The 107,635-nt window shown below is 41.1% G+C and carries 99 protein-coding genes, 3 pseudogenes and 1 riboswitch (1 of these 103 running past the window's edge); of the genes and pseudogenes, 34 read left to right on the forward strand and 68 right to left on the reverse strand.

Annotated features, from left to right (window positions below):
* On the reverse strand, window positions 1-956 hold the 5' portion of the coding sequence (locus tag MCT08_RS17985; RefSeq protein ID WP_053311152.1) for a diguanylate cyclase. The gene continues 397 nt to the left of window position 1, outside the view; 956 of the gene's 1,353 nt are visible here — the first part of the coding sequence; the start codon lies at window positions 954-956; its stop codon lies beyond the left edge, outside the window.
* 328 nt (window positions 957-1,284) lie between these two features.
* Between MCT08_RS17985 and MCT08_RS17990 the strand changes: the two genes are divergently transcribed.
* Window positions 1,285-2,388, forward strand: coding sequence for a DUF3541 domain-containing protein (locus tag MCT08_RS17990; protein WP_274679034.1), 1,104 nt, complete (start codon window positions 1,285-1,287; stop codon window positions 2,386-2,388).
* A 242-nt stretch (window positions 2,389-2,630) separates the two neighbouring features.
* The gene (locus MCT08_RS17995; RefSeq protein ID WP_274673436.1) at window positions 2,631-2,921 is read left to right on the forward strand and encodes a hypothetical protein; all 291 of its coding nucleotides are present in this window, start codon (window positions 2,631-2,633) and stop codon (window positions 2,919-2,921) included.
* Here the strand turns inward: MCT08_RS17995 and MCT08_RS18000 are convergent.
* Window positions 2,902-4,068 (reverse strand): GGDEF domain-containing protein, encoded by a 1,167-nt coding sequence (locus tag MCT08_RS18000; protein WP_274673435.1) that lies wholly within the window; start codon window positions 4,066-4,068, stop codon window positions 2,902-2,904. The genes MCT08_RS17995 and MCT08_RS18000 overlap by 20 nt on opposite strands.
* A gap of 379 nt (window positions 4,069-4,447) precedes the next feature.
* Between MCT08_RS18000 and MCT08_RS18005 the strand changes: the two genes are divergently transcribed.
* The gene (locus MCT08_RS18005; RefSeq protein WP_172532940.1) at window positions 4,448-5,296 is read left to right on the forward strand and encodes a pirin family protein; all 849 of its coding nucleotides are present in this window, start codon (window positions 4,448-4,450) and stop codon (window positions 5,294-5,296) included.
* Between the two features lie 215 nt (window positions 5,297-5,511).
* Here MCT08_RS18005 and ppnP read toward each other — a convergent pair whose 3' ends face one another.
* On the reverse strand, window positions 5,512-5,793 hold the full coding sequence (ppnP, locus tag MCT08_RS18010; protein ID WP_171981057.1) for a pyrimidine/purine nucleoside phosphorylase: 282 nt from the start codon (window positions 5,791-5,793) through the stop codon (window positions 5,512-5,514).
* Window positions 5,794-6,189: 396 nt separating this feature from the next.
* Here ppnP and MCT08_RS18015 point away from each other — a divergent pair, with 396 nt between their 5' ends.
* Together MCT08_RS18015 and MCT08_RS18020 are read left to right on the forward strand one after the other, a co-directional pair.
* Window positions 6,190-6,633, forward strand: coding sequence for a DUF2850 domain-containing protein (locus tag MCT08_RS18015; RefSeq protein WP_053311158.1), 444 nt, complete (start codon window positions 6,190-6,192; stop codon window positions 6,631-6,633).
* Between the two features lie 148 nt (window positions 6,634-6,781).
* On the forward strand, window positions 6,782-7,867 hold the full coding sequence (locus MCT08_RS18020; RefSeq protein ID WP_176246197.1) for a mechanosensitive ion channel family protein: 1,086 nt from the start codon (window positions 6,782-6,784) through the stop codon (window positions 7,865-7,867).
* A 38-nt stretch (window positions 7,868-7,905) separates the two neighbouring features.
* Here the strand turns inward: MCT08_RS18020 and MCT08_RS18025 are convergent, their stop codons facing one another.
* The 3 genes from MCT08_RS18025 to MCT08_RS18035 all read right to left on the reverse strand — a co-directional run bounded on the left by MCT08_RS18025 (window position 7,906) and on the right by MCT08_RS18035 (window position 13,644).
* Window positions 7,906-9,150 carry an MDR family MFS transporter gene (locus MCT08_RS18025; protein WP_274676821.1) on the reverse strand — a complete coding sequence of 415 codons (1,245 nt, stop codon included), beginning with the start codon at window positions 9,148-9,150 and terminating at the stop codon, window positions 7,906-7,908.
* 252 nt (window positions 9,151-9,402) lie between these two features.
* The gene (locus MCT08_RS18030; protein WP_053311186.1) at window positions 9,403-11,031 is read right to left on the reverse strand and encodes a methyl-accepting chemotaxis protein; all 1,629 of its coding nucleotides are present in this window, start codon (window positions 11,029-11,031) and stop codon (window positions 9,403-9,405) included.
* Window positions 11,032-11,283: 252 nt separating this feature from the next.
* Window positions 11,284-13,644 carry an ATP-binding protein gene (locus MCT08_RS18035; protein ID WP_274679035.1) on the reverse strand — a complete coding sequence of 787 codons (2,361 nt, stop codon included), beginning with the start codon at window positions 13,642-13,644 and terminating at the stop codon, window positions 11,284-11,286.
* A 564-nt stretch (window positions 13,645-14,208) separates the two neighbouring features.
* Between MCT08_RS18035 and zwf the strand changes: the two genes are divergently transcribed.
* The 4 genes from zwf (at window position 14,209) to MCT08_RS18055 (ending at window position 18,179) form a co-directional block, all read left to right on the forward strand.
* The gene (zwf, locus tag MCT08_RS18040; RefSeq protein WP_274679088.1) at window positions 14,209-15,711 is read left to right on the forward strand and encodes a glucose-6-phosphate dehydrogenase; all 1,503 of its coding nucleotides are present in this window, start codon (window positions 14,209-14,211) and stop codon (window positions 15,709-15,711) included.
* Window positions 15,708-16,424 carry a 6-phosphogluconolactonase gene (pgl, locus tag MCT08_RS18045; RefSeq protein ID WP_274679036.1) on the forward strand — a complete coding sequence of 239 codons (717 nt, stop codon included), beginning with the start codon at window positions 15,708-15,710 and terminating at the stop codon, window positions 16,422-16,424. The genes zwf and pgl overlap by 4 nt, the downstream gene beginning before the upstream one ends.
* Window positions 16,425-16,457: 33 nt before the next feature.
* Window positions 16,458-17,906 carry a decarboxylating NADP(+)-dependent phosphogluconate dehydrogenase gene (gnd, locus tag MCT08_RS18050; RefSeq protein ID WP_171981052.1) on the forward strand — a complete coding sequence of 483 codons (1,449 nt, stop codon included), beginning with the start codon at window positions 16,458-16,460 and terminating at the stop codon, window positions 17,904-17,906.
* 135 nt (window positions 17,907-18,041) lie between these two features.
* On the forward strand, window positions 18,042-18,179 hold the full coding sequence (locus MCT08_RS18055; protein WP_168524312.1) for a hypothetical protein: 138 nt from the start codon (window positions 18,042-18,044) through the stop codon (window positions 18,177-18,179).
* A gap of 343 nt (window positions 18,180-18,522) precedes the next feature.
* On the opposite strand, the gene MCT08_RS18060 is transcribed toward MCT08_RS18055, so the two are convergent.
* From MCT08_RS18060 to rbsD, 6 genes are all read right to left on the reverse strand, one after another.
* On the reverse strand, window positions 18,523-19,527 hold the full coding sequence (locus MCT08_RS18060; RefSeq protein WP_053311166.1) for a substrate-binding domain-containing protein: 1,005 nt from the start codon (window positions 19,525-19,527) through the stop codon (window positions 18,523-18,525).
* Window positions 19,528-19,538: 11 nt separating this feature from the next.
* Window positions 19,539-20,459, reverse strand: a complete 921-nt coding sequence (gene rbsK, locus MCT08_RS18065; RefSeq protein ID WP_053311167.1) for a ribokinase — start codon at window positions 20,457-20,459, stop codon at window positions 19,539-19,541.
* A gap of 157 nt (window positions 20,460-20,616) precedes the next feature.
* Window positions 20,617-21,495 (reverse strand): ribose ABC transporter substrate-binding protein RbsB, encoded by an 879-nt coding sequence (gene rbsB / locus MCT08_RS18070; RefSeq protein WP_053311168.1) that lies wholly within the window; start codon window positions 21,493-21,495, stop codon window positions 20,617-20,619.
* Window positions 21,496-21,619: 124 nt separating this feature from the next.
* Window positions 21,620-22,603, reverse strand: coding sequence for a ribose ABC transporter permease (rbsC, locus tag MCT08_RS18075; protein WP_053311169.1), 984 nt, complete (start codon window positions 22,601-22,603; stop codon window positions 21,620-21,622).
* On the reverse strand, window positions 22,600-24,105 hold the full coding sequence (rbsA, locus tag MCT08_RS18080) for a ribose ABC transporter ATP-binding protein RbsA (protein ID WP_053311170.1): 1,506 nt from the start codon (window positions 24,103-24,105) through the stop codon (window positions 22,600-22,602). The genes rbsC and rbsA overlap by 4 nt, the downstream gene beginning before the upstream one ends.
* A gap of 20 nt (window positions 24,106-24,125) precedes the next feature.
* Entirely contained in the window at window positions 24,126-24,545 is a 420-nt protein-coding gene (gene rbsD / locus MCT08_RS18085) for a D-ribose pyranase (RefSeq protein WP_053311171.1), read from the reverse strand.
* Between the two features lie 305 nt (window positions 24,546-24,850).
* On the opposite strand from rbsD, the gene MCT08_RS18090 reads away from it, so the two are divergent.
* Window positions 24,851-25,111, forward strand: a complete 261-nt coding sequence (locus tag MCT08_RS18090) for a DUF3012 domain-containing protein (protein WP_261916073.1) — start codon at window positions 24,851-24,853, stop codon at window positions 25,109-25,111.
* A 639-nt stretch (window positions 25,112-25,750) separates the two neighbouring features.
* Here MCT08_RS18090 and MCT08_RS18095 read toward each other — a convergent pair.
* The 29 genes and pseudogenes from MCT08_RS18095 to MCT08_RS18235 form a co-directional block, all read right to left on the reverse strand.
* Window positions 25,751-26,131: a hypothetical protein gene (locus MCT08_RS18095; protein ID WP_274679037.1), complete on the reverse strand. Its 381-nt coding sequence runs from the start codon at window positions 26,129-26,131 to the stop codon at window positions 25,751-25,753.
* Window positions 26,132-26,162: 31 nt separating this feature from the next.
* The gene (locus MCT08_RS18100; RefSeq protein WP_053309032.1) at window positions 26,163-26,396 is read right to left on the reverse strand and encodes a flagellar biosynthetic protein FliQ; all 234 of its coding nucleotides are present in this window, start codon (window positions 26,394-26,396) and stop codon (window positions 26,163-26,165) included.
* Window positions 26,383-27,057: a hypothetical protein gene (locus MCT08_RS18105; RefSeq protein WP_261914929.1), complete on the reverse strand. Its 675-nt coding sequence runs from the start codon at window positions 27,055-27,057 to the stop codon at window positions 26,383-26,385. The genes MCT08_RS18100 and MCT08_RS18105 overlap by 14 nt, the downstream gene beginning before the upstream one ends.
* Entirely contained in the window at window positions 27,058-27,459 is a 402-nt protein-coding gene (locus tag MCT08_RS18110; RefSeq protein ID WP_261914928.1) for a hypothetical protein, read from the reverse strand.
* A pseudogene (locus MCT08_RS18115) lies at window positions 27,413-27,742 on the reverse strand (type III secretion system ATPase VscN2); the annotation flags it as partial. The pseudogene MCT08_RS18115 and the gene MCT08_RS18110, both read right to left, overlap by 47 nt.
* Window positions 27,741-28,091, reverse strand: a pseudogene (locus MCT08_RS18120) (EscR/YscR/HrcR family type III secretion system export apparatus protein); the annotation flags it as partial. The pseudogenes MCT08_RS18120 and MCT08_RS18115, both read right to left, overlap by 2 nt.
* A gap of 51 nt (window positions 28,092-28,142) precedes the next feature.
* The gene (locus tag MCT08_RS18125) at window positions 28,143-28,415 is read right to left on the reverse strand and encodes a hypothetical protein (RefSeq protein WP_274679039.1); all 273 of its coding nucleotides are present in this window, start codon (window positions 28,413-28,415) and stop codon (window positions 28,143-28,145) included.
* 125 nt (window positions 28,416-28,540) lie between these two features.
* Window positions 28,541-32,089, reverse strand: coding sequence for a hypothetical protein (locus MCT08_RS18130; RefSeq protein ID WP_274679040.1), 3,549 nt, complete (start codon window positions 32,087-32,089; stop codon window positions 28,541-28,543).
* 208 nt (window positions 32,090-32,297) lie between these two features.
* Complete coding sequence (locus MCT08_RS18135; protein WP_274679041.1) at window positions 32,298-32,516, reverse strand: FliM/FliN family flagellar motor C-terminal domain-containing protein; 219 nt, start codon at window positions 32,514-32,516, stop codon at window positions 32,298-32,300.
* Between the two features lie 5 nt (window positions 32,517-32,521).
* Entirely contained in the window at window positions 32,522-33,157 is a 636-nt protein-coding gene (locus MCT08_RS18140) for a hypothetical protein (RefSeq protein WP_274679042.1), read from the reverse strand.
* Between the two features lie 12 nt (window positions 33,158-33,169).
* Window positions 33,170-34,174, reverse strand: coding sequence for a hypothetical protein (locus tag MCT08_RS18145; protein ID WP_261914919.1), 1,005 nt, complete (start codon window positions 34,172-34,174; stop codon window positions 33,170-33,172).
* Entirely contained in the window at window positions 34,174-34,488 is a 315-nt protein-coding gene (locus tag MCT08_RS18150) for a hypothetical protein (protein WP_274679043.1), read from the reverse strand. The genes MCT08_RS18145 and MCT08_RS18150 overlap by 1 nt, the downstream gene beginning before the upstream one ends.
* 55 nt (window positions 34,489-34,543) lie before the next feature.
* Window positions 34,544-35,308 (reverse strand): OmpA family protein, encoded by a 765-nt coding sequence (locus MCT08_RS18155; RefSeq protein WP_274673671.1) that lies wholly within the window; start codon window positions 35,306-35,308, stop codon window positions 34,544-34,546.
* Window positions 35,292-36,332, reverse strand: coding sequence for an EscU/YscU/HrcU family type III secretion system export apparatus switch protein (locus MCT08_RS18160; protein WP_261916672.1), 1,041 nt, complete (start codon window positions 36,330-36,332; stop codon window positions 35,292-35,294). Before MCT08_RS18160 ends, MCT08_RS18155 begins: the two co-directional genes overlap by 17 nt.
* A complete protein-coding gene (locus MCT08_RS18165; RefSeq protein WP_274679044.1) occupies window positions 36,319-38,232 on the reverse strand; it encodes an FHIPEP family type III secretion protein in 1,914 nt (637 codons plus the stop codon). Before MCT08_RS18165 ends, MCT08_RS18160 begins: the two co-directional genes overlap by 14 nt.
* Window positions 38,229-38,825, reverse strand: a complete 597-nt coding sequence (locus MCT08_RS18170; RefSeq protein ID WP_274679045.1) for a hypothetical protein — start codon at window positions 38,823-38,825, stop codon at window positions 38,229-38,231. The genes MCT08_RS18165 and MCT08_RS18170 overlap by 4 nt, the downstream gene beginning before the upstream one ends.
* Before the next feature lie 114 nt (window positions 38,826-38,939).
* The gene (locus MCT08_RS18175; RefSeq protein WP_274679046.1) at window positions 38,940-40,784 is read right to left on the reverse strand and encodes a hypothetical protein; all 1,845 of its coding nucleotides are present in this window, start codon (window positions 40,782-40,784) and stop codon (window positions 38,940-38,942) included.
* A gap of 1 nt (window position 40,785) precedes the next feature.
* Entirely contained in the window at window positions 40,786-41,082 is a 297-nt protein-coding gene (locus tag MCT08_RS18180) for a hypothetical protein (protein WP_274675573.1), read from the reverse strand.
* Between the two features lie 86 nt (window positions 41,083-41,168).
* Window positions 41,169-41,729 (reverse strand): hypothetical protein, encoded by a 561-nt coding sequence (locus MCT08_RS18185; RefSeq protein ID WP_168524284.1) that lies wholly within the window; start codon window positions 41,727-41,729, stop codon window positions 41,169-41,171.
* Between the two features lie 19 nt (window positions 41,730-41,748).
* On the reverse strand, window positions 41,749-42,162 hold the full coding sequence (locus MCT08_RS18190) for a hypothetical protein (RefSeq protein WP_168524285.1): 414 nt from the start codon (window positions 42,160-42,162) through the stop codon (window positions 41,749-41,751).
* Window positions 42,159-42,680 carry a hypothetical protein gene (locus MCT08_RS18195; protein ID WP_274679089.1) on the reverse strand — a complete coding sequence of 174 codons (522 nt, stop codon included), beginning with the start codon at window positions 42,678-42,680 and terminating at the stop codon, window positions 42,159-42,161. Before MCT08_RS18195 ends, MCT08_RS18190 begins: the two co-directional genes overlap by 4 nt.
* A 42-nt stretch (window positions 42,681-42,722) precedes the next feature.
* Window positions 42,723-43,454 (reverse strand): hypothetical protein, encoded by a 732-nt coding sequence (locus MCT08_RS18200; RefSeq protein WP_274675575.1) that lies wholly within the window; start codon window positions 43,452-43,454, stop codon window positions 42,723-42,725.
* A 17-nt stretch (window positions 43,455-43,471) separates the two neighbouring features.
* On the reverse strand, window positions 43,472-44,509 hold the full coding sequence (locus MCT08_RS18205; protein ID WP_168524287.1) for a type III secretion system translocon subunit SctE: 1,038 nt from the start codon (window positions 44,507-44,509) through the stop codon (window positions 43,472-43,474).
* Window positions 44,510-44,616: 107 nt separating this feature from the next.
* Window positions 44,617-45,762, reverse strand: a complete 1,146-nt coding sequence (locus tag MCT08_RS18210) for a hypothetical protein (RefSeq protein WP_171375525.1) — start codon at window positions 45,760-45,762, stop codon at window positions 44,617-44,619.
* Between the two features lie 16 nt (window positions 45,763-45,778).
* Entirely contained in the window at window positions 45,779-46,267 is a 489-nt protein-coding gene (locus MCT08_RS18215; RefSeq protein WP_168524289.1) for a tetratricopeptide repeat protein, read from the reverse strand.
* Window positions 46,268-46,280: 13 nt separating this feature from the next.
* Window positions 46,281-46,754 carry a hypothetical protein gene (locus MCT08_RS18220; RefSeq protein ID WP_168524290.1) on the reverse strand — a complete coding sequence of 158 codons (474 nt, stop codon included), beginning with the start codon at window positions 46,752-46,754 and terminating at the stop codon, window positions 46,281-46,283.
* Window positions 46,741-47,286: a type III secretion protein gene (locus MCT08_RS18225; protein WP_168524291.1), complete on the reverse strand. Its 546-nt coding sequence runs from the start codon at window positions 47,284-47,286 to the stop codon at window positions 46,741-46,743. Before MCT08_RS18225 ends, MCT08_RS18220 begins: the two co-directional genes overlap by 14 nt.
* Window positions 47,286-47,543, reverse strand: coding sequence for an EscI/YscI/HrpB family type III secretion system inner rod protein (locus MCT08_RS18230; RefSeq protein ID WP_168524869.1), 258 nt, complete (start codon window positions 47,541-47,543; stop codon window positions 47,286-47,288). The genes MCT08_RS18225 and MCT08_RS18230 overlap by 1 nt, the downstream gene beginning before the upstream one ends.
* A gap of 316 nt (window positions 47,544-47,859) precedes the next feature.
* Complete coding sequence (locus tag MCT08_RS18235; RefSeq protein ID WP_274679047.1) at window positions 47,860-48,300, reverse strand: winged helix-turn-helix domain-containing protein; 441 nt, start codon at window positions 48,298-48,300, stop codon at window positions 47,860-47,862.
* Between the two features lie 531 nt (window positions 48,301-48,831).
* On the opposite strand from MCT08_RS18235, the gene MCT08_RS18240 reads away from it, so the two are divergent.
* The 6 genes from MCT08_RS18240 to MCT08_RS18265 all read left to right on the forward strand — a co-directional run bounded on the left by MCT08_RS18240 (window position 48,832) and on the right by MCT08_RS18265 (window position 55,606).
* Window positions 48,832-50,529, forward strand: a complete 1,698-nt coding sequence (locus MCT08_RS18240; RefSeq protein WP_274675436.1) for an RluA family pseudouridine synthase — start codon at window positions 48,832-48,834, stop codon at window positions 50,527-50,529.
* Window positions 50,530-50,656: 127 nt separating this feature from the next.
* A complete protein-coding gene (locus MCT08_RS18245) occupies window positions 50,657-51,244 on the forward strand; it encodes a TetR/AcrR family transcriptional regulator (RefSeq protein ID WP_168524293.1) in 588 nt (195 codons plus the stop codon).
* A gap of 97 nt (window positions 51,245-51,341) precedes the next feature.
* On the forward strand, window positions 51,342-52,373 hold the full coding sequence (locus MCT08_RS18250) for an NADP-dependent oxidoreductase (RefSeq protein ID WP_261916060.1): 1,032 nt from the start codon (window positions 51,342-51,344) through the stop codon (window positions 52,371-52,373).
* A 13-nt stretch (window positions 52,374-52,386) separates the two neighbouring features.
* Complete coding sequence (locus MCT08_RS18255) at window positions 52,387-53,001, forward strand: glutathione S-transferase family protein (protein ID WP_053309002.1); 615 nt, start codon at window positions 52,387-52,389, stop codon at window positions 52,999-53,001.
* Between the two features lie 158 nt (window positions 53,002-53,159).
* On the forward strand, window positions 53,160-54,710 hold the full coding sequence (locus tag MCT08_RS18260; protein WP_274679049.1) for a YjjI family glycine radical enzyme: 1,551 nt from the start codon (window positions 53,160-53,162) through the stop codon (window positions 54,708-54,710).
* Complete coding sequence (locus MCT08_RS18265; protein ID WP_274679050.1) at window positions 54,707-55,606, forward strand: YjjW family glycine radical enzyme activase; 900 nt, start codon at window positions 54,707-54,709, stop codon at window positions 55,604-55,606. The genes MCT08_RS18260 and MCT08_RS18265 overlap by 4 nt, the downstream gene beginning before the upstream one ends.
* A gap of 355 nt (window positions 55,607-55,961) precedes the next feature.
* On the opposite strand, the gene MCT08_RS18270 is transcribed toward MCT08_RS18265, so the two are convergent.
* Window positions 55,962-57,698, reverse strand: a complete 1,737-nt coding sequence (locus tag MCT08_RS18270; protein WP_274675446.1) for a SulP family inorganic anion transporter — start codon at window positions 57,696-57,698, stop codon at window positions 55,962-55,964.
* 303 nt (window positions 57,699-58,001) lie between these two features.
* On the opposite strand from MCT08_RS18270, the gene MCT08_RS18275 reads away from it, so the two are divergent.
* The 3 genes from MCT08_RS18275 to MCT08_RS18285 all read left to right on the forward strand — a co-directional run bounded on the left by MCT08_RS18275 (window position 58,002) and on the right by MCT08_RS18285 (window position 61,627).
* On the forward strand, window positions 58,002-58,772 hold the full coding sequence (locus MCT08_RS18275; protein WP_274675440.1) for an outer membrane beta-barrel protein: 771 nt from the start codon (window positions 58,002-58,004) through the stop codon (window positions 58,770-58,772).
* On the forward strand, window positions 58,772-60,748 hold the full coding sequence (locus MCT08_RS18280; protein ID WP_274679051.1) for an Ig-like domain-containing protein: 1,977 nt from the start codon (window positions 58,772-58,774) through the stop codon (window positions 60,746-60,748). The genes MCT08_RS18275 and MCT08_RS18280 overlap by 1 nt, the downstream gene beginning before the upstream one ends.
* A 222-nt stretch (window positions 60,749-60,970) precedes the next feature.
* On the forward strand, window positions 60,971-61,627 hold the full coding sequence (locus MCT08_RS18285; RefSeq protein WP_274675447.1) for an HAD family hydrolase: 657 nt from the start codon (window positions 60,971-60,973) through the stop codon (window positions 61,625-61,627).
* A 79-nt stretch (window positions 61,628-61,706) separates the two neighbouring features.
* Here the strand turns inward: MCT08_RS18285 and MCT08_RS18290 are convergent, their stop codons facing one another.
* Window positions 61,707-62,942 carry a DEAD/DEAH box helicase gene (locus MCT08_RS18290; RefSeq protein ID WP_274679052.1) on the reverse strand — a complete coding sequence of 412 codons (1,236 nt, stop codon included), beginning with the start codon at window positions 62,940-62,942 and terminating at the stop codon, window positions 61,707-61,709.
* A gap of 208 nt (window positions 62,943-63,150) precedes the next feature.
* On the opposite strand from MCT08_RS18290, the gene MCT08_RS18295 reads away from it, so the two are divergent.
* The 4 genes from MCT08_RS18295 to MCT08_RS18310 all read left to right on the forward strand — a co-directional run bounded on the left by MCT08_RS18295 (window position 63,151) and on the right by MCT08_RS18310 (window position 67,899).
* A complete protein-coding gene (locus MCT08_RS18295) occupies window positions 63,151-64,677 on the forward strand; it encodes a phospholipase D family protein (RefSeq protein WP_425609363.1) in 1,527 nt (508 codons plus the stop codon).
* 240 nt (window positions 64,678-64,917) lie between these two features.
* Window positions 64,918-65,877, forward strand: a complete 960-nt coding sequence (locus MCT08_RS18300; protein WP_274679053.1) for an HlyD family secretion protein — start codon at window positions 64,918-64,920, stop codon at window positions 65,875-65,877.
* A 1-nt stretch (window position 65,878) separates the two neighbouring features.
* Entirely contained in the window at window positions 65,879-66,805 is a 927-nt protein-coding gene (locus MCT08_RS18305) for an ABC transporter ATP-binding protein (RefSeq protein ID WP_274679054.1), read from the forward strand.
* On the forward strand, window positions 66,802-67,899 hold the full coding sequence (locus tag MCT08_RS18310; RefSeq protein WP_274679055.1) for an ABC transporter permease: 1,098 nt from the start codon (window positions 66,802-66,804) through the stop codon (window positions 67,897-67,899). Before MCT08_RS18305 ends, MCT08_RS18310 begins: the two co-directional genes overlap by 4 nt.
* On the opposite strand, the pseudogene MCT08_RS18315 reads toward MCT08_RS18310, so the two are convergent.
* Window positions 67,899-68,125 (reverse strand): annotated as a pseudogene (locus tag MCT08_RS18315) (transcriptional regulator); the annotation flags it as partial. The gene MCT08_RS18310 and the pseudogene MCT08_RS18315 overlap by 1 nt on opposite strands.
* A 316-nt stretch (window positions 68,126-68,441) precedes the next feature.
* On the opposite strand from MCT08_RS18315, the gene MCT08_RS18320 reads away from it, so the two are divergent.
* Together MCT08_RS18320 and nhaD are read left to right on the forward strand one after the other, a co-directional pair.
* Window positions 68,442-69,746, forward strand: coding sequence for a dicarboxylate/amino acid:cation symporter (locus tag MCT08_RS18320; RefSeq protein ID WP_053308991.1), 1,305 nt, complete (start codon window positions 68,442-68,444; stop codon window positions 69,744-69,746).
* Between the two features lie 179 nt (window positions 69,747-69,925).
* Window positions 69,926-71,365, forward strand: a complete 1,440-nt coding sequence (gene nhaD, locus MCT08_RS18325; protein ID WP_274675444.1) for a sodium:proton antiporter NhaD — start codon at window positions 69,926-69,928, stop codon at window positions 71,363-71,365.
* Window positions 71,366-71,467: 102 nt separating this feature from the next.
* Here the strand turns inward: nhaD and MCT08_RS18330 are convergent, their stop codons facing one another.
* The 7 genes from MCT08_RS18330 to MCT08_RS18360 form a co-directional block, all read right to left on the reverse strand.
* Complete coding sequence (locus MCT08_RS18330) at window positions 71,468-72,529, reverse strand: hypothetical protein (RefSeq protein ID WP_274679056.1); 1,062 nt, start codon at window positions 72,527-72,529, stop codon at window positions 71,468-71,470.
* 27 nt (window positions 72,530-72,556) lie between these two features.
* On the reverse strand, window positions 72,557-73,873 hold the full coding sequence (locus MCT08_RS18335) for an RHS repeat-associated core domain-containing protein (RefSeq protein ID WP_274675718.1): 1,317 nt from the start codon (window positions 73,871-73,873) through the stop codon (window positions 72,557-72,559).
* A gap of 5 nt (window positions 73,874-73,878) precedes the next feature.
* A complete protein-coding gene (locus tag MCT08_RS18340) occupies window positions 73,879-77,685 on the reverse strand; it encodes an RHS repeat domain-containing protein (RefSeq protein ID WP_274679057.1) in 3,807 nt (1,268 codons plus the stop codon).
* Window positions 77,686-78,088: 403 nt separating this feature from the next.
* The gene (locus tag MCT08_RS18345; RefSeq protein WP_274679058.1) at window positions 78,089-79,012 is read right to left on the reverse strand and encodes a Gfo/Idh/MocA family protein; all 924 of its coding nucleotides are present in this window, start codon (window positions 79,010-79,012) and stop codon (window positions 78,089-78,091) included.
* An 84-nt stretch (window positions 79,013-79,096) separates the two neighbouring features.
* Window positions 79,097-79,627, reverse strand: coding sequence for an MltR family transcriptional regulator (locus MCT08_RS18350; RefSeq protein ID WP_053309058.1), 531 nt, complete (start codon window positions 79,625-79,627; stop codon window positions 79,097-79,099).
* Between the two features lie 64 nt (window positions 79,628-79,691).
* Window positions 79,692-80,840, reverse strand: a complete 1,149-nt coding sequence (locus MCT08_RS18355; protein ID WP_274679059.1) for a mannitol-1-phosphate 5-dehydrogenase — start codon at window positions 80,838-80,840, stop codon at window positions 79,692-79,694.
* Between the two features lie 112 nt (window positions 80,841-80,952).
* Window positions 80,953-82,902 carry a PTS mannitol transporter subunit IICBA gene (locus MCT08_RS18360; protein WP_274679060.1) on the reverse strand — a complete coding sequence of 650 codons (1,950 nt, stop codon included), beginning with the start codon at window positions 82,900-82,902 and terminating at the stop codon, window positions 80,953-80,955.
* Window positions 82,903-83,670: 768 nt separating this feature from the next.
* Here MCT08_RS18360 and MCT08_RS18365 point away from each other — a divergent pair.
* Complete coding sequence (locus MCT08_RS18365; protein WP_168524403.1) at window positions 83,671-84,618, forward strand: M23 family metallopeptidase; 948 nt, start codon at window positions 83,671-83,673, stop codon at window positions 84,616-84,618.
* A gap of 8 nt (window positions 84,619-84,626) precedes the next feature.
* Window positions 84,627-84,935, forward strand: coding sequence for a bactofilin family protein (locus MCT08_RS18370; RefSeq protein ID WP_053309057.1), 309 nt, complete (start codon window positions 84,627-84,629; stop codon window positions 84,933-84,935).
* A gap of 94 nt (window positions 84,936-85,029) precedes the next feature.
* On the opposite strand, the gene nagB is transcribed toward MCT08_RS18370, so the two are convergent.
* Entirely contained in the window at window positions 85,030-85,830 is an 801-nt protein-coding gene (nagB, locus tag MCT08_RS18375; protein WP_053308985.1) for a glucosamine-6-phosphate deaminase, read from the reverse strand.
* Between the two features lie 320 nt (window positions 85,831-86,150).
* On the opposite strand from nagB, the gene MCT08_RS18380 reads away from it, so the two are divergent.
* Complete coding sequence (locus MCT08_RS18380) at window positions 86,151-86,402, forward strand: DUF3081 domain-containing protein (protein ID WP_053308984.1); 252 nt, start codon at window positions 86,151-86,153, stop codon at window positions 86,400-86,402.
* Between the two features lie 153 nt (window positions 86,403-86,555).
* Here MCT08_RS18380 and MCT08_RS18385 read toward each other — a convergent pair whose 3' ends face one another.
* A complete protein-coding gene (locus tag MCT08_RS18385; RefSeq protein ID WP_053308983.1) occupies window positions 86,556-86,915 on the reverse strand; it encodes a MaoP family protein in 360 nt (119 codons plus the stop codon).
* A gap of 148 nt (window positions 86,916-87,063) precedes the next feature.
* Here MCT08_RS18385 and MCT08_RS18390 point away from each other — a divergent pair, with 148 nt between their 5' ends.
* From MCT08_RS18390 to MCT08_RS18400, 3 genes are all read left to right on the forward strand, one after another.
* Complete coding sequence (locus tag MCT08_RS18390; RefSeq protein ID WP_274679061.1) at window positions 87,064-87,954, forward strand: LysR family transcriptional regulator; 891 nt, start codon at window positions 87,064-87,066, stop codon at window positions 87,952-87,954.
* A 108-nt stretch (window positions 87,955-88,062) separates the two neighbouring features.
* Window positions 88,063-88,542 (forward strand): methylated-DNA--[protein]-cysteine S-methyltransferase, encoded by a 480-nt coding sequence (locus tag MCT08_RS18395; protein ID WP_261916142.1) that lies wholly within the window; start codon window positions 88,063-88,065, stop codon window positions 88,540-88,542.
* Window positions 88,543-88,551: 9 nt separating this feature from the next.
* Window positions 88,552-88,959: a hypothetical protein gene (locus MCT08_RS18400; protein ID WP_171979892.1), complete on the forward strand. Its 408-nt coding sequence runs from the start codon at window positions 88,552-88,554 to the stop codon at window positions 88,957-88,959.
* Window positions 88,960-88,978: 19 nt separating this feature from the next.
* On the opposite strand, the gene MCT08_RS18405 is transcribed toward MCT08_RS18400, so the two are convergent.
* The gene (locus MCT08_RS18405) at window positions 88,979-89,836 is read right to left on the reverse strand and encodes a Vmh family MBL fold metallo-hydrolase (protein ID WP_274672380.1); all 858 of its coding nucleotides are present in this window, start codon (window positions 89,834-89,836) and stop codon (window positions 88,979-88,981) included.
* Window positions 89,837-90,050: 214 nt separating this feature from the next.
* Between MCT08_RS18405 and MCT08_RS18410 the strand changes: the two genes are divergently transcribed.
* A complete protein-coding gene (locus MCT08_RS18410) occupies window positions 90,051-90,920 on the forward strand; it encodes a hypothetical protein (RefSeq protein WP_053308979.1) in 870 nt (289 codons plus the stop codon).
* A gap of 55 nt (window positions 90,921-90,975) precedes the next feature.
* On the opposite strand, the gene MCT08_RS18415 is transcribed toward MCT08_RS18410, so the two are convergent.
* The 5 genes from MCT08_RS18415 to MCT08_RS18435 all read right to left on the reverse strand — a co-directional run bounded on the left by MCT08_RS18415 (window position 90,976) and on the right by MCT08_RS18435 (window position 94,393).
* Window positions 90,976-91,407: a YccF domain-containing protein gene (locus MCT08_RS18415; RefSeq protein WP_053308978.1), complete on the reverse strand. Its 432-nt coding sequence runs from the start codon at window positions 91,405-91,407 to the stop codon at window positions 90,976-90,978.
* A gap of 117 nt (window positions 91,408-91,524) precedes the next feature.
* On the reverse strand, window positions 91,525-92,214 hold the full coding sequence (locus tag MCT08_RS18420) for a sulfite exporter TauE/SafE family protein (protein WP_168524882.1): 690 nt from the start codon (window positions 92,212-92,214) through the stop codon (window positions 91,525-91,527).
* Window positions 92,215-92,368: 154 nt separating this feature from the next.
* Window positions 92,369-93,577: an MFS transporter gene (locus tag MCT08_RS18425; protein WP_274679062.1), complete on the reverse strand. Its 1,209-nt coding sequence runs from the start codon at window positions 93,575-93,577 to the stop codon at window positions 92,369-92,371.
* A gap of 53 nt (window positions 93,578-93,630) precedes the next feature.
* Window positions 93,631-93,831: a hypothetical protein gene (locus MCT08_RS18430; RefSeq protein WP_053308976.1), complete on the reverse strand. Its 201-nt coding sequence runs from the start codon at window positions 93,829-93,831 to the stop codon at window positions 93,631-93,633.
* 166 nt (window positions 93,832-93,997) lie between these two features.
* On the reverse strand, window positions 93,998-94,393 hold the full coding sequence (locus MCT08_RS18435) for a rhodanese-like domain-containing protein (protein ID WP_171979873.1): 396 nt from the start codon (window positions 94,391-94,393) through the stop codon (window positions 93,998-94,000).
* Window positions 94,394-94,673: 280 nt separating this feature from the next.
* Between MCT08_RS18435 and MCT08_RS18440 the strand changes: the two genes are divergently transcribed.
* Window positions 94,674-95,609 (forward strand): helix-turn-helix domain-containing protein, encoded by a 936-nt coding sequence (locus tag MCT08_RS18440; RefSeq protein WP_274679063.1) that lies wholly within the window; start codon window positions 94,674-94,676, stop codon window positions 95,607-95,609.
* 35 nt (window positions 95,610-95,644) lie between these two features.
* On the opposite strand, the gene MCT08_RS18445 is transcribed toward MCT08_RS18440, so the two are convergent.
* Complete coding sequence (locus MCT08_RS18445) at window positions 95,645-96,283, reverse strand: NAD(P)-dependent oxidoreductase (protein ID WP_274679064.1); 639 nt, start codon at window positions 96,281-96,283, stop codon at window positions 95,645-95,647.
* A gap of 125 nt (window positions 96,284-96,408) precedes the next feature.
* Between MCT08_RS18445 and MCT08_RS18450 the strand changes: the two genes are divergently transcribed.
* Complete coding sequence (locus tag MCT08_RS18450; protein ID WP_274679066.1) at window positions 96,409-97,296, forward strand: LysR family transcriptional regulator; 888 nt, start codon at window positions 96,409-96,411, stop codon at window positions 97,294-97,296.
* A gap of 58 nt (window positions 97,297-97,354) precedes the next feature.
* Here the strand turns inward: MCT08_RS18450 and ribB are convergent, their stop codons facing one another.
* The 8 genes from ribB to putP form a co-directional block, all read right to left on the reverse strand.
* Window positions 97,355-98,011: a 3,4-dihydroxy-2-butanone-4-phosphate synthase gene (ribB, locus tag MCT08_RS18455; protein WP_168524397.1), complete on the reverse strand. Its 657-nt coding sequence runs from the start codon at window positions 98,009-98,011 to the stop codon at window positions 97,355-97,357.
* A 93-nt stretch (window positions 98,012-98,104) separates the two neighbouring features.
* Window positions 98,105-98,266: riboswitch (FMN riboswitch) on the reverse strand.
* 177 nt (window positions 98,267-98,443) lie between these two features.
* Entirely contained in the window at window positions 98,444-100,423 is a 1,980-nt protein-coding gene (locus tag MCT08_RS18460; RefSeq protein ID WP_168524396.1) for a methyl-accepting chemotaxis protein, read from the reverse strand.
* Window positions 100,424-100,901: 478 nt separating this feature from the next.
* Entirely contained in the window at window positions 100,902-101,384 is a 483-nt protein-coding gene (locus MCT08_RS18465; RefSeq protein WP_274679067.1) for a YehS family protein, read from the reverse strand.
* Window positions 101,385-101,572: 188 nt separating this feature from the next.
* Window positions 101,573-103,024: a coniferyl aldehyde dehydrogenase gene (locus MCT08_RS18470; RefSeq protein WP_274679068.1), complete on the reverse strand. Its 1,452-nt coding sequence runs from the start codon at window positions 103,022-103,024 to the stop codon at window positions 101,573-101,575.
* Window positions 103,025-103,040: 16 nt separating this feature from the next.
* A complete protein-coding gene (locus MCT08_RS18475) occupies window positions 103,041-103,520 on the reverse strand; it encodes an Lrp/AsnC family transcriptional regulator (protein ID WP_053308967.1) in 480 nt (159 codons plus the stop codon).
* Window positions 103,521-103,701: 181 nt separating this feature from the next.
* On the reverse strand, window positions 103,702-105,591 hold the full coding sequence (locus MCT08_RS18480) for a methyl-accepting chemotaxis protein (protein ID WP_172532606.1): 1,890 nt from the start codon (window positions 105,589-105,591) through the stop codon (window positions 103,702-103,704).
* A 260-nt stretch (window positions 105,592-105,851) separates the two neighbouring features.
* On the reverse strand, window positions 105,852-106,079 hold the full coding sequence (locus tag MCT08_RS18485; protein WP_080996275.1) for a hypothetical protein: 228 nt from the start codon (window positions 106,077-106,079) through the stop codon (window positions 105,852-105,854).
* Window positions 106,080-106,289: 210 nt separating this feature from the next.
* A partial coding sequence (gene putP, locus MCT08_RS18490) for a sodium/proline symporter PutP (RefSeq protein WP_274679069.1) occupies window positions 106,290-107,635 on the reverse strand: 1,346 nt, incomplete at its 5' end.

Genomic DNA, 107,635 nt, shown 5'->3' on the forward strand with positions numbered 1-107,635 from the left:
GCCTGATCAAAATAGCTTTCTAAGGTGTACATAAAATAGCGACGGTTTGGAAGTTTGGTTAACTCATCATGAAATGCTCGTTCATTCGCAATCGTATACAAACGATAGATCGCAATAAATCCGGCAACTAACACAACGAGAATAGAATAGCCAACTAACCGCACAACGTTGACTTGGTACCAAGGAACCTGATGCAAAATATCGCTTTTTTCTGAAACGGCCATTTCCCAACCACCGTAAGGGAAATGCACATTTTGCTTTGCGAAGGCATTATCGAAAACCTCTTGCTTACCTAAAAAAAGCTGACCTTGTGCACCACTACTGTCGACGCCGCGTATCGCTAGATTGAATCGATGGGTAAAACTCTCTACACCCGATGAAACTAATAAAGAATCTAAATTAATCACTAGGCTACAGACCCCCCAATACTTTTCATTAAGAGGAGGGTCTGTAAAAATTGGAATTCGAGCGATTAAGCCCCTTCCCCCCTGCACAAGGTCAAATGGGCCAGCAATAAAAATATCTTTTATTTCTTTAGCCTTAACGATTGAAGACCACTGACTTGGGATCGTTCGATAATCCAAACCTATCGCTTTTTGATTACCTTTAAATGGATAGATAAACTGAATGATGTCATTGGGAGCCAAGCCAACAATACGAATATGTTTACCTCTATGAAGAATACTAGTGGCTATTTTTTCCCAGTCATTGAATTGGTATTGACTATTTACGGCTATCAAACTGGAAACACCGCTGGCTACATAAATATCAGAAAGAATCGAGGCTTCCAATTGTGATCGAATAATCGATAACTCTTCTTTCGCTCTGACTTGCAAATTGTCACGAATATAATTGCGCTGATTAAAATTGACAGCTTCAATCAACCCACCGCAAAAAAGGATGAAAGCGATAAGAAGCAAATTGACAGACCATTGCTTGCCTGAGACAGACCTCATGCACTCCCCCTGATAGTCTGTAGTAATGACTACATCTGTTTATGATTTCACTAGTCTCTTTAGGATAGTGCTTTTAATGAAGAATAACGTATTTGGATGGTAAATACATCGACTAATTTCAATTCTAACTTTATAAGACAATGATAATTAAATAATTTAATTTATTAATCACATCAAAAATCAGAAAGCTAACGCAACAAAACCGCCGATATCAGTGAAATAAAACAGTCAAAATCGGTTAATTTACCCTCACCTGACCCATTCCTCACAATGATAGTGACCCATAATAGTAAGCTATATTCAATTGATAATTTGCCAAGTTTTGATTATGTCACTTAAGAAATTAACTTCATTATATTGTTTAGTCACTGCTCTTTGCTTATCCACCTTTAGCTTTGCACAACAGGCACTGACCTCACATGAAGGCTTTGAACAATCAGCAGAGCGCATCCGCCAAACCTATGAAAGCCAGCTTTACACTTTGCCTGCATTTAAGGAAGGTCATTATGGCTTAAGAATGTACCGACAGACGTTGGATGCCAAATACTCTGCAGCAGTGTGGAGTGACCTTGCTCGCGTAGCGAGTCGACTCAACAGATTCGCAGAAGAGGTTCACACTCCAGAACAAATTTTTCTCTATTCAGAAAAGCGTTTAAGTGGCTATGTTGATGAGACCGATGAGCGTAGCAAATTACGCTATATGGCAACTAAAAATACACCTGAGTACCTTTATCTAGGTGTTGATTTGCTTGGTTCAATGGCTAGAGCTAATGAATATGGCCTTAAGCATAAAGATGACCAAGTGCTTCGCCAAGTGATTCGTCGATACGATTTCACTAAATACGCAACCAATGAAGCAATGATCAAGGCGTGGGCGGCACAATTGGCTAACCAAGTCTATTGGTTACGCCAACTAGGTGAGCAAGATGTAGTGCAGCCGTTTATTGACAGCTTTAGAAAAACCTACCCAGATTCAGCCGACAGAAAGCTATCTAGTCAACAATATGGCAATAAGCTGTATGGTATGACACACATTATTTTCGCTGATTCTGAATATTACCAACATCCAGTTAGTGAAAAACAACATCAGTGGATCTACGATTATTTCCGCGCCAACATTGATACGATTTTGGCGCGAGCAAAAGAAGATGTCATCGCCGAAGTAGGCATTGCTTTTCTACTTGCAGGTTTAGAAACCGACCCTGTTGTAGAGAAAACTCGACTAGCGATTCAAGCCTCGATTGATAAAGAGCAAGGCATGATCCCATCGACGACAGGAGATTTCGAGCTCGCTTATGGCGAACACCGAAATGTGTTAGCAATCATGTTGCTTGACTGGCAAAGCGTTAACCAAGCACCGACTATCGAACGTAATCCGAGCGTTTTTTTCAACTTACCTTATGGCTTAGAAAAAATGTCATCTCTTAAGTAGGGCCAACAACCAAAATCCACCAAGAGCAAAATTATCAATAAATTCAAATTACGGTACAAAGCCAACGTAGAGATCCTTGAGGGTTAGTAGATGGAATGGACCCTCTGTTTTTAGTAATGTAATACTGACGGTATACAATATTGCCCCCGCTCTTGTAGAACTTCGTAACAATTAGCGGTCAAAACAACTCAAAGAGGTAAGCTATAATTGGATTAGCTTAAATTAGGAGGGGGAGAAGTGAGATGTCTGTATTGCCTAAACATACGGATAAAAATTCGCACTATGATCCTAATGAAGATTTCACTCAGGATCAGATGCACCGTTTTACCAAAGTTGCCAACCAAGCGCAGAAAAAACGTGAAATACTAGAAAATCGTGATGAGAAAGACCTTTCCATTATTGATGCAGCAAGGCGAGTTGCACTAAGGCCAGTGGTTAAACCCAGAAAGGATAAACCCAATACAGTAAGGTACGCTGTATGGATGTCACTGTTATGCGTATTAGGGCTATGGCTTATGTATATGACTCGCTAGCCTTTTTAATTGGTGTGACGGTTGCTGAGCATTTTGGTTCTTGAATTTCAGCAGAAGATATATGTTGATAATACTGGTACTGATTTTTACCTTTGTGTTTTGCCCAATACATGGCTTTATCCGCACAGCGGGTGAGTTCTGGTAGGTTATCAGCATCATTTGGAAATAGCGCAGCACCAACGCTGACAGTGAGGTTGTTAATCATCTCGGAACTTTGATATTTATCCTCAAACATGTAACAAATACGGTTAAGAATAGCATCAAGATCTTTTTTGGTTCTTACATCGTACAGCAACAATACGAACTCATCTCCTGCAAACCTTGCGATTGAACAGTCATGTTTAGCTGTCTTCCTGTCTCTATTCCTAACGTTGTTCTTTAATCTGTTAGCAAAATATTGCAGCACTTTATCGCCAACATCGTGGCCATAGTTGTCATTAATCGATTTAAAATTATCAATATCGAGAAACACTAAGGCGGTGATGGAATTACTTTTCATTTGCTGAGAAAGCTTTTCATTCGCCCAATTTTCAAAACTCCAACGGTTAGCAAGACCAGTGAGTTGGTCGGTATAGGCAAGGTCCTCAATTCCTTCTTGATAGAGGGATTGGATATAATTGATGGCTTTGTTGTAATAGTAAGCTGAAATATGACAGATGACACCTAAAATAGTTAGGCTGATAACGAAACGATCCGCCGATAAGTAGTCTGATGATAATTGCGTATTAGTCACCAATAATGAAACGCCAACCAACATGCTAAAACTAAAGCTAAATACTATCCCAATTTTAAAGTCATTAATGAAAATGACCGCAGCTAGAATAGGATAGAGCCATAAAATACCGCTTGTGGCTTGCGCGCTGTAAAGCAGCAGCATGATACCTTTAGTCAGTAAAATTCCGCTAAGAACTAAGTCGGCGTAGGGCATGTCGGGACGCTGATATAAATAGATAGCATTGAAAATGATCGCCAACAAACAGATAAAATTAAATAAGCTAAGATAGTAGCTGTGATCGATGAACTGAACGAAACCGTAGTAGGAAAATAGAGTAGCCGACACAACAGAACACAACCCCACAACTCTACGTTTGCGGGATAATTGCATATTGGCCATTTCTTCTAAATGCCTTCCTACTAACTCTGCCATTCTTAAGCTCCCCCTAAAGAGTTAGATACCAACTCAAGTCTAGAAGAAAAAAATCACTTGTGGCTAATTATTTGTTTAGATTTTAAAGCGTGAATAATGGCAGCATTTCTATTCATTGGCTGCAAGAGCATATAAAAATAGAAGACAACAATGCCTTTGAACGATTCTATGCACTCGCAGGGTCATTACATCTTTTACTACGCTTTCATCCAGATTTACGACGGAGCCGGATTAGGCGAGCATAGCCAACGCCACAGCTGCATCAAGTAGGGAGAGCATAGAGATGTTCGAAATTATTGAAGAAGATACTCAAATCCGTGGGCTCATCATTTCAAGATTGTTAATTTACACTTTGCGTATTCCGTAGAGGAGAGCCGTTATGCCAAACCAACGTACAGTGCAACAAATGCTTCGCGCGCAACCAACATCTGATGGTGATGGAGTTAAAATTCGCCGAGTCGCAGGGTTTAATAATACCCACTTTTCACCATTTTTGATGGTTGATGAATTAAAGTCAGACCAAAAATCTGACTATATAGGTGGCTTTCCGCCTCATCCTCACCGCGGTATAGAAACGCTCACCTATATGTTAAATGGGCATTTTCAGCACAAAGATCATATGGGTAATATTGGCGAGTTACGTTCTGGCGGTGCTCAATGGATGGCAGCAGGACGTGGAGTCATTCACAGTGAAATGCCAATTATGCAAGACGGCCACTTGCATGGTTTTCAGATTTGGATAAATCAACCCGCTAGCCATAAAATGCTTCCTGCTCAATACCATGACTTTCAACCAGAGAGCATTACTGAATATCGCACACCTAGTACTGGCTTACTGCGAATTTTAGCTGGTCACATCGATTGTAATGGCGAGACATTGATTGGCCCTTTGACTCAGACAGGGTCGACATTGAGTGTAGCAGACTGGCAAGCGATACCAAAAAGCGCTATCCGTATCAACACTCCAGAAAACCATAATGTGATGGTTTATGTCTACCAAGGACACATAACCTTGGGTACAAAAGTATTAAGAGAGGGTGAGATAGCATTGATGTCAAAAGGTGAGTTCTTAGAGCTTGAAACCAATGAAATCGGTGGTGTATTGCTATTGATGGGCGAACCAATCAATGAACCGGTTGTTCACTATGGCCCTTTTGTTATGAACTCTTTTGCAGAGATTGAACAAGCCATCAAAGACTACAACTCTGGTCTTTTTGAAACCTATTAATGATCTAAATATCATCCTCATCGGTATAACGTTCACTTGACACGTATTAAGGCGTATTGACCTAGTAATAAGTCTGTATCAGTAAAACATTATTGGGTTCTGGTTTAGATCCCACAGCACAAAAACTGAATATCCACTGCCATTCATTTTTTGTTTTAGCCACACTATTGGGTGTGGCTTTTTTATATCAGTGGACATAACACTGAAAGCAATAACTACAGATATTCACATAAATAGGCTGTAGATTGCGCTACCTGTAAATCAAACGATGAATTTCCGGCCACCTCAAATGACTCGCCACTGTTAAACGTCGACCACTCTTCATCACCAATACGCTTAATGACTAATGTACCCTTAACCACGGTCATTCGTTCTGGGGCTGCTGTACCAAAAGTGTACTCACCAGGAGCCATAACTCCAACAGAGCTATCACCATCTTGCTGCGTGAAACCCAAAGATTTTACGTTACCTTCAAAATACGAGTTTTCTTTGATCATTTTTCTTCCTTGTAAAGGCCATCATCGACCTACTGTGATAAATCATTCACTTGTTTTATCTGATAATTTCAAATTACACAAGAAGCAAATTAGGCCAAAACAAACCATCGCACTCAGTCTATAATCAATAGTAGAACAATTAACACACTATCTATCTTGTCATCCATTAGCTCTTCATTTGGAATTAGAGTCACATTTAATGGCGCGAGATTTGCCAAACTGTACGACATCTTTCAGTCTCTGATTTCGTTCTATACCCAAACAACTTGAAGTTGCAGATTAAAGGTAGAAAAGGGATGGATAAATAGGCTATTGGTTCAAACTGCCCCCCCCCCTAGATAACCTAAACAGAATAAGGACTTAGCGAATGAAAAAAAACCATTTTCAGGCCCCTCGATGAAGAGAGAATCGCTTTTCAAAAGTGTTTTTTGGATAGCATTAGTCACAGTGGCTGTCGGCTTTGCGGCACTGCTGTTTTTCAGCTATCAAGAGTACACTCATCCGAAACAAGTCTATGGTTCATGGATTGAAATTGGTGCACCTAGTTATAGCACGGAGATTCTGACTTTTAATGAAAAAGGAGTATTTCGCAACAACCGGTTGATAAGCACAAACTTTGACTACAATGGAAAGCAAATTGAAATTCGAACTGGTGATGGCATAACTATTTACCAGCAGTCAGGAACACTCAACTCACCTCAGTTAAAGCGCATTGAACCCAGTACGCCCACTCAACGATTTATAAAACAAGGCTACGAAGAGACTATCCAAGCCGATGAAAGCGGCGATCCCAGTAAAAACCGCCGCTCCGCGCTCTCCGAACATTTTTCACAGCAATAGCTGACACCATACTTTTACAAGGTGCTCAGAGTCGGTCTAGATTTGATATCGTCCATATATCACCTCTTATCTTCGTCCACATGATATAGAGATAGCTGATGTTTTCTGTTAGTTTGAGCGTCAACATTCACACTAAGACTAAAACATTATGAATGAATTACTGACTCACATTGAATCTTCCTCCCTTGCCCAAAATTGGGATACCAGCATTATTTTTATCTCTATTGCCAGCCTTGTCGCCTGGGGGATTTGGCGAATCGTATTTAGCAGATTACTGTTTGTCGCTGAAAAAACTCAATTCCATTGGGATGATTTACTGTTACACGCATTAAAAACGCCAGTAAGCACTTTAATTTGGTGTTGGCCAGGCACAATATCACTTGGACTACTACTTCAAGATACGATGAAAGATAAGCTTAACTGGCTGCAAACGGTAAAGCTACTGATGTTGATCGCTATTTTTATCTGGATCATCATGCGCCTCATCAACAATGTTGAGCACTACGTGTTATCACAAAAAAAATATGATGAGACTACAATTCAAGCCATTGCAAAGGTTGCACGTTTATTCTTCATTCTCATCGGTATGCTTTCTATCATGCAGGCATTTGGTCTGAGCCTTTCTGGGCTTTTAACCTTTGGCGGTGTGGGTGGTCTAATTATCGGTTTTGCAGCAAAAGATTTATTGTCCAACTTCTTTGGTGGGTTAATGATCTACTTTGACCGCCCTTTTAAGGTCGGCGATTGGATTCGCTCACCAGATCGTCAAATTGAGGGGACCGTCGAACGTATTGGATGGCGTATGACTATCATCCGTACTTTTGATAAACGACCACTTTATGTCCCCAATTCAGTATTCAACAACATTGTGCTCGAAAACCCTTCGCGCATGCTTAATCGCCGCATCAATGAAACCATTGGTTTGCGTTACGATGATGCTGCAAAAATGGCAAAAATTGTCAAAGAAATACGTGAAATGTTGGAAAATCACCCTGACATTGATAGTGAACAAACACTGATGGTCAATTTCAACGCTTTTGGTCCTTCATCGTTAGATTTCTTTATCTACACCTTCACCAAAACCGTTAATTGGATGCGCTACCAAGAAGTAAAACAAGATGTGCTGTTAAAAGCAATGGCGATCATTCACAACAATGATGCCGACGTTGCCTTCCCAACTCAAACATTGAAAGTGGAGCCAGCAAGCGCAGGACTAACAGCGCAAGCCAAGTAACATTAAAACATAAAGCCCTCGATGAGGGCTTTTGAGCATTAAGCCTGAACGATCGGTTCTCTTTGTACATTATCTTCTTGATGCTCAGCCACCCAATACAACCAAATCATCACTAAACATAGTACAAAGCAAACACCGAATAGCCAGTTGGAACTGAGTGACTCAATCACCACACCGCCAATCAAAGGTGCAATCGCAAAGCCCAATGAATACAATGCCGCCGCGCCGAAATACGACCCACGGAGATGCGCTGGAGCCATACGATCAATTTGTACATTTAGAGTAGGAAAAGCGATAACCTCTCCCATACTTAAAATAAAACAGGCAATCGCCCAGCCAATAGGCCAATCTGCGGGAGTAAGAAGAAAACCTATCTGCGCCACCGCCATTAACCCCATACCAATCCGAGTACGTACGAAAAGAGGAATGCTTTCTAGCCACTTAAGCATTGGAAATTGAAAGACGATAATGGTCATGGTATTGACTAATACTAGCCCTGCGACAATCTGCGCGGCGTCCGAAACGCTGGTTCGTACGATAACCTGCGGAATTGACGATTCCACCTGCCCGTACACAAACATCATAATAAAGTTCGCCACCATCAATTTAACAAAGATATTGTCTTTACTGATCACACGTAAAGTAGAAGTAAAATTGGGGAGTGCTGTGCGATCCGGTTGGATATATCGACCTTTGCGTTCAATGCCAAATAACAGCCAAAAACCATAAATGAGGTAGGTTCCACCAGCAAAAAAGAACAAACTTTGAGGATGCGTTAAACCTAATGTAATACCTAATAACGGCCCAACAGCGCCACCGAGATTTAATAAAAAATAGCGAATATTAAGTGCCAATTCTCTATCTTTTACATTCGATAAGTTGTCACCAATAACCGCTTTAGCTGGAGCCTCAATCATCGGGCGCATTAACCCGGTGATAACAATAAGCACATAAAATTGCCAGATTTGGTCTGCGATACCAATTCCACTGTAGGCCAATGCCGCAATCCAACTACCAGCTACCATCACCCATTTGCGGCCGAACTTATCGGATAGGTATCCAGAATATAAACCAGTCACAGCCCCAACAACGGCTGAAGCGGCCAGCATTCCCCCCACTTCAATCGCTGAAGCACCATAGTCTTGGTAGAGAAACACTATCAAAAATGGCCATGCCATGAAAAAACTGGTGCGAGCAATCAACGTACCCATTAGCACCGTCCAAACCGAGAAATTAAACCGCTGTACTCTTTCCCACTGAAATAAGCTGTCCTCTTTACCCATAATTACTCCTTCTCATAAGCCAACTCACGCACTATAGGCGCGATCATCATCACATTTTTGTTTTTATGGCTTCAATATATGGAGATAATGTTAAAAAAGATAGCAATTTATTATGCAATGCAATGAAGATCGCTGTGAAGATAATGATATTTAAAAATTCAATTATTTCTGATAGTTAATTATGCTTAAATTAGAAAAAAAGCCGCACAACCTTGCAAGTTATGCAGCTTAAAGCTTAAATTATCAGAAGATTTATAGCTTAAAGAAAGCTAACTGAGCTTTTTGCTTCTCTGCTAATTGTGATAGTTCTGAGCTAGCACTGGCACTTTGGCTAATACCTGTGACATTTTGGTTAACAAGCTCAGACATATTCACCACACTGCGGTTAATATCCTGCGTTACTTGAGACTGTTCTTCCGCAGCGGTAGCAACTTGAGCGTTAGAATCATTGATATCAGAAACTGACTCAGTAATACCAATTAAAGCATCATTCGCTTTCTGAGTTAACTCATTATTTTTCAATAACATATCTAAGCTTATTTGCATGCTATCATTGGCGAGTACAGACTGGCTTTGTAACTGCTCAATTATCGTTTGGATCTCTTTAGTCGAGTCCTGCGTTCGCGCGGCTAGCATACGAACTTCATCAGCTACCACCGCAAAACCACGGCCAGTCTCACCAGCGCGAGCTGCTTCAATAGCAGCATTCAGTGCAAGTAAATTAGTTTGCTCAGACACCCCACGAATCACTTCAATAACATCGTTGATCTGCTCTGATTGTTCTTTCAAACTTGATACGACATGAGCAGCATGATTCAATGCATCGGACATCTGTGTGCTCGCTTGAGTGCTCTCTTTGAATATTGACAAGCCAGATTTTGCAAGCTCATCCGCTTCACGTGCCGTTGAGTCCGCTAATGTTGCATTGTCACTAACGTTGTTTGCTGTGCTCGCCAACTCATTCACCGCCGAAGCAACTTGTTCAATTTCACTCAACTCTTGATTGGCATTTGATTCAGCTTGAGTCATTACCGCCGCCAACTCTGTTGATGCTGATGCAACGTCTTCACTAATACGGTTAAGCTCGTCAACAATAACATGTAGCTGCGAAGCGGTCGTGTTAACATCTCGACTAAGCAATGAGATTTCGTTTTTCCCGTCTGCATCAGCGCGGATCGTTAAGTTACCCTGTGCAAGCTCGCGCATCACACCTTGTAATTTTTGAATCGGTGTAACGATAAAATTCGATAAAACCCAAGCCATGAACAAAGATACAGCCAACACCAATAGCACACTGACCATTGCACTGTTCATAACACGGGCGTTGTCTTGAGAACTTTGATCCATTGAATCAATCGTGTAGTCATTCAGTTTTTTAGAGAGGGCATTGATTGCATTGACCATATCATTACCGCTAGTACGATACTGAGCAATAACAGCGTTCAATTCAGACTCAGATACCAATCCCTGTTCCCTACGATTAGAAAGGTCCATCACTTGAGCAGTCATTCCACCATACTGCTCAATGCGCTCTCGAACAATAGATACATTATTGCCATACACATCACTTTTCTGCATCTTATCCAGATCACGATTTACGTCTTTTAAACCATTATTTAATTGGGATAAAAAACCATTGCGACGAGCAGGATCATAAATCGCATACACAGCGTTAATGCGCAGTGGATAAATAGTGTCGTCAATATTTGCTAAAATATCTTTATACTCAATCAGTAAGTGCGTGTTGGTTGATACTTTTGTTTGTTCGTGTTGTAGATTAATTTTAGTGACCCACAGTGCAATCAATAGAACAATAGTGGTCAATAAAACCGGCAGTAAAACTTGAACACGAATGGATAAGTTTTTCAGGGAAAAATGCATGTTAAAACCTCGATATAAAATGGTTAGCATCCATGCCTTAGAAATAACCCCAGCCAAATAGAGTAATTATTCTAGATTAAGATCACACTGTAGTCTATGCGATAATTCATATAGATTCATATGGTTATGATTTAGATATCGCCAAAAATATGACTTTCCGACAAAAAAAATAGCACAGGTCATATAAGGATAGTTTATGTAAAAATATAGCCACCCAAAGGTGGCTATATTTCGCTAGTAAATTAGGTTGTTTTACTTTCTCAACGCATTCAATTTGGCTTGTGCTAAGCCAAAGATAGTATCCACCGGATAGCTCCCCTCTTCGGTAGCAATACCAGCGGCTTTGCCAGTAAAGAGTTCGATAGCTTCGGTAACATGCTCAATTGCCCAAATGTTGAATTCGCCTTTTTCTACTGCTTTCACAACATCCGAACGCAACATCAAGTTATGCATGTTGGAAAGAGGAATAATCACACCTTGCTGGTTGGTGCGTCCTTTAATGGTACATACGTCAAAGAAGCCTTCTATCTTTTCATTAACGCCGCCAATCGGTTGTGACTCACCAAATTGGTTCATAGAACCAGTAATCGCAATATCTTGTCGATTCGGTTGCTTTGAAAAAGCAGACACAATGGCACAGAACTCCGCCATACTCGCGCTATCTCCATCAACCCCGCCGTATGACTGCTCAAAGGTAATCGTGGTCGTCAGTGGTACACGCGCGGTTCGACCAAATACCGAAGAAAGGTAAGCCGACAGAATCATTACTCCTTTGGAGTGGATACTGCCCCCTAAATCGACACTGCGTTCAATATCAATGATCTCACCATCACCATAAGAGGTGGTTGCGGTAATTCGATTCGGCGCTCCAAACATATGATCACTGGTACTCAGTACCGATAAAGCGTTCACTTGTCCAATAGCCATCCCTCCCGTTTGGATGAGAGTCGTACCATTGGCAAAAGTTTCCATTACACTGTCTTGCAAGCGATTTACACGCATTTCCTGATTTCTCAGAGCCTCTTCAACGTGGTTTTGACGAATCATATTCGAGTTGGCTTGCTTGGCAACGTAGTTCGACTCACGCAGTAAATTCGCTATGTGAGCGGAATGCAACGATAACTTGCCTTGGTCACCGGTCGTACGCGAACTGTGTTCGATGATGCGTGCAATCGCTTTACGGTCGCAGTGCAGCATATTGTTGTCATGCACAATACTCGAAATAAAGCGCGCATAGTGCAGCTCACTATCTGGAGTACGAGTCATCTCGTCTTCAAAATCCGCAGTCACTCTGAACAACTCACTGAATTCAGGGTCATAGCGGGTTAATAATTGATAAGTATTGTAGTCACCAAATAGGATAATTTTTACATTCAGTGGGATCGGCTCGGGATCTAGTGACACTGTCCCCGTTAAAGTCACCTCTTTTTCAAGTGAGGTAAAGCTCAACTGGCGAGAGCGTAACGCACGTTTTAACCCATCCCATACGTATGGCTGCTCAAGCACTTTGACTGCATCCATCAGCAATACGCCGCCATTGGCTTTATGTAAACTCCCGGCGCGAATCAATGAAAAATCCGTAAACACCGTACCTTTAAACGTTGCCGTTTCAATGTAGCCAAATAAAGAGTGATAATTTGGATTTTCTTCCACAACGACAGGTAGTTTATCGGAAGGCTGACTGACCAAAATGTTGACTTTATAGCGACGAGGTAAACGCTTATCCAACGACGCTGTTGCTACTTCACCCTGCTCACTTTCTTCGTCTAAAAAGATATCCGCATTATCGACAATATCTTTTTGCAACTCGGTCAAGTAGTTTTTGATCTCAGGGTAACCTGAGTAGTCCTGCTTTAACTGTTTAATGAAATGCGTGATCACGCCTAGTGTCACTTCATCATTAAGTTTTTTGATCTTCTCACTGTATGACTCTTCCCATTCGGTAAGCTGACGAGACATATTGCGCAAGCTAATCTCAAGTTCATCAATGATATGACTAAACTGCTCTTGTTCTTTTTTCGACAACGCATCAAATGATTCTTCCGTGTGCATGTCCTCACCATTCATGGCAACAAATTGGTAGTCACCTTGGGTGGTAATGGTCAAACTGATGCCTTTATCTTTTGCCTCTTTACTGATGCTATCCAATTCACCTTGTTGCTTTTGTACCATCTGGTTTTTTAGCTTATCAGCGCGTGCAAAATAGATCTCGTTATCAAATGCTAACGGGATGGCATTGACCAACTTCGTCATGAGCTTTTCTATGTCTTGCTTAAGGCTCACACCAACACCAGAAGGTAATTTCAGCACTTTCGGAGTACGAATATCGGCAAAATTAGCGACATAACACCAATCAAACAAGGCATCGGCTTCATGCTGGTGTCGGTTTAAATAACGCAAAATCATCGTACGTTTGCCTAATCCGTTACGACCAATCGCGTAGATGTTGTAACCTTTTTCTTTGATCGACATGGCAAACTCAACCGCTTTTTGTGCGCGTTCTTGCCCCACTATCTCATCGATAGGATCCAGTTCTTTGGTTGATTTACAAGGTAGCTTTTCTAACTGTGCAACATGGTAGAGCTGCTCTGCATTCAATCGTTGAATCGCCATCACTCCGCTCCTTAGCTTTTAGATTCTTGTTATATACCCAAACTATTTGGAGTTGCAGGTAGGCGGCAAGTGAGTGAATCCCCATGAGCATAGATAAACTATGTGATTGGGGTGAGCAAACGTAGCCAACACCGCTGCACCTTCAAGTAAGAAGGGGATAGTTTGACCTAAGTGTAGAAGCAATTGATATATATTTTAGTGAGTTACGCCTTATTAGCGTCTGTTTGAACAAATAACAATCAATTATTCATTACTAGAAGCCACAAAAATCACAAAATCTTGAATTTTCAATTGTGCAGCATTCCATTTCGTCTCCAAGAGAGGAATAAAGCATCACTTGCACTAGGACAATGTCAGAATTTAATCGATTGCGTCATCAATTGTTGATGTATATCAAATTGTCGTAGACAATACGCACCCGAGTTTGGAGGGGGAATTGAAGATTTCAACCTCCCCAGCTATTGGTTATAGCTATCAAAACGATAGTTGGAGCCTATTTTCTATTTTTGCAACGCACTGCTACTGTAGGCGCATGCTAAATACCACGTTTTTAAGGGAAAGATGATGGTAATACCTGAAAACAGCAGTATCGTGATTTTTGGTGCTTCAGGCGACTTAACCTACCGCAAGCTGATCCCCGCTTTATACCATTTGTACGAAAGTAATCAGCTACCAAAATCCTTTACTATCCTGGGCGTTAGCCGAACTGAATACAGTGATGAATCATATCGAGAGAAGCTAAAACGCTCTCTTCAGGAAATGGAAAAAACCACCCCAGATGTACTCAATGCTTTTTGTGAGCACTTACACTATCAAGCACTCAATACATCCGATGTTGAAGAATATGCCAAACTGGCAATTCACCTTGATGAATTAGCAGACCACTATCAGTTTGAACAGCGCAACACGCTTTTCTACTTGGCTACCCCGCCAAGCCTTTACGGTGTGATCCCAGCCAACCTTGCAGCTCATGGACTTAACAATGAGGCACAAGGCTGGAAGCGTTTGATCATCGAAAAACCATTTGGTTATGATCTTGCTTCAGCTAAAAGTCTTGATATCGAAATTCATCGTCATTTTCAAGAACACCAAATTTACCGTATTGACCACTACCTCGGCAAAGAAACCGTGCAAAACCTACTGGTTTTCCGCTTTGCTAATGGCATGTTCGAACCGCTGTGGAATCGCAACTTCATTGATTATGTCGAAATCACGGGCGCTGAATTTTTGGGCGTAGAAGAACGTGGCGGCTATTATGATGGTTCGGGCGCGGTACGTGATATGTTCCAAAACCATTTATTGCAAGTATTGGCAATGGTTGGTATGGAGCCACCAGCGGCAATCAACGCTGACTCTATTCGTAATGAAGTTAATAAAGTACTGCAAAGCCTACAGCCTCTTTCAGAAGATGACCTACGTAACAACCTTGTTTTAGGTCAATACACAGAATCAGAAGTGCGTGGCAAGTTCCTACCAAGTTACCGTGATGAACACGGTGTTGCCGCTGACTCTCGTACTGAAACCTACGTCGGTTTGAAAATGTTCATCAATAACTGGCGTTGGAATGGCGTACCATTTTTTGTACGTTCTGGTAAACGTTTACCAACGCGCGTGACCGAAGTGGTTATTCACTTTAAACGCACGCCACATCCTGTTTTTGGTCAAAATGCCCCCGAGAATAAATTAATTATTCGCATCCAGCCGGATGAAGGCATTCAAATGAGCTTTGGGTTAAAAGAACCAGGCGCAGGCTTTAAGGCCAAAGAAGTCTCGATGAACTTCCATTACACTTCATTAGAAGAAACCAAAATGTTGACCGCTTATGAACGCTTACTTTTAGATGCGCTCAATGGCGATGCAACCTTATTTGCGCGTACAGATGCAGTAGAAGCGTGTTGGAAGTTTGTGCAGCCTATTTTGGACTTCAAGCAAGATCCTCAATCTCTATTTGGTTATGCGTGTGGTACATGGGGGCCGAAAGAGGCCGATGACCTAATACAACGTGATGACCGTGCATGGCGTTTCCCCTGCAAGAACCTAACTGATACGGATTACTGCGAACTATGATTAATCACAAAATTTTCGATACTGCTCAGCAAGTTGTTACTAGCCTAGCAGACGATCTAAAAGCCTATAGCGAGCAAGGTCGTCCGATACACATTTCATTGTCGGGCGGCAGCACGCCAAAAATGCTATTCAAGCTTTTAGCACAAGCCCCATACGCTGAAGGAATCCAGTGGAGCAACCTTCATTTTTGGTGGGGTGACGAGCGCTGTGTCGCACCTAACGATGTTGAAAGTAACTACGGCGAAACAAATGCACTTCTGTTTAGCCAAGTGAACCTTCCTGCTGAAAATATCCACCGTATTCGTGGAGAGGATGAACCACTGCTAGAGGCTGATCGTTTTGCTAAAGAGATGGCAGATGTCATCCCGTCAGAAAATGGAACCCCAGTATTTGACTGGATTCTACTTGGTGTCGGTGCAGATGGCCATACTGCTTCTCTATTCCCAGGACAAACCAACTATCAAGATGAAAACCTATCGGTGTTGGCGACTCATCCTGAGTCTGGTCAACTCCGTGTATCGAAAACAGCCAAAGTTCTCGAAGCGGCGAAACGAATTAGCTACCTCGTTCTTGGCGCTAGTAAAGTCGACATCGTAAACGAAATTCATACTACTCCGGCAAACGAGCTGCCCTATCCTGCAGCGAAGATCCAATCTAAAACGGGTCAAACGGAGTGGTACTTAGATTCAGACGCAGCAGCAAAAATCGCGTAACGCGCGTCCAAATAGATAAATTGGAGAGAAATAATGAAAGGTGATATCGGTGTAATTGGCCTAGCAGTTATGGGGCAAAACCTTATCCTAAACATGAACGACCACGGCTTCAAAGTTGTGGCTCACAACCGTACTGCTGCGAAAGTAGACGAGTTTTTAGCAGGCCCAGCTAAAGGCACCAATATCGTTGGCGCTTACTCACTAGAAGAACTGGTTGAGAAACTAGAAACACCGCGTAAAGTAATGCTAATGGTTCGCGCTGGTGATGTTGTTGATACATTTATCGAAGCATTAGTTCCACTACTAGACAAAGGTGACATCATTATCGATGGTGGTAACACCAACTTCCCAGACACTAACCGCCGCGTAGCTGCACTACGTGAAAAAGGGATTCACTTTATCGGTACAGGTGTTTCTGGTGGTGAAGAAGGCGCTCGTTTTGGCCCTTCTATCATGCCAGGCGGTGCACCAGAAGCTTGGGAAGCAGTTAAGCCAATTTTCCAAGGCATCTCTGCAAAAACCGATGCAGGTGAGCCTTGTTGTGACTGGGTTGGTAACGATGGCGCGGGTCACTTCGTTAAAATGGTTCATAACGGCATTGAATATGGCGACATGCAACTCATCACCGAGGCATATCAATTTATGAAGGATGGCTTAGGCTTGAACCATGATGAGATGCAAAAAGTGTTTGCTGATTGGAACAAAACCGAGCTTGATAGCTACCTAGTGGAAATCACCGCAGACATTCTTGGCTACAAAGATGAAGATGGTGAAGCGCTGGTTGAGAAAATCCTTGATACTGCGGGCCAAAAAGGCACAGGTAAATGGACTGGTATCAATGCGTTAGATATGGGCATCCCACTGACGCTGATCACGGAATCGGTATTCTCTCGCTGCTTATCTGCACTGAAAGATCAACGCGTTGAAGCTGAGCAATTATTTGGTAAAACCATTACTCCCGTTGAAGGTGATAAGCAGCAATGGATTGAGGCACTGCGTCAGGCACTGCTTGCTTCTAAAATCATCTCTTATGCGCAAGGCTTTATGCTAATGCGCGAAGCCTCTAACGAAAATGGTTGGGATCTTAACTACGGTAACGTAGCCCTAATGTGGCGTGGTGGTTGTATCATCCGCAGTGCGTTCCTTGGCAACATCCGTGATGCATTCGATGCTAACCCAGAAATCGCTTTCCTAGGTTCAGATGCTTACTTTAAAGGCATTCTTGATAACTGCCTGAGCGCATGGCGCAAAGTCGCGGCTAAATCTATGGAAGTGGGTATTCCAATGCCCTGCATGACTTCAGCGTTAACCTTCTTAGATGGCTATACCACCGCCCGCTTGCCAGCAAATTTACTACAAGCACAGCGTGACTACTTCGGTGCACATACTTATGAGCGTACTGACCGTCCACGTGGTGAATTCTTCCACACAAACTGGACAGGTACAGGCGGTAATACTGCGTCTACCACTTACGATGTCTAAAAAATTCTAGATATAGTAGATAAAGGACTAGCTAAGCCCTACCGTCTACGCCTATAATTCTCGCTTCATGGAGGATGTTAACCTAGTTAACATCCTTTATTTTTTTGCTATTCAGAAACAAAATGAGATCCAGAGATGACCATCAATAAGTTCTATGTATTAGTCCCACAGGCAGTGGAAGAAGACGCTCATAGGGAAAATGAAGTTCAATCTGAAATGGAAGCTCAACGCCAAGCGTTGTTGCAACAAGCCCGACAGCTAGGCGGATTGTAATCCTCACATAAAATAATAAAGAGCACTCAATCGTGCTCTTTATTATTTTATATAGCCAAACAACTTGAACTTAAAGTTAGGCGGCAAGTGAAATCAAACGTTAGATTAGGCTTACCTCCTCCAACCAATTGATATATTTAACTGAATGCTTTTCTCTATTTACCTTAAACAATCTCTATAAAACTATCAAAACAACTTCATTAGTTCAGAAAATGAAACAATCAAGTCGATGATTCAGCCTATATCTGTTTTATTCCGCTGAAAGAGCCGATTCCAGCGAACATTTGCGCATTATATTGCGCGAAAGAATACCATCATTTATTCAAACAATAACGGTAAAATCCTAGTTCAAATTTTTCACACTTTTACGCACAACTAAGGTTGGATCAAGTTGCACAACTTGCGGCTCTAGAGTCTCTTTTTCAAGCTTTTTGAGTAAGGTTTCGACAGCCACTTTACCTAAACGATATTTGGGCTGATGCACGGTAGTCAGTGCTGGAGACATAAAGCGAGCAATATGAATATCATCGTATCCCATAATAGAAACATCCTCGGGAATACGGATGCCTTTTTCGTGGGCGGCATTGAGCACCCCCATAGCCATCATATCGTTTGAAACAAAAATTGAACTGGGTAGCGGACCTTTTTCTAACATGCGATTAAACGCTTCATAACCGCCTTCACACTCAAAATCTGACTCCACAATCCATTGCGGATTGATTTCTAAACCTGCTTCTAAAACAGCGCGTTTATAACCTTCATAACGCATTTGCGCTTGATGTCGAATGAGCGGCCCCGTGATACAGCCAATCTCTTTGTGACCACATTCAATTAAATAATTGGTTGCGATATAACCACCGCTTAACGAGTTATCTTGAATCTTGTCACTGGCAAAGAGCATTGGTCCCCAATCCATCACTACAACTGGAATGTCGGGGTAGCGATCAAATACTTCGATACGTTCACCTTCTAAGGTTGAACACATCAATAACAAACCATCAACACGCTTTTGCAACAGCGTATTGATAGACGCTTTCATTCGTTCATTATCGCCTTCCGTGTTGCACAAAATCAGGTTATACCCTTTGTGATAACAACTGCGTTCGACCCCTTTCACCACTTCACCAAAAAAAGGGTTGGTTGAGGTAGTAACTAGCATGCCAATGGTTCGAGTACGGTTCATTTTGAGGCTACGCGCCAAAGCAGATGGTGCATAATTTAAGTCTTGAGCCGCTTTATTGACTCGTTCAGCGATATCTTCGCTCACAAAACGAGATTTATTAATCACATGACTAACCGTTGACGTTGATACCCCTGCAAGCCTTGCTATGTCTTTCATGGTGGCCATGTTTTATTCTCCTAACAATGTTGAGCGAGGAATGCATCCACCTCCTTGCGAGTAGGGATAGATGTCTGAGCCCCAAAACGCGTGACGGATATTGCCGCTGCCGCATGAGCAAACTTAATTGCTGATTCTAAAGGCATATCTTCCAACAAACCAGTCACAAGTGCGCCATTAAACGTATCACCCGCTGCCGTGGTATCTGTCGCATCAACCTTAAAACCTGGAATCAATACTCCACGACCATTTTGGCTAAGCCACACCCCTTTAGCACCTAAGGTGATCAGCACAATTTCTATGCCTTTCTTATGTAATTCATTGGCAGCCAGTTGCGCTGATTGATCATCATCAACCGTTATTCCAGTGAGGACTTGTGCTTCGGTTTCATTGGGGGTGATCACATCAACACACGCTAACAAAGTATCAGGTAGCTCGCGAGCTGGCGCTGGGTTGAGTATCACATTAGTACGATTTTCTTTAGCAAATTGCGCCGCTTTAATAATGCCGTCAATCGGTGTTTCAAGTTGCATCAACAAGTAACTAGCCGCACCGATATTCGCAAGGTCAGACTCGATGACTTGTGCGGTAAGTTTGGCATTTGCCTCTGCAGAGATACAAATACTATTTTCGCCACTGTCAGACACTTGGATCATCGCGATCCCCGTTGGGCAGTTAGGCTGCATTTTCACGCCTGAAATATTGATGCCATCAAGCTTAAAGCTTTCACGAATATTAATGCCAAACGCATCATCACCGACACACGCAATAAACCCGGTGTCTGCATTTAGCCTTGCTGCGGCCACGGCTTGGTTTGCCCCTTTCCCACCAGGGATAACTTGATAATTGCGCCCATGCAATGTCTCACCAGGGCGAGGAAAAGAAGGCACTTGAAGAACATGGTCAGCGTTAACACTACCTAATACCACTAACTGATTCATAAGATTTCCTTTGTTCATTAATGAACATGATTAATAGGGAGATATCCCGTTGTGATTTGGGGTATAGAGAGGTTTGAACTTTCTATCTAATAAAAAAACCAAAGCTCAACACACCGGAAAACGGGCCCTCTCTCGTTAAAGAGAAGGCCATTGAGTATTATTTGCTGATAATTTTTAGAGGAACAGGGATGTACTCATCAACAGATTCGCCCTTTAACACTTTAGCGGCTGTTTCAATGCCAAGCGCACCAATCATGTCTGGTTGTTGTGCAACCGTCGCTGCAAGTTGGCCACGTTCTACCGCTGCAATACCGTCATCAGTACCGTCAAAGCCAACGATCATCACATCTTTACCTGATGCTTGAACGGCGCGTAGTGCACCCAATGCCATTTCGTCATTTTGCGCAAATACCGCTTGCACATCAGGGTTAGCGGCAAGTAAGTTTTCCATAACATTCAGACCCTTAGTACGGTCAAAATCTGCCGGTTGACTAGCGAGTAACTGCATTTCACTGCCGTTAACAGCATTCATAAAGCCTTCACCACGCTCACGAGCGGCTGAAGTACCCGCAATGCCTTCAAGTTGGATAACTTTAGCTTTCTCACCCACTTTTTCCATGATGAAGTGACCCGCCATTTCACCACCAACCACGTTATCAGAGGCAATGTGGCTAACAACATCACCACGGCTCGCACCACGGTCAAGCGTCAATACTGGCACTTTTGCTCGGTTCGCCATACGAATCGCATTCGATACGGCATCAGAATCAGTTGGGTTGATCAAAATGGCTTTCACACCGCGTACGGTTAAATCTTCTACGTTTGATAGCTCTTTACTTGGGTCATTTTGTGAATCCAGCACAATAAGTTCATAACCCAGCTCTTTTGCTTTGGCTTCTGCGCCATCTTTCATGGTAACGAAAAATGGGTTGTTCAATGTCGATAATACAATCGCCATTGTGTCTTGCGCCTGCGCAGAGACAGAGACGGTGGTTGAAAGTAGAGCAGCAGAAATTAAAGTTGCGAGTTTTTTCATCTTTATAGTCCTTTTTGTAGGGGCCGATACTGGGCAACTGGTTGCTTGGCATCGAGGTTTTGTCCCAAAGGTTTAGGCACTTACGCATACTTTGCGAACGTGCCCAATCCATAAGGGGATGTTGCTATTTATTTTTATTATCCACCAATACTGCCAGAAGAATGACCACTGCTTTCGCTATCATCTGGTAGTAAGAAGAAACATCGAGAAGGTTAAGCGCGTTATTTAAGAAACCAATGATCAGCGCACCAATCAAGGTTCCCATAATGCGACCTTTTCCTCCCATCAAGCTAGTGCCACCCAAAACAACCGCAGCAATAGCATCTAATTCGTAGCCCATACCCGCCGTTGGCTGAGCAGAAGAAAGGCGAGAAGTAACGATGATGCCAGCTAATGCCGCCAGTAAACCACAGATGGCATAAACACCAATTTTAACGCGATCGACATTGATACCAGATAAGCGTGTTGCCGATTCATTACCACCAAGTGCGTAAACATAGCGGCCAAAACGCGTATGGTTAAGTAAATACCAAACTGCCGCAAACACCACGACCATCATCCATACTGGAACCGGAATGCCCAACGCATAACCTGTACCAAACCATGCAAAAGCATCTGCGGTATCAGTAAAACCTGTAGAGATAGGGCGACCATCGGTATAGACCATGGTCACACCACGCAGTAATGTCATGGTTACCAATGTAGCGATGAAAGCCTGAACCTTACCTTTCGCAATAATGATACCGCTAATCGCGCCCAATGCCGCGCCAGCAAGCAACGCTGTAGGAACCGCAATAATGACCGGAATTTCAAGACCTATCATGGTTGCAGCGAAAGCACCGCATAACGCCAAGACCGAGCCGACACTCAAATCAATACCCGCAGTTAGAATAACCAAAGTCATCCCCACCGCGATAATGGCGTTGACGGATGTCTGACGCAAAATATTCAAAATATTGTCGAGCGTAAAAAAGTTAGGGTTTAAAAAAGAAACGACAACCACTAAGAAAAGCAAAGCAATCAGAGATTTTTGCTCAATAAGCCACTCTTTACTCAGCAATTTCCTGCCGCTTGATGGAGTCGATGTGTTCATGCTGTTGCTGCTCATGCTGCTTCCTCGTTAATCTTTTTTCCTACTGCACAGGCGAGTAAGTTTTCTTGGTTGGCCTCTTTGGCATCAAACTCACCACTGATTCGCCCTTCATGCATCACCATAATGCGGTCACTCATTCCTAACACTTCTGGCATTTCTGAAGACACCAAAATGATGCTCATCCCTTCGGCTTTAAATTGGTTAATGAGTTGGTAAATTTCTTTTTTAGCACCGACGTCTACACCGCGAGTCGGTTCATCTAAAATCAAAACTTTAGGGCGTGTCATCAAACCTTTGGCTATCGCGACTTTTTGTTGGTTACCACCAGACAAATTGCCGATAATTTGATTACGTGACGGGGTTTTTATATTGAATAAACGCATGAAATCTTCTACTGCAATGGCTTCTTCACCATGCTGAATTTGCATCCCTTTAGAAAATTTATTGAGCGCACACAGAGACATATTCTCTTTCACCGATAAGCCAAGTACTAAACCATCGCCTTTTCGGTCTTCAGAAATATAAGCAATACCGTTAGCTAAACCATCTTGAGGGCTAACAGGGTTGATGGTTTTGTTGTCGAGGTTAATCACGCCACGTTCACTCGGCAGCGCACCGTAGATCACTTTCATCAGTTCTGTGCGTCCAGCCCCCATCAAACCCGACACCCCTAAAATCTCACCACGTTTTAAAGTAAAACTGATATCGTGCACTCCAGATCCCGTCAGGCCGATCACTTCAAGGCAGGTTTCACCATGCTTAACCTCAATGCGTGGGTACTGCTCTTCAAGTTTGCGCCCCACCATCATTTCAATTAAGCCATCTTCGTCGGTATCAGACACTTTGCATTGACCAATAAATTTGCCGTCACGCAACACCGTAATATCATCACAAATTTCGAAGATTTCTTTTAAGCGATGAGAGATATAAACAATGCCGCAACCTTGTTCGCGCAGCTCATTAATAACATTAAATAGCGACTCAGTTTCGGTATCCGTCAGTGCATCCGTCGGTTCATCCATGATGATCACTTTCGACTCAAATGAGAGCGCTTTTGCAATCTCAACCATCTGTTGCTCACCAAGGCTTAAGTCACCCAGCAGGGTCTTGGAGCTGTGTTTAACGTTTAAGCGAGCCAGTAGTTTATCGGCTGCTTGATACATTTCATTCCATAGAATGCGTCCCATCGCACTGGTCATCTCTCTGCCTAGAAAAATGTTTTCAGCAATGGTCAATTCAGGAATCAAATTCAACTCTTGGTGAATAATACTAATACCAGCGTGCTGAGAATCGCGGGGGCCTTTAAATGCGGCAGGTTTGCCTTGGTAAGCAATGCTGCCAGCGTCAAGTGAATAGATGCCCGTCAGAACCTTCATTAACGTTGACTTACCCGCACCATTTTCTCCCATTAGTGCCATAACTCGACCTGGGTAGACATTCAGGCTCGCTTTATCAAGAGCCTTAACTCCTGGAAACGCTTTTTCGATGTCAGTAAGCGATAAAATTGCTTGAGTCATGATTCGTCCTCAATCGAGAGTTAGAAAACTACGCCAGCTTGGAAAATAACGTTTGCATAAGGCGTACATTCGCCAGTTCGCACGACCGCGCGACTTTGTAGAGTTCGGTCTTTAAACTCTTCATGTGAGAGGTAAGTAATGCGAATTGGCTTCTCACAACTTTCTTCTTCTATACGTAATTCGTTGAGTAATGCTTTATGGTGCTCAGGACTAACCTCAGCAAACTCTTTCGCCATCACCACCCCTTCGATTTGTGATTCAGACAAAATCACGCGGACAGTCTCTAAGAAGCTCGGAATGCCATGCGTCAGCGCTAAATCAATTCGCTGAACCTCATCTGGGATCGGTAAACCTGCATCACAGATCGTGATTTCATCGGTATGACCTAACGTGGCAACAAGATAAGAAAGATCAGCATTAAGTAGGGTACTTTTTTTCATTGTTATACCTTCAACATTGGGGTTCGGATATCTTTGAACATCGCCCTTTCAGGTGAGTAGATAGTTCAATAAAACATCATCGAAACGTTTCGATGAATCCTAGCTGAGGGATTTTTAATTGCACTAAGGTAAAAATAATAATGTGAGTTAGATCGCCGATTGAATGGAAAAACAGAGAAAAATAGTGAAGCCAATCACTGACCATTTTGTCATTAGTGATTTTATTTTTTGCCCTTTGCTAACACTTCGAGCAACATTTTCGCTATAGTTTTTATTAAAGAAATCGTGCTTACTTGGAAGCCATTATGAAGAAAATCGCATTAGTATTAATCTCGTTAATTTCACTAGCCGCTTGCTCTGACGTAGGCAGCGAGTCTTGGTGTAACGAGATGAAAGAGAAGCCCAAAAATGAGTGGAGCGCGCAAAGCGCTGTCGACTTCGCCAAGTTCTGCATTTTCCAATCTCAAATTGGCAGCACAGCTTGGTGCAAAGATATGGAAGATAAGCCGAAAGGTGATTGGACAGCCAATGAAGCCGGCGACTTCGCTAAGCATTGTATTTTTTAGGATTGGTTTAGAATAACAGTCAATATCTAAGGAACCTGCGAATAAGTCCCCAGCGCATCCACAGTCTAAAACTAAATGATTAAATATCAATGATTTAATCTTTTGATATTTAATGATGCATGACTTGTTCGCACCTTCCCTAACCATAGGGTTCATCACATTCTATTTTTTATCTTCGGTAAAAATACGACAGCTCATTGAATACCAGAGTGTATCGTATGAAAAAATCACATCGCTCTTTGATACACTTTTTAAAGTAATATAAAAACCTTGCTTATCACTATTCGACAAGTTTTCATTCTCGTTAATAACACACCACCTCACTCTGATAGTTTGGCAATACACTACCCGGCCAGGCAAAATCCTGCCTAGCCGGGTAAAAAATTGCCCTGGAAATTTCACATAGACGAACATCGGAAAAAATTAAAAACACAGCCATCAAAAAAAGAAGTAATACAACAAGCAAACATCACAAAATTAAATATAATGACAATTTCATGACAAAATGAGTTTACTAGATAGATGTAGACTTATTTTATTTGATCGTAGATTTAGAAACACACGCTAAAAAATTTAGTCGGTGTGCACTAAAAATCTTACCAAGGCAGAGCAATAAAGTCTGATTTATACCCGCTGAATTTAGCGAGATGTGTTGAAAATATTAGCAAATCTATTGAATTGATTTAATTTCTTTGCAAGCTCTTTTTCAATATTAAATATACTGATTGGTAAATCACTAAAAATCAAAACTTTGTCTTTTTTGACACTTAAAAATAGTTGTTCGTCTTCCAATAACATTTCCAATAACTGGTTAGCTTTCATCTTTACTATACGGTTATCCCTAATCGGGATTTCGATAAACATTTGTAGGCAATCTTCACCTAGATCGATATAAATCTCTTCCCCACTATTTAACTCTATACTGATGGGTTCATTGCCTTCAATTCGTGAGAACATGTTAGCATCAACGTTCAAATGCTCCACTAAAGATTTGAATACCATTTCACGTAAACTTTTCATTATTTTCTCCTAATAAAATGTATTATTTGCTTTATAACTCTCTAAAAAGCAGATGGAACTGCTCATAGATACTCCCCCCCACCTGGGTAACCAAAATGATAAACACCACCAATTTAGCAGCCATAGGTAAACCAGGATCCTGAACACTAAAAACAGTCTGTAATAAGCCGATGACAACCCCAGTAACCACAAAACTGAGTGAAAATATAATTATAGAGTTGGTTACCACCTCTAAACATGCAGCGGTAACATCAATAACCGTCATAGTCTTCCTCGAGATAATTGGTCACTTGATTACCTTCAAAACGAAACAAGTAGTATTTCTGACGAAAGAAAACACGATAGCTATTAAGTGCTGGCTGATGCCAAAATACCGACGGCGTTAGCTGTAATGAAATATTAGCAAGGCTATTAACGGCAGCAGGTGCCGGTGCAATATTATAATGATTACTTGTTGAAGGTAGCATTTTGCCAATAAAGGCAGAGTTTTCAATTTTGTTGTTTCCAATAAAGGCAGCAACTTCAACCTGACTATTTACAAATAGTCCTTTAGATTCCAATAAGTTAGGTGATAGGAATTTAAATTCCTTGCCTATTGCTGTTTGGGAAGAAATTGTCGAAGATCTCACCGGTGACACTACAGAGGTTTTCTTTTCAATACCACGGTGCTTTGGTTTTGCATCTCTCAATGGCAACACACCAAACGCCATATTTAGTGCAGTCCCTAACTGAACACTTTCCTTTGAAGAGTCCTGCGTCTTAGGATCCAATACGGTAGGCCGATCTTTCGTGGCAGATTCTTCTTCATCTATGATTAAACATTGAGCACCATCTACCTCTTGGCTGAGAAAAAATTGAAACTCTTTCTCAAAAGCATCCTCTTCAAGTGACTGATATCCACTTTTGGGACTATCAAGTATTTCCATCTAATTTTTCTCACCCATCAGTTGAATTTGTAACTCAGCCAACGCATCTTTGCGTTTTTCAAGCTGTTGTTTTTCTTTTTCTGTGACCATAATTTGTAAAGCCAGATTTTCGGCATTTTGGCTAGCGACCGAAACATCAAAGAAAATAGATTCAATTTTAGATTTAATGCTTTCTCGACGTTGGAACATGCGAGTAATCGAATTATTTTCATTGATTACATTTAAGCTACGAAGACGATCTTGAGTATTGTTGATCTCTTGCCATTGCTCAGTGATTGCCTGTTCAAGATCCCGCTGCTGTCGACGTAACTTTTCAAGTTTCATTTGCTGTTTCATAATTCGGATATTTACAATATCAATAAGCTGAGCAAAGTCTTTCCATTGTTTGGAGGGTTTCTTCATATTCTACCCCTGACAAATTTTGCTTGAGAAAATCCATAATGTACGGATACAATTCAATCGCTTTATCCGTTTCGAGATCATTCCCTTTCTCATATTCCCCGACTCGTATCAATAACTCAACGTTCAAATAACGATAAACCATGTCTTTGATATGCTCTGACAACTTCACATAATGAGGATCTTGAATTTTGTTTTGTAAACGGCTTTTACTTTTTAAAATATCAATAGCCGGATAGCGTCCAGTGGACGCAATAGTAGTTGAGTAAACTAAGTGACCATCAATACATTGTTATATTGCTACGTTTTTCTTCAGGTAACTCTAACTCCATACTCATCTCAAGTTCTACATCTTGCTGAACTTGAGATACAAAATATGGCTTCACCCTCATCAGACCGGGTTTGATATCTGGCCAAATACTGTTCAGCGCCATCAATACAGCCAATAAATTCACGACCATAGAAGGTGGGATTTGTTGAGTACCTACTGCATTTTTTATGATGTTTAGTACGATGCTGTATTTAACAAACCCTGAAAAACAAATGAAAAACACCGTAGAAAGTAGGACAAGGACCAAGAGTAAAACAAGGTTTGCCCCTGAATACGCGTTATCAGGATTTAGTAACTCAATCATAGTGATACAGCTATAGAATAAAACACCATAAGTCTAGATAACTCCAGCAAGTTAAATATTGCGAGCAGATGCTGAGATCGAGTCTTTCACCGACTTCAATGTGGAGGTTGCCGTTTGAGCTGAAATACTTTGCTCTGCCATTAACTGCTGCAAGGCGAGCATATCAGAACTACTCAACGTCAACGTACCATCAGGATCTTGCGTGAAATCCCCGTCTTCGTCCGTAATACCAGTATGTTCCGTAATAAAATCCGCAACTTTTTTATCTGCATTATTAATTAAAGAACCAAATACACCGGATATATAACCCGTTGATAGCGACATAGGATATTCCTCATAATGTCATATAAGATATTGAAAAGAATGACTCCCATAAAATATGGGGTATAGTCTGTATAATTATCTACAACACGCACTACCTCCAGTGAAAAAAATAGAGAATTGGTGAATTAATCCTGAATGGTGTCACAATATTTCATAGGAAGACTGAGCAATGAAGGATCAAGCTTATTCTTAATAGTTTCTGGGATATGAACATATTCACCTTTTTGAGAGCTTGCGAAGCTGTGTACATTGCAAAAATCAATCTCCCCTAGACTTTCTGACAATTCAATCTTGTCCTGATTGGTTACTTTGATTACTGGGAGAATACTGTGAGGTTTGTGTGTAATAGAAGACGCACGTATAAAACGAATCTTATTAAGACGATAAATACCGCGTTCACTGTCAATACTGCGTGATAAAATTTTCGTAAAGCGCCTTATGACTTGCTTTATTTGTTTACTGTCACCATTAGGCAATGTGCTCCTAATTTGCTGGTTAAAAATTTCTATTAAATATTTTAATTGGTTCTTGGGAATCTGATAATCTAAATGAGCCATCACAGCAGACTCTTTACCTAAATTTTCTAATTGGCTCTGGCTTTTACTTGAACTACGGATAGCAGCTAGTAGACCAGAACCTGAATTATAATCAGCTAATAGCTGTTCTAAGGAAGTGGCATTCTTAGGAGCACGATGTAACAGTTTTCTCACCCGATTATCCAATCGAGACCTCATCGTTAGACGAACTTGGTAGTCGACTTTCACCTGTCCAATATCTTGTGCAGGAATGATCTTCTCCACCTGATGGTAACCTTTATTTAGAGCTTGAGTAAGAATTTCAATGTGCTTATATATCTGACTTTTATTGGTACGAGAACCTTCCTTTTCTTGCGATACCCACTCTTTTAAATTTTCCAATTTCAGTGAATAAAATTCACAACTTTGCAATTGATCGTCGACCGTAGTTTGATCGTCAGCCGTAGTTTTATTGTCGACCGTAGTTTTATTGTCGACCGTATTTTCTAATGCAGGACCTAGCTCAGTACCTGTCTTATAAAATAGATTAGTATGCCTCAGGCGCTCTTCTGCGAAAATTTGCTCAGAAATCGGCATCGGCGTACCAGAGTCATGAGTAGCGAAGATAAAAACTGGCATTACAGTAGAACCAAATCTATGAGATACATCGCCAATTAAACTCCATTCAGCAGTAGCTTCAACTGAACTTATACTACCAATCTTAGTTTCACTTTTTTTCACTCCTGTTAACTCTCCAACAGCCGCAATACCGAAACCATATCTTGGTATCACCAAAAAACTGCTACTACCAGCACTTACCCCATTCTGTAATCGAAATTCACTTTTCATCTCCAACCCACCTTTAAAAGTGAGAGTCTGTCCAGACTCATACTGCATATCAGTCCGTTCAGGTTTTTTATTATCTGCAGAGTCAATTTTTAGTACATCGGCCAGTGTGTTACTAATACCATCATTTTTTATAATAAATGAATAGACATACGTACTTTCCTTCGCTATTTGTAGAATAGCGTTGCCTTCAAAGGGCATAACAGTAACCACAGACCCTTTGTCGTGTTTGACCAATTGAGTCAGGTCTTCAAGCCCTTGACCAGTTCCGAATACAGCAGTGACACTTGTGACCTTTTTGCGCGAAATATTCTGTTTTGCCTTTCCATTTCCTAAAGATTCTAAACACATGCTGTATTCTTTCTTATAGGTTGACATAACAGCAGCAAACAACCCTTTAATAAAAGGCAAACCAAATAGAGCATAACCGAGAAAAACTTCAGCCCCTTCCGTAGTTGTAAAGGTCAGCGAACTTCCTTCAGGCATAGCGCTCATTCGCGCTGCAATTTGACTGTCAAGGCTATCATTAGGCTTGTGGGGACTGTGCATGTTCATCTGTGACCAGACCTTGCCTAACGCAGTATGTTTATTCTTTAACGAGTAAGCGAGGTGAAGACATGTTTTCTCCATCGTTCGCCAAGCGGTTGAACCAAAATGTTGCCGTGTAATGGCTTTTGTTAATTCATCTTCAGCCTCATTATATAATTTCATATACAGAGCAGAGCCATATCCACTAACAGAATTTGAAGATAACAATACATGCACATTTAATATTGTTCGCTCAACAAAAGCGCACAACAAATCGAATTCTTTAGCTTTAATCGGAGACTCTTTCGCTTTGCTTAATGAAGCCAATTCGTTTTTCAAGTCATCTAAGGACTGGCTAAACAAGCCATCATAATCTGACTTGTCTATTCTAGATTGTAAATGTTTTATTCTATTTTCCTGCTCCTCAAACCACTTGGCCATTGGGTGCGAGCCGACGTTTTCATCATAAGAAAACAGTGGTTTAATCAATTTTAGCTTGTGGGTGGCTAGTTCTATTTGCTCGATAATCTTATTAACGCTACCAACCACCTTACTCTTATTAGGTTTCAATCTTAGAGTCGCTACATTTACCGAATGCAGAAGGCTGGTGTCGTTCTTCCAATAACTAGATAAGGTTTCAATATCAGCTAGTTCTTTATCAAGTTTATCTACCTTACACTTTAGTTCATCATTAATTTTTAATGCATCATACCTACTATGACCCAGTGCGACTAGGCTTTGTATGCCCGGATCTGGAGCTTTAATTAGCGAGGCCGCCCATTTACCTTTAACACGCCACTTCCTACGGCCACTAGCGAACCGATGCTTGATACTGTGGAACAAACGACTCACTGGCAAACAATTATTACCGATATATATAGGTTTGGAATCCTCAAATGGACTAGCACTACAATAATGTTCGCTGTTATTACACGCACTGTGAAAGAAAGCAATCGGTGGAGATGAAGATATGATGGGGAGACATTCACCATTCAATGTAAGCGAATCAATATTGATGTATAATATTCGGCTTTTCTTATCCGTATTCTGAGATATAGCCACTTGCAGCCACTCTCCGCAAGGCTTTATGTCTTCTATTTTTTCATCACGGCTAATAGGTAATGTTAGATGCTCTATACTCTCACCTAGTTTCAATGTCACTAGACTCTTATCAAAGGTAACATTTGCATCTTTCCCCGATTTCAATTGTATTTTAACTGATCTGGGGGTTGGAGCATATTCACTATCATTTGACTCCAAAGAGTGTATGCTAATCGAAAGGGGAAAATTGCACTCACTACCATCTGTTTTACTGAAAATTTGGTCGAATGGCCGAGGGTTAAGCTTTAGTAAAACATTATGACGACTTTGGTTCCGGTAATTAACCCTGGCACATAGCCTTTGCTGGCGATCAACCCATAGTCTTTCAAAGACGATATCATTGTCTGGCCAATCCAGAGTCCCTCCATAACAGGAATGTTTGACCTTATCATTTGTAAGATATTTAGTACCAAGATGGCGAAGATAACGAATAAAACCTCTGTTTTTAGCAGCAATTAGTATCAATTTACCCTTTTCAATTGACATCATCATCTTCAAGCCACTAGGTTGGTCGACACACGCTAGGTCAACAAAATGTTTTGCGTCAATCGACTTAGTCGTAATAGGCTTAAAGGAAACACGGTTGATTTTTATATCATTGAGGTTCAACGTTTTTTCAGAACTAGAGTTGCCTAGGCTAAGCTTAGGATATAGAAACGAATGACGATGTTCATAAGGATACATCCGGCACCCCACCTATTATGTTATCTATTCTGTCCAAGATAACCTAATTAGCTATAAACTCTTATATTAATTAATTGGATTAATATTGAAAATATCAGATATGTAGAGAAGGATAATCAACTACAAATAAAAATGATTTATGAATACATAAATCGTTCAAAAAATATGAGCAACAACTAAGTTGCTCATTAATTTTTGTAACGAGAAACTATTCATTCAGAATTTGGTTAACATGATCAATAGATACTGCATATTGATCGTCTACTTTTATAAGCGTCCCTGTTGCAATCAATTCATTACCACTTTTCAGCATGACTTCTGATTGAACAAAATCGTTTAACACTTTAGCTTGACCATTTTGTAAATGATTCAGTTCATCAAGAGACATGTTGCAATGAGCAATAACAACATCAATTAAGATCTTCATCCAGTTTATCCTTTCGCCATACTAACAACGGCTGTACGCACACTGCGGACTTCTTCTTGAATCGAAGTAATTTGAGTCATGTTATTTTTAAATTCTTGGTTCAGTGAGTCTAGGTCCACTTGAATTGTATCGCAATAAGCTGTCATGGTTGCATTAAATGTTTGTAAATCGGTATAAGAAACCTTCATAACTAAAGAGCCAGTCAAGTCTTTACCCGTAATTTTCATAACACCACTATTTTCACCTAAATCTTGTTTGATAATACGATCAATCTCTATCAAATAGTTCTGTGCATCAGTGCTATCACCTAGAGGTGTTTCCCTATCATTATCATTAGGGTCTGTATGGGGAATATTATCTTTCATTACTAGCCCCCATAATCGATTAATTTCGGCGATAGCTTTTGATTTTTTTTGAACTAATGTAGCTGTTTCTTCAGCTTTCAGCTTTTCTGTTTCAAGATGAGCAACTAGTAGTTGCTCCACTAAAGCTAATGGATCTCTTTCTTTTTGTAAGAGTGTCCTTCCAACGGGTAAGTGGTTACGGACAATAAATTCTTCAGCTTTCTGAATTCTGTCTTCATTTGAACAAGGGAAAGTAATGCCACCATTATTCCCGAGAATCAGCGTTGCATCTGCCATTAGTGACTCCTATTAAGGTTGAATTAAATACTCTCTTGTATGTTGGCCATCATGAAACACAACTTTATCACGAGTAATTTTATCTATGATTCCAAAGTTGGGTACAGAACTTCCTTGCCAGTATTTCTTTTGTTTATCGTATATATATGACTTTGATTTTGTTGAATAAAAAACAGAAAAATTGAACTTATCAGGCGGAATAATTTCCACGTTGTCAGTGGTTGATTTCAACGCAATAAGTAAAACATTGAGCTGGTGTTGTTCTAATAGTTCAGTTGCTTTTGCCAAATTTGAAACCAGCCAACTATCACCTGTCTTTAAAAATTTAATCCCCTGCTCCCCAAGTATTTTCATTATTTTCAGCTCTTGTTCATTAGTCTCAATCAGTATTTGATCCCGCCCTTGCGCAGCACGAACTTCAACCTTGACAGGCTTACCAGAAAGTGCAGATATAACCTCAATGTTAAACTGTGATACAGGTACGTAATTTCCCTTATCTTGAAAATGACTAATCATTTGCCATGATTTCGGCAGTGCCTTAAGCGTCTGCTCATTCGCGACATAAAGTTGGCCTTCATATATATAACCGCTACCTATCAGCTCGATGACATTGCCCAATTTTGACTCAACGAGACGACCATAAAAATGGATACTGATCGCTACTACAACAAGATTTATCATTAGCATAAAGGCAAACAATGGTCGATATTGTCTAAATCCGAACCACTGTAATTTCGGATTTCTTTTACCTTGTTCATAAACAAAAAAGTTGAGGCCTTTAAAGCGATAAACTCGATTCGGTGTTAGTCTTATACCTTTTTGGGATTTATTAGCCCCAAGCAGCACCGCTTTACCTTCACCCACGGTGATCTCCCAACGGGTAGTAGCGGGTAAATACTCAGGTAAAGGTATTTCATTATCTTGTTTGGGCTCTTTAAGCCCTGTTAATATCAACCTTGACTCAATAGGAATGGTCACACCATTTAAGTGACCTTCAGTAAATTCAATCAACCACATTACAATAATTTCTCTTTCATAAAGTGGTTCACGATATTAACCGTATCAGATAAATATCGAGCTAACTGTTGTGGATGATCGGGTATGAGTCGGTGTCGGATATAACAGCAGCCTCTATTATTAATCTCGGTTATATAACCGTCACGCGTTAAAGAAAAATCGCTATTATAAGCCGTCTGTTTCTGTGCTGATATTTTTTTGTTTAAAGGAATAACGATCAGTAGTTGCTCTTGAATGCCAATTCTTGCACCATCTTCAAGATAGCAATCAACACCAGCATAGTGGCAAACTAACGCTTGTGTAGCGTCTAACATAATAGGTATATTACTGCTCAGTACAGAAAACTCCGATATCAATAAGGTAAACTTATTATTTCTCACTTTTATTAAACCTCACTTCAATCATAAAACGTCGTTGTGTCACACGCTCTTCAGGTGTAGATAACCTATTTTCAACACTACCACGCACCGCGATTGGTATCCCTCTTAGTCCCTCTTCGACTAAAAAGTCACGAACTGATAGAGCTCTTTTCTCTGCAAGGGTGTAATTCTCTTGGTAAATTCCCGATGAGTCAGCAACACCGTAAATAACTAATGAACTCACAGGCTCTTTTCGTAGTGAATAGATAACCTCATGTAATGTTTCACGACCTTGAGAAGTCAATTTAAACTCATTTAAAGGAAATAAACTGCTCAATCCCAACTGTAAATGTTCGTCACCTTTTTTATTACTATAGGATGTATCCACTCCCGCTACAGGCTGCCAACTACTGAGATCAAAAGATCGGCTCTTATTTGCAGAAACTAAGTTGTCAAAATACCAATAATTCCCATCGCAAGTATGAACTTGAGACATTCCATAAGTATTAAGATTCGCGATAAAAAATTTATGGGGTGATAGCGGCTCCGCCACTTCAATACAAGCAATTTGATGAGGAGAACCATTAACGTAATCGGGCTCTTTCCTTACCATGAATTTAAAGTTATCTACATCAGCAACTTGAGTGACTAATAAATTATAAATATCTTGCTTCCACTCTAGATCTAATAATAGATTGCTATCACGTATAGGCTGGCTGCATGCCGTCAAAGCAAGTACACCTAATCCGAATAATGGTTTAATTATTTTGTGCATTTTTATATCTACTTAACGCAGAAAGAATTAAAGCAATATCTCTATAAAATGCCTTAGGAATAAAATTTTCACCTGTCGACATAGTACGAAGAAAAGCTCGTGCTAATGGTTTATTTTCTATAATGGGGACGTTCATCGCCATTAGTCGCTTACGTTCCTCTTGAGCCAAAGAATCTATATAGATTTTCAATACTACCGGTATCCGTTCAATTTTTGGGTCATAGCAGATTGGCACTAAAATATGCGTCGGATTAGCTAAAGCAAACGTTGGTATCCGCCCCTTAGTCACTGGCGATTCCATCACTTCACGCATTTTTTGTTTACGTATATCTTTAATTTCTGGTGAACCTTCCGTTTCTTTTAGTTCGTTTCGCATCTCCGTAAAAGTCATGCGATTTTTTTGCATAAAGTGATAACGTTCTACCAAATAATCCAAACACCCTGTACAAATTCCGTAAACAACAAAAAGTAATGACACAGAGGAAAAACAAAACATAAAACTGTATAAAAAATAACTTAAATTATTTATTTCATTAAGTTTATAAACTTGCGCACCAACGACATCAAAAACATATTTGAGCAAAAACAATAAAAAAAGCAATTCTAATATTTTCCGTATTGAACGAGACATGGCCTCTATACCAAAAATATTTTTAAAACCATTTACTGGGCTGATTTTATCAATTTTAAAACCTAAATTTTCCGTATTAATCACTGATTTGTTAATCACCACCCAATTAATAACCACGACAACAACCTTAAGTAAAACCAGTAATGTAATGGTGGCTGACGCCACAGAAATCATCACTCCAACACCAACCATGATATCTGCATGGATCATATTTGTTATCCATACATTAGCTTGTTCAAACAAGTAGTGTAAAATAACCGTAAAAATAACCGTAAAAACGAGCAATTCAAGCGTCGGCTCCGCTAACTCTGTTTTAGGAAACTGTCCTCTACGCTGTAAGTCTTTTAATTTTTTAGCTGTAGGCGGGTATTTTTTTGTCTCAGTAGTTTGCATCGCTACGACTCGGATTAATTTGTAAAACCTGAGAACTCGCAACGCAACTCTGATCGACAATATCACTATGGCTGCAAACAAATAAAGTGGATACGACCTGTAAACAAAAAGACTTAATGTTATTGATTTCACTATCATCAACCACTAAAACTGGCTTATGACCATGACTTCTAGTGAATTGAATTAACTCTTTGCGTAGCGCCTGCTGAATTTCAACTAAGCGGTCAATCTCCTCCATCTCTCCAGCAACAAATCCAATAATCTCCTCCGTAATTTCTGGGCTTAGCAAAGCAATATGAATTTTTCCATCTTCGTTGAGCATCCGTGCAGTGATTTCATAACGGGCTTGGCTGCGGATCCTAGTCAGCCAGTTTTTGGGTTCACTGTCAATTCGAGACCAGTAAATAAGGGACTCAAAAAAGCTAATACGGTCAAGGCTAAATTCCGGTGAGCGAATCATTTGTTTCAATACATCATGCACGCGGTTTAATCCGATCGCCGAATCGATCTCGTTTTTCATGATCTCACTTTGCTGAGCAAGTCCTGCAATAATATTGTTCGTGTATTGAAGGTTAAATTTTTCTACCAAGCGATTATGCAAAAAATAGGAAGCAATTTGACTCACATTTATCGCTACGTCGTCATGTCGGATAAATATTTCATCACCCAAGATTTCTATAATTGAATCGGCTTCTTGCTGCGAGAAGGTAAACATCTCAATGCCAGCAACATAAACAGATAAATCAACATGCAAATTAGAGTCAATAACAATAGCTGGCTCACCAAGAGATTGCCCCCATAATGTTTCTTGCAGTGCGGTTAATCGATGATGAATAACATTTCGATACTGGCTTTCACGTAAGACGAATTTAAGTGAACTGTATAAACCGTTGCCAGCAGGCTCAAACTGAGTCGCCACTGTAGTAGAACTAAGACCCGATCGCCACAACACCATTGCAAGAATTGCACACAATACCGATAGTGGAAGACACACATACAGCAATGATGAATTGAAAACCCCAATGATTAAAATTACCACACTAATAACCAACAAATTTTTCCAGAATATGCCTATCTGCGACATCAGTTGGTTAATAAATGAACTCGAATGATCTTCAGAACCTTTAATACGTGTCAAATAAACCCCACAAGCCATTGATAACAATAAGCTCGGAATTTGCGACACCAAACCATCACCAATAGTCAGTACAGAAAAACGACTAACACTGTCACCAAGCGAAAGTTCGAATTGATTGATACCAACGTAGATACCACCAAATAAGTTGACCAAACTGATAAGAATACCCGCTATCGCATCTCCCTTTACAAACTTCATTGCTCCATCTAACGAACCAAATAGTTTATTTTCCGTACTCAAATCGGCACGTAATTTTTGTGCTTGCTCTCCAGTAATAAGCCCTGCTTTTAAGTCACCGTCGATGGTCATTTGGCGACCAGGTAAAGCATCTAAAGAAAAGCGTGCGCCAACTTCAGCAACTCGTTCCCCACCTTTTGTTACCACCAAAAATTGGACAATAGTAATAATGACAAATATCAACAAACCAGAGATTAGGTTTCCGCCCATGACGAATTCACCCACCGTTTCTATCACCTGCCCCACATCTTCGTTGGCTATAATATTTCTTGTTGTTGCAATGGAAAGTAGCAAGCGAAATGTTGTCAGTAGCAATACCATCGTCGGCAAGAACGTTACTTTAAGCGGTTGGTCGTTCTCTAACATAATCACTAACAGTAAAGCTGAACTGATAAAACTGATTAAGATAAAGCTATCAATCACTCCACCTGGCAAACTAACAAGAATGATGGTCGGCAGTAGAAACGCAATGATCACGCTACTCGGATTGAAAAATAAATTTGTGTTACATAATCGAGCGATCATAATAACCCCAAGCTAACTCGTAGCTCGTTCACAATGTTTTGGGTATCAATACTGATGACGCTATCTTCACTTTCGATCGTTAGTAAGACACCATTTTCGTGGTAGTTCTTAGTAATATTTAACTCTCTAAGCTGATCATCCATTTCATTGTGTAAGACTTCAGTTAGGTAAGTGATTAATGTCTCACTCTGCTTCAGTGAAGAAAAACGTCTCTCAATAGCCATAGCAATTGACTGTTTAAGATCCCGTTTTATCTCTTCAAGCATCTCTTGTTGCTGCTCTAAATGACGAGCGAATTCAAGTTCAGCACACTTGAACCATTCATTTTGTTGAGACTGCCAATCTTGAGTAACTTCCTGATATACATTTGTCAGATATTCATTAAGCCCTTGATCTTTATCTTCCAACATCGTAATAACCTGTTGCTCTAAAATACCTTGGTATTCATTCACTCTTGCCTCCAATGCACGGAGTAAAATCCGTGATTCAGAATACAGAGCTAGCTCAGACTTTTTGATGAGATTAGAATTACGAGGTTTCTTAAAAGCGACTTGCGGTATATCTCGCTGTGATGCATCTAATTCAATGTACAAGGGACACCTCTATTATAAAATTAGTCAATAGAGTAATAGAGGCAACGCTATCGATTCAAAAGAGAAATAAAGACTAAATCCGAATAATTATGATTTAGTCTTTATTCAATATTTCTAAACCGAGCTTTCCATTACTAATTTTTGCTTGTTGACTGGAGCTGCAACAAGGTTATTGCGATTGCCACCACCAGCAATAGGAGTCAACGCTGCTAGTGTGCGATACTCTTCTAGAGATAATTGGTGACGAATCTGCTTCCTTATTTCTTCGATATCCTTTACGTTGTTGAAAAGACCTCGTGAGTAGTTAAGACTCCTCCCGCTGATAGTACCCTCTGTGGTTAATATCGGAGCCGGGATATGCACCTCATAATGTTTCTCTACGCTTTGCTCAAGTTGAGCATTATTACTCGAAGGAGTATTGGTAAGCGAAGTTACTGGCTGAGGTATGCCTGCTGCACTCACTGAGTTTTGTGGACTCAAACGAGAGGCTCCCGTCGATAACTTACTAACATTCACTGAACGACGAGATATTGTGTTACTGGTGTTACGAGAGCTTGTAGCGTCTTGAGTTGTAACGATAGGAGTATCTACACCAGACTTCAACAAACTGCCAGGCAAAGTATTTTGCGATCCCGCAGCAACAGGGGCGCTATGATTACGCCACATTGCATCACGAGCGCTTGTGGAGCCTTGAGTTGCGAAAACTCGGGGGATTTCTTTAGGTTCTTTCCAACCATTTTTATCTCGAATCCAACCTCCAGAAGCACCAAGCTGCGCTACTTGAGGTTGGGCACTTTGATTACTCAAAAATGAATTTGTAAACGAGGTTACTGGCTTAGATATACCTGCTGCACTCACTGAGTTTTGTGGACTCAAACGAGAGGCTCCCGTCGATGACTTACTATCTTCCACTGATGAACGACGCCACATTGCATCACGAGCGCTTGTGGAACCTTGAGTTGTGAAAACTGGGGGAGTTTCTTTCAGTTCTCTCCAGCCATTTTCATCTCGAATCCAACCTCCAGAAGCATCAAGCTGAGCTGCTTGAGGGATTAGCGTTTGAGATTCAGCACTAGGAGCATCGTGAGGCAGAAGTTCATTGGGAACAGTAATCACCGCACGCAAGATACCAATGTTAGGATCACTCACCTGAGCAATAATAACCGTATCTCCGTTCAATGCATGATTATCAAGCAGTCTATCCACAAGCTCTGATTTATTAGTCGATGACATTATAAACGCTCTGAGTTGATCTGCAGTCATCGGTTGTGTTGTTACTTCAACGCCGACTTGGCTTAATTTTGAAAAGAATTCATCAGAGGTTTGAGTATTTACCGATATTCCGACTCCTTCTCCAGTTGCTGAAGATCCGTTGTTAGTAATTATCCTGGAATTATCGATAAAAATATAAACTGGATCCGAGTAACCGGGAGCATTACGATCTTGGGTAGTACCTTTTTGCCCCTCGTCATCCGGAGCCCCCTCTAAAGTTGCTGGCGGTGCGTGTTCTTTTTCGCTTGTCTTACCGTTCTCAGGAGTCGCCATGTAAAATGTTCGACCTCCATAAGAACATATCCCAACCGAATTCATAATCACTAAAGCACCTATGGTTGGGAATAGACTGGCCCCCGCAGTAAGCGGAGCCAAAACAAGCCCTAATGCTGTCGCAGCAAGCATCGATGCAACATGCCATTGTGCTTTCTTTCTATTGGAGTATTTATTTGACCCTGTGTGTGTGTTACTAGTTCTCTTTATTTTTTTACGAACCTCCTTGCTTACTCGGTTGTCACTTTCCAATAAACTCTCACCAGGACAAGTGCTATCTGGTAGTCCTGATGCAGAACCTAGAGGCATTGGCGAGGACGTTTGACCAAGTATAGAGTCACATGCTTGTAAATCTAGTCCATCACTGCTTGGTTGCGTAATATTAGGAGAAGAAACTATCGGTTGTACTGCCATCTTAGAACCTCATTATTTCAAATAACTGGAATGTCAAATAACGCAATTCCTCTGACTGATAAAGTTGCTCCTCAATCGCCAAAGTTAGGTACCCATCCACACGAATAAATTGACCACCAGTAATAATTTCTATTGTTGCAAGTTGTTTAATCACCTCTTCAATATTAATAACATGCACCAATTGAAAAAAAGGTAAAGTAGGTAAAAGCAGGTGATCTGGACATAATGACAAAATTCGTTGTTCATTATGTTCAAGATTCAATAAAAACTGTTCTACTTCATCTATTTTGTGCGACATAATAGCTTGATGATCTTGATCACACTTTCGTTAAAAATAACTTTTCTTAAATATATGATTTTTATCATTAGATTTAAAAACACCAATTATTTTGGATAGACTAAAACCACATCATCTGCGCAAAGTACCGATAGTTCATGGCTATCCAAATAAGTTTCAAATGGAGAATGAGCCGTAACTAACTTAAGATCCTTAGATAGTCTGTTTTTCTCAGAAAAGAGATAGTTTTTATCTAATTCTAAACTATTAACCTCAACCAATACCTTCACTTGCCATTCTCCTAAAATTAAATACGCAGAGACTAAAGTAGGTAGTTTTCGACTTAGTTCCCAAGGGATAAAATGAATATAATGCACGCCATAATTAGCGCAATTCCGAGTGACTATATGAGCTACATAGTCAGCATCAAGGTATTTTATCTCCACACCTAGAAAACGCCGAATCTCGCTCTCCGAGACATAAAAATAAGCCTCAATGCCTATATGGTCGAGTTTGAGAAAAACAAGATCTTCTTTATATTCTGATGAGTTAAATAATTGTCTAAAATCAATTTGAAGATTATCATTATCAAAGTGATAGCCTGCCACAGAATTTAATATGTTAAAATCATCAATAGAAATATAGTTACGTGGTAAAAAGGAAATCATCAGTTATTCCATCACTTATTTATCGATTTTTAGATAACAACGCCAAAACATCACAGCTCATTTTGAAATCTATTTCGTCAATCCATTCCTGTATGCCTTTGGGAGTATTAATGACAAATTCATACAGTATTTGGTAGGCTTGTTTTGATGTCATAGTGGCAAAATCCCCCTCCTGAATCAGGGTTAGGATGAATGTAATATTATTAAATTGGCTGTCTAAAATACCGTCTACCAATACTGATTTCAGAGTTTGGTCAGAGTAATCACTCCATGTTGCAAACCATTCAATCACCGCTTGCTTATCAATAAACACTTCACTTTCAGCCACCGAACTCCAGCTTAAACGCTGACATTTACTTTTGAACATTTGATAAGGGTCAAATTCTTTTCCTTGCAAATGGCAATGAGTAATAAGAGAAGAGTTTCGTTTCATTTACGACTTTCCTTCCGGCTTAAACCGTCATAACGGCGACACAAAACCAATATTGATAACAGTCCATCTAGGTAGTGCTCATAAGCCACTAGCTGCTGCACAATCTGGCTATTGGCATCTTCCATGGGGGCATCCAAATCATCTAACAACGATAAGTTACCCTTTATTTTCCGCCTTAGAAAAGCAGGATAAAGGTGCTGACACTGATTTGCGGCTTGTAAAATCCACAATTGTGCATCATTCAGTGAATTAATATCCAACTTATCCGCAAAACCAAACCAATCGCGCATTGCTTTAAGTTGATAGCTGTTCAACTGCTTAACAAACTGTTTTTGTTGCTGAAAAGTCATTGGCTTTCGCCTGATTCTAAACAACCTCGGATGTTTTTTAGAACGTTTTTCACTTTGCTTTACATCCCGAACTCGTTTTGGCTGGTTTTCCTCTCGTACATTTTTCGTCGCGGTTAAATCAGAGACTCGCTCGGTTCGCAATGGCGTTGAAAAGGAAACTGAACGCATAAGATTAAATAGAGCGGTCAATACCGCTCTTCTCCTTAATAATCAGCGGTTAGTTGCTAAACTTGCTTGTGCTATATCATGTAGAAGCTCGTTTAACTTGGCAATCACCGTAGCAAAATGCTGAAAAATCAGATCTTCTAGAGCATCTAACTTTTCCTTATGTTTCAATGTTGCTTGACCTACTTCCTGATCCTCAAGGTGATGGGCATGATATATTTCCATCCCATCTCGCGTCGCGTCCTTAACCGCATTACCAAATTGTGCAAATCCTCCATATTTTCCAGTCGCCCCCCGCTCAAGATTAGCGGTGTGGTCGTTAATTTCTTGCGGGGTAAGATCACTCACTTTGCCACCTTTGGAATTGGCGAGATCTTGGAGGTGCTTATCTTTCACAGTTGTGCCTTTGGCTGTATGATAGGCACTAAATGTGTTGGTAGCCATAGCGAATCCTGCTGCTACAACCTGAACAGAGAATTGAACTGTCGAGGCATGGCGCTTATCTGCGGCAAGAATACTCGCAATTTCCGTGGTTACCATCGCAGCTTGAATTCGTGATTGAGATACTTCAGCGTGGATAACATAAGACGTCTGAAGAATTTCCGTCAATAACTTCAACAAATCGTTCATTGAAATGCCATCTTTTTCTGCTTTTATAAGCTGTTTCTGATTTTTTTCTAGCGACTTAAGATGAAGATTAATATTGTCTTGCACCAATTGTTCTGATCCAATAACAGTTAATGCAGATGTCTGTGATAGAGAATTTGTTATATCCATTGTGTCACCTTTGTGATTTACATATGAATGTGCATAATATCGCGATTAAAGTCTCGCTGATCATTGTTCACTTTTGCGAGCGACTCAAAAGCGTGATTAATAACACGTAGCGCTTGATCTAACATAAGTAGAATTTGTTCGATTCGTGTTTCGAGTTCTTCTTGATTCGCTTTCGCTTTTTCCAAGTTGCTTGTTATAGCCGCTGATTTAATCGAATAGCCAGTAGTAACAACAGAAGCGATCTCTGAAGAAACTGAGGTTGCTCGACCAATTTGAGCTGCAACTAACTGTCCACCTTTAGCGAATTCTTTAATTTTATCGAGTAGCGGCTGAATCATTTTAATCATTTTGTTGACAACGCTTTGAACTTTGGTCGAGATGCTCACAAATGATTTAATCGAATTGACCATATCCGCCGCTTTATCCGCTAATTGCGCTGCTTTTGCTGCAGCGCTCGCCGCAGTCTTGCCTACTGCCGCAGCAAAATTACCTGGGTTAAAACTTAACACAATACCAATAAAAGCAATCGCTAGCTCTAGCCCTATATTTACCCACATACGAGTATCTTCAGGGACACCGGCAGCTATCATGATTTTATCGGCTATTTTCGGCACAACAATGCTGGCAATCATAACGCCTATCATGATTCCAGCCATAACAGGGTTAAATGGAGCCATTACAATAGCGGCAACAAACCCCAATGCCATGCCAATTTTTCCCCAGATATTTTTCTTTTTTTCCGCTTTCTTTTGCTTTTCTAACTGTTCTAATCGTTCCTGAAGCATATCGTTCTGTGATTGCTTTTGTAGCTCGATCAGCGACCTTTTAGCCTCAGAGTTTTCAACGCCAGTCCCCGAAACAGCATTTGCCACTCTTTTCATTTCCTCTTGAATCATTCGCCACAACATGCTGAGCGATATAGAGCTGCTTGGTAATGGTTGATTCGGAACTTCCCTTTGTGAACGTGCTGCTTCGATTTGTTGAGCATTTCTGTTCTCTTCTTCCACCTCATTGTTGTAGGTGGCAGCAGAGATATTGATCATGAATGGATTCATGTTTTCCCCTTCTTTTTTATTATTTGCCAAGAATAAGTATGCTGACTAAGCACACCTGCATCTCGTAGATACGAGTGGTACGTTCTTGGCCATGCCGTACCTTTGGATTAAATATTTCTGGCCACCGATAACTGCTCATCACGTACAACTTGTAACCAATACTTTAATGTTTGTTGGATCATTTTTACTTGGTCACTAATGCGGTTGATCTCTTTTACTTCTTCTTCAGTAAGAGGTCGAGAAGGAAGATTTTCCGATAATGTGTTGAAATAATCGTTTGTCACTCCCTCTGATGAATGATAATTCATACCAAAGCCTTGATTTGGGTCATTACCAATATGTATATTCCAGCCATCAACCTCCTGATTTATATAATCAACAATATTATTGATTGACGGATGTAACCGATTAATTAATTCATTAATATCTTGAAGATCACCTGAAATTATCAACTGATATTCTTCTGCAGATAATTCATCCCCACTGAGTAAACTAGATAGAATAACCATTCTCATTAGTGGTGATAAATCCTGTCCTGATCGCCAATCATCTTGCCAATCATCAATCGTGCCCCAATTATTTGCAAACTGCTCTTGCAGTGCTTGAGGGCAATTGTACTGTTGACTGAGCTCATCAAGGATCTGCTTCGCTAAGCTCCCTTCTGGTGCTTGATTTTGGATGGTATTGAAAAGATTTGATACTAAATTGGCAAACCGGTCTCCGTTATACCCTTCATGAACACCGTGGGAACCAGAGCCTGTCGCTTCTAGAAAATGTTGAATATCTTTTATTTGCTGAGACGTTAGATTGTAATCCTCAGGATGCATAATCACATCCATAAGAGCAAGTTGGAATGCATCTTCAAGTTCTGTCCCATCGACGGAACCGTCACCGAAGATGCTTTCAAACATCTTTTTCATTGCATCTGTAAATCCAGCGAGTCCCCCTGCTGTGCTTTCGCTTATAGCAATTAACTGTTGCGAGTAAGCTTCCATACTCTCTGCTAGCATATATGCAACACGAGCTTCTGAGCCGACATTAGCCGCCATCTTTAAGGCAATCTCTCTTTGGTGCAAAGTTACCCCAGCTAATGTCTGAATATTATTCGGTTGCATAAAATTCAGCTCGTCATCTGCGATATTGATATCACGATCTAATTGTTCAATTAAGGCTCGGTTATCAAGCTCTGAGTTACTTTCCTCATTCTTAAATAAGGCGGTACGATTAACTATAGAAGATAGATTAATGGCCATTTTTTGTCCTCAAGGCTCAAGAGAGATAAGGCTTGAGTTGTTGTTGCAAATACTCATAGCGATTTTTATAAAATTCATTTAATACGTCCTTTTTTACGACAAGTAGTATCGCACTAGCTTGTATGTACTCTTTCAATTTGTAGTGGCAAAGAGAAATGTTAACAGCCGTCTCATCAAAATCGTTACTTGGATAAGTCTTAACGATATTCAGATATTCTAAAGCGCGACTAAACTTTCCCTGCTCTAAACAAATTGCCGCTAAGCAACCAGGACCTCGGTGGTCATATGGATTTAATACGCTATACGATGAAAATATCATTTCAGCTTCTTTAAATTGAAAATTATTATATAATTCAACACCCATATTAAACATGGATTTTAATTGATTAATTGTTATATTTCCCGAACTCTTAATGCGTGATATTTCTTTTTCAACAGAATTGATGTTAAGTAGATCAAAAAAATTATCGTTTTCTAAACTGGATTCAACAATGGGACCCTTCATACTAAATCAACCTCTACGTTGTACTACAATTTTTTGTAATTATATGCTTAATAAAAAACCGTAACCTTTCAGGACTTTTAACCTTCAGCTCTATATCTGGCATGCTTTTCTTTAAGCGTAGTGAACACAGTACAGCTTGACGACGATTTACTGCCGAAAGTAAACTCAGCCCAAGTTCATCAATTTCAGCATTCAATGGAATATCATAAAGACCAAAAACGTCTGATAGAAGAGATAATTCTTGTGTCAATACATCACGATATATTAACCAAGATGGATTAGTAATATCTTTTTTACTTTCTTGATATTTAACAATGGTCCCCATCATGTGGATCATTGCACGTAACTTACTTATCTTTAAGGATAAGCAATACTCTAGATCTTCATCGTCAAGAGAAGTGAGAACTTGAAATTGTTCTTGGTTTATATAAAATTTCGTCAAACCATAGTGCAAAAACTTTTGATGATAGTATTTATACCTTTCCATATAAATCACTTTGAACGAAGTAACTAATCGTTAATGTGTCATTTTCATTTACAACCCCTCTTAGAAATTTCTCAATGTTGTTTTTATTTTCTTCCTCTATATTTAAAAGACTAATAATCAACACCGATACTCGCTTATTTTTCTCACCTGTAACAATAACATTAGCCCTAAGTACATTTGGGATTATACTAATCTTGTTATAAATCTCTCGACTTTCAAGTAAATTACTTTTTACCGTCTCCAACTTACTTAAACTGGCAAATTTTGATTCAAGTAAATCATTAAGATCCTGTGCTTGGAAATAGAAATTAAAGCCTATAAGTAACTCTCTTGCTTGTAATTCATTATCTTGGTCAACTGAAATGAAAAACTGCTCCTTTTGGCTTTTTAATTTTGATTGGACACCATACTTAGCTAATAAAACGACGACCTTATTAGCGATATCAGCAGAATCAAAATCTGCAATTATTTTATCATTCTCGCTACCACACCCAGACAAAAGTAATATAATAATTAACATTACTTTTTTCATTATTGAGCCTTCATAACTTCGTTGATTGCATTAGCAGATTTTGATGCTATTTTAGTCACTGTTTCTTGGTATAAACTGTAGTGAAAAACAGCTTGCTGTAAAGCTAGAGTATCTTGGACCCTCATTGCCTGCCCGCTAGTATTAATATGATTCATGGTTTCTAAAATTTCTTGAAAACCTTCACCAATATTGTTAAATGTATCTTCTAAAACTGATGGCCTTACAGCCTGAACACCTTGAATAGCAAATAAATCCATTATCTTAAACACCATATCGATGACAATTAAAACCCAAAAGAGCCATGAATTCATGACTCTTTTGAATAGGTATACGCCTGTAGTTCATTACTCGTTATACAATGTAAGCCTAAAAAAGCTCAACCCCAGCAGGTAACAAAAATATTAACTTACACTATGTATTGATAGCTACTAACACTCTAATAAGTTAGCGGTAGTTTTTCATCAGATTTTTTTTGAAAATTCATTACTGTTTTTGTATATTATCTAAATATTCACATACAGAAAGTAAATTACCTGTATTAATGTAATCACTAGCGAAAAAACAAACAAAATACTACCTTGAGAAAAGTTTTTCATAAAACCTCTTCTTCCTAATTGGGGTATTTTTTATTTCTGGTGATGAAGTTAAGTTAGCGCTAGCTTCAGGTAAAGTCATTGGTGAGCTATTGAATTTATCAACATCATCAACAATAAGCATATAGCCAGTTTTTGGGACCGTTTGTATCTCACATTTAACGCCAGGGACTGATTTTAATGACTTTCTCAAGTTTGAGATAGCTTTTGTTAGAGATGTTTCACCAACAATAATACCTTTCCATACGGTATTATTTATTTCTTCTTTTTCCACGATTTGGTTAGGGGAAAGACACAGCATATGTAGTATAGCGGCCTCTCTTCCTCCTAGAATAACACTCTCTTCGGCTGTTACTATTTCTCTCTTCAGTGTATCAAAATAAACATCTTCCCCGATTAATATATTTCTCATCATGCTCATTCACGCGCCATAAAATAAGTAAACTGCAATGCAATGATCACTAGCCAAACAATACCACACAGCATCTACTAATAAAATAATATCGCCTACTTCAATTACCATTTTTTATATTAATATGGATTTTTCCCCATTTTTGTAAGGTAATCGAGCACTTTTTTTAAACTGATTTATAAATAATAAAAATTATATTAATTAACAACCCTCCTAACATATCTCACATCATTTTTTATGCTTAACTCTTTGTTTTTCACTTTTTATCTGAAACCTAGGATACAACCTACCTCCTAAGCTTGCTATTCACTTGAACAATGATGAGAATATTCTTACAGACAATGTTGTCATTTAATACCTACTATTCTCTGCAACCCAATAGTTATAAGAGTGAGCTTTAAGCCTGAAAACCGTGTATCACAATAAGGAAAACATTATTAATAGCACTCCATTCTCTAAATAAACTCCTAGCTAGTATTCCTTCGTTAAAAAGGTACAATCCTTCGTTTCCTTTGTTCCTACATGCCTGAGCCAGAGACGATGCCAACAACACCTCCCCATTTCACGAGCTTCAATACCTCTATTGAGGGATATTCTCTGCCAGAACGCTTTACTTTTCCTTTATGTTATGAACCAGACCCTTTGTGTCAGTTGGCTGCACAGCAACTACAAGAGCATTTATTGATTCAAGCATATTGGCAGCATGACTTTAGTTCAAAAAAAGTAAGTGTTCAGACAAACGACTTAAGTGTGGGGGGGAAAATGTTTGGCGTACTTGTGGTTCAAAACACCATCGGAGAGCTTGGTTTTCTATCTGCATTTTCAGGTAAACTGGCCGACAAAAATGTATTACCACACTTTGTTCCACCCGTTTTTGATATGTTGACAAATGATGGTTTCTTCCTCGCAGGCACTGCACCTATTAACCAAATCAATCAGCAAATAGATCAGTTGGAAAGCGATGAGCAATATTGCAAGTTGCAGCAACAGTTGAGACAAACTCAACTACAAGCAGATAAAGAAATAGAAGCATATCGCCAGTTGATGATTGAAGGACGTAAAAATCGCAAGTCACAACGTCTAGCTATCGAGCCAATATCAAGCTCAACCACAAAAAATGAAATGTTGGATTCTCTTGCCAAGCAGAGTATTGCCGAGAAAAACCACTTTAAGAGGTTAAAGGAAGAGTGGGATACGCGTATCGCCACTATCAGTAAGCAACTCACAGAATATAAGAAAATCATTGAGACATTAAAAGAGCAGCGTAAGCAACTTTCAAATACTTTGCAGCAACAGCTGTTTGCTCAATACAAATTCCTTAATATAAAAGGGGAAGAAAAGTCACTTGATGAGATATTCCGTGCGACAGCAAACCCGATGCCACCAGCAGGGGCTGGTGAGTGCGCAGCCCCAAAACTACTGCATTATGCATTTAAAAATGGATTGACCCCAATTGCGATGGCCGAGTTTTGGTGGGGAGCGTCACCTAAGTCCGAAATCCGCCAACACAAAAAATTCTACCCTGCATGTCAAAGTAAGTGCCAACCTATTCTGGCGCATATGCTTGAAGGTATACAGTTAGATGATAATCCTTTACTCGCCAACCCTGCAGAAGGTAAAGAGATTGAGATCGTCTACCAAGATGAAGCCATTGTTGTGGTTAATAAGCCGGCAGAATTTTTATCCGTACCTGGTGTTAATATCCAAGACTCCGTGTATTACCGTTTACAGCAACAATTTACCGATACTGAAGGTCCATTTGTTATTCACCGTTTAGATATGTCAACTTCTGGTCTTTTAGTTTTTGCGCTCACTCGACGAGCGAATAAGAATCTTCAAAAGCAGTTTATTACTCGCAGTGTTGAAAAACGTTACGTTGCTCTTTTAGAAGGAGAGCTTTCTCATTCTGAAGGTGATATTCAATTACCATTACGTGGTGATCTTGATGATAGACCACGCCAATTAGTCTGTTTTGAACATGGTAAAGCTGCCGATACTCATTGGCAACTCATCGAACAAAAAGAGGGACGCAGTAAAGTCTATCTTTACCCTAAAACAGGGCGAACCCACCAATTGCGTGTGCATTGCGCGCACACACTAGGACTTGATATGCCAATTGTTGGCGATGATCTGTATGGAACAAAAGCCGAGCGATTGCACCTTCACGCTGAACGGCTCAGTTTTGACCACCCTTATACCAAGCAACGTATGACCTTTACAATGAGTGCTGATTTCTAAACTAATCTAAAATCATCTCACTAAGCATAAAACCCACTCGGTAGATATATCCATCTCGATCTAACTGTGGTGTAGCAACGGAATAAAATCATAGACGACTGGTCTATTTTTATTTATAGTGCACAGCATGAAAACGAAAACCAATGATACTCGCCAACACATTCTACAAGTCGGATACCAGTTAGTGGTATCGAAAGGCTTTACTGCTGTTGGCTTGTCTGAACTACTCAAAACCGCTGATGTGCCAAAAGGCTCTTTTTATCATTATTTTAAATCTAAAGAACAATTTGGTGAGGCGTTAATCCAAGAGTATTTTCAACACTACTTATCTCGTATTGAAGCATTACTATTGCAAAGTGATGGGACTGGCTTTGAGCGTGCGATGCGCTATTTTCAACGCTGGCTAGAAGTGGAAAATGAAACGTGTAATGCTCATAAATGCTTAGTGGTGAAACTTGGCGCTGAGGTGTCTGACTTATCAGACCCCATGCGTGAAGCACTGCTGGCGGGGGCCAATACAATTATATCTACTCTTGCTTGTTGTATTGCTCAAGGTATAGAAGATGGTTCGATTGCCAAACAAGACAGCACTAACACCGCACACATGCTCTATCATTTGTGGTTGGGGGCGGGGTTAATGAGCAAACTCAGTCAAAACCAAACTGGGTTACAGCAAACACTGACTACCACCAAACAGATATTAACGGCTCAATAGCGTCGCTATAACTACATTAACCCGCCGATAAACAGGCGGGATTTTTTGAAACAAACACTAGACGACTGGTCTAATTCCATAAAATAAGGACACTCCAATGACAGCACAAACCAACCGCCGTATTGTACTTGCCTCTCGCCCCGTCGGCGCACCAACCGCTAATGACTTTCGCTTAGAAAACGCCGTAAAACCAACCCCAGCAGAGGGTGAAGTCTTACTGCGTAGCATTTATCTATCACTTGACCCATACATGCGCGGTCGCATGAGTGCAGCAAAGTCATACGCAGATCCAGTCGCGATCGATGATGTAATGGTCGGTGGTACGGTGTGCCAAGTTGAAGTATCAAACCACCCACAATTTGAACAAGGTGAGTGGGTGCTAGCATACACTGGCTGGCAAGATTACGCGTTATCCAATGGCCAAGGGTTGCTTAAACTAGGCAGTAATCCAACACAACCTTCTTATGCCCTAGGCATTATGGGTATGCCCGGCTTTACCGCTTATATGGGTTTGCTAGACATTGGTCAACCGAAAGCCGGTGAAACAGTGGTAGTTGCGGCAGCAACGGGACCAGTGGGCGCTACGGTTGGTCAAATTGCAAAAATTAAAGGCTGTCATGTGGTGGGCATTGCCGGCGGTGAAGAAAAATGTCGTTACGCTACAGAAGTATTAGGCTTTGATCACTGTCTCGACCACAAAGCTGACAATTTTGCCGAGCAGTTAGCTGAAGCTTGTAACCAAGGAATTGATGTTTACTACGAAAATGTAGGTGGCAAAGTTTTTGATGCCGTTTTACCGCTACTCAACACCGCAGCGCGCGTGCCTCTTTGTGGCTTAATTTCACAATATAATGCCACCTCGCTACCTGAAGGGCCTGATCGTCTATCGATGTTAATGGGCACATTGCTTACCAAACGAATCCGTATGCAAGGCTTCATTATTTTTGATGACTACGGCCATCGCTACAACGAATTTGCAGCCGATATGACTCAATGGTTAAGCGAAGGAAAAGTAAAATACCGCGAGCAACTGGTCGACGGTTTAGAAAACGCACCACAAGCCTTTATTGGCCTATTGGAAGGAAAAAACTTTGGCAAACTGGTTATCCAAGTAAACCAACCTCTTTAATAAGGACAGTATGATGATCAAACTTCACCACCTTAATAAATCTCGCTCTAAGCGTATTATCTGGTTACTCGAAGAGCTGGGGGTTGAGTATCAAGTGGTTCCGTATCAACGTGATAGCGTGACTTTTCTGGCACCACCGGAGCTAAAAAGCGTCCACCCACTAGGCAAATCACCCGTGATTGAAGACAGTGGCTTAGTGGTTACTGAATCTGGCGCCATCACGGATTACTTAATAGAGAAATATGGTCAGCAGTTTGCACCTAAACGCGGCAGTGTTGAATACGTTCAATATCAACAATGGCTCCATTTCGCAGAGAGTTCAGCCATATTACCGCTACTGCTAAAGATGTTTGTCGCTAAAGATGGCTGTCAAACCAACTTCCTTGGTGGCTACGCGGATAATGAAACCGCCAAAGTCATGAGTTACTTTGACCAATGTTTGGTTGGTAAACGTTACTTAGTTGCCGATCAACTGACTGGCGCAGATTTTATGATGTCTTTCATTGCTGAAATTCTAGCAAACAGCGGTAGTATTGAACTCTACCCAAATATTGCCGCTTACCTAAAGCAACTAGCCACGCACCCTGCGTACCAAAAATCTGAACAGATTGAAGCGCAATACGCATAGCACTCAGCACAAGTAAGAGCACTATAAAAGCGCCATTTCAAGTTATCTGAGAGGCGTTTTTCTTTTCCATTTAGGAAATAACTTGTTTATCAATTTTCAATAGTGAAAAGTATCGACCCGCATTAACATTAAACCCTCTTTTTATGAGGGTTTAATTCATGAGCCAACCGTTAGACCAACACCAACAACGTTGCTACGATATCGTTACCGATACGACTCTTTCTGCGAAGCAAAAATCGCACTTTCTTGCTCTCGAAGCTGAGGCAAATTTACCTTATATAACGGTATCACCGGTGGTGACACAGGCAATGGATCAAGGTATTTTGTGTGACATGTTTGAAGGCCATGCTCCTTTTAAACCCCGTTATGTACTGCCTGATTACGCTAAATTTCTTCAACAAGGGTCAAAGCACTTAGAGCTCACGCCAGCACGAAATTTTGATGAAGCCATCAACATGCTGACGATTTTGTATCATCACGTACCATCGGTAACTTCAATACCGGTTTATCTCGGCCAATTAGATGACATACTGCTTCCTTATGTTGGTGAGTTAAGTGAACAGGCGCTCTACAACAAACTAAAACTGTTCTGGATCATGCTTGATCGCACTCTGCCTGATGCCTTTATGCACGCCAATATCGGTCCGAGTGATAATATTATTTGCCGCCTTATTTTACGTATTGATGGCGAACTGAAACAGATCGCGCCGAATCTAACATTGATGTATGACCCAAGCGTGACACCTGATGATCTTTTACGGCAAGCCACCGCCAATATTTGTCAATGTGGTAAACCCCATATTGCCAACTACCCCATGCATGCCAAAACCTACGGTGGAAATCGCTTTGGGATCGTCAGTTGTTATAACTCACTGCCTTTAGGTGGCGGTTCTAATACGCTCGTGCGGATGAACCTGAAACAAGCAGCGCAGGAAGCCAGCAGCAGCGATGATTTCTTACATCGCGTTCTACCACACTACAGCAAGCTGATGATTGAATTAATTGATGCTCGTAGCACGTTTTTGCACCAACACTCTAACTTCTTTAACGGCTTCTTAACCCGTGAAGGCCTAATTGAAGAATCTCGCTTCGCCCCCATGTTTGGGATCTATGGCATGGCAGAAGCCGTTAATCTGTTACAAGACCAAGAACAGCGTGAAGGCCGTTATGGCCAGGACGAAACCGCAAACCAATTAGGATATAGAATTTCTGAAAAATTAGCGGAGATCGTACAGAACTCTCCAGTCAAATATGGCCTTAATAGTCGTGCGTTATTGCATGCACAAGGAGGTATTAGCCTTGATTTAGACGTAACACCAGGGGTTCGTATCCCTTATGGATCAGAACCAGATCCGATCAGTTACGTGCAAGCAACCGCAAGGCATCACACCCATTATGCATCCGGCATCAGTGATATTTTAACTTTGGATGAAACGGTAAAATCGAACCCTGAAGCAATGTTTAACTTATGCAAAGGAGCCTTACATGCTGGCTATCGTGAATTTACCGCCAACGTGGCTTCTAATGATCTCATTCGGGTAACGGGTTATATGGTTAAGTTGTCGGAAATCGCACAGTTTGAACAACATGGTTCGCGAACCAATACCACTTTTCTTGGGGCTGAAGCGGCGAAAAACACCAACATTCTCAACCGAAGAGCACGAGTCATTAGCTTAGAAACCACACCATACTCTCCATCAGTACAATGATGAAAAAGGTGCAAAAGCTAACGGCTAAAGTCAGCCGTGTGCTGACTTTTTCTTGCGTTGACGGACCGGGAAATAGGCTGGTGATTTTTTTACAAGGCTGTAATTTTAGCTGCCTTTCTTGCCATAACCCACACACCATCAACCACTGTAATCATTGCGGTAATTGTGTATCGGTGTGTCCAAGTGGCGCGTTAACCATCAACTCCCACCAGCAAGTAGAATGGCAAGAACAGCAATGCATTCATTGTGATCGCTGTATTGAGATCTGTTCCCATCAATCAAACCCTAAAATTCACCACTACCGTGTGGCGCAATTATTAGATTTGGTGCGAAAATATCGCTTCTTTTTAAGTGGAATAACCGTCTCTGGTGGTGAGGCAACATTACAATTACCCATTATTACCGCGCTATTTAAAGCGATAAAACAAGATAAAGAACTTTGTCACCTTAGCTGCTTTATTGATAGTAATGGCTCACTTTCGCGCCAAGGTTGGGAAAAAGTAACACCTTATTTAGATGGGGTGATGATCGACTTAAAAGCATGGCAAAACGAAACCCACCAGTGGCTTGTCGGAAGAGACAATCATCGTGTCATACAATCCATCAACTATCTATCGCAAGTCGGCAAGTTATATGAAGTGCGCTTGCTGTTTATCCCAAACGAAAGTGATCTAGATAGTGAAATTGATGCGCTTGCTGACTATCTGCGCTCATTGCCATCTCAAGTTCAAATTCGGCTCAATGCATTCCAGCATCACGGTGTGGTTGGCGAAGCTCTCACATGGCAAAGCTGTGATGAACAAGCAATACGCTCATTTCACGATGAACTCTTTGCATTAGTACAACGACCTATTTTGTTACCTAGTGTTTACTGCTCTACTACGGAGCAAACATAATTAAATAGCTATTAAATAAGTTTAAGTGCTTTTACTTACATTCCTTATTTTCTTTATTCTGTCACAAGTCGACTCGGCTCGCTGATACCCTCAGATTAGGTTTAACCAACACGGTGTGAGTAGAACTATTATTTTCTTAGCATCAACCATATCAGTATTGGCTAACGATTCATCAGAGATTGCATTTCGTATAAGTAGTCTACAATGAGAGGAGGCGCATATTATGCTTCTTCTGTTCTCAACATTTAACATCGATATAAGGATACGTATCATGATTGAATTTGACTTTTTACAGCTCTTCAATACACAAGAGCTGTTTATTTTTTACTAAACCTGGCAGATAAAAATATCGACTTCAAACTGTAGCCGCAATTTCACTCTCAATGATGTTGGTCGGCTCTTTTTGTACCGGTGGCACCTGCCCTTCTTCCACCGCATGTTGGTAACAACCACTGAGTTTGATGGCTAAATACATATCAGCACGAACTACAATGCCACCATCTCCGGTTGGAATACCAGCTACATCACACCATTTTCGTAAGCTACGTTTACGTCCAGCCAACACTAAACGAATACCACGCTTCTTCAAAATTGTTTGCACATCGGCAAGCATGGCCATTACGCTTAAATCTAAATGAGTAAAACTCGCCACCGCATCAATAATTACACAACCAACACTGGTTCCTGCACTTTCTGTGTGTTGTAAAATCCGACGTTTAAAGTAAGGCGCATTAAAATAAGTTAAAGGCGAGTTGAAGCGATAAATTACAATACCGGGAATGGCTGACGCTTTTCCAGAAGCTTCGATACTACGGATGATCCCTTTATCATCAAGCCCTAACACCTGATCACTAGGGCGCATCACGGTACGCAAAAATTGAAATAACCCAAGCAATACCGCCAGCGTAATACCTGGAATAACGCCAATCACTAACACCGCAATAAAAGTAATGGCAGCCAAATAAAAGGCATCTTTATCGCGCAAGCGTAAATTCCAAATCCCTTTTAAGTCAAGCAACGAAATAGAAGCAATGATCAACACCACACCTAATGCAGCAATCGGAATGTACTGTAACGGCCCATACGCAACAATAGCGACAAATCCAATCACAATCGCGGCAATAATTGACACTAATTGCGATTTTCCACCATTGGCATCGTTGACCGCAGTACGAGAATCCGCGCCACTGATTGCAAAACCTTGCGAAAAAGCAGAGGCCATATTCGCTAGCCCTAAAGCGCGAAATTCCTTATCAGCATCAATGTCATAACCGTTTTTAGCCGCAAAGCTACGCGCAGTAAGCATCATGCTCACAAAGCTCACCATCGCGAGGTTAAGAGCAGGCATAACCAATTCGCGGCTTTCACCCAAATTAAATTCTGGAGCTTGAAAAGCGGGCAAGCCACCTTGGATCACCCCAACCACTTTTACGCCCATCGTATCAAAGTGGAAAAACCACACCATTAAGCCAGAGACGACAATAGCGAGCATGGCCGCTGGCCAAGTTGGCCTAAAATGCTTGCATAGAAAATAGGTTACCGTAGTGACAATACTTAGTGTGAGAGTCTGCCAATGAAGATCGATCAATAAAGATGGCGCCTCTAAAATACGTTCAATCAAATAACTTTGTTCATATTTCAAGCCAGATACTTTCGCCAGTTGACCAACAATAATGGTCAGCGCCACACCGTTTAATAACCCTAATAAAATAGGGCGAGAGAGAAAATCAGCTAAAATACCCAATTTAAATCGGCTAGCGATCAAACACCATGCGCCAGTCATGGCGGTCATAGTCATCACTAATTGCCAATGCTTTAGTGGGTCACCAGCAGCTAGCGGCGTCACCACCGCTGCAATCACGGCACAAGTTGCTGCATCAGGCCCAACAATGAGCTGGCGTGATGTACCAAATAAGGCATACACCAACATAGGTAACACACACGAATACAACCCAACGATGGCACTTACGCCCGTCAATTGGGCATAAGCAATCGCGACTGGAAGTGCGACAGCGACAACAGAAAATGCCGCACGAAAATCATCAACTAGCCAAACGCTTTCATAACCTTTCAGCTGATGCAAGCCCGGCATCCAACGTTGTACAAATCCATGTTTCAAAACGAGAACCCCTTCTAAGCTAAAGCCATTTGAGTATAACCCATCATTGATAATTATGCGCTTATAATTACCTGATTTTATTGACAATAAAAGTTATTAAACCTAACTATTAATTGAATCTCACCTTTTTTATTTCCTATCAAATGCGACATCGACAGTCATATATTCTGGTTAAATTTAAATCATCAGAATTTACTTACATGAAGAGGGTTACACTTAAGCATATAGTTGCAATGCAAACAACTTCATTTAATTAGTGAGTTATAAAATAAAATTATGAAAGCGTTCATTTCCATCTTGGCTTCTTTGTTTACTGTCCCATGCATTGCTCAGCCTTATCTCGGCATCCAAACAGGCTTATCTCATTATAAGGACGCCTGCCTAGAAACCGCTTCTTCTTGTAAGGATGATATTTTAGGTTATGGCATTTTTGCTGGGTATAATTTCGATGAATCATGGGCGGTAGAAGTTGGAGTTATATCGTATGGTAAACCACAAGCCAACTATCCATCAAAGAGTGTAAATGCGAGCATCTGGGGAGGAGATACTTCTATCATTGGTCACTATGACGTGGCTTCAAACTGGCAGCTATTTGGCCGTTTAGGAGCGATATTGCTAGAGGTCGACAAATCAAATAACACGCGATCATCAGCGATAGACCCTTTAGTCGGGGTTGGTATCCGCTACTCACCATCTAGGGTTTGGTCACTGCACAGTGAATACCGTTTCATTGACGGCATAGGCAACAGCCAAACTCAACAAGCCGATTTACACTCACTATTTGTTGGCTTCAGTATCAACTTTGATCTGTTCAATAAATCGGAGCAAAAGTCTGATACTCACACAACTGCCAGACCTGTAACCATCGATACAGCAGAAACTAAGGTAATCAGCACACATGACTCTTTGAGTGTGGTTCATGATAAGACTTTGTTTACCTTCAACAACACCAAATTGGAAAACACGTCCCCTTTATTGCAAGTAGAAAACCGTCATGTGGCAATAACTTTTCCTTATAAAACGAATCAAATTGGAACAGGCAAATAATGAAAAACATTAGATCAATACTCGTCTGCGTACTACTACTGATCCATAGCGTGATATTAACTGGCTGTAAAAATGGCGACTCTGGTTTGTTATCAGGGGAAAATACAATTACCGCTTTGCAGCTCACTCCCGCTTCAGTAACGCTCGCAGTCAATACCACTCAGCAATACCTAGTAACGGCTTATTATGCTGATGGCACAACCAAAAACGTAACCAATCAAGTTACTTGGTCATTCGACTCAGAAATTGCGTCCTTGCAAAATAATGTTGCAACAGCACTCAAAAATGGACAGACCGACATTACGGCTACCTTAGGTAATGTCACTAGTAATAACGCTGTTCTAACGGTGTCTGATGCTCAGATCTCAAGTTTATCGGTTTTTGTTGTCGTACCAGAACCAATTCGAGCACCAAGCAACGTCTCTAGTAAAGGAGGCATGCTAACCTTGGCGTTAGGAAACAAGCAATACTTTAAAGCGGTTGGTAACTACAATGATGGACATTCTCAAGACTTAACCCAGCATGTCAATTGGAATTCCATGACCGATGCTGGCCGATTTATTTCGCCAGGAACCTTACTGGGAGAGCAACAAGGTTTTACTTCTGTTACAGCAACTCTGGATACAAAACAAAGTGGGCCCATTTTTGTTGGTGTTCGAAATGCGCGGTTACTCAGCATTGAGATTTTACCTGATGCTGCATCTATAGCGGTTGGCACTGAGCAACTTTATCAAGCCGTTGGTATTTACTCTGATGGTTCGCAGCAAGATATCTCGCAAAACGTGATTTGGCAAATAAAGGACAAAGAAGTGGCCTCTTTCGACAGATATACCCTATCCGCCACTGGGTTAACTGAAGGAACAACGTCGGTCACAGCCAAGCTTAATGGCTTCAGTAGCTTACCAGCATCACTCACGGTGACAGAAGCTGAACTTAAATCCCTCTATATATCACCTGAAAACCCATTTATAACGCAAGGGAATAGTCTGAGCTTCCAAGCGGTTGGGTTCTATTCAGATGGTAGTGAACATAACGTGAGTCGAGTGGCTCAATGGCAAAGCAGTGATGTTGATGGCCTACAAATCATGGATGGAATTGCCTACGCTGCTAAAGTCGGCCAGTACAAACTAACCGCGTCTTATCAAGGAATTGAAGGGGATGTAACTGTCACAGTAGAAGAAGCTGAGCTTGAGAGCATTAACATTTTACCTGACGAAGCAGACATACCAGTTGGTAGTGAAATACATTATAGAGCCTTCGGTGTTTATTCTGATGGCACAAAGAAAGACATCTCACACAGTGCGTCGTGGAGCATAGAAGACGAAACAGTGGCCTCTTTTGACCAAGATACCCTATCCGTCATGGGGATAAGCGAAGGGTCAACATCGATCACAGCCGAGCTTGATGATGTGAGCGCTACAGCGGTAATCACGGTAACACCAGCCATACTTGAATCTCTATCTGTATCACCTGAAACCCCATCTATAACGCAAGGGAATAATCTGAGCTTCCAAGCGGTTGGGTTCTATTCAGATGGTAGTGAACATAACGTAAGTCGAATGGCTCACTGGCAAAGCGATGACATTGATGGCTTACCCATCATCGATGGTGGTGTTGCGTACGCAGCTAAAGTCGGCCAGTACCAATTAACCGCGTCTTATCAAAGAGTGGAAGGGTACGCAACCGTCACGGTAGAAGAAGCTGAGCTTGTGAGACTAACCTTGAACCCATCAGATATCACTATAGATTTAGGAGGATCAGGAACATCCATACTTTACGTTCTCGATGGTCATTTTAATAATGGAACAACAGAAATCATCGATAACCGTTTAGCACAATGGGTGAGCAGTGATGATGACGGCCTAAGCATCACTGATGATGGTGTTGCAACAGCTAAACGTGTTGGCGAATATATTATTACAGCTTCCTATAATGGCCTCAAAACGACATCAACAGTAAAAGTAAAAGTGAGATAACCGTAACCTTCAAACACATAGAACCAGAATGGTCTCTATGTGTTTGGAATAAAATATTATTTTAAATTTATATCACTCTTAATTTTCACAAATGCAGAATAGTAGAATTATTGATTACATTAATATTTCAGATGGCGAGAATAAGTCATGCAGAATAAATTCGCTTCATGCAGCCAAATTATGGGAAAATGGCATTTCATTTCACTACCCAAAGTTGTACCGATGAAATTCCAAGCTGCTATTTTTGATATGGACGGACTTCTGCTCGATACTGAGCGAGTCTGCATGAGCGTTTTTGAACAAGCCTGCCAAGCGGTAGGGGTTCCTTTTCTCAAAGAAATTTATCTTTCTATTATTGGCCGCAATGCAGCAGGCATTGAGCAAGTGTTACGTACGGGGTATGGCCCACAACTGGATTATCCTGTTCTACATAAAGAATGGCGAAAACGCTATGACGCTGTAGTCAAACACCAAGCGATTCCAGTGAAAGAAGGGGTAATTGAACTTCTTCAGTGGTTAAAAGCCAATAACATTCCAACCGCTGTTGCGACCTCCACTCAAAAAGAGGTCGCAAGCATTAAGCTTAAACTCGCACAATTGGATAGTTACTTTGATTCATTCACCACAGGCTGTGAAGTGACTCATGGCAAACCTGACCCTGAAATTTATTTGCTAGCCGCACAACGGTTAGGAGTAGATCCTCAATTTTGTTTAGCGTTTGAAGACTCTAATAATGGTGTCATTTCAGCGGTGTCAGCCAATATGATGACCTACCAAATCCCAGACTTAGTCGAACCAAACAAAGAAATTTTAGCCTTGGGGCATCAAGTTATGCCTTCATTACATGAGGTATTAATCATGTTAAAAAACCAGCACTAGTATTCTAAATAACACCTGCTTAATCAGGCGTTATTTCACTAGAATATATAGCTGGGTTTCAAGCGGCTGATCTAGCCAATTACTTTTTCTTATCAGCCGTTTTTTTCTGAAACTGTTTAATACTGCGTTTTTGTGCACTACGACGATTGGCTTGCTTATCACGCGGTTTACGCTTACTGGCACCTGTTGTCGGTTGGTCAGTCACCGTAAATCCAGCAAGTTCATGCTGTGGTAGCTCACGCTGAGTTAACTGGCGGATGGCTTGTAAAGCCTCAGTTTCACCATGGCAGGTTAACGATATGGCCAAACCATGCTGCCCTGCTCTCGCGGTACGCCCAATACGGTGCACATACACAGGAGCACTGGTTGGTAAATCAAAGTTAATGACTATCGGTAGCGCATCGATATGAATTCCACGAGCCAGTAAATCGGTCGCAACCAACACGTCGATTTTGTTCGCTTTAAAGTCAGCTAACGTTTGTGTGCGCACGGTTTGATCTTTGTCACCATGCAATGCCGCGGCTTTTATTCCCGCCTTAAGCAGTTTTTTGCTCAAAGTGTCCGCGTTATCTTTGGCACTGATAAATACCAACACTTGCTGCCCCACATGCTCTTTCAATAAGGCAATCAACGCCTGTGATTTACTGCCCTTATTGACGAGAAAAATCCGTTCTTCAATCTCATCGACAACATGATTCGTTTCATTTGCCTCAATGCGTATTGGATTGGACAACAAACCCTGAGTAAGACCACTCAGTGCATCAGAAAAGGTCGCTGAAAATAGTAATGTCTGACGTTCACTAGGCATCAATTGCACGATACGCTGCACATCTGGCCAGAATCCCATATCCAGTAGGCGATCCGCCTCATCCAACACCAGTTGCTGAACAGATTCAAGTGACACATGCTGTTGTTTGAGTAAATCAAGCAGACGACCCGGTGTGGCAACCAACAGATGTGGCAGTTTAGCCAGCGCATTAAGCTGCTCATTTTGATCAACCCCACCGCATAATGTACATAAGCGAATGCCCATTTTCAGCGCAAGGGACGATAAGTCTTGGCTAACTTGCACCGCTAGCTCTCGCGTGGGCACTAAAATCACACTTTGAATGTCCAGTAAATTTGGCTCAACTCGTTGTAACAGTGGCAAGCCAAACGCCAGTGTTTTACCACTTCCCGTCTGTGCTAATGCTAAAACATCACCTCCAGCCAGCACTGCGGGTATCGCTAAGCGCTGAATTTTTGTCGGTGTTAGCAGTGAACTAGGAAGGGATGCAACAAGCGAAGCATGTAAATTCAGGTTGGAAAAGGTCATAGAATCAGGTCATCAAAGAGGATAAGTGGTTAAGTCTAAACAGACGAGTGGCTGATGTATACTGACAATCAGAGCGAATTACGTCGACAACTAAATCAAATATCCCTAAACAGGGTCAAGACATCATGAGTATTGATAAATTAGCATCCGACTTCACCCATCATATATACTGAATGAGTTGTCTATTGTTAAGGACTTTCTCGCTTTTATGAAACGTTTTTCTTCCACTATATCGCACCTTTTTTTCTTGTCTGCGATGCTTTTTTTATTCGGCTGTAGCTCATCAATTCCCCCAGCCGCCAGTGAAAAAACAGCGAGCTTTCACTATGGCTACCAAGCCGAATCCCCCCTAGCCCATTATTTTTCACAAACCCAGTTCGATATCTCTCAATACACCGGGTTTTATCCTTTAGAAAAAGGACACGATGGACTATTGGCTCGCCTTGCTTTAATCGAATCAGCACAAAAAAGCCTCGACGTGCAGTACTACATTTACCGAGATGACGAAACTAGCCAGCTATTGACTTGGCACTTATATTCCGCAGCAGAACGTGGGGTCAGAGTAAGAATATTACTAGACGACATGCAACAACGCAGTGACAAAGGAATGGCCTACTTAAACCAACATCCCAACATCGAAATTCGCCTGTTTAATCCTTACTACAACCGTACTGCTCGTGGCTCTCATTTTCTGATGGATTTTGATAGGCTTAATCACCGAATGCACAATAAGTCGATAAGCGCTGACAGTGTCGTGTCGATTGTAGGGGGGAGAAACATCGGCAATGAATATTTCTCTTATGAATCGAGTGTTGAATTTGGTGACTTTGATGTCATGTTATATGGCAACACTGTGGCTCAAACTGAAGATCAATTTGATCAATATTGGAACAGTGACATGGCAGTTCCTTTAGAGTGGCTTGTCAGCAATGTAAAACCACTTACCTCTTCCGATATCGAAGAATGGGTGGCGGACGCCCAACCCGATCAAAAGTTCACCCAAGGCCAATATGATATCCATCAACTGCCTTTCTATCAAAAACTCATCTCCAGTAAATTGCCTCTCTATTGGGGAAAGGGCATTTTACTGTACGATTCACCAAACAAGGTGGCAGGACAAGGTAAAAAATTAACCGATGATCTCAACACACTACTAGAAGGTGTCGACCATTCATTAGTGTTAATTTCACCTTATTTTGTCCCAACAGAGCTGGGAGCACAGGCTTTAGCCGAAGCCGCACTGTCTGGTAAAGAGATCACCATAATCACCAATTCATTAGCCTCCAATGATGTATTTGCGGTGCACGGTTGGTATGCCAAATATAGACTCACACTGATCGAAGCTGGTATAAAATTGTGGGAAATTCGCTCAACAGCCAAGATCAACAGCAAATGGAGTCTCACTGGCAGTAGCCGTTCAAGTTTGCATGCCAAAGCGATGATGTTGGATGAAAGGAAAATGTTTGTAGGTTCAATGAACTGGGACCCCCGATCCGCCAAATTAAATACCGAAATGGCCGTTGTTATTGAACAACCAGAATACGCCCAAGAATTTTTAAAACGTCTTGATATAGCGCTGAAGAAAAATGCCTACCAAGTAATTATCGATGAAGGCGATATTGTTTGGCTGGACCATACCACACAACAAATATTAACCAGTGAACCCGATGCTAGTGTTTGGCGAAAAATAGGAGCTTGGTTCTCGGGAGTTTTGCCAATAGAAGATCAGCTATGATTTGATTTTCTGAATGGTCAGTACTATCAATAATCGAAATGCTGAAAATCATTCGTGGCATCCACCGTGCTTTTATTCAACATCTAACCGTCTTTGTATTACAGCCGCTCAACTCTCTGTTCTATCTGTGAAAGCAGTTGAGAATTAATCAACGCTGCGCATTGCGATTAATTTCTTTCCTTGAGGCATAGTCAGTTAACTTCTAATATAAGAAACAATAAGTTAATAGAGCGCCTTACTATGAGCATCCTTTCACGTATATTCTTCGGAACTCTACTTCTTTCTACCTTAGCGGCTTGCTCCCAAGACAACACCGAACAAGCGCTAGGCACACTCGAACGAGACCGCATTACTTTTTCGGTAACTGCCAATGAAATTATTCGCCAGTTACCGATAGCAGAAGGCAGTACTGTCACGGCAGGCGAAGTACTGGTTCGTCTAGATGATAAGAACCAGAAAGCCGTCCTAGCACATGCCCTAGCAGAAGCAGCCAAATCGCAAGCTTATCTGCTTAAACTCAGTAATGGCGAACGCCAAGAAGACATTGCCGCAGCCCAAGCGAAAGTGAACAGCGCTCAAGCAAGAATGACTGAAGCTCTTAAAAATTTTAATCGTGTTGAAGAACTAGTGAAACAAAAGCTCCTCAGTCAATCGGAAAAAGATACCGCCATCACTACACGTGATACGGCCAAAGCTGAGCTTGATTCGGCCAATGAAGAATTTAGTAAACTCACCGCCGGCACACGACCTGAAGATATCGCTCAGGCACAAGCTGCACTGAATGCGGCAAACGCAGATGTTGTATTGCAACAACAAAAGCTGGCTGAACTGACTATTGTAGCGACACGTGATGGCATTTTAGACAATCTACCCTACAACTTAGGCGAACGTGTACCTATGAACGGCATCGTTGCCATCATACAAGCCAGTAGAATTCCATATGCTCGTGTATATGTCCCTGCATCTCATCGCTTAGAGGTCATACCCGGCAAAACCTTTCCTGTTCACGTGGATGGGCTAGATAAGCCGTTCAATGGCACAGTACGTTGGGTTGCCACTGAACCTTCTTTTACACCTTACTATGCGCTGACTGAAGATGAACGTTCTCGCTTGATGTATTTGGCAGAAATTGATCTGCCGGAATCAGCTCAATCGCTGCCTTCTGGCGTACCAGCCCAAGTCGATTTGGTGGGTAATTAACATGACCCAATTGGCTATTTGTGCCACGAATGTGGTTAAAAAATTTGGTGACTTTACCGCGATCGAAGGGATCAATCTCAATGTCCCTAAAGGTACGATTTATGGATTTCTTGGACCGAATGGTTGCGGTAAGTCGACCACTATTCGCGTACTAACGGGACTACTGAGCCCAACCGAAGGTAAAGTCGACGTACTGGGTTTAGAGATCCCTAGGCAATCGGAATTATTGCGTTTAAAAATTGGCTACATGACGCAAAAATTTTCTCTATATGACGACTTGACCGTAGAAGAAAACCTGCAGTTTATTGGACAGATATTCGGAATGTCGCGCAAAGAGCTAGCAATCCGCTTAAATGAACAATTACAAACGTATGGCCTCGATCAACGCCGAAAACAGCGTGTTGGAGGTATGAGTGGAGGACAAAAGCAGCGTTTATCATTAGCGGCAGCCACCATGCATAAACCTGAATTACTGTTTTTAGATGAACCAACCTCCGCAGTGGATCCCGAAAACCGCCGTGAGTTTTGGGAACAACTTTTTGATCTCTCTGACCAAGGCACCACAATTTTGATCACAACCCACTATATGGATGAAGCAGAACGTTGCCACCGCTTAGCTATTATGGAATCCGGTTTGATTCGCGCCGATGGCGAACCCGAAACCTTAATGAACAATATGGGAGTGAATATTGTCGAGGTCAAAACCAGTAACTTACGTCAACTTAAAGAAAAAGTGATGGCGTGTTCTGAAGTTCGTTCAGCGGCACAGCTAGGCATTCGCTTACGCATTCTCATCCATCAGCAGGTAGCAGAGCCTATTAAATGGCTAAAAATGACCTTTCCTGAGCTAAATAACGCGGAAATGAACCTAGCACGCCCAAGCTTAGAAGATGTGTTTGTCACAGTAACAGGGAAAGGTCGCCAATGAATGCACTATTTCGTATGGCAGCGGTAATGAGAAAAGAAATGCGCCAGTTGTCACGTGATCGCATCACCTTTGGCATGGTCGTGATGATCCCCCTTATCCAGCTATTGTTATTCGGCTTTGCTATTAACACCAATGTACGCAACATTCCCATTGCGGTGGTTGATCAAAGCGAGAGCACGCTAGGGCGTTTAATTACTGAGTCAGTAAAAGCAACTCAAGTCGTAAGAGTAGAACACACCTTCACAACACCAGAGCAAGCCGAACTGGCGATTCAACAAGGTGATGTCCGTGCAGCACTGATTTTACCCAAAGACCTTACCCAGCGGATGGTGCAAAACCGTATTCTAGGACAATGGATTGTTGATGGCTCTGACACCATGATCAGCGCCTCTATTCTGGGTTTGCAGTCAATGCCATTGACTGATTTTGACTTCGACATTCGTCCATCCACAGTAAAAACCTTCGAAGTCACGCTGTACTACAACCCAACTCGCCGTTCAGCGGTCAACATTGTTCCCGGTTTGCTTGGAGTGATTTTAACCATGACGATGATCCTCTTCACCAGCGCCGCGATTGTTCGTGAAAAAGAGCGGGGAAACTTGGAACTGCTGATCACAACACCTATTCATCCTCTTGAACTGATGATAGCTAAAATTGTGCCTTACATCTTTGTTGGGCTGATTCAGGTATTCATCATTTTGGGACTTGGCCACTTAATTTTTGAGGTGCCTATCAATGGCGCTATCAGCCAGATTTTATTAGGAACCCTGCTGTTTATTTCCGCCAGTTTGACATTAGGTTTAGTGATTTCAACTGTTGCATCAACGCAGTTACAAGCGATGCAAATGACAGTGTTTATACTGCTGCCCTCTATTTTACTTTCTGGTTTTATGTTCCCTTATGAGGGGATGCCCATAGCCGCACAGTGGATCGCAGAAGCGTTACCCGCAACACATTTCATGCGCATGATTCGAGGCGTAGTGCTGCGAGATGCTGATCTCATCGATTTATGGCGAGATTCATTATGGATGCTAGGCTTTACAATTGTCGGAATTATTGTCGCTTCAAAACGATTTAAAAAATCTCTAGACTAAATTGCTATACGAAAATAATCATGATTCCAACAACTATCGCCTAGAACTTGATGTTCTAAGCGTAGCTTAAGAGCATCCACCACTGCCGGAGGTGAGGAAAGTCCATATCTGAAATAGTAAAAGGCAGTAAACCTGCTTTGTCAAAACGATCTTACACGTAATCACACTGTATACAATAAATACCAAATCGATTAATTAAATTTGAAAAATCAAGTAATTTGCTCATAACAATTCTCATCACTCAACATATAAATATGCAACCCAAAGTGCATCAAACTGGTTAAATATCCGTATTATTTTCAGCAGATGAGAATATCGAAACTTGTTAAACATAAGGGCACTCATGTTACCCTATCGTCAAACATCAAAATAAAATCCTGAAAATATGTTACAAAACGGTTTCATTACCCTCTATTTTAGTGATAAAGATCACAGCAATTGAGCATTCACATTATTTTACTTTTTGATCTGCTTGCTCCCCTGCTAACCTGCGGCACGCTTTGAAATGATGTCGAAGTGCATAAAATAAAGGAGTGTTCACAATGAATACCAAAAAACCGATGTCGCTTACCGGCCGTGTTATTTTAGGTATGGTAGCGGGTATCTTAACTGGGTTTGCTATTCGAACCCTATTCGCAGAAAGCGGTTTCGTTGACGCCTACATCGTCAACGGTTTATTTGAAGTCGGCGGCAAAATCTTTATCGCCAGTTTGAAAATGCTTGTTGTTCCTCTCGTGTTTGTTTCATTAGTTTGCGGTACAAGCTCACTAAAAGATCTGTCAACACTTGGACGTATGGGTGGTAAAACGCTCGCGTTTTACATCGCAACGACAGCGATCGCCATTACATTAGCCCTAACAATGGGTACGATATTCCAGCCAGGTGCTGGTGCAGACCTTACTGCGGCGAGTTCATTTAAATCAGCACAAGCGCCATCTCTAGGCCAAGTGTTTATTGATATGTTCCCAACCAACCCTATCAGCGCAATGGCTGAAGGTAAAACGCTACAAGTAATTGTGTTTGCTGTACTGTTTGGTATTGCAATTAGCGCAGCTGGTAAACCGGGGGAACGTATTGCAGCGGTTTTTAACGACCTCAATGAAGTGATCATGAAACTGGTCGCGCTACTGATGAACCTTGCCCCTTACGGCGTATTCTTCCTAATGGCAAAGCTATTTACTGGTCTTGGTCTAGGCGCAATCTTGAACCTTGCTGAATACTTTGTGGTATTAACCGCCACCTTACTGATACATGGCTTGGTGACCTACAGCTTAATGTTAAAAGGTTTTACAGGATTAAGTCCAATCACCTTCTTCCGCAAGATGGAAGATGCGATCATGTTTGCGTTCTCTACGGCTTCTTCTAACGCAACCATTCCTGTTACCATGGAAACCGCAAAGAACCGTTTTGGTGTACACAATAAAGTGGCTTCATTCACAGTTCCGCTTGGTGCAACAGTCAACATGGACGGCACGGCGATCATGCAAGGTGTTGCGACCGCGTTTATTGCTCAAGCATTTAATATCGACCTCACCATGGGTGACTACCTGATGGTAATTCTGACTGCAACGCTAGCATCAGTAGGCACCGCTGGGGTTCCAGGTGTCGGCCTTGTGATGCTTGCCATGGTACTTAACCAAGTCGGTTTACCACTTGAAGGTATTGCACTGATTATGGGCGTTGATCGCTTGTTAGATATGATCCGTACTGCGGTCAATATCACTGGTGATAGCTGCGTAACCTTAATTGTTGCGAAAACTGAAGGCGCGTTAGATGAAGCTCGCTTTAATGACCCACATGCAGGTGAAAAAGAAGAAGAAGTGCATTTGGCGAAAGTTCAAGCTTAATTTTTTCACCTTCTAACTATAAAACCAAAAACCCCATAGCCATTGCTATGGGGTTTTTCTTTGTTAGGTTCAAAACTCAAAAATAAGACTAAAAATCAACCAGATCAGAGCTATCTCACATCGGACTACCTTGAATAGATCTAGAATTTTATCAGCCTAACATTCAAGGAGTAAGCACGATGATATCTCGCCTCGTATGGCCTACCTTACTGTGCACTGTTTTAACATCTTCACTTGCCTACGCGTCATCGGTAGATCTTCAGCCGTTAGATCTGACTCACTCTTCTATTGGGTATGCAGCACTAGCCATTTTTACTGTGGCATACACTTTGGTCATGTTAGAGGAATACCTCAAGTTACGAAAATCCAAACCCGTGTTACTTGCCGCTGGTTTGATTTGGGCAATGATTGGTTATGTCTATCAACAATACGGCTTAACCGAAATAGCAAGAGCCGCACTCGAGCATAACTTACTAGAATACGCAGAATTATTACTGTTCTTATTAGTCGCGATGACTTACATCAGCGCAATGGAAGAACGACGGCTGTTTGATGCTCTGCAAGCATGGATGGTCGGAAAAGGCTTTGATTTTCGATCGCTGTTCTGGCTAACGGGGTTACTCGCCTTTTTTATTTCCCCCATTGCCGATAACCTGACCACCGCATTATTGATGTGTGCCGTTGTATTAAAGGTTGCGGGCGATAACGCTCGCTTTGTCAATATTGCCTGCATCAATATTGTTGTTGCCGCCAATGCGGGTGGAGCATTCAGCCCGTTTGGTGACATCACTACATTAATGGTTTGGCAAGCTGGTCATGTATCGTTTTCCGAGTTCATGCCACTGTTTCTTCCCTCGGCCATCAATTACCTAGTTCCTGCATTATTGATGTCATTTTTCTTACCACAAGAAAAACCCAACACCGTGCATCAACATGTCGAACTCAAACGCGGTGCTCGCCGTATTGTAGCGTTATTCATACTTACGATTGCTACTGCGGTTTCTTTTCACGCTGCCCTCCATTTTCCGCCCGTAATCGGGATGATGATGGGGCTAGCTTATTTGCAATTCTTTGGCTATTTCTTGCGTAAAACACTCCCGACCTCATTAGCAAAAAAAACCGCCCTTGCGATTGCAAACCATGATGAAGCCGCCTTGAAACGAATTGGCTCAGTTGTTCCCTTTGATGTATTTAAACGAGTGTCACACGCAGAATGGGATACATTACTGTTTTTTTATGGCGTAGTTATGTGTGTAGGTGGCTTAAGCCTATTAGGATATTTAGGGTTGATTTCCGAAGTGATGTACACCGAGTGGAACCCCGTTTTGGCCAATATAGTGGTCGGGATTCTATCCGCCATTGTCGATAATATTCCCGTCATGTTTGCGGTACTCACCATGGAGCCAGCTATGTCTACCGGTAACTGGTTATTAGTGACGCTAACTGCTGGGGTTGGAGGCAGCTTACTTTCCATTGGCTCTGCCGCTGGCGTAGCATTAATGGGAGCCGCACACGGCAAATACACTTTTTTCGGGCATTTAAAGTGGACGCCAATTATTGCTGTCGGCTATGCCACAAGCATCGCTGTGCATTTATTACTCAATCAAATAATGTTTTAGTTTTTGCGCAAGGCACATAAAGCAAAATTACACTATTAGCGATTAATAAAAAGAAAGGTGCTAATCAATTCAATAACAATGAAAGTAGCACCTTGAATAATATTATAGAAGAGTCAAAGCAGCACCACCATTAGGGTAATGAAGCAAAACTTCACCTGTATTACCATATAGGTCTTCAAATTGAACCCGACCTGGAAGAGTATCTCTCATATGATGCCTTATAAAGCTATCCCCTAACCGTACCCACTGACCAAGGTCAACACCGGCGCAATTCCAATAATTACTATCGATATTGTAACATTCCAATTCCCTTTCCACCAAAATCCTTCCTCTATGTGGAGCATAATGAATTATGGTAGCTAGAGTTTGATCATTTACAATCCTCAATTCCTTGGCATAGAATGCTGCATTGTTACCATAAAACTGAACATGAGTAAAGTCATTAGGTTTCAATACAAAGGCACTAACAGAAGCGGAACTCTGGGACGAACGATAAGCCTTCGCTGTCGCATCAACCGCGTTCACATGATAAACAGAAGGACCATAATCGTTGACGTTGAGTGCATTTTTAACCTTTAACGGTAGTAAATAACTAGGATTTTTAACTATTAAAGAGTATTGGAATAGGGATCTATTCGAATCATCTACTGTCTTAGCTATTAGTTCTAAGTTAAAATCATTAGAACTGTACCTAATTGGTTGAATAGCCTGAACAGAAACAGAAGGCGAAGTTTGGCATGTACTTTTACCCTCTCCAGTTGTTAATTCTAAGTCTACACAAATATCAACGTTATCTATTACACTACTACGTACATAACGCTTAATAACCGTATTATCCTGAACAACCATATTTCTACTCGACTGACCAATCACATGTGGGTAGTTATTTCCGTAACTATCGACAGACCAACCATAAATATCTTCAAGTTTTTCTAGAGTGTTGGCATTCCGTAAAGTAATAGATTTTACTACTGCCCCCATCGCTATTTCATAAGAAATGTAGATTTCAGCCTGCATGTTATTATTTGCATAAATATGACCCTCACCACTATCTTGATAAATATTCAATTCCATAATCTCAGAGCTAGGGGGATTAGCAGCAAAAACACTTGCTGACATCATTGAGAGCAATAGTGAAAATTTAAATTTATTTATTTTATTCATAATAATACCTCTTATTTTCCAAGTAATTCACAGCCAATCTAAGTAATAATTAACTGTTATTGTTGAATCGACATTATCTATTTTCCTTGCTATTTCTAGCCTTGAAGGAATATAACCAATCCGTCGATAAGTACCAACATCCATGGATACAGCTGACTTGCTATCTCCTTGGATAGACCATGTTTTTTGTGCACTGTAAACGAATTTATCTCTTATTCCTCCAAAGCCACGTCTAGAAAAAATTTTGTGCGCGCTGATCGCATGATTCGGTAAATTAACGATATAAACAGACGCCATACCTAAAGCAAAAGAGGAGGTATTCCAAGTTCGATTTGCTTCACTACCTGGCTCGGTTCCGACTAAGGCATAGAGGCCTGTAGCGTGCGATGCATCTGTTAAACGAGCAGATAAAAATCCGAGTCCACCCTGAGCATTAAACTTACCTTTAAATAAGCCAGTCCAAGCTAGCGGGTTTCCTCCACTCAGTATGCCAGAAGCACTACTCATAAAATGAAAAATACGCATCGCTAAATTTGCTTTACCAGCCTCTACGGTCTTCCCCATATAGTTCAGTGAATTCATTGTGATACCTGTAACCGAACTGCCAAGACCAGAGGCAATACCAAAACCTTTCAATGCCGCTTGGGTAACCGTCATAGCTCCTTTTACACCTGAAGCAGCAGCGTGAGCGGCATTCATAAAAACTAAACCATTACGAATATTATTCGCGAACATCAAAGCTCCATAGCCACCATAGAGAGCACCTGCAATTGCCAAAGTAAAACCGAACACTATAGCGGCTATTTGCAAACCTTTTGATGCACCAGGTTGTTGAGCTTTCACAGATAAAACGGTGGCGACGATCCCCATCGCTAACATAAAAAGAGAAAAAATAGGAAAGTGACCATTGGGATCTTTATAGTTAATCGGATCGGCCAAGCAATACATATATCGATTAGCTCCACCTTTGCCAAATGGACTCATCGAATCAGCGGAATGAAAACGCATCAGACTTGGGTTGTATAACCGATAGCCATTACCAAGCATATATCCGCCAGTTGCTGGATCTTGCCTTTCACCTCGGTAGCCTAATGGATTAATAATTAAAACATTGGCTAAGCTATGAGCTGTTAACTGCCCAGAAGCAAATAATGCACTGGCCGTTACTGACAAGCGGAATACCATAGGAGCAGCTATAACAGCAGAAACACTCTGTAAAAATAAACGACGAGACATAGCATTAGATTTTTCTCGATAAGCTTCTATTTCTTTTTTTATTTCACATCTATTTATCTGAGTTAATTGTTTAAATTCTTGAGAAATATATTCATCATTATTTTTCATTATATTTATCCTTGTCCATAGGGTAGATAGTGGCGATTAGTTTTTTGAATTTTTCCACTCTCACGGTGAAGGGTTTGAATCGCACAACCTTGTGAGTTGGATATAATAAATTGAGAATATACTTCATCGGCCAAATGGACATTGCGTATTAATGTCGAATCCTGCATTCGTAGATAAGAACTTAAAACCTCATTGGTATATTCATTAATTAATTCATCATTATTATAATAAAGTTGAATATCTTGGTTTTGATAACGCTGGAGAGAAAGTTTACCTTCAGCATCATATTGATATGTTGATAATAGGTTATTCCCGCTATCATAGACAGCGACTAGTTGCCCAATAGCATCATACTGATATCGATTATTAGACTGATCACACAATAAATTTCCATCCGCATCATAACTAAAAATAATCTCCGCAGGATAATCTGGATACGTATGTGTTGTTTTTATTAACTTAACTGGATCAGTTTCATCATAATAATATTGAGCAGTATCACTATTACCATCTGAAAAATTAGTCTTAACTTGAGTTGGATTATTATATATATCATATTGATAAACTTGACTAGAGATAGTACGGCCATATTCATCTTGAGGTAACATCTCCCCGCTAACTTGAAAAGAAAGCAAACGATGCACTTCATCGTATTCCATCTCTTCTATCGTGGTCCCTGTTGGCGTCGTTTGCACTCTCTGGCATAGTAATAAATCTCGGTTAAACGTTTGAACAATACGTTTCTCAAATTGACTATTTACGGTAATAACGCGCTCAATTTCCATTCCTAGTGCATTATATTCAATATCCGTGACTACCACGTCGCTACCTGAACTTACACGATAACTTGAAATCTGACTTTGAGCATTGTAGTCAATAACTACATTCTCACGTTTGCCACCCGCCAACACATGATCTATAGCGACTAAACGGCCTAGGCTGTCATACTCAAAATTGCTCTGGTTACCAAAAAAATCAGAGCGATAGAGAGTAAGCCCCCCTAATGAATAACGAGCTTTGGATGTTCTTTTAATATTTTTAAAATCTATAAAGTCTTCTTCCACTAACTGCCCGAGTGAGTTGTAGCGGTATTCTTTTGTAAAGTTACTGTTGTAACTTTTAACTAAATCACCGAGAACATCATCATATTGATAATAACAATCATCTATAGTGGCGCTCGTCTTGCTCTGAATGTCTTTAAACTGCGGGTGATATTGGTAAGTGATCTGCTCGCCTGTTGGCTTAGTTTCTCGGTTGGGCTTTAGGGATGCGCCATCAAAATCCCAATATGTTTCTGTTGATCCTGTACGCTCAAAAACTTTTCTAAGCAGACCATCATACTGACAATATCCAAGTTCTGTTCCATTAAGTGAAATTCTGCTAGGTACTTCTTCTGAAGTAAAAGATGGATATTCTAGAGTTTGCGTTATAGTTGTTCCGTCGACATTTTTTTCGACAGTTATCACTCTGTCAAAGTGATCGTATTGATAGTTAATAGCATGCCCATTTGTGTCTGATTCTAGAATTAAATTACTGTATGCATCGTATTGAAATACTTTCTCCTTAATTAAATTATTACTCCAGTCATAAGTACTTTTTTTGATTTCTAACCCATTATCATTGTAAAGAACGACTTCTCTGATACACCCGATCATTTGATAGTTTTTGGTATTGGTAACTAAGTCACGATCAGTCATTTCTACTCGACCATCAGGTAATATGACTTTACTCACTTCACCCATCGCATCGTATTCATACCAAGTAGTCAGAGAAATTGATACCCCATCTAACCAATCAGAATCAATCTGCTTAATTAACTGTCCATCACAATCATAGAAAAGTTCACTAATGACTCGTTTATTACCACTCTCGTCTTTCTGAGTTATTTTTATTTCTTTTCCAGAACAATTGAAATAAGTTGTCGACTCGCTTCCTCTAGCATCAATGGAAGTTAAAGATAAGTCACTTAAACTATAGCTATTGATATCTTGAGCTTCACTATTTGTGCCAGCTGCATAAGTAATAGAAACCAATTCATCTGAATAATCATAGCCATAAAGCGTTTTTAGACCTGAGGGTTCTACATATTCTATTGGTTTACCATTTTTAAAATTCACACATTTTGACTCGGAATTTGAAATGTCATCATGAGTAGCCAATGTTCTCGTGATCTTAACACCACCAAAGTCATAATCTAATTTATAATCATATGAAATAGTCGACTCATAATTATTTATGACTGTTGTAACTGTTTTATTACATCCATAAGTTAAACGATCATCAATATTAGTGTAATAAGTAATTCTCACTTTTCTGTCATGAGATTCAATCTCACTTTCTAGCAAATAATATTCATTACTATTATTGATTTTTTCTAAACTTACGTATTTGACAGTTTTAATACGACTAACTTCACCATTACTTGTATTGCTAGGGATGAGAGTTTCTTTCTTTAGTTGGCAGACAAACCCATCCGGGGATCTAGGACATGATCCGGCAGCACCTTCTAAAGGGTAAAATTCACGAATAACTTGTGAGCCATCGTGTTGTTTAACAAATATCTCATTTCCATATTCGTCAAAATCATACTCCACAGTATAATCTTTAGACAGCCCAGCAGAATTATAGTAAGTATTCGTTTTTGATTTCAAAAGTGCATAATTTTCTGGCTGTTCATCTATAGAGCGATCGAGTTCGGCAAAGTACTCCATCTGGTCGAACTGGTATCTTTGACCGTTGTATAAATAGTCGACTGATTGACGCAAATGATATTTGTTAAACGTATGGGTTACGGTTCTAAGGTTAGATATACATCTTTCGGTCACTGAATATTGGTAATTTTGATCTGCATAAAATAGTGTATCTCTATCAGGACGCCACTCGACACCGCTTAGATAACCTAAGTAATTTTTAGCATCATAGCTATATTCAGTAATTTTAGAGCCTTGATTAGCTCCAAATTCAATTCTATGTTCAATAACACAAGGTAAGTAAGTATAGGGAGCACCACTTGGTAATCTATATCCATGTGCATTATAATTTACATTTTCAATCAAGCCTGTAGCATGCTCTACCTGTGAAATTAATGCATACTCACCAACCATAGTGTCACTAACGATTGTATATTGAATTCCACAACTAAGATCATCAAACGTATTTACATATGTTATTAAATTGAACTGACCAATTCTCTCGATGTGAAAATCTATCTTATTAACTTCTTCATTATCTACAAAATGAGTAATAATTGAATGTCTATGTGTTATATCTGTCCACCAATCAAACTCTACTTTATCACCATATTCATCTTCAATTTTCCATAAAATAGGCTCATTTCCAAATCCTGGTATTGCATATGAAAATGTAACTTTCGCTCCCTTAGTTGAGATCAATTCATCGAGAAGGCCTGTTTCATAGTTAATGATTTCTCTACTTCCATCCTTATGGACAACAACTAGACTTTGCTTACTATCATCATAGAGAACTCGAATATCCTTTAACTTTCTATAAGGTATATCGTATTCATTTTTACTACGATTCCATTCAATTTTAAAATTTTGACCTGATGACAAATAAAGTTGATTGTTATCTTTATTAAATCGACTAACAGGAAAGCTCCATCCATGACCGAAACCAGTATCTACTTTGTTTAAAAAAGAATAACTAAGTGATATATCTAAGTTCGGTCCAGAACCTCGATTCGTAAGAAATTTAACTGCTTTAAAATTAATAGAGAAACTTCCTGTTCTGACATCTACGCCAGATTCAATAAATTCTGAAAAATTATGAGCATTACTTTTTATACCATTCAAAATAAAATCCCCTAATGCAAAGTTATTATTAATATTTATAAGCACATTAATGGAATTAAAATTAAAATCAAATCTATCAATAGTTATTTAATGATATAAATATAATTCTATATATTTATCTGAGATTAAAATCACATCATTTTTTTTCATAATAAACACCGTTACTAATAAAAAAATCAATAAAAAAAATAATTGTAGGAATTTTCTATTTATTTGTATTGGTGGCTAATATAACATCAGAAAGATGGAAAAATGTTAATTGGTGTTAGTGTTGATTTTATTTGTGTAATTGTCGTGTAACACACACATCGATATGCATTAAAAAATCATCAGATTAATACACGTATTCAACATTAAGTTAATATTGAATATGTTACGGGAATTTGTATTATCCGCTAAGATACTAGCTTAAAACGATTTTTTGATATAACGCCTCAGCCAATTGGTGCGACGATAAATTACGAGTCACGATGGCGCTGTCCAACTTGCCCGAATTTACCACACGAATCCAATCCTCAATCATTGCCGTGAAACCTTTGCTAGTGAGCATTGGGGTCCAGTCTTTCAGGCTAAGTGTCCGCTCTTGTCCCTGATACCAGTGCTTCCCTTCGGTAAAGGAATGAAATTCAAAGGCTTCATTCGTAAAACAGGCACTCACTCGCTCGCAAGTGATGCCAAACTGGCGGTTCATTGAAGCATGCAATAAGCTTTCGCCATGCTGCCATTGAATATCAAGTCGCGATAACTGATCTTTTTCTCGCTGAAAGGTGATATACGCATCATCTAATACAGCTTTTGCATTGAGGTTAATGCTGTCTAATGGGTGAATAAAGTCATCAAAAATAAAAGTACGACTATCCCCCGGCAAATTATGGCGGTGTTTTTCCCAACGTAAAGCTAGTAGGTCACTGCGTTGCCCTGTTTGCACACCACGGAGATGTTCGTTAAATAATGGAATATGTCGACGATTAAACCCGACATACAGTGGCTGGCGATATTTTTCTGCCACTTCATACAGCTGTTCACACGCAACCGCGCTGTCTGCAAGTGGTTTGTCAACAAAAGTAGGAATACCATGTTGCAAAAAAAATCGTGCGATTTGCGGGTGAACTTCGGTCGCAGCATGGATCATCACGGCATCAACGTGATACTTCAGTAAATCTTGGTAATTCACGCAGGTATGCTGGATACGATAGCGCTGAGCTAATTGATTCAGCACCTCACTATTGCGGGTACAAAAAACTAACTCTACATCAGAGTGTTGCGTAATGACGGGAAGGTATGCTTTTTGTGCAATATCACCCAAACCAATAATACCAATTTTCATCGAAAAATCTCTTTCGTCTTCAATAAGCATTAGGCTAACACAGGGATATTAAAAAGTAGTGTATTGATAGCACCCATTGATGGGTCAGAAAGGGCTTTCTTTGTTGAGTTCATTGCAAATTTCGACAATGGCAAGAGACAGCCCTGATTTAATGATTTGTTGTTGGCGTTGCAGTTGTAACTGATAAAAATCTAGGTCGATGTCGCCATCAGGCTCAAGGACGTCGAGCTGTACCATGCCCATTTTGGCCACCAAATTGAGTTTTTTGATCGGCACTAAAATTTGGGGGTCAGTAAAGTCATATTCAGAACCATCACTATTGAGTTGATTGCGTAGTTTGATGATGTCTTCAATATCGTGATAAATATCATCGGGTAACACACCCAAGCCAAACAAGAGCTTTAGCCTAACCGATAAATTGCCTAGCGGGCCAGAGTCATGCAAAAGAGGACCGACTACTGATTGAACGGCAAAATTGTCTTTGCGAAACACACGTTGAATTAACGCATCAATGGCATCATTAAATACTTCAACCGTTGTAATAAAAAAGCCACGCACAGACGGCGCACTATTCAGTCGTTCAATAATATCGGTTTCGTTAATTTGTTCTGCCATACGCTGCACTAAATCTTGTGGTGAAGGGAGGGCACGATTGCCCTCCAAAATATTGTTATTGTCATTAAAGCTGATGATAAATCGCTTCAATTTGTTTTACTTGTTCGCTGTCAACATCTAACCCGGTGTAGTGAGCCAGTGTCTTATTAACCCCTTGTTCAGAAATTGAGCGTTGCAACTCAACCGCTTGAGGATCATCACTATTGGTGTATTTCAACGCCGCTGCAATACCTTTTAATAAGGTTTTGTTCTCAACACCGTACTCGATTGTACCGAGTAATGGCTTGATTAATCTATCGTTAGGACCAAGTTTTCTTAACGGTTGACGGCCAACGCGATCCACTTCATCCACCAAATAAGGGTTGGCAAAGCGCCCGAGTATTTTGTCAATGTAAGCGGAGTGCAGTGCACGATCAAACCCATAACGTCGAATCAACACCTCGCCACTTTCGTGCATCGCTTGTTTCACTTCTTGACGAATCGATGGGTCTTCTATCGCTTCACGAATTGTGTGATGTCCTTTTAAACACCCAAAATATGCGGTAATACAGTGACCCGTATTTAAAGTAAAGAGTTTACGTTCCACAAAGGCCATGAGGTTATCGGTTTTTTCCATGCCTTCAATGTCTGGAACTTCACCCTTGAACTGCTGTTCATCAACAATCCATTCACTGAAGCTTTCAACCGTGACTTCTAGTGGGTCATCGTTAGCCGCTTCCGCTGGAGGTACAATACGGTCCACCGCAGAGTCTACAAAACCAATCAGCTCATCTGCTTTAGCATGAAGTGCAGGTTCTAGATACTTATACACTTCACCTTTAAGGTGTGTCGTACCACGTACCATGTTCTCACATGCGATAATATTCAGCGGGTTATCATTGCCAACAGCAAAACGCTTGCTGATCCCCTGCGCGATAGTTTTTGCAATGATATCCAGCACTGCAGGACCAACGGCGGTGGTGACTAAATCGGTTTTTACGATTCGGTCAATGACGTCCTCACTCGCAGAATTAACCGCTGTTACATGAGTCACGGTGTCGATTTTACACTCGGATCCAACAACTTTCACTTTGTACTCTTGCTTATGACTGAGTTGGTCAACCAACGGTGCGTTTACGTCAGCAAAAGTAACTTCAATATCGGCATCAGCGAGCAATTTGCCAATAAAACCACGTCCAATATTACCCGCGCCAAAATGTACTGCATTTTTCATAATCTTACCTACCAAAAACTTGTTGAGAAAACAGAACTTACTAACAAACGATTGAGGTGAGGTCAGCGCTATAGGGGGGCACCGACCTCGTTTTGCCTCAGGAGCAAAAGGTTTACGCCGCTTGGGTACCTGATAGGATATCCAATATATCGCTCACGCTTTTCGTTGAGGTAAGCTTCTCGATTGCCTCTGGATCATCGAGTGCGTTAGTAATGGTAGTAATTACTTGAATGTGTTCATCATTTTTTGCTGCGATACCAATAACGAGTTTTGCAACATCGCTTTTATCATCGGTAAATTGAACGCCAGCTGGGTATTGGCAAATCACTATACCGGTCTTGATTACGCGATCTTTTGCCGCCACCGTACCATGAGGAACTGCAATCGATTCACCGAGGTATGTCGATACCATTTGCTCACGTTCAAACATGGCATCCACGTATTCAGGCTCGGCGTATCCCAATTCCACCAACTTGTTGCCAGCGAAGCGTATTGCCTCTTCTTTGCTTGACGCATTCAGGCCAAGGTGAATGTTCTCTTTTTGAATTTGGAATACCGAAGGTTGTTGTACTTCAAAGCTGTCATCATTGGCCGCTAGAATCGAAAGTTTAACCGCTTCGCTATCATTTGCGGCTTGTGGGCGCTGCGCAGCAAGTAATTGAGTCACTAATTGGTTGTACATTTCACTGTCTAAAAAGTTGCTCAATGAAATATGGTGTGCGCTAGCGGCATGAGTACGTGCCCGGTCTGTTAAATCTTTATGAGTAATCACGATTTCTGCATTCTCTGGCAAACTATTAATGGCTAAGTTTGATACGTGGATGGCAAGGCCTGCATCTTTGACTTTCTTACGCAACATACTTGCGCCCATTGCGCTAGACCCCATACCCGCATCGCACGCAACAATAATGCTTTTTACATTGGCTAAGTTGATATCACCCTTGCGTGAAGCTGTTGCTGCATTACCTTTAGCGCCAGATTTCATGTCTTTCATTTGTGATGTTGCTTTTGCTAATGCCGCTTCATCACCCTCTTCTTCGGTAGTGCCCTGTGCCTTCATAAGCAGTGACGCTACCGTAAACGACACACCCGCAGCAGCAAAGATAGAGCACAATACGCCAACAATAGAGCCTTTTTGCGTCATTAATAACACCGCAAAGATTGAGCCTGGAGATGCTGGAGAAACAATACCTGCGTCAAATACCGTCAGGGTGAATACGCCCGTCATACCACCAGCAATGGCCGCCAAGATAAGACGTGGATTCATTAGAATATATGGGAAGTAAATTTCGTGGATACCACCGAAGAAGTGGATAATAGATGCCCCACCAGCGGTTTGACGAGCGCTCCCTTTACCAAATACCATGTAAGCAAGCAAAATACCAAGGCCAGGACCTGGGTTAGCTTCAATTAAGAAGAAGATAGATTGACCTGTTTCACTCGCTTGTTGAATACCAAGCGGAGAGAAAATTCCGTGGTTGATCGCGTTATTTAGGAACAAGATCTTCGCTGGTTCAACAAAAATAGACGTTAGCGGTAAAAGGTGAGCTGCAACCAAGAAGTTAACTCCAGCCGCAAGACCACCAGAAAGAATTTTAACAAAAGGACCAATTAAGTAGAAAGCCAGCATCGCGCCGAGCATACCGATAATGCCTGCAGAGAAGTTATTTACTAACATCTCAAAACCGCTTTTTACTTTGCCTTCAACACGCTGATCAAATGCTTTGATTGCCCAGCCGCCCATAGGGCCGACAATCATCGCTCCCATGAACATTGGAATGTCAGTCCCAACAATCACGCCCATAGTGGTAATTGCACCCACCACGGCTCCTCGCTCACCACCCACTAATTTACCACCGGTATAACCGATAAGTAGAGGCAGCAAATAGGTAATCATCGGTCCAACCATAGAGGCTAGTGTCTCATTCGGTAACCAGCCAGTTGGGATGAATAATGCGGTTATGAAACCCCACGCGATAAACGCGCCGATGTTTGGCATAACCATGTTAGATAAGAAGCGACCAAAATTTTGTATCTTGATCTTTGCATCTGGTGATATCATGTGGATTCCCCGTTCGATGTTCTGATGAATATTGTTGTTGTAACGGTTTCGCAAAAACCGTTGATTGCTTAGTACACAATCAATTTACCACACAAATTCATTTTAGAACTGACAACGGGTTTTTCGTGATATGCCTCTCATAAACATTAGCTCACAAATGATTTCTTCGTGATCTTCATCATTTATTTGACATGAAATTTTATTACAAACAATGAAAATATAGATTGTCAATTACTTTTTCACAATCAACATCACAATTAAGTTAAGTCACATAAAAATAAAAACAAGACACAAGTCACACATTTGCTATATTTATAATTCACGCGAATATATAACATGCCATAGATCACACTTTGCAATTTATTTCGCCTTGAAAAATAAATCACCCCAATATTAGTTGTTAATTCTGTAATTTACATACACGTCACTTAAGAAACTATATGCACAATAAAGAATCTCAGAGTCACAATGCATTGTGCTGATAAAATGCGATTAGCCTACAACCTCCTAGATTTGGCTTCTGCATTTAGCAGCATTTCGGGGGACATCTATTTCATTAACCATTTATCATCGAGTGCAGTATTAAGCTAGTGCTTTGTTTAAATTGATGTTTTTCTAATCACGATTGCATCGTGCATACGTTCCAATTCACAAAGATAACAATAAGGTTGTGAATTAGGCATTACCCTACAACGCTAAATGTTTTGACATTACTGATTCCCTGATAGAATCCGGTCACTTTTCACTATTAACGCTGTAAACGAATCAATGAAAGAAAGAGTTATAGTTTCTGTTTCCTCTATTCATGGAACAAAGCACTTTCATATCGGTAAATGGTTTCGCCACTTTCTAAAAGGATTTGGATACTTGCTACTGGCTGGTGTCGTGGCGACTGGCGGCGTTATTTATTATCTAGTAAATGAAGTCGACTTTGCCAAACTCAAACAACAGGAGTTAGAAAGTCAATCCATGTCTTTAAGCGAAGAAGTCACTTCATTAAAAGAACTAAAAGACAACTTAGAAAATGATCTGCTAGAACGTGAAGAAAAAATGCAGTTGGTATCGGATAGGCTGGGTGATCTTGAAAAAGTGCTCGGTGTGGATGAAAGCGGTGCGGAACTAGAGTCACGTTTAGACACTGCTGCAATCACTTCTTCAGTAAGAATGGTGATGCTAACCCAAATACCAAGTGGGGCACCTGTGCATAACGCGCGAATTTCGTCAGGATATGGTAAACGTGTCCACCCCGTTACAGGCGCAGTCAAAGTTCATCGCGGACAAGATTTTGCAGTGAATACTGGTACACCTATTTATGCCCCAGCAGATGGTGTTGTTGAGGTCACTCGGGCAAGTAACAAGGGTTCTGGAAATTTTTTACGTCTTCAGCACTCCTATGGTTTTACCAGCTCTTATTCACATTTGCAGAAATTTGCAGTGAAAGGGGGTGATTTTGTGCAAAAAGGTGACTTAATTGCCTATTCCGGCAACACCGGGTTGTCTTCAGGCCCACATTTGCACTATGAAATTCGATTTGTCGGGCGCTCTTTAGATCCAAGACCATTTGTTGATTGGGGCGTAAATGATTTTGAAACGATATTTAGTAAGGTAAGAGGTATCCGATGGGAATCTTTAGTAAACAAAGTCGAGCTAAGAGTCAGCGCTCAGCTACAACTCTCATCGCAAAAGGCTGCGCCATTAACGGACAGCTCAAGCTAGAAAGCGATATACAAATTGATGGTTCAGTTGAAGGTCAAATACATGTCGATAAAACCATTGTGATCAGTGAAACGGGTATCGTTAGCGGGGAACTGTTTGCCGAGCATCTGATTATCAATGGTGAATTTGAAGGTACATGTCACGCCACTAAAATTGAAATTTTAAGTAAAGGCAGCGTTACTGGCTCTATTTATAGTGACGACCTTAGTATTGAACACGGTGGTCGTTTTAACGGGGTGACTTACCCAGCGCCTGAAAAGCACCCAGAAAAACAACTCGTTGAATTGAAAGATGTAAAATTAGCTGCTGAAGCATAACACTTCAAAGCTTACTTCTATAACGACAGCATGATGCCTCATAAAAAAAGCCCTGCTATTTCTAGCAGGGCTTTTTTATAAAACAGTCGGTGACTTAAAAACCTACAATATTCTTCGCTTCTAATTCAGTAAAGTATTTTACTGTCTTTACTTTCAGCTCTTGGGTTGATGGCTCATCACATACGATCACAGATTTTGGATGGAGCTGCAGTGCAGACACCGTCCATAGATGATTCACACTACCTTCAACTGCAGCTTGCAACGCAAGTGCTTTATTGTGGCCAGTCACCAAAATCATCACTTCTTCTGAATCAAGCAAAGTGCCCACACCAATCGTCAATGCATACTTAGGTACTTGGTTGATATCACCATCAAAGAAACGTGAGTTAGCAATGCGTGTATCTTCGGTCAACGTTTTAATACGAGTGCGTGAAGAAAGAGAAGACGCAGGTTCATTAAAAGCAATATGGCCATCGTTACCCACACCGCCCATGAATAAATTGATGCGGCCATAAGACTTGATTTTGTCTTCATAACGTTTGCATTCTGCATCAACGTCATCAGCGTTACCGTTAAGCAAATTAATATTTTCTTCTTGAATATCAACGTGCTTAAAGAAATTGTTGTACATAAATGAACGGTAAGATTCCGGATGATCAGCAGGAATACCGATATACTCGTCCATGTTAAATGTCACCACATGCTTAAAGCTCACTTCACCGGCGTTGTACATTTCGATCAGCGCTTTATACGTAGCAAGCGGTGTTCCACCAGTAGGTAAGCCCAAAACGAAAGGACGATCCGCGCTTGGGTTAAATGCATTAATACGTTTTACGATGTGTGCAGCAGCCCATTTACCTACTTGCGCTGCCTGTTTTAACGGGATAAGTCTCATGTTTGGCCTCTAATAATTGGAATATTATGATGTACTGAAACATTAATTCGCATTATAAAATAAGTTTTTAGCGACTGCCATTGTTTTAGGTCAAATTTTAGAAGTTTATTGAATAAATTGCCCAGAATTGTTCAATTAACACTCACCCATCATCTGTATTAAAACAGTAACCTCTCTCATACTCTCATCATTTTAGTGAATATACTGAAAAAATTCATAGGTAAAATTAAGTGGAAACTTGATCTAAAACGCGATGATTGATGGCAGGAGCGGCGTTCCTTGACCATACTTGTCACACAGGCAAGAAAGGAGTTAACCTCATGAAAAATGAATTGGATAGCACAAAAGTTCTACATGCCTATGAGATGATAATGGAGAACGGCACACCCACTGAGTTTGGCAAGATTTACGAGGGTATTGAAGCCTTTTCAGACTACGATGGTTACAACATCTATATGCGCGGTAATGGTGTAGAACTCAAGGTTGGTTTTCACAACACTTACCATTTAGATTACGACCAAGAACATTTAAGAGATAGTTTCTTAAAGAAAGTATCGCAGTTAGCGAAATAGCACGAACTGGGAACAAGGCCCCAGCAACAAACCAATGCTAGGGCTTTGACAGGAAGACACTGGCTAAACTCTTAATCAGTTTCATTGGCACGTTGAAACCGCTTAACGATGAGCAAATCCTAAGCCATGAGGATTCTGCGTTAGAGATGAAGATTAATCTTCTTCGCTTAAGCTAACTTCTTCTTCGTTATAGTCGTCACCCGCTTCCGGTTTGTTGCGACCATTCAAAGTATGGAATCGCTTACGACCACGAGCCAGTTGTGTGTATTTTAACCAAACTCGCTCTAGCTTAGATTTAGCCTTTACTGGATTTTCAATCGCTTTAATAAAATGCGCTTCTTCTGCACTTTCTGGAAGAATATCACCAGATTCTAGGCCAAGCATGGTGTCCCCATAAGTGATCAGAAGCTCCTCTTCAGCAAGAGTAAAATCACCAGATTTTGCAAAGCCTCGCGGAAACTTTACATTGTCAAAAAATCGTTTTTTTCCGTGACGGAATTCAGTCTCAGACATATCAACCTCATGTGAATAATGCTGCCACCATGTAGCGATGGATCAGGCGAAAATTAGGCGTAATTCTTCCAAAAGAAAAACAAAAATTTTTTATCGTCATAATTGCTCTTCCTTGTTAATCTGGCGGGGTAATTTCAGAGGATTAAATATGGATGTAAAAGTTTTTCGCACTTTTCTAGAACTCGCTAAAGTTCGTCACTTTGGGCGAGCAGCTGAAAACCTTTATTTGACTCAAGCAGCGGTCAGTGCACGCATTAAACAACTCGAAAATTATTTCGATGCTCAACTGTTTACGCGAGATCGCAATAATATCAAGCTCACCTCTGCTGGGGAACGGCTCATCAACTATGCAGAAGTGATGGTCGCTACCCTACAACAAGCGAAATTCGAACTCTCTCTTGAAAATGGGAAGGCCTTACAACTCACGCTAGGCGGGACACCAAATGTATGGGATGCCTATTTGCAAAACTGCTTAAGCGTTGTCACCGACTCTTTTACCGGCTATGGCTTTATGGCTGAAGTAATGGGTAGAGAGCACCTCAATCGCAGTTTACTTGAACGCACATTGGATATGGCTTTTGCTTTCGACCAAATCAAAGCCGAAGAACTCAACTGCAAAAAAGTAGCAGATATAGTACTAGTATTGGTATCCACTCGACCTGATACGTTAGCTACCGCCTTTGACAACAAATATGTCTATGTAGATTGGGGAAGTCGTTTCGCATCAGAGCACTCTGAGCGACACCCAAAGGCTCCAATTCCATTTTTACGAACGTCTACCGCTCGTATTGCACTTGATTTCATTCTCGAAAAAGGCGGCAGTGCTTATCTCCCTAAATCTTTAGTTGAACCATTTATCAATTCAGGCCAACTGTATCGCATTGAAGATATGGAAGATTGGCAACGCCCTATCTATCTAAGCTATCGTAAAAACAGCTCATCGATTGAAGCAATTACACAAGTTGAAAAGTTAGTGGCTAATATTGATCCACTAACCGCTTACTCTTTACAACAAGCAGGTGATGCGGTTATCGACTGAGTTTATAATGAAGCCGTAATCAATATACCAATGCGCCAACTTGATTTACGAGAAAATAAGTCGGCTTGCAGGGGAGCTATGTCACTTTCGACTGCTGGAATCAACAATATGAATCACTTTGTTTATTATCACAGTCCGTTAGGGCTGATGACATTACAAGCCAACCAGCAGGGGTTGCTCGGCGCTTGGTTTGAAACCGAAACAACGAGACCTGATGAATTAGGAGAAAAATCAGAAAACTGTCCTATACTTACTAGTACAATCAAGCAGTTAGATGAGTATTTTACCGGGCGGCGAACTGTATTTGACATTCCTCTTGCCGCACAAGGCACCGTATTTCAGCAATCTGTTTGGCAAGCATTATGCGAGATCCCTTATGGGGAAACATGGAATTACCAGCAATTAGCGAATACCATTGGTAACCCTAAAGCGGTGAGAGCCGTTGGGCTGGCGAATGGGAAAAATCCTATTTCTATTATTGTGCCATGCCATAGAGTGATAGGGAAAAATGGCAAACTAACCGGTTATGCTGGTGGGCTTGAACGCAAAGCAAGTTTACTAGAGCTTGAGAATAGATTATCGAGGTAACGTTTTATGATGAGTTATACCTTAGTGAAATGGATAGGCACTTTGGCACTCATATCTGCTCTACAAGGCTGCTCTCAGGAAGATATTGAGCGTTGGGCCAATAGTGAAACCTACGAGTTTCACGGTACTTATGATAACCAATACAATTCCGATTTATTGATATTTGAAGATGGTATCGTTAGCGCACGTTCAGAAAAACAAACTTGGTCTCGTCCCTACACCGTTGACGGGACTCAAATTTCTATTCAAGTGCGCAATAATTCGAAAGAACAACGTGAAGACATTGTGATGGTGATACATGGCCAAGGTGAAGTCCTAACTTGTAGCGTTTGCGCTATGTATAAATTAAGTAATGTCTGGACTAAGATCGGCTATGTTGAAGCAAAAACGCCAACGATAGAAAGCGCGAGTCAATAACTCGCGCTTTTAAAACCAGTTACCACTGACGCTCACCAGTGTTTACTTGAGCACTCAGTTCTAAGTCTTGCTGACCTGGCAATGTTGGGTAAGCCTTCACCATCTCAGCCACCACTTGTTTTGAATTTTTAGCCTTGCTAAGCGTTTTTTCAAATTGACCAAGGTAATCTTTAGTAAACGATACCGCTTCAATACCTTGTGGCATATCACCCAAATAATGCCCAGGGATCACTCTAACTGGCTTAAGATCTGCCATTTTATCCAATGCTTGAACCCATTCAGATCTCGCTTCAGGAGTTTGACTATCCGCTGTCCATACATGCATGCCAGCCGTTACTGCAACGCCACCAAGAACAACCTTTTGCGATGGAACCCATAGATAAGATTGATGGGTGTTCAGTTCTTTTACATAGATTTTTTCACCTTCTAAAGAAAATTCACTGCGATTAAATACCTTAGGTACAAAAACTTTGCTTGGCGCACTATCGGCTAAAATCGGCCCCCAGTACTGAAGTTTTCTATCTTTCGTCTCCTCAATGTGCTGTACAACTGCTTTGCTTGCTAGCACATTGACATCCGGAAATGCTGACACTAAAGGCTCAAGGCCAAAATAAAAGTCTGGATCGCCACCACTGATATAAATAGCCGTCAACTCTTTACCTGATTGCTTGATCATATCAACCAATGCTTGACCATCTTTAGTACCAAATTGAGCATCAATCAATATGGCTTGTTTTTCTCCACTAATTAGAGTGGAACTGACGGGGAAAATCCCCTTTTCTCCTGGGTTATAAGTTTGGAAAGTCAGCGCAGCTAGGCTAGAAAAAGAAACACCTGCTAAAAGTAAGCCGGTTAAAGCACGTTGTTTGAATGTCATTATTAATACCTGTTAGTCATGATTCGAAGTGATAACAAGCTTATTGTTTTTCAATGAGAACAAATAGATCTAAAATAGAATATAACTAGTTCAAATTTAGATACAAAACAAAGGAAAAACTCGCTGCATCCATCACTTTAGTGCAGGCAGCATTGAGTTTTATGAAAAGCATGTGATTGAATAGCAAATATTTTCCACTATTTTTGAGGTTTGAATGAAACCAGAGAAAATATCCACCTCAGCGCTTGCGAAAATTCGCCAGCTAGAAGCTAAACAACTTTTTAGTGACCTCAAAAAAGCAGGATATATTAACCGCCACGATGAAAAATGGGTGCTCACCGAACTCGGCGCAAAATTTGGCGGCGAATACGTCGATCATCAAAAGTTTGGACAATTCATCGTTTGGCCTGAAAACTTATTAATCGATTTAGACGCTAACCGTGGTATCACCCTTAGCGCCACGCAATTAGGTGAACGCTTTAAACTCAACCCGAAGAAAATTAACCAACTGTTGAGTGAACTAGGCTGGATAGCGAAAAGTGACACCGGCTGGAAAGTCACAAAATCGGGCTTACGAGCAGGAGGGCAGCAGCGTGAAGGGAAAGAATCAGAAAGCCAATTCGTCGTTTGGCATGATTCAATAACTCGTAATAAACGTTTAAAGCAGTCCGTTATTGAATTTTGCGGGCAAGATGCTGAAACACACTCCACCGATAAATCCTACTCCAGTTTTCGTCAAAAATTTGAAGCAAAACATCGCACGTTGGATGGCCATTACGTTCGATCAAAAGGTGAATTATTGATTGATAACTGGCTTTATATGGCAGGTGTGGTGCATGCCTATGAGCGTCAACTTCCTATCGACCAAGATATTACCAGCGATTTTTACTTACCCGCAGGTAAAGTCTATCTCCAATATTGGGGCTCAGATTCAGGACCGACGGCAGAAAAAGATCAAGAAAAAGTACGCATGATTTATCACGAACACGCTTTTAATCTCATTGAACTCAATTATGAAGACGTAACCAAACTGGATGAGATACTGCCAAGCAAGCTGCGGGCATTCGGTATAAAAGCCTATTGAACCGAGGAAATTAAAACTCCGAAGATACCCTCGGAGTCTTGGAAAAAATCAACCACTAACGATGAGAAGAATAACGGGCACGAGCAGCTTCTTCTTTCGGTACAATGGTTTTGCCAATCGGCGCTAAAGAGATCACGGCTAATTTCAAATGCTGCAACGCAAATGGAATACCGATAATGGTAATAAAGCATGCGCAAGCAGAAAGGATATGACCAACCGCCAACCAAAAACCTGCAAAAATAAACCAAATGACATTGCCAATAAAACCAAGTGGACTGGTGCCAATATCGGTTTCATTGGTCAATTCATCGCGCGAGATCGCTTCTTGGCCGAATGGGAAAAATGAAAAATTACCGATCACAAAGCAGGCTCGTCCCCAAGGAATACCGATAATACTGATGAAGGCGAGCAAACCGAAGAACCACCACGCCAAGCCCATAAAAATCCCACCAAACAAAAACCAAATAATGTTACCCAACGTTCTCATAACTTCACCTTTTCCAAAACATACTTTCGTTATCGATCGCTTAAATTACAAGCAACCTAGCGCTAAATTAGATACCGTTAAGTATCCCAAACCATACTTAACTGAAGATTAACAAACTTAAAACAGCCCTTGCCACACCGCCGTTGCGCCACTGATAGAGCATAGCAACAGCGCCCCAACGCGAATTTTTTCTTTGGGTAACGCCTGCGTGGTCATCAAGGCCAATTTATACCCAACCCACGCTGCTGGAATTAACGGAATGGTAATCCACAAATGATGTACAGTTAAAAAACCAGCGGGTAGCTGAATCATCAAAGAGATGATCGAGCTGAAAACAAAGAAAGCTGAAAGGTTGCCACGTAATTGATTGGCCTCTTGATGCTGTAGCAGTAATGCCATTGGCGGTCCACCTATCGCAGAACTGGTGCCAAAAAAGCCTGAGAAAAAACCCGCAACACCCATGCGCGTAGGGGTCGGTTCAATACGAAATGGCAGTAAACTCACCACCACCGCAAACAGTACTAATAGACCTAACCATAGTGCTAATGCATCGGTTGACACCATCACTAACAAAAAACCACCAGCGATAGAGCCAGGAACACGACCAATAAGCGCCATTTTCAATCCACCAATTTCAATATTACTACGATGCTTCATCGCATTGAGTATTGAGATAAATAACGCTACTAAACAGATGGGGGCCGGCACATAATCCGGTGAAACGAGAAATAGCAAAGGCGCAGCTACAATCGCTAATCCAAAGCCAATCGCCGTTTGCACGAAAGATCCAAGGAAAATAAGGAACATGGCAATCAACGCGGGCGTAGTAATCCACTCAGACACAAAAACCTTCCACTCTAAAAACAAAAAAATTCTGAGCTCATCATATAGAAGAACTCAGAATCAAACCAACATCATAAAATTGATTTCAGGTCTGCTTGGAGTCAACTTGTCATGACACTTAGCGCGCAACGGCCAAGCGAGGCATGGGTTTGTCATTAATTGGCAGATGTATCAAAGCGGCAAGCAATGCTAGCACCACCGTCGACCACCAAATAGGCTCATAAGAACCATAGTAATCATAAATACGACCACCAACCCATGCTCCTAGAAAGCTGCCCACTTGGTGGGTAAAGAATACTAAACCGTAAAGGGTAGAAAGGTAACGAGCACCGAAAATTTGACTTACCAAGCCTGAGGTTAATGGTACAGTCCCTAGCCAACAAAAACCAATCGCTGCGCCGAATATGGCTGCGGTTTGCTCAGTCACGGGTAATGTCACAAACCCGCCAATCACCACAGTTCGCATCAAATAAAGCGCAGTCATCACATAACGTTTATTAAAACGATCGCCCATGACTCCCCAAAAATAAGAACCAAAGATATTGAAGATACCCACATAGGCTAAGGCCATAGCCGCACTTGAGGCAGGTAACTGTTTGTCTGCCAAATAACTTGGTAAATGAGTAGCAATAAACATCACGTGGAAACCACATACAAAGAATCCAGCATGAATTAACCAATAACCTCGATGCGCAAATGCCTCTATTAAAGCTTGTTTCAATGTTTGTTGCTTGACCAAACTCTGTATTGAATTGGTTGGCGGATCTACTTTTTTCATAAATAGCGCAAAGGCAATCATAGCACTACATAACATCGCAAATATTTGCAAAGTGCCTTGCCATCCAGCATCAGCCAATAAAGTTTGCGCTCCGGGGATCATCACAAACATACCAAATGAGCCCGCGGCGGTGGTGAGTCCAAATGCTTTTGCCGCATGTTCTGCAGGAACCACTTTAGCTACTGCACCAAGCACAATGACATAGCTAGTCGCACTGAGCCCTAAACCGACCAAGCCCCCTAACGTCAGGTACAGTAAACTAGGTGTTGCCGCAATAGAGGTCAAATACAAACCTAGCGCATAACTAATAGCCCCAAGGATAATAATGCGCTTTGCCCCCCAACGGTCAGCAGCCATTCCAACAAAAGGCTGGAACACACCAAACAGTAAGTTTTGTAAGGCGATAGCAAAACTGAAGAACTCTCGTCCCATCGAAAAATGTTCCGAGATAGGCAGCATAAAAATGCCGAAAGATTGCCTAATACCAAGACAGATGATTAGGATGCCGATCCCTAACCAGACTAAAAGGGGAAATCTAAAAATACTCATAAGTTGTTCTCGTAAGTAGTGTTGAGCAAAACACGACCTATATAAAGGATTCGTTAGTGGTGTGTAGAGTGTGCACTATGGCTATGGTGAGCAACGTTATGATGTGAATGCTCACTTTGTTGGTGACAACCACTATTCATAGCTTGCTCAGCTAGCAGTTGTAATAACCTTGGTGAATGGTGAACCACGACCAATGACAACACCAACAACAGAGTCATCCTCATCAATTGAGCCCAAATAGATTGCGATGACATACGCCCGAACCTCGTTTTAAATAGTCCAAATCGATAACCTAACTCATAGAGTTAACGAAAAAATGAGCACGCATGTTAGAGACAAGTTCACCATCAAGCTAATGACGATTAGTGAATAATACTATGCGTTTTTTGCATAGTATTCCAAACCAATACACCCCCAAGCTCATTCACTCCTCAAACTAAAACCCTCATCCACCCAACCAGTGACACCACCAATCATTTTTTTCACCGGACGACCTAATTTTGCCAAACGAATCGCGGCCTTTTCGGTGGCATTACAATGAGGGCCAGCGCAATAAACGACAATTAAGCGATCAATTGGCAAACTAGCCAACGTCTTTTCATTTAATCGGCCATAAGGAATATTAAGCGCACCAGCAATGTGGCCTTGCTGGTAGAGAGCCTCACCTCTTACATCAAGTAATACAAAGTCTTGCAAACTATTACTTAAAGCATGGTGGACGTCCCAACAGTCGGTTTCAAATTGCAAAAGCGCTTCAAAATGCTCAAGCGCCTTTTGACAAGAAGCAGCGGGAATACGAGATACAGCACTAGTCATAAATAATCCTTATTCAAATATCCTCAGCGATTTCATGCTGAAAGTAAGTCTGTATCTCATTATTACCAACAAATGCATCGTCTAACATTGGCTAGAAAGACATCTATCGTTAAGATTAAGCCAACTTAATGTTAACCGGTTTTCTACTCTCTGGAATCCGGCACAATGCTTTGGCGGCGATGTTGTTCATTACTGTTCTGTATGAAAAATTTGAATGCCAAACACTCTAAAGCTAATAACCGTGACCGCAGTCAATTACGAAAAAGAGACCGGATAAGATATGTTAAAAGTTGCGATTTTGTCTCATGCACACGCATCACTGTTTGAGTTAGCCTGTGCCGTTGAGCTGTTTGCGTTGCCCCGGCCAGAGTTTAAAAATTGGTATCAAACCGATGTTATTAACCTAGAAAACCAAATGTTTGAAAGTACGGGAGGCGTGTTAATCCAAACACAGTATGTGACTTCAATTCAAGATTACGACGTGCTTGTCGTGCCAAGCTGGCCAGTAAAACCGATGAGCATCCCTGTAATGATTGCGCAACAAGTTTTGCAATTCGTTCATTCAGGCAAGCGAGTGCTCACGTTCTGTTCTGGTGCTTTCCTACTGGCTGAATTGAGCATACTCGATGGAAAACAAGCCACAACCCATTGGGCATTCGCACAAGACTTCCAAGCACGTTTCCCTAAGGTTAACTATGCAGCAGATGTGCTGTTTGTATTTGATGGGCATATCGGTTGCTCGGCAGGCAGCGCCGCAGGATTAGATTTAGGACTGGCAGTAATTCGTCGCGATTTTGGCTACCAAGTAGCAAACCAAGTAGCTAAGCGACTGGTTGTGTCCGCCCACCGAAGTGGCGGACAATCTCAGTTTGTTGATTCACCAATGCTGGCCGTACCCAATCAATTCTCACAGGCGCTACATTGGGCACAAAAAAACATCGACCAAGCTATCAATATTGAAACCATGGCGGCCAAAGCAAATATGTCGCGCCGTACATTTGACCGAAAATTTCGCGCTAGTTTTAACCTTTCACCTAAGGCATGGCTTATCCAGCAACGAATCGAACGAGCAAAAGGTTTACTCGAAACTGAATCGGTGAATATGGAAACACTCGCCCAACTTGCTGGTTTTGATAACGCCACAACTTTGCGTCATCATTTTCGACGCTTAATCGGCGTATCACCTAAACAATATCGACAACAATTTTCCGGTTAATGTTATTTAGGTGAAAAAAGCAGAAGCAATACGCCCTAGTAAGCGACACCTATACGCTGGCTAGGGTGAGCCGCACTTTCGAGCTCATCAATCATTGCCACGGCATAATCGCTTACGGAAATTCTGCTATTGCCTTGTTCATCTGACAACAAAGCATCACCACCAATTCGATAAGCACCTTGCTTATCTCCAGGGAAAATTTCTGCTGCTGGGCTAATAAAAGTCCAGTTAACCGCACTATCGCTTGTACGCAATACTTCTAACGCTTCACCCTGAGCTAATGCTTCCCCTTTGTAAGCCTCAGGGAAACCTTCGACAGTGACTAATTTGACACCTGGCGCTACCTCTAGTGAACCAGCACCACCAACCCACAGTAAACGACCTACCCCAACAAGAGGCAACTCAGACAGAAGCTTTTTCGCAGTTGCTGCAACAATGTCGTGGTTTCCAGATGCGCGACCACCGATCGATGCGATTACAGCCTCGACATCAGATAAAGCTGACGCCACTTGAATCAAAGGTTGCTGTAAATCAAAAGTATATGTTTCCACCCCCTCAGCCGTCACTTTGCTTGGGTCACGGACCAATGCGACAACTTCATGCCCACGAGCTTTAGCTTCATTAACGATATGACTACCAATCCAACCTGACGCGCCTAATACTGCAATTTTCATAACTTGTTTCCTCATTCATTTACTGTTTTTCGACAACTATTACAGTCTAATAGCTAACCTAAACAGGAAAAACAGATGAAAATGATGTAGATTGTATCAATATAAGTAACCAATAGAGATTCTCGATGGATAGACTCACCGCCATGCGCAGCTTCATTGAAGTGGCTAATACCGCCAGCTTTACTAAAGCTGCCGATAATTTAAACCTAAGCCGCTTGCAAGTATCGCGACACGTGCAAGAAGTGGAGGATTGGTTGAAGCAACGTTTGTTGCATAGAACGACTCGAAAAGTTAGCCTCACGACCGCAGGTGAAGATGCTCTGGCGCGCTGTGAGCAAATACTTCACCAAACCGCAGAGTTGGAATTGCGGGCATTAGAACAATCTCAACAACTTTCTGGAACCATTCGCATAGCCGCTCCAATTGGCCTTGCGCAAAATATGCTTTTAGATGTTGTACAAGCCTTCATTAGCCTTCACCCGCTGGTCATGATTGATATAGTCGCCTCTGATCGATTATCACAGTTGGTTGATGAACGAGTCGATATTGCCTTACGCTTCACTCAACAACCGGATGAAACCTTAATTGCACGTCGCTTAATACGCGTTGATACCGTTGTCTGTGCTTCGAAAAATTATCTTGAACAGCATGAAGCCATTACTCAGCCGAGTGATTTATCTCAGCACAACTGCTTTGTGCACTTAAGTAGTGATAAATGGAGTTTCGTGCGAGACAATCAGCATTATTCGGTGCAAGTCAGCGGCAACCTTCGGGCCAATGATATGGGTATATTAAGCCAAACCGCTATCAATCATCATGGCATTGTGCGTTTACCCTGTGACCTAGCCAACCCGCTGATTGCGAAAGGGCTGCTTGAGGTTGTATTGCCAGAGTACCATTCTCCTAGCAATGCACTGTGGGCAGTGTACTTATCTCGTAGCTATCAAACTCCAGTGGTAAGACAGTTCATAGATTTTATCGCGGAAAGTTGGAAAGAGAATATGACAGCCTAGAAGGCTTGTATGTGAAAGATGATTAGTTAGGGCGCATCATGCGCCCTTGATTCAATGGTTAAGCCAATTTCAAATCATACTGATTACGATACAAAACCATATCTTCGATGGTTAGAACTGGCATATTATGCACGCGCCCAAATTCAATAATTTCTGGGGTTTTTGCCATAGAGCCATCCGGGTTCGTCAATTCACACAAAACTCCCGCTGGCATTAAACCTGCCATTTGCATTAGATCAACCGTACCTTCAGTATGACCACGACGAGCTAATACGCCACCTGCACGTGCACGCAATGGGAATACATGTCCCGGACGGGCAAGGTCATCAGGTTTAGCATCCAACCGCGCTGCCGTTTTAATCGTGGTCACACGGTCTTGTGCGGATACACCAGTAGTGACGCCTTCTTTCGCTTCAATAGAGACGGTAAACGCGGTTTGGTTTGCGCTATTATTGTTTACAACCATCGGCGGTAATTCTAGTTTGTTCGCTTGTGCATCGGTCAAACATAAGCAAACAATGCCACTGCATTCACGGATCATCAATGCCATTTGCTCGGTTGTCAGTGACTCTACTGCATAGATAATGTCGCCTTCGTTTTCACGATCTTCATCATCAAGCAGTAAAACCCCCCGACCTTGCTTAAGGGCTGATAATGCATTTTCAACGCGAGTAATTGGGTCACCGAATTCGGCAAGAAGTGATAACTGATTCATGGTTCTACTCCTAAAAAATCACCAGAATCAGGGCGTAATATGAGGGATCAAATCCAAAACGAATTGCACCAGTTAATCGAATAACTGATGTTTTTTCATTCTCTCTCATCCGGACTATAACCGTCGGCTCTGGCCTCTCACCAGATCTGCTGACCTCGAAAAATCGAGCGCTCGCGGGCTCATCAACTCCAACCATGAAAGTGTGTAAGTCAATATACCGCCGGTGGGGAATTACACCCCGCCCTGAGAATTTAAAAAAATATGTGTGCTTAGAAAGCTCAAGCATGTTAGTGGTTTTGAGCCCAGATGAAAAGTGACGAATGCATCAACGTTAAAACTTAGTCGAGTTGTAGTATGGGAAATCGGTATCAGAGGCATAACCATCGCTAATAACCGAAACCCGCTCATCAAAGAAATACTCGTATTTTTAAACTAACTCTTAAACGTATTCGCAATATTTTTCAACGAGCTAGCTAACTGTGCTTGCTCTTGGGCTGTCGTCGCTATCTGTGTTGCTCCAGTTGTCGCTTCTGCTGATTTCTCTTCAACTGAAATGACATTTTGCGCTATGTCTTGTGTCACTACGGCTTGTTCTTCGGTAGCCGTTGCAATTTGAGCCGCCATACTAAAGATTTCACCCACTGATTTCGAAATCCCTTTCAGCGTTTCTTCTACATTTTTAGAACTTTCCACTGATAATTCGGCTTTCTTCTGGCTACTGTCAATAACACTGAATGCTGCATCAACATCAGATTGAAGCGACGCAATAAAACCTTCAATCTCTGAAGTGGATTTTTGGGTACGCTGTGCCAGAGTTCTGACTTCATCCGCCACTACCGCAAAACCTCGGCCTTGCTCACCAGCACGGGCAGCTTCGATTGCTGCATTTAGAGCAAGTAAATTGGTTTGTTCAGCGACAGACTTAATAACATCAATAACATTATTGATGTTATTGCTACTCTCATGTAAGTGATTGATTTTTGATGCCAAACCATCAATTTCGTTTGCTAAGTTTTCAATCAAGTGATAGGAGTTTTGAACAGTAACTAGACCACCTTGCGCTTGCTCATCCGCTAGTCTAGACAATTCCGCAGTGTGCTGAGCTTTACTAGCCACTTCATTCACCGTAGTCGAAAGCTCTTCTGTTGCTGTTGCGATCAAGACAATTTGTTCTTTCTGCTCAACCATTGAGCATGAGTTATGCTGACAAGTTTGAGAGGTTTCTTCGGCAGCTGAAGCCAATGTCATACTTGAATGAGAAAGATTATCTATGACCTTAGCGAATTTTTCCAAAGTCGAATTTAGCGACGAAGAAACCATGCCTAATTCACTTTGATCAACATACCTAGCACGTAGCGTTAAATCATTATCACTTATGACTTGCGCCATGACCGAAGTCAGATCTTTCACTCTCGCTGCTAAATCTTTAAAGGTGTAAAACGAGATAAAAGCAGCGATAACGGTAATCAATGAAAAAATAAAAATATTCACTAGCATCGATGTTTGAGCGGTTTGCGATTTTTGTTCGGTCAACTGAAGCAAAGATTGAGCAATATGGCTTTCTGTTTTTTTCAACAGTGATATACGACCGGTTGATTGGGTAAACCAATGCACCGGATCAACATTAAAGTGGCTTGATTTCGACAAAGCTAATTGGCGCAGTTTTTCTACTTCCACAACAAAATTATTTTGTAATTGTTGCTCATAAAATTGTTTGTTTTCATCACTACTTAGTACATTAAAATTTCTAAAGTACGTATTTTGCTCAGTCATTAGTGAGATAAACTTAATTAGCATTCCAGGTGAGAACTCATCCTTTGAAAAAGCATTATTTAAAACCGCGCGCTCAATACCCGCACGCTCTTTACCTTGCAGAAAACTGTAATAGGCAACGGTCTGTTGGGTAATTTTTGCATCGGTGCTCAATTCAGCAATTAAGCCCGAAACACTCAGTAACTGAGCATTTAATTGAGTGTAATAAGCTAGTGCATCAGAAAGTGCAATTGATTGTGTATCTACTTGAAGTCTAATCGAATCAATTTGATTTAAGCTCTGATTGATTGACTGATTCAGTTGATTTATGGTTTGAAGAGTGATGCTCTCAGCCTGCCAGTAGTCATTTCGCAATTTGTTTTTTTCATCGGAAGCTCGGCGCTGAACTTTGAGCTCACGCTCAAACTTACTACCTTTTGAACCTAGGTAGCCAGCCGTCATTCCTCGTTCCTTTTGTAGTTCATGGACAAGCTCACTGTACACAACAGATAAGTGCGTTAATTGATTTAACGAAGACATCTCCTTGGTTGTCGACATGCTTTGAGAGATTGAAGATGTACTTAACCACAAAAAACCTAGAATAGGGAATGTAAGCAGAATGATAATTTTTTGCTTAACAGAAAAATTAGATATATTCATTGTTGTTTCCTAGCGACATCAGATTGACGTTGACCCTTTATTTTTTGGGTTATAAGTGTTAACAAAAATATTGAACAAAAAAATAATTTCAATTACCCATAGTGGGTATAACTTTACTTATGACTAGTAAAAGGAAGATCTTATAGTTTTTGTTAATGATTAATTGACATTAACCATATTTAAAGCTAGACAATATTCTTCTATACACCAATATGAAACAAACATCTCCCTCCTAGATAATTGTAGATCATTTTTGCACATCGGTATTTTTACTTTATGTTGGCGAAACGATGTAAATCATAGCGACGTGCAAAGACCAAATGATGGTTGACTTTCATTCAGAACGTGAAGACTAGACAAATGATACGAGGAGTTAATATTGATGAGATGGGTTGTTATTTACAGTGTAAAACTAGCTAGGTAAGACACTAAACTTGAATCCATAAAAAGCCACAATATATGTGGCTCAGTGTACTAATTAGTTGACCAATTCTTGATATTCACGCTTATCTTCGGGGCGCAATTGACGCTGCACACCCATTAAGAAGTTACGCAAAATTTGGTCTTTACAGTCACGATAATGTTTATTGTCTGGCTTACGGAAAAAGGCATTTAATTCATGTTTACTTAAACTGAAATCGACAACCGATAAAGTCTCTAAAACATCTTCTGCTTTCATATCTAAAGCAATACGTAATTTCATAAAGATCATATTGTTAGTTAAACGAGCCTCTGGATTTGGTTGCTCACCTTCACGCTTACCACGTTTGGTGTTAATTAACCCATTAAGAAATATCGCCAGCTCAGTGTCACTAAACACAGCATCTGTTTCTTTGCTCAACCAAGCAGAAATTTGCTCTTGAGTCACTTGACTATCAGCAGCAGCGAAAATTTCAACCATAGTTGAGTCTTTAAAATCGAAGGTGTAGCGAATGCGGCGTAAAATATCGTTATTGGTCAAAATAGATCCTAGGGTTAGATTTAACCAGTGCCGTCAACATGACAGACTGTGAAGAAATAGCGCGCCACTGTAGCAGAATAGCTATAAGCTACCTATTGATTTCATACCGAGAAGAAAAATGCTGGCTGGAAAATGTCAAGCTCACCAGTTGGAGGGTGGCCCGACATCAAAAATGCATAGTCAGTTGACTAGCGTATAAACCAGCGTCTCAATATCGGTAAAAACGCCTTGCGGTAGCGCAATAACCAATGGCTGCGAGGTAACCATTGTGGAGAAGCAAGCACCGTTTTCGTATGTGAAAAGGTCTTAAAACCTTCGATACCATGATAGTGCCCCCCCCCCGATTCGCCAATACCACCGAAGGGAGCATCATCTGCTGCGACATGCAGTAACGTATCATTCACCGCTAGGCCACCACTGTGGGTTTTCGTTGTGATCTGCTGCACTATAGAAGTGTCATTCGTCATTAAATATAACGCCAGAGGACGTGGGCGAGCGTTCACATAAGCAATCGCATCATCCAGTGTTTGATAACCAAGAATCGGTAAAATTGGGCCGAAAATCTCTTGCTGTGTCACCAACATAGACTCATCGACTTGTGTTATAAGATGAGGTAAAAACTGCCGTCCGACAGCTGAACCATTAGTGTTTTGCAAAGGGTGAATATGCGCCCCTTTTCGCTCAGCGTCCTCGAGATAAGATTGCAAGCGATCAAATTGAGCCTGGTTAATAATATGAGAAGTATCAAAAACGCCACTCTTCAGCGCAAAATTCTTTTTAAAACGTTTGAGATAAAGCTCAATGAAGGTTGAAACTTTAGCTTGTGGAACTAAAACATAATCTGGCGCAACACAAATTTGCCCAGCGTTCACCGCTTTACCCAGCATAATGTTATCGACACTACGTTTTAGATCAGCATCATCAGCAATAATGACCGGAGATTTCCCCCCTAATTCCAAGGTAATCGGGGTTAGATTTTTCGCCGCGGCTTGTGCTACTAATTTTCCAACCGATGTTGAGCCAGTAAAAAGCAAATGATCAAACGCTAAGGCACTAAATTTTGCGGCTACATTAGCATCGCCGTGCACGGTGGTAATCGCTTCTTCCACAACCGAAAAAATGCGCGCCAACACTTGGTTAGTCTGTGGTGTGTATTCACTCAATTTCACCATCACTCGGTTACCAGCCGCCAGAGCCGTCACTATTGGAGCTACACTAAGAACAATAGGAAAATTCCACGGCACAATAACCCCGACTACACCTAGTGGTTGGTAATGAACCTTTATTTTTGAAGGAAATAACAGTAATCCATTGTGGCGCGAGCTTGGTTTCAACCACGATTTAAGCTGCTTTAAGGTGTAATTGATATGCGAAACCGCAGGAAGAAGATCACAAATAGTGCTGTCAAAATCGCTTCGATAGCCGTAGTCGTCACTTAATGCTTGAGTAAGTGCTTGCTGTTCATGGATTAGTGCCTTTTTAAGAGCGATTAACCACAGACGACGTTGGTCAACACTCGGATATGGTGCACTATTCGCGCACTGCTTAAGCTGCACAAATTGCGCTAAAATATCCGTTTCACTTAATGAGGTGGCAGGTGATTCTACCTGATCTCTCTGAATGCCTTCCGCTTGCAACATACGCCCTTCTTTTTAATCACAACATGTTTGAGATAAGTTCAGGATTGATACCAAAACTGGCTTTATGCTCTTCAATCACAAACTCACTACGTGTCTGAATAACCCCTGGCAACGTTCCAAGTTTGCCAGACATAAAACCTTGGTAAGCCTTCATGTCTTTCACTCGTACTTTGATCATGGTGTCAAAATCACCAGACAGCGAATAGCACGCTTCAATTTCAGGAATATCAGCGACCGCTTCGGCAAAACGTTCAAAAATAGAGAAGCTTGTTTGATCTAATCGAATATGGATGAACACTTGCACATCTAAACCCAATTTTTCTGGGCAAAGTTCTGCGTGGTAACCTTTGATATACCCTTCTTTTTCTAAGCGCTTCACACGATCAGAACAAGGAGAAGTAGTTAAATTGACTAGTTTTGCAAGCTCAACGACAGGTAAACGCCCTTTGTTATGCAAAATACGTAAAATTTGTTGATCAATTCGGTCTAAGTTCATGGCGCTCTATGTGAGTTAACAAATCATCATGTGCCATACAATAATGGCTTATGTCACTATGCCTAGATACCTTAGCAAGGCATTGTGATAACGGTCACATTGAAGCTAAAAAGATAGCCAGTCAGCGAAACTGACTGGCTATCAATAAAAAACGTCTTTATTTTCACATCAACGAGGTTTGCTAAAGTTTGAAGCGAGAAATTTCCTTATCAAGTTCACTCGCAAGGCCGCGTAATTCACGCGCTTGTTCAACAGCACCCTGTGCATCATGAGCTAATTGATCACTCACCTCACGTACTGACTCAGTATTACCGTTAATATCTGCCGTCACTAATGATTGCTCTTCAGCTGCGGAAGCAATTTGCGTCGCCATATCGCTGATCATTTGAATCGCTTCACTGATCGCATTTAAGCTCTCCCCCGTTTGATTAACGTCTTGCACACTGGTCTCTACCAATTTATGACTTTCGGTCATCACAGAAACTGCATTAGCCGTTACCTTCTGCAAACCTGCAATTTTAGACTGAATTTCTTCAGTTGATGCATGAGTTCGCTGAGACAAAACTCGCACCTCATCTGCGACCACAGCAAAACCACGTCCTTGCTCACCAGCGCGAGCCGCTTCAATCGCCGCATTCAACGCCAACAGATTCGTTTGCTCAGCAATAGAGCGGATAGTCGAAAGAATGGTCGAAATTTCATTCCCATGAACTTCAAGCTCGCCAATAATACCCACCGCATTGTTTAGCTCTTGTGCTAATTGATCAATCGACTGTTTGCTTTGTTGCATTTGTTGGTAACCTTGCGCACCAAGCTCAACCGATTCATTAGCATTTTTAGCCGTGTTATCAGCATTACCAGCAATTTCTGCCGTTGCGGAAGCCATTTCGGTTACCGCCGTTGCAACCATGGTGATCTCATCTTGCTGAGTACGAATTCGCTCACTACGTTGAGTGGCTGCGCTAGCAGCTTGGTTCGCTCCTTGGTTAAGAGACTCGGACACCTCTTTTACATTTTTCACCATCACATGCAAGCGATCGACAAATTTATTGAATTTGTCCGCAACCAATCCAACCTCATCTTGGCTATGCACTTCCAAGCGACGAGTTAAATCACCATCACCTTCCGCAATATCAGAGAGTGCCTGAGCAATATTACCAAGCTCCGTTAATTGTCGCGCCACAAACCACGCGGTGGTCAACGCAAGGACAATCAAAATCGCCAACGCAATCAAACTTTGACTAAGTAACATCTCATTCAGTGGTGCTTCCAGAACAGCCTTATCCATGATCATCACTAACAGCCAATCAGTGTGTTCAATACTCTGCGCCATCAATACTTTGGCATAACCACCAATATCCATAAATAGTGGTTTGCTTGAATTAGCCGTTGCTAGCAAGCTGCTTATTGTCAAATCTGGTGCAATGTCCTGAGTGGGTTTTAAGATCAACTCTTGATTTGAATGCGCGACGATCAAACCTTTCTGATTCACTAAAATAGCTTGACCTTGCCCTGGAACTTCAATCGCCAAGACATCCTTCATTAATTTGTCTAACGCTAGGTTTGACGCTGCCACCCCAATAATTTGACCATTTTGACGAACCGGTTCAGCCAAAGTCACCACTAATGCTTGCATCGTAACGCTAACATAAGGTGCAGTGGTGATCGCCTTACCTGCTGCTTTAGCTTCTTTATACCATCCACGAGCTCGCGGATCATAACCCGCCTTATTGAGTGATGGATCATGGCGGTACATCTCACCTTGCTCATTACCGTAGTAACTTAGTCCAAAAGCACCGGATTTCAGTGTTTGACGTAAGTGAGGAACAATGTCTAAATTGGGGTTGAGTTCAATTTCTTCTTTTAAACCATTTAATGAATGCTGTTTACTTTCGAACCAATCACCGATTCCTTTAGCATTAGCCTGTAATACGTTTCGACTTTCGCTTTCTATGGCTCGCCAACTGTCTGCTTTGGAGGATTGATACCCCACCATCACCAATGCAACAGCCGTGAGCGCAATGGCAATAACAACAGAGAAAACCATTTTTCTCTTTAAACTAATTTGCATTGAACTGCTCCTTAATGATGAATCAATTTAATTGATACTCACTAGAGAATATGACAAATATCAGATGGTTTTTTGCTTTAAGTAGCAATACAAGATTTTGGTGCCATGACTAAAGTAATAAACGTGCATTAAGTCATGTTTAGGGTAGAGAAAATGAGGACTAATATCAGCCGAAGATAATTGAATACTAAAGGATGAAATTCAGAAGATGTCTGGCTACAACCATAGACTTGATGCAGCCAGTAAACAAATGGTGAATGTTAAATCACACGAACACGGGAAAAGTCAGTTTGGTTGAGTGTCGATTGATGATTACACACTCGGCAAAAACCTTGCTTTTCCATTTTATAATAAGCTTCGCCTTGGAATACTAACGAGAGAAATTTTTGAACCCCTTGCCATGTCGAACACGGCTCAGTCTGGCAACGCTTCATCACTACTTTGTGCGGTGTTTGTTTACGACAGCAGTTGCAATACGCCTTTGGCATGGTTCATCCTCGCTTATACCGTTATTGACAGTTGACGTATTTTGCGCCAATTAGTTCATTCACCTCAAACTTTAGTTTTAATTTCGTGACATTAATTCACAAAATTAGCCATAAATATCGCCATATTTTGGCTAAAAATCACAAATATCCTGCAAAAAATAAAAAAGCCCCACAACGTGAGGCTTAAAATCAATAAGAGAAGATGATCAATTAATCAAGTTCAACCAACTGTTTTTTAAATGTGGCATGTTGCGCTTTAACTGACGCTTCCGGCTCACCGGTCATTAAGCTCACAATAACAATCGCTGCCGTTGAAAGAATAATCCCTGGGACAATCTCATACACATCATACCAACCGCCAGAAAGTTGCTTCCAAACCACAATTGTGATGCCACCGACAATGATACCAGCTAAAGCACCATTACGATTCATACGAGACCAATACAGACTCAACACTACCGCAGGGCCAAATGCTGCACCAAAACCAGCCCACGCATAAGAGACCAAACCAAGTACGGAGCTGTCAGGTGTCATTGCTAATACCAGAGCAACGATAGAAATCAGGATAACAGCAAAGCGACCAACACGGACGATCTCTTCTGATGTCGCATCTTGCTTGATCACTTGTTTGTAGAAATCTTCAGCTAAAGCTGAAGAAGAAACCAATAGCTGTGAGTCCGCGGTACTCATGATCGCGGCTAAAATCGCGGCCAGTAAGATACCAGCTACCACCGGATGGAAGATAGCATTGACCAACAACATAAAGATTTTTTCGCCATCGGCCAATTCAACTGAAGCCGTATTGGTGACATAAATGAGACCAACCAAACCAACTAACAGTGCGCCAGCCATAGATAATGCTGTCCAGATAACCGCAATGCGGCGCGCTGTGGTTAAGTCTTTATTTGAACGAGACGCTTTGAAACGAGCCAAAATATGTGGCTGACCAAAGTAACCAAGGCCCCATGCCACCAACGAAATGATCGCGACCGCAGAAAGAGGTTCACCTTTTACATCATTCCACATGGTCAATAATTCAGGGTTGATGGCAGATAAATCACTGTTCAACTGACCAAAACCGCCGTTCATTGCAGCAATAGGAACAATCATCAGTGCAGCTGCCATTAACAAACCTTGCACTAGATCTGTCCAAGATACCGCTAAGAAACCACCAAATAACGTATACGACACCACACAAACCGTACCAATAATTACCGCTGTTGAGTAATCTAAACCAAATACCGTTTCAAATAATTTGCCGCCAGCCACCAAGCCAGAACTGGTATAAAAAAGGAAGAATAAAAGGATAAAGAACGCTGAAATGGTTTGGATCAGTTTTGATTTATCATTGAAACGACGTGATAAAAATTCAGGAAGGGTCAATGAGTCGGTGGTGATACTGTACGTACGCAGACGTTTAGCATTGACCAACCAGTTAGCCCAAGTACCGAGTAATAAGCCACCTGCCAACCAGAAGGCTTCGATACCAGCAGCATACGCGTAACCCGGTAAACCCAGCAGCAACCAACCACTCATATCAGAAGCACCAGCAGACA

This window comes from Vibrio aestuarianus (assembly GCF_028858425.1).
GTDB lineage: Bacteria > Pseudomonadota > Gammaproteobacteria > Enterobacterales > Vibrionaceae > Vibrio > Vibrio aestuarianus.

Coding starts and splice junctions, on each gene's coding strand:
- MCT08_RS17990 (WP_274679034.1), top strand. CDS start 1,285: ATGTCACTTAAGAAATTAACTTCATTATATTGTTTAGTCACTGCTCTT.
- MCT08_RS17995 (WP_274673436.1), top strand. CDS start 2,631: ATGTCTGTATTGCCTAAACATACGGATAAAAATTCGCACTATGATCCT.
- MCT08_RS18000 (WP_274673435.1), bottom strand. CDS start 4,068: ATGGCAGAGTTAGTAGGAAGGCATTTAGAAGAAATGGCCAATATGCAA.
- MCT08_RS18005 (WP_172532940.1), top strand. CDS start 4,448: ATGCCAAACCAACGTACAGTGCAACAAATGCTTCGCGCGCAACCAACA.
- ppnP (WP_171981057.1), bottom strand. CDS start 5,793: ATGATCAAAGAAAACTCGTATTTTGAAGGTAACGTAAAATCTTTGGGT.
- MCT08_RS18015 (WP_053311158.1), top strand. CDS start 6,190: ATGAAGAGAGAATCGCTTTTCAAAAGTGTTTTTTGGATAGCATTAGTC.
- MCT08_RS18020 (WP_176246197.1), top strand. CDS start 6,782: ATGAATGAATTACTGACTCACATTGAATCTTCCTCCCTTGCCCAAAAT.
- MCT08_RS18025 (WP_274676821.1), bottom strand. CDS start 9,150: ATGGGTAAAGAGGACAGCTTATTTCAGTGGGAAAGAGTACAGCGGTTT.
- MCT08_RS18030 (WP_053311186.1), bottom strand. CDS start 11,031: ATGCATTTTTCCCTGAAAAACTTATCCATTCGTGTTCAAGTTTTACTG.
- MCT08_RS18035 (WP_274679035.1), bottom strand. CDS start 13,644: ATGGCGATTCAACGATTGAATGCAGAGCAGCTCTACCATGTTGCACAG.
- zwf (WP_274679088.1), top strand. CDS start 14,209: ATGGTAATACCTGAAAACAGCAGTATCGTGATTTTTGGTGCTTCAGGC.
- pgl (WP_274679036.1), top strand. CDS start 15,708: ATGATTAATCACAAAATTTTCGATACTGCTCAGCAAGTTGTTACTAGC.
- gnd (WP_171981052.1), top strand. CDS start 16,458: ATGAAAGGTGATATCGGTGTAATTGGCCTAGCAGTTATGGGGCAAAAC.
- MCT08_RS18055 (WP_168524312.1), top strand. CDS start 18,042: ATGACCATCAATAAGTTCTATGTATTAGTCCCACAGGCAGTGGAAGAA.
- MCT08_RS18060 (WP_053311166.1), bottom strand. CDS start 19,527: ATGGCCACCATGAAAGACATAGCAAGGCTTGCAGGGGTATCAACGTCA.
- rbsK (WP_053311167.1), bottom strand. CDS start 20,459: ATGAATCAGTTAGTGGTATTAGGTAGTGTTAACGCTGACCATGTTCTT.
- rbsB (WP_053311168.1), bottom strand. CDS start 21,495: ATGAAAAAACTCGCAACTTTAATTTCTGCTGCTCTACTTTCAACCACC.
- rbsC (WP_053311169.1), bottom strand. CDS start 22,603: ATGAGCAGCAACAGCATGAACACATCGACTCCATCAAGCGGCAGGAAA.
- rbsA (WP_053311170.1), bottom strand. CDS start 24,105: ATGACTCAAGCAATTTTATCGCTTACTGACATCGAAAAAGCGTTTCCA.
- rbsD (WP_053311171.1), bottom strand. CDS start 24,545: ATGAAAAAAAGTACCCTACTTAATGCTGATCTTTCTTATCTTGTTGCC.
- MCT08_RS18090 (WP_261916073.1), top strand. CDS start 24,851: ATGAAGAAAATCGCATTAGTATTAATCTCGTTAATTTCACTAGCCGCT.
- MCT08_RS18095 (WP_274679037.1), bottom strand. CDS start 26,131: ATGAAAAGTTTACGTGAAATGGTATTCAAATCTTTAGTGGAGCATTTG.
- MCT08_RS18100 (WP_053309032.1), bottom strand. CDS start 26,396: ATGACGGTTATTGATGTTACCGCTGCATGTTTAGAGGTGGTAACCAAC.
- MCT08_RS18105 (WP_261914929.1), bottom strand. CDS start 27,057: ATGGAAATACTTGATAGTCCCAAAAGTGGATATCAGTCACTTGAAGAG.
- MCT08_RS18110 (WP_261914928.1), bottom strand. CDS start 27,459: ATGAAGAAACCCTCCAAACAATGGAAAGACTTTGCTCAGCTTATTGAT.
- MCT08_RS18125 (WP_274679039.1), bottom strand. CDS start 28,415: ATGTCGCTATCAACGGGTTATATATCCGGTGTATTTGGTTCTTTAATT.
- MCT08_RS18130 (WP_274679040.1), bottom strand. CDS start 32,089: ATGTATCCTTATGAACATCGTCATTCGTTTCTATATCCTAAGCTTAGC.
- MCT08_RS18135 (WP_274679041.1), bottom strand. CDS start 32,516: ATGAAGATCTTAATTGATGTTGTTATTGCTCATTGCAACATGTCTCTT.
- MCT08_RS18140 (WP_274679042.1), bottom strand. CDS start 33,157: ATGGCAGATGCAACGCTGATTCTCGGGAATAATGGTGGCATTACTTTC.
- MCT08_RS18145 (WP_261914919.1), bottom strand. CDS start 34,174: ATGTGGTTGATTGAATTTACTGAAGGTCACTTAAATGGTGTGACCATT.
- MCT08_RS18150 (WP_274679043.1), bottom strand. CDS start 34,488: ATGTTAGACGCTACACAAGCGTTAGTTTGCCACTATGCTGGTGTTGAT.
- MCT08_RS18155 (WP_274673671.1), bottom strand. CDS start 35,308: ATGCACAAAATAATTAAACCATTATTCGGATTAGGTGTACTTGCTTTG.
- MCT08_RS18160 (WP_261916672.1), bottom strand. CDS start 36,332: ATGCAAACTACTGAGACAAAAAAATACCCGCCTACAGCTAAAAAATTA.
- MCT08_RS18165 (WP_274679044.1), bottom strand. CDS start 38,232: ATGATCGCTCGATTATGTAACACAAATTTATTTTTCAATCCGAGTAGC.
- MCT08_RS18175 (WP_274679046.1), bottom strand. CDS start 40,784: ATGGCAGTACAACCGATAGTTTCTTCTCCTAATATTACGCAACCAAGC.
- MCT08_RS18180 (WP_274675573.1), bottom strand. CDS start 41,082: ATGTCGCACAAAATAGATGAAGTAGAACAGTTTTTATTGAATCTTGAA.
- MCT08_RS18185 (WP_168524284.1), bottom strand. CDS start 41,729: ATGATTTCCTTTTTACCACGTAACTATATTTCTATTGATGATTTTAAC.
- MCT08_RS18190 (WP_168524285.1), bottom strand. CDS start 42,162: ATGAAACGAAACTCTTCTCTTATTACTCATTGCCATTTGCAAGGAAAA.
- MCT08_RS18195 (WP_274679089.1), bottom strand. CDS start 42,680: ATGCGTTCAGTTTCCTTTTCAACGCCATTGCGAACCGAGCGAGTCTCT.
- MCT08_RS18200 (WP_274675575.1), bottom strand. CDS start 43,454: ATGGATATAACAAATTCTCTATCACAGACATCTGCATTAACTGTTATT.
- MCT08_RS18205 (WP_168524287.1), bottom strand. CDS start 44,509: ATGAATCCATTCATGATCAATATCTCTGCTGCCACCTACAACAATGAG.
- MCT08_RS18210 (WP_171375525.1), bottom strand. CDS start 45,762: ATGGCCATTAATCTATCTTCTATAGTTAATCGTACCGCCTTATTTAAG.
- MCT08_RS18215 (WP_168524289.1), bottom strand. CDS start 46,267: ATGAAGGGTCCCATTGTTGAATCCAGTTTAGAAAACGATAATTTTTTT.
- MCT08_RS18220 (WP_168524290.1), bottom strand. CDS start 46,754: ATGGAAAGGTATAAATACTATCATCAAAAGTTTTTGCACTATGGTTTG.
- MCT08_RS18225 (WP_168524291.1), bottom strand. CDS start 47,286: ATGAAAAAAGTAATGTTAATTATTATATTACTTTTGTCTGGGTGTGGT.
- MCT08_RS18230 (WP_168524869.1), bottom strand. CDS start 47,543: ATGGATTTATTTGCTATTCAAGGTGTTCAGGCTGTAAGGCCATCAGTT.
- MCT08_RS18235 (WP_274679047.1), bottom strand. CDS start 48,300: ATGAGCATGATGAGAAATATATTAATCGGGGAAGATGTTTATTTTGAT.
- MCT08_RS18240 (WP_274675436.1), top strand. CDS start 48,832: ATGCCAACAACACCTCCCCATTTCACGAGCTTCAATACCTCTATTGAG.
- MCT08_RS18245 (WP_168524293.1), top strand. CDS start 50,657: ATGAAAACGAAAACCAATGATACTCGCCAACACATTCTACAAGTCGGA.
- MCT08_RS18250 (WP_261916060.1), top strand. CDS start 51,342: ATGACAGCACAAACCAACCGCCGTATTGTACTTGCCTCTCGCCCCGTC.
- MCT08_RS18255 (WP_053309002.1), top strand. CDS start 52,387: ATGATCAAACTTCACCACCTTAATAAATCTCGCTCTAAGCGTATTATC.
- MCT08_RS18260 (WP_274679049.1), top strand. CDS start 53,160: ATGAGCCAACCGTTAGACCAACACCAACAACGTTGCTACGATATCGTT.
- MCT08_RS18265 (WP_274679050.1), top strand. CDS start 54,707: ATGATGAAAAAGGTGCAAAAGCTAACGGCTAAAGTCAGCCGTGTGCTG.
- MCT08_RS18270 (WP_274675446.1), bottom strand. CDS start 57,698: ATGCCGGGCTTGCATCAGCTGAAAGGTTATGAAAGCGTTTGGCTAGTT.
- MCT08_RS18275 (WP_274675440.1), top strand. CDS start 58,002: ATGAAAGCGTTCATTTCCATCTTGGCTTCTTTGTTTACTGTCCCATGC.
- MCT08_RS18280 (WP_274679051.1), top strand. CDS start 58,772: ATGAAAAACATTAGATCAATACTCGTCTGCGTACTACTACTGATCCAT.
- MCT08_RS18285 (WP_274675447.1), top strand. CDS start 60,971: ATGAAATTCCAAGCTGCTATTTTTGATATGGACGGACTTCTGCTCGAT.
- MCT08_RS18290 (WP_274679052.1), bottom strand. CDS start 62,942: ATGACCTTTTCCAACCTGAATTTACATGCTTCGCTTGTTGCATCCCTT.
- MCT08_RS18295 (WP_425609363.1), top strand. CDS start 63,151: ATGAAACGTTTTTCTTCCACTATATCGCACCTTTTTTTCTTGTCTGCG.
- MCT08_RS18300 (WP_274679053.1), top strand. CDS start 64,918: ATGAGCATCCTTTCACGTATATTCTTCGGAACTCTACTTCTTTCTACC.
- MCT08_RS18305 (WP_274679054.1), top strand. CDS start 65,879: ATGACCCAATTGGCTATTTGTGCCACGAATGTGGTTAAAAAATTTGGT.
- MCT08_RS18310 (WP_274679055.1), top strand. CDS start 66,802: ATGAATGCACTATTTCGTATGGCAGCGGTAATGAGAAAAGAAATGCGC.
- MCT08_RS18320 (WP_053308991.1), top strand. CDS start 68,442: ATGAATACCAAAAAACCGATGTCGCTTACCGGCCGTGTTATTTTAGGT.
- nhaD (WP_274675444.1), top strand. CDS start 69,926: ATGATATCTCGCCTCGTATGGCCTACCTTACTGTGCACTGTTTTAACA.
- MCT08_RS18330 (WP_274679056.1), bottom strand. CDS start 72,529: ATGAATAAAATAAATAAATTTAAATTTTCACTATTGCTCTCAATGATG.
- MCT08_RS18335 (WP_274675718.1), bottom strand. CDS start 73,873: ATGAAAAATAATGATGAATATATTTCTCAAGAATTTAAACAATTAACT.
- MCT08_RS18345 (WP_274679058.1), bottom strand. CDS start 79,012: ATGAAAATTGGTATTATTGGTTTGGGTGATATTGCACAAAAAGCATAC.
- MCT08_RS18350 (WP_053309058.1), bottom strand. CDS start 79,627: ATGGCAGAACAAATTAACGAAACCGATATTATTGAACGACTGAATAGT.
- MCT08_RS18355 (WP_274679059.1), bottom strand. CDS start 80,840: ATGAAAAATGCAGTACATTTTGGCGCGGGTAATATTGGACGTGGTTTT.
- MCT08_RS18360 (WP_274679060.1), bottom strand. CDS start 82,902: ATGATATCACCAGATGCAAAGATCAAGATACAAAATTTTGGTCGCTTC.
- MCT08_RS18365 (WP_168524403.1), top strand. CDS start 83,671: ATGAAAGAAAGAGTTATAGTTTCTGTTTCCTCTATTCATGGAACAAAG.
- nagB (WP_053308985.1), bottom strand. CDS start 85,830: ATGAGACTTATCCCGTTAAAACAGGCAGCGCAAGTAGGTAAATGGGCT.
- MCT08_RS18380 (WP_053308984.1), top strand. CDS start 86,151: ATGAAAAATGAATTGGATAGCACAAAAGTTCTACATGCCTATGAGATG.
- MCT08_RS18385 (WP_053308983.1), bottom strand. CDS start 86,915: ATGTCTGAGACTGAATTCCGTCACGGAAAAAAACGATTTTTTGACAAT.
- MCT08_RS18390 (WP_274679061.1), top strand. CDS start 87,064: ATGGATGTAAAAGTTTTTCGCACTTTTCTAGAACTCGCTAAAGTTCGT.
- MCT08_RS18395 (WP_261916142.1), top strand. CDS start 88,063: ATGAATCACTTTGTTTATTATCACAGTCCGTTAGGGCTGATGACATTA.
- MCT08_RS18400 (WP_171979892.1), top strand. CDS start 88,552: ATGAGTTATACCTTAGTGAAATGGATAGGCACTTTGGCACTCATATCT.
- MCT08_RS18405 (WP_274672380.1), bottom strand. CDS start 89,836: ATGACATTCAAACAACGTGCTTTAACCGGCTTACTTTTAGCAGGTGTT.
- MCT08_RS18410 (WP_053308979.1), top strand. CDS start 90,051: ATGAAACCAGAGAAAATATCCACCTCAGCGCTTGCGAAAATTCGCCAG.
- MCT08_RS18415 (WP_053308978.1), bottom strand. CDS start 91,407: ATGAGAACGTTGGGTAACATTATTTGGTTTTTGTTTGGTGGGATTTTT.
- MCT08_RS18420 (WP_168524882.1), bottom strand. CDS start 92,214: ATGTTCCTTATTTTCCTTGGATCTTTCGTGCAAACGGCGATTGGCTTT.
- MCT08_RS18425 (WP_274679062.1), bottom strand. CDS start 93,577: ATGAGTATTTTTAGATTTCCCCTTTTAGTCTGGTTAGGGATCGGCATC.
- MCT08_RS18430 (WP_053308976.1), bottom strand. CDS start 93,831: ATGTCATCGCAATCTATTTGGGCTCAATTGATGAGGATGACTCTGTTG.
- MCT08_RS18435 (WP_171979873.1), bottom strand. CDS start 94,393: ATGACTAGTGCTGTATCTCGTATTCCCGCTGCTTCTTGTCAAAAGGCG.
- MCT08_RS18440 (WP_274679063.1), top strand. CDS start 94,674: ATGTTAAAAGTTGCGATTTTGTCTCATGCACACGCATCACTGTTTGAG.
- MCT08_RS18445 (WP_274679064.1), bottom strand. CDS start 96,283: ATGAAAATTGCAGTATTAGGCGCGTCAGGTTGGATTGGTAGTCATATC.
- MCT08_RS18450 (WP_274679066.1), top strand. CDS start 96,409: ATGGATAGACTCACCGCCATGCGCAGCTTCATTGAAGTGGCTAATACC.
- ribB (WP_168524397.1), bottom strand. CDS start 98,011: ATGAATCAGTTATCACTTCTTGCCGAATTCGGTGACCCAATTACTCGC.
- MCT08_RS18460 (WP_168524396.1), bottom strand. CDS start 100,423: ATGAATATATCTAATTTTTCTGTTAAGCAAAAAATTATCATTCTGCTT.
- MCT08_RS18470 (WP_274679068.1), bottom strand. CDS start 103,024: ATGTTGCAAGCGGAAGGCATTCAGAGAGATCAGGTAGAATCACCTGCC.
- MCT08_RS18475 (WP_053308967.1), bottom strand. CDS start 103,520: ATGAACTTAGACCGAATTGATCAACAAATTTTACGTATTTTGCATAAC.
- MCT08_RS18480 (WP_172532606.1), bottom strand. CDS start 105,591: ATGCAAATTAGTTTAAAGAGAAAAATGGTTTTCTCTGTTGTTATTGCC.
- MCT08_RS18485 (WP_080996275.1), bottom strand. CDS start 106,079: ATGCCAAAGGCGTATTGCAACTGCTGTCGTAAACAAACACCGCACAAA.